An 85,208-nucleotide genomic window follows, 5' to 3' on the forward strand; every position below is an offset into this window, starting at 1 on the left:
AGGAGCATCAGTCCGGCCATATCGTCGTGGACGGGATCGAGCTGACCAATGACATCAAGAACATCGACAAGGTGCGGTCGGAAGTCGGCATGGTGTTCCAGCACTTCAACCTGTTCCCGCATCTGACGGTGTTGGAGAACTGCACGCTGGCGCCGATCTGGGTGCGCAAGGTGCCCCGGAAGCAGGCCGAGGCCACGGCGATGAAATACCTGGAAAAGGTCAAGATCCCGGATCAGGCGCACAAATATCCGGGGCAGTTGTCGGGCGGCCAGCAGCAGCGCGTGGCCATTGCCCGGTCCTTGTGCATGCAGCCCAAGATCATGCTGTTCGACGAGCCGACCAGTGCGCTCGATCCCGAGATGATCAAAGAGGTTCTGGACACGATGATCCAGCTGGCCGAGGAGGGGATGACCATGATCTGCGTCACGCATGAGATGGGCTTTGCTCAGGCCGTGGCCAACCGCGTGATCTTCATGGACCAGGGCCAGATCGTCGAACAGAACGAACCGCGCGAGTTCTTCAACAACCCCAGGTCGGAACGCACCAAGCTGTTCCTGAGCCAGATCCTGGGGCATTGAGGGTGGCAAGGCCGGGGGTTTCACACCCCCGGACCCCCGTGGGATATTTCCGCACAGAAGATGCGGCTGAAGTTCAGCCCCTGCCGTCCAGGCGCACGAAATCCATCACGCTGCCCTGGCCGGGTTCCACCTGCGCCCAACTGTCCACCTGGAAGTCCACGACCAGGGTCGCGCCGGTGGGATAGCGGCGGAAATCGGGGTCCATCGGCAGGCGCGCGGGCAGCAGGGCCGCGAATTCGGAGATGCCGGGGTTGTGGCCCAGCATCATCACCGTCGGATAGGTCGCGGTCTTCAGGATCGTCAGCATCTTTTCAGGACCGGCGTGATAAAGCCCCGGCTCGATCCGAATGACGGGGCGCACCTCCAGCGGCGCGCCCGCGACCATGGCCCAGGTTTCCTGCGTGCGCGCGGCCGAGGAACACAGCACCTCCTCGGGCTCATAGCCGCGCGAGGCCATCCAGTCGCCAAGCGCGCGGGCCGAACGGCGGCCCCGGTCGTTCAGCGGGCGGTCGTGATCGGCCAGTGCCGGATCATCCCAGGCCGACTTGGCGTGGCGCGTCAGGATCAGCCGTCGATGTCCAAGCGGTGTCATGTGCAGGCAGCCCCCTTGCAAGCCGGATTCGAGCGCAGCCTGCCATCCCGCCGCGCATTCGGCAAGGCGATGCGTGGCTTAAAGCGATGCGCCGCCCTGGCGCAACCCATGCGGGCGCGTACTGGGCGGCGTGGACCGGATCAGGCTGCCCGCGCCATGTTCGGTGAACAGTTCCAGCAGGCTGGCATGGGGCACCCGCCCGTCCAGGATCACCACGGCGCGGACCCCGTCTTCCAGGGCTTTCAAGGCGGTTTCCGTCTTGGGGATCATGCCGCCCGCGATGGTGCCGTCGGCGATCATCTCGCGCACCTGGTCGGGATGGATCTGGGTCAGGACCTCTCCGTTCCTGTCCTTGACGCCCGCCACGTCGGTCAGCAGCAGCAGCCGGTCGGCGCGCAGCGCGCCCGCGATGGCGCCGGCGGCTGTGTCGCCGTTGACGTTGAAGGTCTCGTTATCGGCCATGCCGGTGGCGACGGGGGCGATGACCGGGATCATGCCCGCCTTGTACAGGTCGCGGATGATCTGGACATTCATCTCGATGGGGCGGCCGACGAAGCCCAGTTCGGGGTCGTCCGCCTCGCAGACCATCAGGTCGTCGTCCTTGCCGCTGATGCCGACGGCGCGGCCGCCCGCGTCGTTGATGGCCTGGACGATGCGCTTGTTCACAAGGCCGGACAGGACCATTTCCACGACTTCCACCGTTTCCTTGGTGGTCACGCGCTTGCCGCGCACGAAGGTGCTCTCGATGCCCAGTTTGCCCAGCAATTCGTTGATCATCGGGCCGCCGCCGTGGCAGACGACCGGGTTCATGCCGACCTGCTTCATCAGCACGATGTCGCGGGCGAATTCCGCCATCGCGTCGTCGTCGCCCATGGCGTTGCCGCCGAACTTCACGACCACGACCGCGCCGGAATAGCGCTGCAGATAGGGCAGGGCCTCGGACAGGGTTCTGGCGGTGGCGGTCCAGTCGCGGTTCATGTCTTGCGTTCTCATCCTTGAAGGCCCTTTTTCGACGGGCGGACCCTAGGACGCATCGCCCGATCAGTCCAGACGCGTTCAGTCCAGGCTGGCGATGATCGCGCGCAGGGTCATGATGCCCTGGCCCTTGTCGGATGAGGTGACGACGATCTGCGGAAAGGCGGCGGGGTGTTTCTGCAATTCGGCCTCGACCTGATCGATCACCGGCTTAATGGCGTTCGGCCCCAGCTTGTCGGCCTTGGTCAGCACCACCTGGAAAGGCACCGCGGACTTGTCCAGCAGGGTCATGATCTCATGGTCTACCGGCTTCACGCCGTGCCGCGAGTCGATCAGGCAGAAGGCGCGGCGCAGGTTCGGGCGACCCGCGAGGTAGTTCTTGAGCAGCGCCTGCCATTTCGCGACAACCGCGACCGGAGCCTTGGCGAAGCCGTATCCGGGCAGGTCCACCAGATAGCTCTGCTCGCCCAAGGTGAAATAGTTGATTTCCTGCGTCCGGCCCGGCGTGTTCGATGCCCGCGCAAGCCCCTTGCGGCCCGTCAGCGCGTTGATGAGGCTCGACTTGCCCACGTTGCTGCGGCCCGCAAAGCAGACCTCGGGGCGGTCGGCGGGGGGCAACCCGTCCATGGCGACCACCCCTTTCAGGAAATCGACCGGACCCGCGAACAGCAGGCGCGCGGCCTCGGCGGCGTCCTCATCGGGTTCGGGGGCGACAGGGAAGGCGACCTTCATGCCGTGACCTCATTGCCCAGGGCGATCTCTCCGCCGGTCACGACCTCGGCGAAGATGCCGAAGTCGGTGTGACCGTAAAGGCTTTCCAGCGTCGCCAGCATGTCGATGTCTTTTTCCCCGGTGTCGGTGTTTGCGCTTGTGGCCTCGCAGCGGCCGATATGCTGGGTCACGCGCAACTCCACCCCGCCGATGCTGATGACATGACCGATCAGGTCGCGCTCTGCCCAGGGCTGCCAGCCGTCCACCCACAGGTTGCCGCGCCAGCGGTGGATGCCAAGCGCCTGGCCGGTCTTCGCCTCAAGATCGGCAAGGCTCGCCAGCGACAGGATCGAGATCCAGGGCCATTTCTGGTCGGTCCAGATCGCCGCGCCGCGCACCAGCCGCGTGGGGGCAGGGGCATTGGCAGGCCACAGCGGGCGCAGCCATTCGACCAGCCGGTCGCCGTCGGTCGCGGGGTCGATGACCAGATCGGCTTGCGTGGGCTGGCGCAAGGTCAGCCAGCCATCCGACCACCCGCCGCTGATCGCCTGCACCTGCGGCGAGGATACGCCGCGCACGAAGCAGGACTTGGGCAGCCAGCGGTCGGGTTCCCCGCCAGTCTGGCTGGTTTGGGCGTTCCGCTCTCCGGCTTCGGTCAGCACGGCCCATTCCCGGTCGCCCGGCAGGCGGCGGGTGGCGGTTAGGGTCACGCTCTCCAGCCCTTCCCCGCTGATCGACTTGATCGGGTGGCGGCGGATATGGGCCAGGCGCGCCGTCACTTGCTGTCCTTGCGGGCGCGCGCCGGAATCGAGGCCTTGATGTTGCCGAACAGGTCGGGCCGGTGGCCGTGCATCGACATGATCGTGTATTGCTGCACGCAGGTGATCAGGTTGTTGGTGATCCAGTAAAGCACCAGGCCCGAGGCGAAGCCGCCCAGCATGAACATGAAGATCCAGGGCATCCAGGCGAAGATCATCTTCTGCGCCGGATCCGCCGGGGCCGGGTTCAGCCGCTGCTGGATCCACATGCTGATACCCAGGACGATCGCCAGCGCGGGCAGCGACAGCGAATGCAGCAGCGTGCCTTGCGCGGGCGGCGCGAAGGGCAGCAGCCCGAACACGTTCAGGAGCGACGACGGGTCCGGCGCGGCAAGGTCGCGGATCCAGCCGATCCAGGGCGCGTGGCGCAGTTCGATGGTGACGAAGATCACCTTGTAGAGCGCGAAGAAGATCGGCACCTGCAGCAGCACGGGCAAACAGCCTGCGGCGGGGTTCACCTTCTCGCGCTTGTAAAGCTCCATCATCTCTTTCTGGAACTTCATGCGGTCGTCGCCGGTGCGTTCCTTCAGCGCCTCCATCTGCGGCTGCAATTCCTTCATCTTCGCCATCGAGATGTAGGATTTGCGTGCCAGCGGGAAGACCAGCAGCTTCAGGATGAAGGTCAGGGCGATGATGGACCAGCCCATGTTGCCGATCATGCCATGCAGCCAGTGCAGCACGCGGAAGATCGGCTTGGTCAGGAAATAGAACCAGCCCCAGTCGATGGAATCCACGAAGCCCTGGATGCCGGGGCTTTCCTGATAGCTGTTGATGACCTCCCACACCTTGGCGCCGGCGAACAGATAGCTGTCGGCGTTCAACTGCGTACCGGGCGCGACGGTCTGCATGGGATAGCGCGCTTCGGTCTGGTAGATGTCCCCGCCCTCGGCATATTTCACGACCGAGGTGAAGGCCTGTCCCGGCGCGGGGGCCAGGGTCGTCATCCAGTACTTGTCGGTGAAGCCGACCCAGCCGTTGCCCGTGACCTCGGTCACTTCGGCGCGGCCTTCGCGGTCAACGGGGTCCAGTTCGGTGATCTTGTTGTATTTCAGTTCCAGCAGCTTGCCGTCGGACATGCCGACCGCGCCTTCGTGCAGCACGAAGAAGTTCTGCGTGTCGGGATGGCCATGGCGCGCGATGATGCCGTAGGGCGCGGCGGTGAAGGCCGCGTCGCCGTTGTTCTGCAGGCTGTGGCCCACGGTGAACAGATAGTTGTCATCGACCTGGAAGGTGCGGCGGAAGATCTGACCCGCGCCGTTGTCCCAGATCAGCGTGACCGGCTTGCCGGGGGCCAGCACGTCGCCCGATTCTACCGACCAGATGGTCGAGGGGCCGGGCACCAGCGCCGCATCGACGCCGGGGCCGGGGGTCCAGCCATAGACCGCGTAATAGGGCTTGGCCGCGCCGGTCTGGATCGCATCGCTTGCGGTTGCGGAAGACGGCGACAACAGGCGCACGTTGGGCGAGGCGTCGTCCAGCGTCTCGTGGTATTTCACCAGCAGCAGGTCGTCGATCCGGCCGCCCGCCAGAGAGATCGAGCCGTTGAGCGAGGGCGTCTGGATCTGCACCCGGCCCGCCTGCGGCGCGGCAGGGGCCGCAGCGCCCAGGTCGGCGGGCAGGGTGCTGCTTTCCGGGTTTGCCAAGGGGATGTCCTGGGTCTGGGTTTCCACCGCAACCGGCTGTTCCGTCTGGGCGGGCGGCTCGGGCGCGAAGACCGTGTACCAAACCAGGATCACCAGGAACGACAGCACCGTCGCCAGGATCAGATTGCGGTTGTTGTCTTCCATGCCGTCACCAAGCCTTTGCGCGTCAGTCGCGCCGCTTCAACAGAAGGGGCGCCTAAAGGTCAAGCGGATTTGCCCCCAGGGCCAGCCTCCGCACGGGGAATTGCGATGCGTTACAGATCCCGCAACTGCGGGACATCGTCCGGCGCGGCCGCCCCCGCGCCGGGGAACAGGGCGGCGAAATCGAACAGCTTGGGATCCAGCAGATGCGAGGGGCGCACGTTCATCAGCGCGCGGAACATCACCTGGCGGCGGCCGGGCGTGCGCGCCTCCCATTCATCCAGCAGGCGCTTGACCTGCACGCGCTGCAGCCCTTCCTGGCTGCCGCAGAGGTCGCAGGGGATGATCGGATAGTTCATCGCGCGGGAAAAACGCTCGCAATCGGCCTCGGCCACATAGGCGAGGGGGCGCAGCACGGTCAGGTCGCCGTCCTCGTTCAAAAGCTTGGGCGGCATGGTCGCCAGCCTGCCACCGTGGAACAGGTTCATGAAGAAGGTTTCCAGGATGTCGTCGCGGTGATGGCCCAGCACGACCGCCGAACAGCCTTCCTCGCGCGCGATGCGGTACAGGTTGCCCCGACGCAGGCGCGAACACAGCGAACACATGGTGCCGCCGGGCGCGATCTTGTCGGTGACGATGGAGTAGGTGTCCTGGTATTCGATCCGGTGCGCCACGCCGCGTTCGGTCAGGAACTGCGGAAGCACGGTCGCCGGAAAGTTCGGCTGGCCCTGGTCCAGGTTGCAGGCCAGCAGATCCACCGGCAGCAACCCGCGCCATTTCAATTCATGCAGCACGGCCAGCAGGGTATAGCTGTCCTTGCCGCCCGACAGGCAGACCAGCCAGCGGTCGCCGGGACGGACCATGCCGTAATCCTCGATCGCCGCGCGGGTTTCGCGAACCAGCCGCTTGCGCAGCTTGCGGAACTCGGTGGATGACGGGGCGCCTGCAAACAGCGGGTGGATTTCGCCCAGGTCGTCAGTGTCGTCCAGCATGGGAATGCCTTTCGTGGTCGGGATCGGAGCCCGGCACCGGATCATAGCCCGACCCGCCCCAGGGATGGCAGCGCCCGATGCGGCGGACGGCCAGCCAGGTGCCGCGCAGGGCGCCGTGACGGGACAGCGCATCCAGGGCATAGGCCGAACAGGTGGGCTGGAACCGGCAGCCATGTCCGACCCAAGGCGAGGCCAGCAGCTGGTATCCTCGGACCGGCAGGGCCAGCAGATGGGCCAGCGGGCTCATGGATGGATCTTCCGCAGGGCGATGGTCAAGTCGCGGCAAAGGTCGGCAAAGTCGCGGCTGACAGTCGCTTCGGGGCGGCCGACAAGGACATAGTCCCAACCCGCGCGCGCGCCCTGCGGCAGATGCAGCCGCGCGATTTCCCGCAGCCGCCGCTTGGCGCGGTTGCGCATCACCGCGTTGCCGATCTTCTTTGAACAGGTGAAGCCCACGCGGAACGGCAGCGCGTCACCCCGGTCGCGGGCCTGCAGCAGAAAGCCGGGCGTCCCTTGCCGCAGCGCGCGCGAGGCCGCCAGGAAATCGGCGCGCTTGGCGATGACGGGCGGCATGGACATGCGAAATGCCGCCGTGCCATCATCCTGGGGCCGCGTGTCGGCATCGGGATGGGGCAGGGGCGGCATGTTCACAGCCTTGGGTTCGGCGGGCACGGCCCGCCGCAAGGGATCAGGCCGACAGGCGCTTGCGGCCCTTGGCGCGGCGGCGGTTCAGCACGGCCTGGCCGCCTTTGGTCGCCATGCGGGCGCGAAAGCCGTGACGGCGCGCACGAACGAGGTTCGAGGGTTGAAAGGTGCGCTTCATGGTCAGTCTCCGGGGTCTTGTCTTGCGGGTGGCGGGCGGCAGCGGCAGAATGGCAAATCCCACCCTGCGCGGGAACGCGCCGGTTGTTCGAAGCCCGCTGGATAGATCACGCGGCCTGTGCCGTCAACCGGAAAGGCGGGCGAAATCCGCAACTGGCGCTTTTCCCGCGCGGCCGGAACTGGTGTATGATCACATTCGTTTGATGTGCAAACCGGGGCCGCCGGTCCGAAACCGCGTATCCAACGCGACGACAACCAAGAATCCATGCGACTGAATACGATCTCTGGCCGATTCGCCGCATTGACGATCATCTTCGTCATGTTGGCCGAACTTTTCATCCTGCTTCCTGCCTTGGCAAGCTTCCGCCTCGATTACCTGGAATCGCGGCTGGAGCGGGCGCAGATCGCCAGCCTTGCGCTGCTGGCCACCGACGAATCGCTGGCAAGCGACCTGGAATCGGAGCTGCTGCAGAATGCCGGGGTCTTCAACGTCGTGCTGCGCCGGAACGACATCCGCCAGCTTGTCCTGTCGTCCAAGATCCCCGGCCCCGTCACCCAGACTTATGACCTGCGCGAGGAGGGCGTTCCCCAGACCATCCACGACGCCCTTGGCACGCTGCTGAACCGCCGCAACGAGGTGATCCGCGTGATCGGATCGCCCGTCAACCAGGCGGGCCAGCTGATCGAGATCACCATGGAAACCGCGCCCTTGCGCGCGGCAATGATCGACTATGGCCTGCGCCTGCTGCTGCTGTCGGCGGCGTTCTCGATCCTGACGGCGCTCTTGCTGAACCTGGCCGTGCAGCGGCTGGTGCTGGTGCCGATCCGCCGTGTCATCAGCCACATGGTGTCCTATGCCGAGGCGCCCGAGGATCCGCGCCACATCATTACCCCCGACGCCCGCCTAGCCGAACTGCGCGATGCCGAAACGGCGATGGCGTCGATGCAGAAGACCGTCACCTCGTCCCTGAAACAGCGAGAGCGGATGGCGCAACTGGGCGAGGCGGTGGCCAAGATTAGCCATGACCTGCGCAACATCCTGACCACCGCGCAGATCTTCGCGGACCGGCTGGAGGACAGCGGCGATCCCAAGGTCCGGCGCGCCGCGCCGAAGCTGGTCAACTCCATCAGCCGCGCGGTCAACCTGTGCGAAACGACCCTGGCCTTCGGCAAGGCCGAGGAGCCTGCGCCCACGCTGTCGCGCTTTCCCCTGGCGCAGCTTGCCGCCGAGGTGATCGAGGCCGAGACGCTGGCAAGCAGCGACGGCGCGAAGGTCGAGTTCCTGATGGACATTCCCCCGACCCTGACGATTCGCGCCGACCGCGATCAACTGCACCGCGTCCTGGCGAATCTGGCGCGCAACGCCCGCCAGGCCATCGAAGGCACCGGTCAGCCCGGCACGGTCGAGATCGGCGCCGGAGAGACGGACAGCGACTGGTGGATCCGCGTGGGCGATACCGGCCCCGGCCTGCCGGAAAAGGCGCGGGAATACCTGTTCAAGCCCTTCTCGGGCAGCGTGCGGAAGGGCGGGACGGGACTGGGACTGTCCATCGCGGCCGACCTGATCCGCGGCCATGGCGGGCGGCTGGATCTGGTGCGCAGCGACGCCGAAGGCAGCGAATTCATGATCCACATCCCGCGCGACATGGCGGTCCTGCCGGCCCGGCAGGCGGAGGGTTCGCGATAAAAAGAAAGGGCCGCGCATTTTTTTTGCGCCGCCCCCTCTTGCATCCCCCGGAACAGGCGGATAGATCACCGCCCTACGACGGACCCGTAGCTCAGCTGGATAGAGCACCAGACTACGAATCTGGGGGTCGGGCGTTCGAATCGCTCCGGGTCCGCCACTTCCTCTTCTGAAACCGCAGGCGACGCCGCCTTTAACCCTGCGGGGCAGAGGCTTGGCGGTTGCCTTTCCGTCTGCGGCGCAGGCCGGCCATCAGCATCGTTCCGCTGCCCAGCAGCAGGGCGGCAGGGGGAAGCGGGACAGGGGCCAGTTTTTCAAGCGTCAAGGCCGATATGCCAAAGCCGTCATATCCCGGCTCGACTTTGGTCGAGAAAAGGAACACGGCTTCGTTCACCGCCTTGCCGAAATCGACCGACAGCCAATACAGGCTGGCGTTGCTTTTCTGCGTGGCGATATTCCATATCGGATCCCAGCTTCCGCCATCGTCGAAGAACATGGTGAAAAAGCTGTCAAGCTGATCATGGGCATCCGTCAGCGCGAAGGTCATGGAGGTAAAGGCCTCCTCCGAGCTGACCGTCCATTTCAGATCGTTGATGTCCTGGCTGTCGATCCAGTACTTGCCAAGAGGATCAAAGCGTCCCATGGCATCAGGCGTGCTTGGATCGGTTTTCACGACGACCGAACAGCCGTCGTTGATAACAGCCGCGCCGCCTCCGCAATTGCCGACACGTTCGAAATCGTCAACGGTCAGGTCTACGGGCGTGCCCCCCGCAGGTGCGCCAGGCAAGGCGGTTACCGTTGCAGCCCAGGCTGATGGAGCTTGCAGAAGCGCAATCACCAAGGCACAGCAAGACGAAGAGCATATTCTTGTCGACATTGACCATTCCTCACTACACTCGCGCCCAACAACAAACGGCGCGTAATAGTAACGTAGTAATAAAGAGTGGGTTTTCCCGATAAAAATATCGAGTTGTCTATTTGTTAGGTCGAACAGCTTGGCGATTTGTCAACGGGGAAATTGTAATAATGGAGGCAATTCATTCGCTGGTTGTATTTGAATGAATGCGCATCAAGGACGCATATGATCACCGAATGGAGTTGAAATGATCATGCTATTGTCTTTGCGTGGAAATACGGCGCGGATACTGAGGCGTTCTTGATTTCTGCCGCGACCGCAGAAATGACGACGGCAGAAAACCCGGACTGCGCTCATGCGGTCCGGGTTGGCAAACGCGTCTCAAGGCCATGCTGCTTTCCTTGCGAGGACGCCAAGGAATGGCGGCAGCGCAAAGGGAACGGCGAATCGCCTGGTCCTGTGTCCTAGAACACGCCGGTCAGGTACAGGATGATGATGACGATGACCGGCACGCCCAGCCACCAGGCAACAAGACCCTTCATGGAAACCTCCGAATGCTATGTGGTTGTCAAGCCAACGTCATCTTGCCGCTTGGGTTCCGTAGGCGCGGGCGGGCTTCAGCCGCCGCGGGTCATCCGCTATAGCCGCAAGCCATGATCTATCGCGCCAGTGCTTTCATTGTCGAAGCGGCCTTGCGCCTGCGCGCCATGCCGCGCGGGCAAGAGGCTTTGCGGCACCGTCTGGCGCTGGATCCTGCGGCGCCTGCCGATATCTGGGTTCACGGCGCCTCGGTGGGTGAGCTGACCTCGGCGCGTCCGGTCATCCAGGCCTTGGCGCAGACGCATCGCGTGCTGGTGACGGCCAACAGCCTGACGGGGCGCGACATGGCGGCGGACTGGGGGCTGCCCGCGCGGCTGGCGCCCCTGGACACGCCGGGCGCCCTGGGACGGTTCCTGGATCAGGTCCGACCGCGCCTGCAGGTTACGGTGGAAGGCGAGTTCTGGCCGCTGCGGTCCCGGATGCTGGCCACTCGCGGTATCCCGCAGGCGGTGATCGGGGCGCGCATGTCGCCCCGCTCGGCATCGCGCTGGAGGCGGTTGCCGCGCCTGATCGGGCCGATCCTGGGACGGCTTGCGGCGCTGTCCGCGCAGGATCCCGACAGCGAGGCGCGGCTGCGCGGCCTTGGCCTGCCCGGTCACGCGGTCCTGCCCCGGCTGGATCTGAAGCTGCTGGCGCCTGCCGGGCTCCAGCTGTCGCAGCCTTCGGCGGAACGCGACCGGGTTCTGCTTGCCGCCTCGACCCATGAAGGCGAGGAAGCGGCGGTGCTGGATGCCTGGACGCAGGCGCGCCGCCGCAATCCGGGCCTGCGGCTGATCCTGGCCATCCGCCATCCGCAGCGCGGGGATGAGGTCGCGGGGCTGCTGGCCGGGCGCGGGATCAGCTTTGAACGGCGTTTCACCGGCGGCACCGGGGGCGATGTGCTGCTGGCCGATACGCTGGGCGAGATGGACCGCTGGTATGCGGCGGCGGGGATCTGCTTCGTGGGGGGATCGCTGACCGACCGGGGCGGCCATACCCCGTGGGAGCCTGCCGCCCATGCGAGCGCCATCCTGCATGGTCCCCATGTCGGCAATTTCACCGATGCCTATGCGGCGCTTGACGGGGCAGGGGCGGCGCGGGAGGTCGATGAGGCGACACTGGCGGATCAGGTGATGCGGTTGGTGGCCGATCCGTCCGCCGCGCGCCGGATGGGGCAGGCGGCGCGCCGGGTGCTGGAGGACCGCGCGGGCGATCCCGCCGCCCTGATCGCGCGCCTGCGGGAACTTGCAGGAACGCGGCTCTGACCCGATATAGGGCAGGAAAGGAAAGGGGTTGGACCGATGATCCGCTATGCTTTGCGCTGCGACCAGGGCCATGATTTCGACGGCTGGTTCCGTTCGTCCGAGGCGTTCGAGACGACGCGGGCGGCCGGTCATGTCGCCTGCACGCAATGCGGATCGGCCAAGGTGGAAAAGTCGCTGATGGCGCCCGCCGTGCCGGCGGCCAAGCAGGCCGAACCCGCGCAGAACCCGGTCGAGGCCGCCTTGCAGGCTCTGCGCCAGCAGGTCGAGGCGAACAGCGACTATGTCGGCCTGAAATTCGTGGACGAGGCGCGCGCCATGCACGAAGGCCGCGCCCCCAGCCGTGCGATCCATGGCGAGGCCAGGCCGGACGAGGCCCGCAAGCTGATTGAGGAAGGCGTGCCGGTCGCGCCCTTGCCCTTCATCCCGCGCCAGAAGACGAGCTGATCGCCGGAACAATCGCGGCCATCCCCTTTCCGCCCTTGCGGTTTCGCCCCCCGGCCCATAAAAGCCGCGCCGACAGAAACCCTTGGCTGGAGGCCCGCGATGCCGCTTCTGGTGATGAAATTCGGCGGCACGTCGGTTGCGGATCTGGACCGCATCAGGAATGCCGCCACGAAGGTGCAGCGCGAGGTCGAGCGCGGCTATGACGTGATCGTCATCGTCAGCGCCATGTCCGGCAAGACGAACGAACTGGTGGGCTGGGTGGAACAGACCTCGCCCCTGTTCGACGCGCGCGAATACGACGCGGTGGTCAGCTCGGGCGAGAACGTGACGGCTGGCCTCATGGCGCTGACCCTGCAGGAGATGGGCGTGCCCGCGCGCAGCTGGCAGGGCTGGCAGGTGCCGATCAACACGACCGCGGTTCATTCGGCCGCGCGCTTCGTGGACATTCCACGCGCCAATATCGACCAGAAATTCGCCGAAGGCTTCAAGGTCGCGGTGGTCGCGGGCTTCCAGGGGCTTGGTCCCGACGGGCGCATCACCACGCTGGGCCGTGGGGGCTCGGACACGACCGCTGTGGCCTTTGCCGCCGCCTTCGGGGCGGAACGCTGCGACATCTATACCGATGTGGACGGCGTCTATACCACCGACCCGCGCATCACGAACAAGGCCCGCAAGCTGGACAGGATCGCCTTCGAGGAGATGCTGGAACTGGCCTCGCTGGGCGCGAAGGTTCTGCAAACCCGGTCGGTCGAACTGGCCATGCGCTACAAGGTGCGGCTGCGCGTGCTGTCATCGTTCGGGGACACGGACGAGAATTCGGGCACCCTGGTCTGCGATGAGGGAGAAATCATGGAATCGAAAGTCGTCAGCGGCGTCGCCTATTCGCGCGACGAAGCCAAGATCACCCTGGTCACGGTCGAGGACCGGCCGGGCATCTCTGCCGCCATCTTCGCGCCCCTGGCGGATGCGGGCGTGAACGTGGACATGATCGTCCAGAACATTTCCGAAAAGGATTACGAGGATCATCCGGGTTCCGTCACCGACATGACCTTCTCGGTCCCCATCAACCAGGTCGAACGCGCCAAGCGCGCGATGGAGGAGGCCAAGGCCGCAGGCCACATCGCCTATGACGAACTGGTCGTCGATACCGAGGTCGCCAAGGTCAGCGTCGTGGGCATCGGGATGCGCAGCCATGCCGGCGTCGCCGCGCGCATGTTCAAGGCGCTTGCCGATGAAAACGTCAACATCAAGGTCATTTCCACCAGCGAGATCAAGATTTCGGTTCTGATCGAACGCAAATATATGGAACTGGCCGTGCAGGCGCTGCATGATGCCTTTGGCCTGGAAGCGGCCTGACACAGCCTGACAGCCCGTCCCAGGGGCGGCAGCGGGGCCTATCGCAAAGCAAGGCGGGCCGGCGATGCAAGACCGCAAGGACAGCGACTCTCGCAAGTTGCTGCAAAGGCTGAAGGAAATCCTGGCCGCCCCCGGCGGCGGCCAGCATCGTCTTGACCAGATCACCCACAACATCGCCGATTCGATGGGCACGGATGTGTGCTCGATCTATCTGTTCCGCGATCCCGACACACTGGAGCTTTGCGCGACCGAAGGGCTGCGCCCTGAATCCGTCCACCGCACGCGCCTGCGCCTGGGCGAAGGGCTGGTGGGCCGCGTGGCCCGCACCGGGCGGCATGTGAACACCGCCGACGCCCCCTCCGAGCCGGGCTTCCGCTTCATGCCGGAAACGGGCGAGGAGGTGTTTCCTTCGTTCCTGGGCGTGCCGATCCAGCGGGTCGGCGAAAGGCTGGGCGTGCTGGTCGTCCAATGCCGCGAGGCGCGGCTGTTTTCCGAGGACGAGATTTACGGCCTGGAAGTCGTGGCCATGGTCCTGGCCGAGATGACCGAACTGGGCGCCTTCCAGGGCAGCCAGTCCGACAGCCTGCCGCTGGCCCACCGCTTTCCCCTGATGATCCGCGGCGGCACGGCCCAGGAAGGCGCGGCCGAGGGGCGCGTCTGGCTGCACGAGGCCCGCGTGGTCGTCACCAACCCGGTAGGCGACGATCCCGACCGCGAACTGGCGCGCCTGCACGAAGGCGTGGACATGCTGCGCAGCACCGTCGATTCGATGGTGGCCGCCGCTGACATGGGGGGCGACGGCGAACATACCGCCGTTCTGGAAACCTATCGCATGTTCGCCCATTCGCGCAGCTGGCTGAAGCGGATGGAGGAGGATATCCAGCTTGGCCTTTCGGCCGAGGCTGCGGTCGAAAAGGAACAGTCCGCCGCCCGCGCCCGGCTGGAGATGGCCGCCGACCCCTATCTGCGGGACCGCCTGCACGATCTGGACGACCTGTCGAACCGGCTGCTGCGGATCCTGACGGGGCAGGGCGCCGATACCGGGGCGGAAATGCCCGACAATCCCATCCTGGTCGCCCGCAACATCGGCCCGGCGGAACTGCTGGAATACGGCCGCCGCCTGCGCGGGGTGGTGCTGGAGGACGGATCGGTCGGAAGCCACGCCGCCATCGTCGCGCGCGCCCTGGCGATCCCGCTGGTCATCCACGCCGCCCGCATCACGACCGAGGCGCTGAACGGCGACACGATCCTGGTCGATGGCGACCAGGGCATCGTCCATCTGCGCCCCGAGGAAAGCGTCTACAAGGCGTTCCTCGACAAGATCGCCATGCAGGCCGAGGCGCAGAACCGCTATGCCAGCCTGCGCGCGCTGCCCGCGACGGGCACCTGCGGCACGACGATCCAGATGTACATGAACGCGGGCCTGATGGCCGACCTGCCGTCGCTGGAAGGGTCGGGGGCGGAAGGCGTCGGCCTGTTCAGGACCGAATTGCAGTTCCTGATCCGCAGCCACGTGCCCCGCCGCGCCGAACTGGCGGAGCTTTACCGGCGGGTGATGGACAACGCCAAGGGCAAGCCGGTGATGTTCCGCACGCTGGACATCGGGTCGGACAAGGTGCTGCCCTACATGAAGCCGCAGGACGAGCCGAACCCCGCGATGGGCTGGCGCGCGATCCGCGTGGGCCTGGACAAGCGTGGCATCCTGCGGATGCAGGTGCAGGCGCTGATCCGGGCGTCCGCCGGGCGGCCCCTGCACGTGATGTTCCCCTTCATCGCCGACATCACGGAATACGAAGCCGCCTATCGCATCCTGATGCAGGAACTGTCGCGCGAACAGCGCCTGGGCCATCCGATGCCCAGCGACATCCGCGTGGGCGCCATGCTGGAAACCCCGTCGCTGGCCTTCGCACCGAAGAAGTTCTTCGAGATGTGCGACTTCATCTCGATCGGGGGCAACGACCTCAAGCAGTTCTTCTTTGCCGCCGACCGGGAAAACGAACGGGTGCGGCGGCGCTATGACACGCTGAACTCGTCCTTCCTGCTGCTGTTGCGCCAGATCATCCAGCGCTGCGAGGACGCGCGCGTCCCCCTGTCCTTCTGCGGCGAGGATGCGGGCCGCCCGGTCGAGGCATTGACCTTCGCCGCCCTGGGGATCCGGCGGCTGTCGATGCGCCCGGCCTCGATCGGGCCGGTCAAGCACCTGATCCGCCGCGTGTCGATCACCGACCTGCGCCAGGTCATCGACGAAGGGCTGGATCGCGGCCTTCCGAACCTGCGCCAGCCGGTGACGGAATGGCTGGCCAGCCAATAGGCGGAAAGCCGCAAGGGCGCGCAACGGGCCGTGCCGCATCCTGCCGGGCCGCACCCTTCCGGGCGAGCGCAGGCTTCGGCTTGCGCCTTGCTGCGGCACCGCATCCCCCTTATAGTGAAACAGTTTTTGGCAACCATCACCCGATATGAAACGCCGTCAATTTCTCAACGCAGCCACCGCCCTGGCCGCCGGAGGCTCGTTTGCCGCCGTGCCCGCGCAGGCGCAGACCGCAACGGATCAGGCTGCGCCGGAGGGTGGCGCGGGCGTTGCCCCCCCTGCGCCCGAACCCGCCGTTTTCGGCTTCGAGGAGGTGGCGGCGCTTGCGGCGGAACGTGCGACGCGCGTCTACGAACAGCCGGTGGCCGAACTGGTGGGCAGCTTCGCCAACCTGACCTATGACCAGTATCGGGCGATCCGGTTCCGCCGCGACCGCGACCCCTTCGCGGGCAATCCGCGTTTCGGCATGGACCTGCTGCCGCCGGGGTCGATCTTCTACGAGCCGGTGAACATCAGCGTGGTCCGCGACGGCGTGCCGCAGCGGCTGGAGTTCGATCCCTCCATGCTGGAGTTCGATCCCTCGCAATTCCCCGACGGCGTGGATTTGCAGAACAAGGGGACCATGGGCTGGTCCGGCTTTCGGATGCGGACGATCCTGAACCGGCCCGGCGTGATGGACGAATTCCTGGTCTTCCAGGGCGCCACCTATTTCCGCGCCGTGGCGCGCGGCACCATCTATGGCCTGTCGGCGCGCGGCCTTGCCATCAAGACCGGCAGCCCGGATGGCGAGGAGTTCCCGCTGTTCACCGACTTCTGGATCAAGGAGCCGTCCGAGGGATCGGAGGAGGTCCGCATCCATGCGCTTCTGGACAGCAAGTCGGTCACGGGCGCCTATCAGTTCGATGTCAATCCCGGCGCGGTGTCGATGGTGCGCGTGCGCGTCGCGCTGTTCCCGCGCGTCGATCTGCAGAATACCGGGCTTGCGCCGCTGACCTCGATGTTCTGGTTCAGCCCGGCCAGCCGGCGGCAGGTGGACGATTACCGCCCCGCCGTCCATGACAGCGACGGCGTGCAGATGCACACGGGCGCGGGGCAGGCGCTGTGGCGCACGCTGGGCGCGCACAAGACGCTGCAGATCTCGTCCTTCGTGGACAAGGATCCGCGCGGCTTCGGCCTGATCCAGCGCAGGCGCGATTTCACCGACTATCAAGACCCCGAGGCGCTGTATCACCTGCGCCCCTCGGCCTGGATCCAGCCCGAGGAGAACTGGGGCGAGGGCGAGGTGCGCCTGGTCGAGATCCCCGTGGAAAACGAGTTCAACGACAACATCGTCACCTGCTGGATCCCCAAGGAGCCCCTGACCAAGGGCAAGCGCCATGAATTCCGCTATCGCCTGATGTTTTCGCCGCTGCCTGCCAATGACCTGCCCCTGGCGCGCGTCGTGCAGGTGCGGTCGGGCCGGTCGATCAATTCGCAGACAACGCGCAGCGTCATTGTCGATTTCGACCTGTCGCTGTTCACGGATGCGCTGCCCGAATCCAGGGTCACGACCTCGGCCGGCACCATCGCCCATGCCTATCTGAAGCCGCTGCCGGACCAGGGCGTGCTGCGCCTGGCCTTCGAGTTCGAGCCGGGCAGTGCCACCCTGGCGGATCTGCAGGCGGTGCTGACCAGCCCGGATGGTGTCGTGCAAAGCGAAACCTGGCTGGCCCGTTGGACCGTATAAGCGCCATGGACCGGCCCTCCGCACCCGCGGCGACACTGCCTCCCACCCCGCCCGAAGCGCCGCTGCCCATGCCCGTGCAGGACTTCGGCGCGCGGGCCAGGCAGGCCTTTCCGCGCCAGCGCAACGGCTGGAACGTCTGGATGGCGCGGCTGGTCGCGTTCGGCGGAACGGCCGCCATCGCGGTGACAGGCTTTCTGCAGATGCTGCAGTCCTTCGGCGACAATCCCACGCCGATGCAATGGGCGTTGCTGGTCCTGTTCGTGCCGACCTTTGCCTGGGTCGGGTTTTCCTTTTGCGGCGTCCTGGCGGGGCTGTTCGCAAGCGCGCTGACGACGCCCGACGGGCCGAACGACGCCCGCGTGGCCGTGGTCATGCCGATCTATCACGAGGATGCGGCGAAAAGCATCGGCCTGCTGACCGCCCTTGCGCGCGAGCTGGAACGCGAGGGGATGGCCCACCGGGCCGAGATCTTCGTATTGTCGGACAGCCGCGACCCGGTCATCGCCGTGAACGAGACGCTGGTGATCGACGCCGCGCGCAAGCTCTCGCCCCTGCCGATCTGGTATCGCCGCCGCGTCACCAACGAGGACCGCAAGACCGGCAATATCAGCGACTTCATCCGCCGCTGGGGCGGGCGCTATGACCAGATGGTCGTGCTGGACGCCGACAGCATCATGACGGGCGCCACGATCCGGGCGCTGTCGGCGCGGATGAACGCCGATCCCCGGCTGGCGCTGATCCAGACCATGCCGATCCTGGTGGGGGGCGAGACGATCTTTGCCCGGCTGACGCAATTCGCGGGCCGCGTCTATGGCCCGATGATCGCGCGCGGGGTTTCCGCCTGGTCGGGCGATACCGGCAACTTCTGGGGCCACAACGCCATCATCCGCCTGCCGGCCTTTGCGCAGGCCTGCGGTCTGCCGCGCCTGGCCGGCAAGCCGCCTTTCGGGGGCACCATCCTGTCCCATGATTTCGTTGAGGCCGCGGCGCTCTGCCGGGCGGGCTGGAAGGTGCGGCTGGACCATGACCTGCGCGGCAGCTTCGAGGGCTGCCCGCCGACGCTTCTGGACATGGCCGTGCGAGAGCGCCGCTGGGCGCAGGGCAACCTGCAGCATTCGCGGCTGTTCGGGATGCGCGGCGCGCGCGCGATTTCGCTTGCGCATTTCACCATCGGCATCCTGGGCTTCCTGATGAGCCCCTTGTGGCTGGCCCTGATCCTGGTCGGTCTGGTCCTCTCGGCCACGGTGCTGCTCTCTACGCCCGAATATTTCCCGACCGCCTATCAGCTGTTCCCCGACTGGCCGGTCTTCGATGCCCGCCGGATGCTGTGGCTGTTCATCGCCGCCATGGCGCTGCTGCTGCTGCCCAAGCTGATCGCCACCATCCGCGCCTGGATGCGACCCTTGGCGCGCAATTCCGGCGGTCCGGTCCGCATCTTCGCCAGTTCCCTGTTCGAGATCCTGTTGTCCGCGCTGATCGCGCCGGTGCAGATGCTGATCCAGACGCGCCAGATCTATGAAATCCTGCGTGGCCGGGACAGCGGCTGGAACGCCCAGGTCCGCGCCGGGTCCATGCCCGACTGGAACGTGGTGATCGCCCGGCACTGGGGGCATGTTCTGCTGGGCATCGGCACGGTGGTCGTGCTGGCGCAGTTCTCGCCCGCGCAGCTGATCTGGCTGTCGCCGATCCTGGCCGGGCTGATCCTGTCGCCCGTCACCTCGCGCTATTCCGCAAGCCCGGTCTTCGGGCGCTGGGCCCGGATGCGCGGCCTTCTGGTCACGCCCGAGGAACGCGATCCCCCCGCGATCCTGTCCGATGCGACGGCGGTGGTCCGGTCGATGCCCCGGCCCCTGAAGGGCGCGGCGGGCCTGCTGCGGCTGGGCGGTGACGGCGCGATGATCGACCGCCATGTGGCGCTGCTGCCGCCCGATCCCGACCTTCCGCGGGACAAGCGCCTGCACCGCATCACCGCCGGCGCCAAGATCGCCCATGCCACGACCCGGCCCGAGGCGCTGGATATCCTGACCCGCGACGAGACCGACGCGCTGGTCTCCGACCCCGCCCTGCTGCGGCAATGGAGCGTTCTTCCTTCATGAAGCGGCTCATCGCTCTGGATATGCTGCGCGGCTACGCGCTGGTCTGCATCATGCTGGACCATATGCCGATCTCGGCGCTGCGCCGATTCACGCTGGCGAACTTCGCCATCTTCGACGCGGCCGAGCTGTTCGTGCTGCTGTCGGGCTTCCTGGTCGGCATGGTCTGGCTGTCGGTCGAATGCAAGGAGGGGCTGCGGGCTGCCCAATGGCGCTTCGCCCGCCGCGCCTTCGAGGTCTGGCGCGCCCTGGTCTTTGGCGGGATGCTGATGGCGCTTGTCTCTGCCGGGCTTCTGGCGCTGGACATGGACCACACCGCGATCTGGCACCAATACGCGGTCTGGGTGCTGGAAAACCCGCTGGGCTTCTTCGGCGTGCTGGCCAGCATGTGGCTGCAGCCGAACCTGCTGGACGTGCTGGCGGTCTATGTGATCCTGCTGGCCTCGGTCCCTATCCTGGTGCCGGTCATGCAGCGCCATCCGCTCAGCTTCGCGGCGGGGTCGTTCGCGGTCTGGTGCTTTGCCCCGGTGCTGAACGCATTCGTGCCGAACCACCGGCTGGGCGGTCTGCTGTTCAACCCCTTCGGCTGGCAGATGCTGTTCTTTTCCGGCATCGCCATGGGCCTTTACCGCCAGCAGATCATGCCGGTCCTGATGCAGCACCGGCGGCTCCTGACGATCCTGTCCGCGGGGATGTTCCTGTTCGGCACCGCCATCGTCGTCGCCGCCAAGTTCGGCGAACCCGCGCTGCCCGTCCGCGACGCCCTGCGCCTGATCTATGGCGGAGAGATCGGCAAATGGGATCTGGACGGCACGCGCTACATGGCGATCATGGGCGCAAGCTGGCTAGTCGCCGTGCCCTTGGCGCGGATCATGGACCGGATGGCCGCAAGCCGCCTGGGCGTGGCCCTGCAACAGATCGGCCGGGGCGGGCTGTTTTCCTTCCTGGTCTGCGTACTGCTGTCGGTCCTGGGCGATGCCTTCCAGATGAACCCGGCCGACCAGGGCATCGCGCGCCGCATGGCCGTCGATGTCTGGGCGATGCTGGCGCTGTGGTGGATTTCCGCGCTGTGGCTGGCCTATGGCGCGCCGTGGCAACTGTCGATCCGCCTGAGGCGGCAGGCCAGGGGCTGAAAGCCACCAAGGAAAGCATCGGGGGAAAGGTGGAGGCGGGTACCGGAATCGAACCGGTCTTCACGGATTTGCAATCCGCTGCGTAACCTCTCCGCCAACCCGCCGCCGTCGAGGTTCGCATGGCATAAAGGATCGGCGCGCGGCTTGCAAGACGGGAACGTGCGGCGTTGCCGAAGCCCCGGAATCGTGCGATTAAGCCTTCAAAGCAGCTTGCAGAGGTTCCCCGAGATGAGCGATTTCGCCGCGCGGCGCACCATGATGGTGGACACGCAGGTCCGCCCCAATGATGTCACCAAGTTCCCCGTGATCGAAGCCATGCTGGCGGTTCCGATGGAGGATTTCGTGCCCCCCGCGCGCAGGGCCGTGGCCTATTCGGGCGAGAACCTGGACCTGGGGGAAGGGCGCGTCCTGCTGGAGCCGCGCACCCTGGGCAAGATGATCGACATGCTGGACCTGCAGCCTGAAAACCTCGTCCTGGATCTGGGCTGCGGCTATGGCTATTCCTCGGCGGTGATCGCGCGGATGGTCCAGGCCGTCGTCGCGATCGAGGACAGCGAGGAGATGGCGGCCGAGGCCGAGCGCCGGCTGAGCGAGGCGGGCGTCTTCAACGTGGCCGTCCTGAACGCGCCCCTGCGCGAAGGCGCGCCCAAGCAGGGGCCCTATGACGCGATCCTGATCGGCGGCGGGGTCGAGGAGGTGCCGGCGGCGATCCTGGACCAGTTGAAGGAAGGCGGACGGATCGTCGCGCTGTTCCTGGAAGGGGCCCTGGGCGTCGTCAGGATCGGCCACAGCATCGGCGGCCGCGTCAACTGGCGCTATGGCTTCAACGCCTTGGCCCCGCTGCTGCCGGGGTTCCAGCGCGAACGGGGGTTTGCGCTATGATCCGGCTGCGTCGCCTCGCCGGGGTTGCGGCCATTGCCCTGACGGCCCTGGGCAGCCCGGCCATGGCCGAATCGCTGGCCGACACCATGGTCGCGGCTTATCGCCATTCGGCGCTGATCGACCAGAACCGCGCCGTGCTGCGGGCCGCCGACGAGGATGTGGCGATCGCACTTTCCGCCCTGCGCCCGATTGTCCAATGGACTGCAAGCCACACCGTTCGCCGCGATGAAGGGGTGTCGGACTACCTCACCTCGCGCTCGACCTCGCTGCAGATCGGCGCCGAGATGCTGCTTTACGACTGGGGCCGGTCGCAACTGGCCATCGACGCCGCCAAGGAACAGGTGCTGGCCACGCGTCAGGGCCTGGTCGCGGTCGAGCAGGATGTCCTGCTGGACGCCACGGTCGCCTTTTTCGACATCAAGCAGGCGACCGAGCGGGTGGCCCTGCAGCAGAACTCGGTCGAGGTTCTGACCCGCGAACGCCAGGCGGCACAGGACCGCTTCGACGTGGGCGAGATCACCGTGACCGACGTGGCCCTGGCCGATGCGCAACTGGCGCAGACGCAGGCCGGACTGGCCTCGGCCCAGGGCGATCTGGAGATCGCGCGCGAAGGCTATCTGGCCGCGACCGGGCGCCTTCCGGGCGCCCTGGATGCACCCCCGCCGCTGCCCCGGCTGCCCGCCTCGGTCGATGAGGCCCGCGCCATCGGTCAGCGCAACCATCCGCTGATCGCGCAGGCGCAGCGCCAGGCCGCGGCGGCGGAACTGGGCGTTGCCCAGGCCGCGGCGGAACGCAACCCGTCGCTGTCGGGCAATGTCGCGGCGGGCATCACGCGCAGCCCCCAGACCCAGTTGAACGGAGGGTATGATACGCGCAACAGCGCCTCGGTCGGGCTGACGCTGAACCAGACCATCTATTCCGGGGGCCGTCTGCCCGCCCAGCATCGCCGGGCCATGGCCCTGCGCGACCAGGCGCGGTCGAACCTCTTGAACGTGTCCCGCCAGATCAGCCAGCTTGTCGGCGAATCATGGGCCAATATCGACGTGGCCCGCGCGCAGATCCGCGCCATCGACGAACAGATCGGCGCGGCGCAGCAGGCCTACAATGGCGTCCGGGAGGAAGCGGCGCTTGGCGCGCGCACGACGCTGGACGTGCTGGATGCGGAACAGTCGCTGCTGGAGGCACGCGCGGACAAGATCACGGCGCAAGCCAACCTGCAATTAGCACATTATCAACTTCTCGCTGCTATGGGTCGTCTTACGGTAGAACACCTCAACCTGGGGATTCCGACATATGACCCTTCGCAGTACTACAACGCCGTGCGCGACGCGCCCTACACCAGCAAGCAGGGCGAAAGCCTCGACCGCGTGCTTCGCGCGATCGGACGGAACTGACCTCTCGATCTGCGCACCGATCTGCGGGGGCACCCATGGCTGACCCCCGCTTTTCGCAGAACGCGGCACGCCTGTCCGAAGACATCGGCGACGTACTGTCAGCCATCCGTCGGATGATCGCCGACGACGATGCGCTCAGCACCGCGCGCGACGGTGTCCGGGACGACCGGAATGGTCTGGTCCAGGACGATGCGGGCGAATTCCTGGCCCGCCGCTATGGCGGCAACGCGGCCTTGGCGCGGCAGCTGGTCGGATCGGCAGGGCGTCCGGCCCCGGTTGCGGCCGAGCCGGCCAAGGCGCCGGCCGCTGCGCAATCCCCCATCTGCGCCAAGCCCGAGGCTTTGCCGATGGCCAAGGTCTCCCCCCTGCGGCTCGGGGCCGAACGCCGGATCCAGGAGCCTGAAGCGCCGAAAGCCTCGGGCTGGCGGGCCTGGCTGCGCCCTGAGCCGCGCGAGGCCGCCCGGCAGGTCGCGCCTGCACCCGTGCCCGTGGCGGCCAGCGTCGTGCAAGCGGACCATGACATCGGCGATGATGCCGACGACTTCGCCGAAGCCTTCGACTGGAAGGCCCGGATGCGTCCCGAACTGGACGAACCAGCCCCGTTCGCGGCGCTCAGGCAGGAGCAGCGCCTGTCCGGCTGGACCCTGCCGCCCGAAGCCCCCGCCGCCATCGACACGGTCGCCCGACTGGCCGCCGCTGCCGAAGCCTTCGACGCCGAAATGCAGGCTCAGGCCGGGATAGAGGAAACCGAGCAGGACATCCGCGACCTGCTGCGCGAGATGGTGCAGGAGGAACTGAACGGAGAGCTTGGGCAGCGCTTCTCGGCCAACCTGCGCGCCGTGATCCGCCGCGAGGTCGCCGCCGCCATCGAGGCGCAACTGGATCGGTTCTGAAGCAGTCGGGCAGCGCCGGTCGTGGCGCTGCCCCGCAATCCGGTCAGGCGCGCGCCTTTTGCAGCACCGTGGCCCACCAGGTCAACTCCTCCAGCATGGCCTTGAGCGAGCCTTCCAGATTGCCCTCGATCTCGCTGATCGGGGCATCGGCGCCCAAGGGCGAGACCTTGAAGAAATCGCCCGCCGCGATGTGGACGGCATTGCGCAGCGGCACCATCTGAAGCTCGATCCCGATCAGGCGCAGGTGTTCCAGGGCGCGCGCGCCGCCCAGGCTGCCATAGGCCAGGGCCGCGAAGGGCTTGCGGTTCCATTCCTTGTAGGCCTGGTCCAGCGCGTTCTTCAGCGCCCCGGTGATCGAGCGGTTGTATTCCGCGACAACGAAGACAAAGCCGTCAAGGCCAGCCAGCTTCTGCTGCCAGGCCACCGCATTGGGATCGCTTGACGGCATCCAGAGGTTCGAGGCGGGCTCGTTGAAGAAGGGCAGGTTCTGGTTGCGCAGGTCGATCAGTTCGAAGTCCAGGTCGGGATGATCCTTGACCTTGTCCATCAGCCAGGCCGCAGGCTTGTCGGCAAAGCGCGTGTCGCGGGTGGAACTGATGATGACGCCGATGCGGGGCTTGGTCATGTTCGTTCGTCCTTGTGTCAGGGGGCACGGCCAGTCTAACGCCCTCCGGCCCGCATGGTTCGGCAAATCTGCAGGCAGGGGCGCACAGGCGACCCCGTGTTTTCGCACAACGGCCCTTGCCTGACGGGCACGGGGGTGGTCTATCAATCTCCATGAAAAAGTCCGACAACCCCGCCGATCCGTTCAAGAAGGCCTTGTCCGAGGCGACGCGTGCCCTGGCCGACGACCGGGATCTGAACGTGACCTTCAGCGCCGATCCGTCGGGCGTCGCGGGCGACACGATGCGCCTGCCGCAGGTCAGCCGCCGCATGGGCCGGGACGAGATCGTGCAGGCGCGCGGCACCGCCGATGCCCTCGCAATGCGGATGCGCCACCACGATGCGGCGACCCATGCCCGTTTCGCCCCCGCAGGCCCCATGGCGCGAGAGCTTTACGAGGCCATGGAGACCGCCCGCTGCGAGGCGCTTGGCGCGCGCGACATGCCGGGCGCGCTGTCCAATATCGACGCCCGCATCGGCGCGGATGCCGACAAGAAGGGTTACGGCCAGATCAAGGCGCCTGCCGATGCGCCGCTGGCGGTTGCTGCGGGATACATCGTGCGCCAGGCCGCGACGGGCCGCGCGCTGCCCGCAGGGGCGCAGCATGTGGCCGATCTGTGGCGGCCCTTCGTGGAACAGCAGGCGGGCGGGTCGCTGTCGCATGTGAACGAGGTGCTGGCAGACCAGGCGGCATTCGCGCGCCTGTCGCGGCAGGTCATCAGCGACCTGGGCTACGCGGACCAGCTTGGCGACGATCCCGACCAGCCGGAAGACGACGACGCCGAGGAGAATGCCGAGCAGGACGAGGAAGCGGGCGACAACCAGTCCCGCGACCAGGACGACAGCGAGGATGCCGAGGCATCCCCCGAACGGTCCCAGGAACAGCAGCAGGACGAGCGGCAGGCCCAGGTCAGCATGGACGACCAGTCCGACGAGCAGTTGACCGACGAGGCCGAGATGCCCGAATCGGAAACGCCGCCCGACCTGCCGCCGCCGGTCAGCGAGGCAAGCGCGGAATACAAGGTCTTCAGCCAGCAATGGGACGAGGAGATCCGGGCCGAGGATCTGGCCGATCCGGCGGAGTTGGAACGCTTGCGCGCCTATCTGGACAAGCAGCTGGAACCCCTGCGCGGGGCGGTCAGCCGCTTGGCGAACAAGTTGCAGCGCCGCTTGCAGGCCCAGCAGAACCGCAGTTGGGAGTTCGACAAGGAGGAGGGCGTTCTGGACGCGGGCCGTTTGGCGCGCGTGGTGGCGAACCCGACGACTCCGCTGTCCTTCAAGGTCGAGAAGGACACCGAGTTCCGCGACACGGTGGTGACGCTGCTGATCGACAATTCGGGGTCGATGCGCGGCCGTCCGATCAGTATCGCTGCGATCTGCGCCGACGTGCTGGCCCGCACGCTGGAGCGGTGCAGCGTCAAGGTGGAAATCCTGGGCTTTACCACCCGCGCCTGGAAGGGCGGGCAGTCGCGAGAGGCCTGGTTGCAGGCGGGCCGTCCTGCCCAGCCTGGGCGTCTGAACGACCTGCGCCACATCATTTACAAGGGGGCGGACGCGCCTTGGCGGCGAGTGCGGCCGAACCTTGGGCTGATGATGAAGGAAGGGCTGCTCAAGGAAAACATCGACGGCGAGGCGCTGGAATGGGCGCACAAGCGGCTGGTCCGCCGGTCCGAGGCGCGCAAGATCCTGATGGTGATTTCGGACGGCGCGCCGGTCGATGATTCGACCCTGTCGGTCAATCCGGCGAATTACCTGGAAAAGCACCTGCGCGACGTGATCGCCATGGTGGAGAAGAAGCGCATGGTCGAACTGCTGGCGATCGGCATCGGCCATGACGTGACGCGGTACTACGAACGCGCGGTGACGATCACTGACGCCGACCAGTTGGCCGGTGCGATCACGGAACAACTGGCCGCGCTGTTCGATGCCGATCCGCGCAAGCGGGCGCGGGCTTTGAGCATGGCAAGCCGGCGCGCCTGATCCTGCGGACAGGGGGCCTTCCGCCCCCTGCGGCCGCCCTATGGGCGTCCTGCCCCCGAGGATACTTCAGCACAGAAGATGAGGCAAAGTCGCCCGCAGTTTTGCCATGCCGCCCGGATGCCAGCCAAGCGCGTGCAGCCGGGCGCAATCCTGGACACGCAGGGGTGCCGGATCGGCGCGGGCGGGCAGGGGGTGCGGGCAGCCGGTCAGGGCCTGGACCTCGGCCAGCAGGTCGTGGCGATCCAGGATCAGGTCGCTGCAATTCACCTGCGTGGGCGGGTCTGGCTGGGACAGCAGCAGCAGGATCGCGGCGGCGAGGTCGTCGCCATGAACCTCGGTCGCGATGCGGGGCGGGAGGGGGCGGCCTGCCAGGTAGTCGCTGAACAGGTCGCGCCATTTCTCGGGCAGGCCATAGACTCCGGTTGCGCGGATCGCGGTGCCCATGACGGGCAGGCTTGCCAGATAGACCTCGGCAGCGGCCTTGACTTGGCCATACAGGTTGGCAGGCCGGGCGGGCAGGTCGTCCGGCAGGGCGGTGCCGGGGAGATAGCCGTCATGGACCGCGCGAGAGGACAGGAAGATCACCCGCTCCACGCCATCCCGGACGGCTGTATCGAACAGGCGGCGGGTGCCGTCGCCGTTCAGCCGCAGGAAGCTGGCGGGGTCGTCGCCCTCGCCCCCGCGATAGCGACCGGGGGCATGAGCGAAGGCGCAGTGGATCAGCGCGTCATGGCCGGACAGGTCGAGGGCATCGCCCAGGTGGAAGCCGGTGCTGCGGTCCAGGTGCGTAACCTGATGGCCCGCGGCCTGCGCTGCCCTCAGCACGAAGCCGCCGACGATGCCCGATGCGCCGGTCAGCGCGATCCGCATCACGCGGCGGGCCGGACCTGGGCGGCGAGATCGGGGACCGGATGGCCTTCCGCGATGGCGCGCCACAGGTCGATCAGCGGGCGCAGCAGGTGGGCCTTGTCGTGGTCCTGCCAGGGCTTTTCATATTGGAAATGCAGGATGCGGATGTCCTCCCAACTCCACAGTTCGGGCATGTTGATCCAGACATATTGCAGCATGTTGTGATGGATCGACAGGCCGTGCCAGTCCGGGAAATAGTCCTGTAAAAAGGTCTGGTCGGTGCGCCGCCAGAAGACGCCCGGCCGGTCCAGATGCGCCATCATGGCATGATAGGTGCGGATGTCGGGCCGTGCGGTGAAGACGCCCGAATTCATGCGGTGAAATCCATCCAGCCCGTCATAGACATTGGGCGCGGCGCAGAATTCCGGCAGGTCGAACAGCTTTTCGACCGAACGCAGCACCACCGCGTCGGCGTCGATGAAGACGCAGCGGTCGTAGTCCAGTTGCCACAGCCGCAGCTTGACGAAATTGTCCAGCGGCGTGTGGAAATCGGGCTTGCCGCCGCGGGTGAAGGCCGCGCGGGCGTGCAAGGCGTCGCGGGCATGGGTGCGGTCGAAATGGTCGGACGTGGGCAGCAGGTCGGCCGCGATCAGCCGGGCTCCGTGCGCGCGCAGCCGCGCCAGATGCGCGGGGCCCAAGCCCCGGTGCATCACCACCAGATCGGCGCGCGTGCCGGTCAGCCTCAGGGACCGCAACAGGGCCTCGGCCCCCGGCAGGTAGTCGGGATTGGTCACCAGCGTGACATAGGCATGATCGGATCGGGCGTCCGTTTCGGCCTTCAGCCCCTCGGGCAGGGGGCGGTTGCCGCCGCGCGAGGCGGGGGGATAGAGCGGCGAGATCCGGGTGGTGTCCATCGGGTGTCCTGGGCAGTCCAAAGGTCAGGCGGTGGTTTTGCGCAAGGTTATGGCAGTTTCATGAACCGTTGATGACAGAACGCGGCGGGCTTTGCCAAGGTTCAACGACAAGGCTAACCTGCCCGCCGCAACCAAGGGAATGACCATGAGCCTGCCTGCCGACCTTTCCGACCGCCTGCGTGGCATCCTGGGAACACGCCTGTCCCAGGCCGCCGCCGACCGTGACCACCATGCGCAATCGGAAAGCTTCCACCGCTCGGCCCCGCCCGACGCGGTGGCCTGGCCCGAGAGTGCCGAGGAGGTCGCGGCGATCCTGTCGGCCTGCAACGAGGCGCGCGTTCCGGTGATCGCCTGGGGGACCGGCACTTCGCTGGAGGGGCACGCGCTGCCGGTGCAGGGCGGCCTGTCGCTCGATCTGTCGCGGATGGACAGGGTGGTCGAGATCCGGGCCGAGGACATGCAGGCCACCGTTCAGCCCGGCGTCACGCGAGAGGCGCTGAACACGGAACTGCGCGCGACGGGCCTGTTCTTCCCGGTCGATCCCGGCGCCAATGCCAGCCTTGGCGGGATGGCGGCGACACGGGCCAGCGGGACGACCGCCGTGCGCTACGGCACCATGCGCGACAATGTGCTGGCGCTTCAGGTGGTGCTGGCCGACGGGCGGATTATCCGCACCGGCACGCGGGCGGCGAAATCCAGTGCGGGCTATGACCTGACGGGGCTGTTCGTCGGATCCGAAGGGACGCTGGGCGTCATCACCGAACTGACCCTGCGCCTGCATGGCCAGCCCGAAGAAGTCGCCGCCGCCGTCTGCGCCTTCGACAGCCTGGATCATGCCGTGGAATGCGTCAGCGCCACGATCCAGTCGGGCATTCCCATGGCGCGGATCGAATTCGTCGATGCGGCGAGTGCGCGGGCCTTCAACCTGCATTCCGGCAGCGCCATGCCCGAACAGCCGCATCTGATGGTGGAATTCCACGGCAGCCCCAATGCCGTGCGCGAGGACGCCGCCCGCTTCGGCGAGATCGCGGGTGAGTTCGGCGCCCAGGGCTTCGACTGGGCCACCACCGCCGAGGATCGCGCCCGGCTGTGGCGGATGCGGCACGGGGCCTATCACGCCTGCCTGGCGCTGCGGCCCGGCACCTCGGGGCTGATCACCGATGTCTGCGTGCCGATGTCGCACCTGCCCGCCGCCGTCCACGCCGCCGCCGAGGACATCGCCGCCGAAGGGCTGATCGGTCCCATCCTTGGGCATGTGGGCGACGGCAACTTCCATGCGCTGCTGCTGGTCGATCCCGGCAGCGACGAGGAGATCGCGGCGGCCAAGCGCGTCGCCACCCGCATGGCCGAACGGGCGCTGGCAGTGGGCGGCACCATCACCGGCGAACATGGCATCGGCATCGGCAAGCGCGGGCTGATGGCGGCCCAGCATGGCAAAGGATGGCAGGTGATGGGCCAGATCAAGGCCGCGCTGGATCCCCATGGCATCCTGAACCCCGGAAAGCTGGTGCCCGACAGGAACTAGGCCAGCATCCGGCAGTTTCCTTGCCAAGCCATTGGAGAAAACGCCATGTCCCACAACGACAACAACGCCCAGCGGTCGGCCGGCAGGCACAAGCCCGCGCTGATCGCCCTTGCCATTGCGCTTCTGGCGGCCTTCCTTGCCTTTGTAGTCTTCCGGCCGGGAACGAACGAACAGAACAAAGGGATCGCGACCACCCCGCCGCCCGCCGAAACGCCCATCACCAATGCGGAAGGCACCGACGGTACCGCGCCCCCGGTGGTGTCGCCCGAGGGCACTCCGCAGATGGAGGATGAGGACGTTCGCGGCACCGAGGCGGCCCCGGCCACCGAGAACGCCGCCCCCGCGACCCAGGATGCCCCGCAGGACGCGAACTGACCTGACGCACTCGTGACCGTCACGAACCGGTGACTTTGTCTCACGGCTTTGCGATAAGCCTGCCAGAACAAGATCCGGTTCAGGACGCCACGGGGGCAGGATGAGAGTCTTTTCTAAGCTATTGCTTGGCTTGATGTTGGTGCTGGCGGTCGCGTGTTCGCGCACGCCCGAACGGGGCGGCTATCGCCCGGCGCCTGGTCCGGGCGCGAACCCGCAGCTTGGCGATTCGGCCCCACACGACTGGGGCGGGCGCCACCCTTACGGCCATGCCGTCCACGGCATCGACGTGTCGCGCTGGCAGGGCGACATCGACTGGAACCGCGTCCGCAACGCGGGCATCAGCTTCGCCTTCATCAAGGCGACCGAGGGGGGCGATCATTACGATCCCAGCTTCCACCGCTATTGGCGCGAGGCGGCGAATGCCCGGATCCCACGCGGGGCCTATCATTACTTCTATTTCTGCCGCACGGGGGCCGAACAGGCGCGCTGGTTCATCCAGCAGGTTCCGCGGGAAATCGGGTCGCTGCCGCCGGTCATCGACCTGGAATGGACCCGGTCGCAGACCTGCCCGTACCGTCCCTCGCCAGCCCAGGTCAAGCGCGAGGCCTCGATCTTCATGGACATCGTGGGACGCCATTACGGGCAGCGGCCGATCATCTATACGACGGTCGATTTCTACCGCGACAACCGGCTGGGCGACATGCGGGCGGAGTTCTGGCTGCGTTCGGTCGCCAACCATCCCAGCGTGCCTTACCCCGGACAGCGCTGGGCCTTCTGGCAATATACCGGGACCGGCATCGTTCCGGGCATTCGCGGCAACACCGACCTCAACGCCTTTGCAGGCACGCGCGCGGACTGGGTGCGATGGTTGCAGACGCGCCTGACGCGGTAAGACCCCGCTTCTGGCTGTGGGTCGAGTTCGCGGCGCTCTATATCGGGGCGCCGCTGGCCATTGCGCTGTTCATGCCGGGCCGCCACCTGTTCACGGCGCTGGCCCTGTTCTCGGTCGCCGGGATGCTGCTGTTGTGGCGCACCGGCGGCTTCGGCTGGCGGTCCCTGGTCCGGGGGTGGAGCAGGATGCCCTGGCTGGAGGTGCTGGCCCTGTCCGCCGCGACCCTGCTGGCGGGCACGGTGATCCTGTATTTCACCTATCCCGAACGGCTGTTCGCCATGCTGCGGTCGGGGATGCTGCCGCTGATCTGGGTGTTCTATCCGATCCTGTCGGCGCTGCCGCAGGAACTGATCTTCCGTCCGCTGTTCTTTCACCGCTATGCCGCGCTGCTGCCCCAGGGGCAGGGTGCCATCGCCATCAATGCCGCGATCTTTTCCTTCGCGCATCTGATGTACTGGTCGTCGGTCGTGGCGGTCCTGACCTTCGTGGGCGGCTGGATCTTCGCACGCGCCTATCTGCGCCACGGCTTTCCCGCCGCCTGGCTGTTGCACGCGGTGGCCGGGAACCTGCTGTTCACCACCGGCATGGGCGCCTATTTCTATACCGGCAACGTGGTGCGCCCGTTCTAAGCCGGTTGACTTCCCGCCCCCGCCGGGCTTGATGCACGGCGGATTATTCGGGGAACGACCATGCACGCCTATCGCAGCCACACCTGCGGCGACCTGACCGCCGCTTCAGCCGGCGAAACCGTCCGCCTGTCGGGCTGGGTCCACCGGGTCCGCGACCATGGCGGCGTGCTGTTCGTGGACCTGCGCGACCATTACGGCATGACCCAGGTTCTGGCCGACAGCGACAGCCCGGCCTTTGCCGCGATGGACAAGCTGCGCGCGGAAACCGTGATCCGCATCGACGGCCGCGTGAAGCTGCGCGACGCATCGCTGGTCAACCCCAAGCTGCCCACCGGAGAGATCGAGGTCTATGCCACCGACCTCGAGGTGCTTGGCCCTGCGGACGAACTGCCCCTGCCGGTCTTCGGCGACCAGGAATACCCCGAGGAAACGCGGCTCGCCTATCGCTTCCTCGACCTGCGCCGCGAGTCTCTGCACGACAACATCATGCTGCGGTCCAAGGTGATCCGGTCGATCCGCAACCGCATGTGGGACCAGGGCTTCACCGAATTCCAGACGCCCATCATCACCGCGTCGTCCCCCGAAGGCGCGCGCGACTTCCTGGTGCCCTCGCGCCTGCATCCGGGCAAGTTCTATGCCCTCCCGCAGGCCCCCCAGCAATTCAAGCAGCTCATCATGGTTGCGGGCTTCGACAAGTATTTCCAGATCGCCCCCTGTTTCCGCGATGAAGACCCGCGCGCCGACCGCAGCCCCACCGATTTCTACCAGTTGGACATGGAAATGTCCTTCGTGGACCAGGAGGACGTGTTCAACACCGTCCAGCCGGTGATCCAGGGGTTGTTCGAGGAGTTCGGCGGCGGCCGCCCGGTCGATCCGAACTGGCCGCGCATTCCCTATGCCGAATCGATGCTGAAATACGGCAGCGACAAGCCCGACCTGCGCAACCCGATCGAGATGCAGGTGGTCAGCGACCACTTCCGCGGTTCCGGCTTCGGCATCTTCGCGAAACTGCTGGAGCAGGAGGGGACCGAGGTCCGCGCCATCCCCGCACCGACCGGGGGCAGCCGCAAGTTCGCCGACCGCATGAACGCCTTTGCGCAGCGCGAAGGGTTGCCGGGCATGGGCTATATCTTCTGGCGCAAGGCCGAGGATGGATCCACCGAAGCCGCCGGACCCATCGCCAAGGCGCTGGGCCATGAACCCACCGAAGCGATCCGCCTGCAACTAGGCCTGGGCGAGGGCGATGCCGTCTTCTTCCTGGGCGGGCGCCCCGAGCAGTTCGAGGCCGTCGCGGGCCGTGCCCGCAACGAGATCGGGCGAGAGCTTGGCCTGACGCAGGAAAACCAGTTCAAGTTCGCCTGGATCGTCGATTTCCCGATGTACGAGAAGACCGACGAGGGCAAGATCGACTTCAGCCACAATCCGTTCTCGATGCCGCAGGGCGGGCTTGAGGCGCTGAACGGCGATCCCCTGCAGGTCAAGGGATACCAGTACGACCTCGCCTGCAACGGCTACGAACTGATCTCCGGCGCGATCCGCAACCACAAGCCCGAGATCATGTTCAAGGCTTTCGAACTGGCGGGCTATCCGGCCAGTGAGGTCGAAAAGCGTTTCGGCGGCATGGTCAAGGCCTTCCGCTATGGCGCGCCGCCGCACGGGGGTTGTGCTGCGGGCATCGACCGGATCGTGATGCTGCTGGCGGACGAGGTGAACATCCGCCAGGTCATCATGTTCCCGATGAACCAGCGGGCCGAGGATCTGATGATGGGCGCCCCCAGCGAACCCACCAACGAACAGTTGCGCGAATTGCGCCTGCGCGTCCTGCCGAAAGAGTGATCTGACATTCCGGCCCCCGTTGCCTAGCCTTGCGGCGGGACTTTCAACCGGGACCGTGAATGCTGGCATATCCTGAACTTGCCGCGATCAGGCTGGGCTATGGGCTGTCGCCCTTGTCCAGCCCGCCCGCTGACCCAGAGGCCCTGGTCGCCGCGATCAGGACCGCCGGGCCGGACGGGGACGCCTTTTCGGTGGCAAGGGACCATCTGCCCCATCGGTCACGCTTTTCCGACCTGAACCGCTCGACCGCGCCTGACAAGGATGCGCAGGTCCAGGCGCTGCGCGACATTGTGCGCGACATCGGCGCGCGCGCGCCCCGGATCAGGATGGCCCGCGCGGTGGGCGATGCGGGCGGCTTCGGCGAACGGCTGGTGCAGTTCTGGGCCGACCATTTCACCGTGACGGACGGCAGCGTCTTCGACGTGGTCACGGCGGCGGCCTTCGTGGACGAGGCGATCCGGCCGCATCTGATGGGCCGTTTCGCGGATCTGATGGTCGCGGCCGAGACCCATCCCCGGATGATCACCTATCTGGACCAGGTCACGTCGATCGGCCCGAACTCGCCCGCCGGAAAGACCGGGCGCGGCGTGAACGAGAACCTCGCGCGCGAGATGATCGAACTGCACAGCCTGGGCGCGGGGTCGGGCTATGGGCAGCGCGACGTGCGCCAGCTTGCACTGTTGCTGACGGGTCTGACCTTCCGCCCGAACCGCGATGGGGCCAGCTTCTACAACTGGAACTGGGCCGAGCCCGGTTCCTTCGAGGTGCTGGGCAAGACCTACCGGCGCGACCGACGCAAGGACGAGATCCGCGAGGTGATCGAGGATCTGGCCGCCCATGACGCGACCGCCCGCCACATCGCCCGCAAGCTGGCGGTGCATTTCGTCTCCGACGATCCTCCCGACAGCCTGGTGCAGCGGCTGGCGCAGGCCTTCCGCGACAGCCGTGGCGATCTGCCGACCCTGTATCTGGTGCTGGCCGAGGCGCCGGAACTGCGCGACTGCTTCCGCCAGAAGCTGCGCCAGCCCTTCGACTATGTCGTGGCGGCCCTGCGCGGCTGCGGCTTTGCCCAAGCGGACATCATGGCGCTGGAGGAGCGCGCCTTCCGCAACCTGCTGCTGGGCGGCATGTTCGTGATGGGCCAGAAATGGGGCAGCCCGCGCGGCCCCGACGGCTGGCCCGAGGATGCGTCCGCCTGGGCCACGGCACAGGGGCTGGCGGGGCGCATCGACTGGGCCATGCGGATGTTGCCGAAGCTGCGGCCGGACCTGCCCGACCCGCGCGCCTTCATGCAGGCCGCGCTTGGCGACAGCGCCTCGGACGCGCTTCGCTGGGCGGTGCCCAAGGCCGAATCCCCGGCCGAGGGACTGGCCGTGATCCTCGCCTCGCCCGATTTCAACCGGAGATGACGATGCTGTCCCGCCGCCTGTTCCTGAAATCCGGCGCGCTGATCGGCTGCTCGGCCGCCGCGCATCCGCTGCTGTCCTCGATCGCCTTCGCCACCGCGCCGGGCGAGAACCGGCTGGTCGTCATCATCCTGCGGGGCGCGATGGACGGGCTGGACGCGTTCCAGCCCTATGGCGATCCCGCGCTGCGGACCCTGCGCAAGACCCTGTCGGTCGGGCCCGAAGGCGGGGCGCATGACCTGGACGGGTTCTTCGCGCTCCATCCCTCGCTGTCGCCGCTGATGCCCTTGTGGCAGGCGGGCGAGTTGGCCTTTGCCCCCGCCGTGTCCACGCCTTACCGCGACAAGCGCAGCCATTTTGACGGCCAGGACGTGCTGGAGGCCGGGACCGGCACCGATGTCGAGGCGATGCAGCAGCGCGACGGCTGGCTGAACCGCCTGTTGCAGGCCATGCCGGGCGCGCAGTCGGAAACCGCCTATTCGGTGGGGCTGGATGACATGCGCATTCTGGACGGGGCGGCACCCGCCAAAAGCTGGGCGCCGCAGACGCGCTTTCGCCTCTCCGCGCAGGGCCAGCGCCTGCTGACCCATGTCTGGCATGACGATCCGCTGTTCCGCCCGGCGGGCGAGCAGGCGGTCGAGATCATCAACGAAGGCCTTGCCGCCGTCGAGACCGAGGCAGGCCCCACCCGCGACGCGCAGGCCCTGGCGCGATTCGCCGCCGACCGCCTGAACGGCGAGACGCGGATCGCCACCTTCTCGATCTCGGGCTGGGACAGCCATGCGCGCCAGCCCAGGGTGATCGACCGCGCCTTGCAGCGCCTGGGCGCCGCGATCCTGACCCTGCGCGGCGACCTGGGCGCGAACTGGTCGCGCACGACGGTGCTGGCGATGACCGAATTCGGCCGCACCGTGCGTGAGAACGGGACGGGCGGAACCGACCATGGCACCGGCGGCGCGCTGCTGATGGCGGGCGGCAACATCCGGGGCCGGCGGGCCTTCGGCGGCTGGCCGGGCCTGGGCGAAAGCGAGCTTTACGCCGGGCGCGACCTGATGCCCCTGCGCGACATCCGCGCCTATGCCGCCTGGTCCCTGCGCGACCTGTTCGGCATCGCGCCCGACGTGCTGGAACGCAGCGTGTTTCCCGGCCTCGACATGGGGGACAATCCGCGCATTCTGGCGTGATCGGAGAGGGGGCGCAGAATGCAGCGTGGCGGCAACAAGGCACCATTGGCGGATTTCGTGCCGCCACCGCATCCGGCGGCGCAGCCGATCCGCAGCGGCATCCTAGAGCCCTTGTCCGCAGACCGGCACGGTGCCGGCCTGTTTCAGGCGCAGGCGGGACATGACGGATTGTGGACCTGGATGCCCTATGGACCCTTCCTGTCCCAAAGCGACCATCATGCCTGGATGGCAAAGGCCGAGGCCTCGACGGACCCGTTTTTCCTGGCGATTCTTGATCCCCGGACCGGGCGGGCCGCCGGGCGCGCTTCCTTCCTGCGCATCGATACGGCCAATGGCGTGATCGAGATCGGGCATATCCTGCTGACGCCGCTGCTGCAGCGCGGGCGGACCGCAAGCGCGGCGCTGATGGCGATGATTGGCTGGGCCATGGATCAGGGCTATCGGCGGGTCGAATGGAAATGCAATGCGCTGAACGCCCCGTCCCGCCGCGCGGCCCTGCGGCTGGGCTTCACCTACGAAGGCACGTTCCGAAACCACATGATCGTCAAGGGCGAGAGCCGCGATTCGGCCTGGTTCTCGATCACCGATAGCGACTGGCTGGCCTTGGCGCCGGCCTATGCCACATGGCTGGACGCGGCGAATTTCGATGCGGCGGGCCAGCAGCGCGTCAGGCTATCCGACCTGACCGGCAGGGCCCTGCCGGGGCGCAGCGACGGCGCCTGAGCTAGAAGCTTGCGGCCTTGGCCAGCCGCTCCTGCACCAGGCCGCTGATCCGCGCCAGGTCGCTGGCCAGGGCATGGCCCGCATCCCGGTCGCGCTGCAAGGCGGTGGCTGCCGCCTCCAGCACCGGATCATGGGCCGACCGGGCGATGCCCGCCAGAAAATGAGCGATGTAATCGACCGCTGTGGTGTCCTGCGCGCTTGCCAGGATCTCGGCCACATGGGCCAGGTCGTCGCGCAGGCCCGAGGGGTCGGGCTGGATCACCTCATCCGGCAGGAGGCGCAGCCCGCGCCCCCGCGCCTCGACCGGGAGGGCCGCCAGGATCGTCTGCTGGAACAGGCCCAGGCTTTCGATGGGCTTGGCCAGGAAGCCGTCCGCCCCGGCAGCCAGCGCCACGTCGGCCAGATCGGGATCGCCCGAAATGCCCAGAAGCACCGGCACGCGCGGTTCGGTCGCGGCGATCTGGCGGATCAGCCCCGCGCCATCGCCATCGGGCAGGCCCAGGTCCACGATCACCACCGCCGGGCGATAGGTTTGCAGATGCCGCGCGGCGGATCGCAGGCAATCGGCCCGCCGGATCCGCGCGCCCGACCGCAGGCACAGAAGCCGCACGGCCTCGCTGGCAAAGCGGGAATCCTCCACCACCAGGACGGTCAGCCCGGCCAGCGGGCGGTTCGGCGCCGAAACCCGCCACAGGGGCAAGGCATCGGCCATGTCGGACGCGATGTCGTTCTGCATGTCAGTGTCCCCACCAATGTCGCCGTTCCAGTTAGCGCCCGATTCGCTAAGAAGCGGTTAACGCCGCAGGGTTTTCCTTTCGCCCCCCGGCCAAACGGCCTAGAAGCACGGAAAACGGAGGAAATGATGATCGGACGCCTCAACCATGTCGCCATCGCGGTTCCCGACCTGGCCGCGGCGCAGGCCCAATATGCCAACACGCTGGGCGCCAAAGTGGGCGCGCCGCAGGACGAACCCGACCACGGCGTCACGGTCGTCTTCATCGAACTGCCCAACACCAAGGTCGAACTGCTCTATCCCTTGGGCGAGGACAGCCCGATCCGTGGGTTCCTGGACAAGAACCCGTCCGGCGGGATCCATCACATGTGCTTCGAGGTGGACGACATCCTGGCCGCCCGCGACCGGCTGAAGGCCGAAGGCGCGCGCGTCCTGGGCAATGGCGAGCCGAAGATCGGCGCCCATGGCAAGCCGGTGCTGTTCCTGCATCCCAAGGATTTCAATGGCTGCCTGATCGAACTGGAGCAAGTCTGATGAACCTGACCGGAGGCGTCGTCCTGTTCGCCGTGCTGTGGTTCCTGACGCTGTTCGTCGTCATCCTGATCGGCCAGCAAAGCCAGCAGGACGCGGGCGAGATCGTGCCGGGCACCCCGGCAGGCGCCCCCGCCGACCTGCGGCTGAAGGGCAAGCTGATCTGGACCACGATCATCGCCGCCGCGATCTGGGGCGTCATCGCCGCCGTGATCCTGGGCGGCTTCGTCACCCGCGCGGATATCGAGAACCTTGACCGGCTGATCCGCTGATCAGGTGGAACAGATGCGTGAAGGCCGCTGCCGCCAGCAGCGGCACCGCGATGTTCACGACCGGAACGACCAGGGCCACCGCGACCAGGACGCCCGCCAGCGTCACGCGTGCCCCGTTTGCGCGGCGCAGGGCGGTGGCCTGCGCTTCGTCCAGGTGACGGCGCGCGGCCATCTGGAAGAACTCTCGCCCCAGCAGCCAGCCGTTGGCCCCGAACAGCAGCAGCGGAGCCAGCGGCCCCAGGAAAGGCGTCAGGACCAGCGACAGCACCGCCACGACCAGGACTGCCGCGACAACGGCCAGCGATTCCAGCAGCCCGTCCAGGAAATCCAGCGAAGTGCCGCGGCGGGCGGGATAGTGCATCTCCTCGACCGCGTCGGCGACCTGTTCGGCGAACAGGCCCGCAAAGCCCGCCGCGACCGGGGCCATCAGGAAAAAGCCCATCAGCGGGAACAGCGCCAGAGACCCCCAGGACAGGGCCGATCCCACATCCAGCGTGCCGATCCAGGGCAGCGAGAAGTCGCCCGGAACGAAGGTGCGGATCGCCCAGAACAGCGCCGATTGCAGCAGGACGAACAGCAGGATCGTCAGCCCGATGCCCATCAGCGCCAGCCGCAGGATGCGCGGGCGCAGCAGGTCAAGCCAGCCCAGGGTCAGGGCGCGAAGGACGATCATTCCAGCCAGCTTGTCTTGGCCGCGACATCGGGGCGCGGGCGTTCGGGCGGCGTCTCGCCCCGGCTGCCGATGTGGACCAGGCCGACGATGCGTTCATGTTCCGACAGGCCCAGATGGGTGCGTCCGAAAGTCTCGTCCAGGACCGCCGGGCCGGTCAGCCAGGCCGCCCCCCAGCCTGATGCCAGCGCCGCATTCACCAGCCCCAGGCAGACCGCGCCCGCCGACAGGAACTGTTCCCACTGCGGCACCTTTTCGCTGGCGACCGGCGCCGAGACGACCGCCACGATCACCGGCGAATCGAAGGCCGAGGCCGCCTTGTCCGCGACCGCCTGGTCCTGGCCCGATGCCAGCACCTGGTTCCGCAGGTGCGGGGCCAGCCGGTCCAGGGCCGCGCGCTCCAGCACCACGAATCGCCAGGGCTCCAGCTTGCCATGATCGGGGGTGCGGGCGGCCAGGGTCAGCAGGCGCAGGATCTCGGCCCGGTCGGGGGCGGGTGCGCGCAGCATCTTCGGGGGATGGGACCGGCGGGTCGCCAGGAAGTCCAGCGCGGCATCGTTGCGATAGGTCATGGCAGTCTCCTTCCCGTCCGTTCTTTCCGAAAGCGGCAGGCGGCGCAACCTAGCCGCGCTCGATCCGGTAATTGCCTTCGGGCAGGTTCAGCGCCAGCCGCAACTCGGTCAACTGGTGCATGGAGAGCGTGATGCGCACCACCGCGTCATCGGGGCCGACCTGTTCCACCACCACGCGGTCGTCGAAGGACAGGATCACCACATCCTCGTTCAGGGGGCCGGTGTCGGGATCGGCCTCGTCGATCAGGGTGATGACGGTGGCGTCGAAATCATGCTCGATGGTGAACATCGCTGAACTCCTTGTGTCTGGCCGACATTCGCGTGATGTGGGCCCTTGGGCAAGCGGGCAGGGTTTGCGCGGCTTTTGCCAAGCGGATAAGATCGCCGCGAACGAAGGGTAAGACCGCATCACGGCGAAATGCGGCATCGTGCAAGGGGCAGGGTTGATGAGGCGAATCGCGGCGATCCTGGGTGCGGGGCTTCTGGGCGTGGCGGCCTGCGCGCCGCTGCCGATGGAGCAGGCGCCCCTGCCCACCGGACCCCTGCCGACGGGCCCCTATGCCGCGCCCGCGCCTGCGCCCGTGCTGACCAATGACGGCAGCCCGCAATCGACCGCCCGCATGTTCGTGGCCGTCATGCGCCGGATGGAACCCGCGGTCGAACGCGAATGCCTGCAACGGCGCACCCGGCCGATCAATTGCGATTTCCAGTTCGTGGTGGACGACCGTCCGGGGCAGGAACCAAATGCCTTCCAGACCATCGACGCCACGGGCCGCCCGATCATCGGCTTCACCCTGTCGCTGATCGCCCTGGCGCGCAACGGGGACGAAATCGCCTTTGTTGTGGGCCACGAGGCCAGCCACCATGTCCTGAACCATCTGGACCGCAAGGCCGGAGCCGCTGCCGCAGGCGCGGTGATCCTGGGCAGCATCGCCTCGGTCTATGGCAACAACCAGGACGCCATTGAGACTGCGCAGCGAATCGGCGCCTCGGTCGGGTCGCGCTATTATTCGCGCGACTGGGAGCTTCAGGCCGATTACCTGGGCGCGATCATGACGCTGAACGCGGGCTTCGACCCGATCAACGGATCCCGCTTCTTCGAGCGAATCCCGGATCCCGGCGACCATGTCCTGGGAACGCACCCGCCGCGCGCGGCACGCCTGGAACAGGTCCGCCGCGCCGTGGGTGATGTCCAGAGCGGCCGGATCCGCTGACAGGACGCAACGTCGGTCCCTGGGCGATGCATTTCTGCAACAGGGGAGACGTGCCGTTCTGGAGGACGAAGCCCTTGTTTTCTCTCTGCTTGAAATCGCTTTCCGAAATGCAGGCGAAAACAATTATTTGTAAAGAATAAAGTCCCTATCGCGGATTCGCCTTCGAAAGCTTTTTCCAGAAAGTAAAAAAAAGCTGTTCGATCGGCGGAATTTTGCTTCCCCGATAAATACCATGCACATATGTTGGCCCAAGTTACCGGAGTAGCGTGATGCCCTGCGGGCGTCCGGTTGGAGATGGGAATGATCGGCGTCGTCGTTTGGAGCAGTGCGGACCGTGAAAAGGCGGTCATTTGGTGCGAGGATCACGCTGCATTGGCCTATTTGCAGGGGCGAGAGAATGTGACCAATGCCGCGCATTGGCCCCAGCCCGGCGACCTGGTCGGATTGGAAAGCGAGATTGTCGGCGCCCTCCGCAATGCCCGTCGCGTGACACTGCTGTCCGAACAGGAATACGCGCATCTGCCGGACATGCTGCGCGCCGCCGCCACCCCGGCCGAGCCGCATCTGCGCGTCGTTGCCTGCAATCCCGCCCCCGAGGTCCGGGACCAGCTTGCGATCGAGCCCCCGTTGAAGGCGGCTGCCGCAAGCTGATTCCGTCAGGCCCCCCGCGACAGGGCCGCGACCCCCGTCCGCGCCAGATCGCCAAGGCCAAGGGGGCGCATCAGGTCGGCAAAGGCGTCCAGCTTGGAAGGCGTGCCGACCAGTTCGAAGACAAAGCTTTCCAGCGTCGAATCGACCACGTTGGCACGGAAGATTTCGGCAATGCGCAGCGCCTCGACCCGCTTTTCGCCTTGGCCGCGCACCTTGAACAGCCCCAGTTCCCGTTCCACCGCCGGGCCTTCGACCGTCAGGTCATGGACCTCGTGCACGGGCACGATTCGCCCAAGCTGCGCCTTGACCTGGGCGATCACGGCGGGCGTCCCGCGCGTGACCAGGGTGATGCGGGACCGATGGCCGGTGTGATCCACCTCGGCCACGGTCAAGCTGTCGATGTTGTAGCCGCGCCCGGAAAACAGGCCGATCACGCGGGCCAGAACGCCCGGTTCGTTTTCCACCAGGACGGCAAGGGTATGGCTTTCCTCGACCTGCGAGTTCGGATCGCGCAGGTCATAGGCCGAATGGCTGGACGCGCCCTTCTGGATGTTCAAAGCGTTCATTGTCTTGCCTTCCCTTAAACCAGCACCGCGCCTTCGGATTCGATCACGCCAAAGGTCGCGGCCTCGCCCAGCAGCATCTCGTTATGCGGCTTGCCCGAGGGGATCATCGGGAAGCAGTTCTCGTGCTTTTCGACCAGGACATCCAGGATGAAGGGACCGTCGTAATCCAGCATCTGCTGGATCGCCGCGTCCAGATCCTTCGGATCCTTGACCACCGCGCCCTTGCAGCCGAAGGCCTCGGCCAGCTTGACGAAATCGGGCAGGCTGTCCGACCAGCTTTGGCTGTAGCGTTCGCCATGCAGCAACTGCTGCCACTGGCGGACCATGCCCAGGCGTTCATTGTTCAGGATGAACTGCTTGACCGGCAGGCGGAACTGCACCGCCGTGCCCATTTCCTGCATGTTCATCAGCCAGCTTGCATCGCCCGCGACGTTGATGACCAAGGCGTCCGGATGGGCCATCTGCACGCCGATGCTGGCGGGCAGCCCGTAACCCATCGTCCCCAGCCCGCCCGAGGTCATCCAGCGATTCGGCCCGTCGAAATGCAGGTATTGAGCGGCCCACATCTGATGCTGGCCGACCTCGGTGGTGACATATCGGTCGCGGCCCTTGGTCAGCGCCTCCAGCCGTTCCAGCGCATATTGCGGTTTGATCAGCGTGTCGCTGTTGCGATAGGACAGGCAGTTCCTGGCCTTCCAGCCTTCGATCTGCTGCCACCATTTCGACAGCCCGGCGCTGTTGATCTTGCGCCCGCGCGATTTCCAGACCTTCAGCAGATCCTCCAGCACATGGCCGACATCGCCCACGATGGGGATGTCCACATGGATGACCTTGTTGATGCTGGACGGGTCGATGTCGATATGGGCCTTGATCGAGTTCGGGCTGAAATCCGCGACGCGGCCCGTGATGCGGTCGTCGAAGCGCGCGCCGATGTTGATCATCAGGTCGCAGCCGTGCATCGCCAGGTTGGCTTCGTAAAGCCCATGCATCCCCAGCATTCCCAGCCAGTTCCTGCCGGATGCCGGATAGGCGCCAAGCCCCATCAGGGTCGAGGTGACGGGAAAGCCCGTCGCCTCGGCCAGTTCGCGCAGAAGCTGGCTGGCGCCCGGGCCCGAATTGATGACCCCGCCGCCGGTGTAAAGGATCGGCCGCTCCGCCCCCTCCATCAACTCGACCAACCGGGTGATTGCGTTGATGTCGCCCTTGCGGATGGGCTGATAGCGGCCGGGATCGACCTGCTTCGGGCCGACATAGCTGCCGGTCGCGAATTGCACGTCCTTCGGGATGTCCACCAAGACCGGCCCCGGACGCCCCGAGGTCGCGACCTGGAAGGCCTTGTGGATCGTCTCGGCCAGCTTGTCGGTGTCCTTGACCAGCCAGTTGTGCTTGGTGCAGGGCCGGGTGATGCCGACGGTATCGGCCTCCTGGAAGCCGTCGGTGCCGATCATGAAGGTCGGAACCTGGCCCGACAGCACGACCAGCGGGATCGAATCCAGCAGGGCATCCGTCAGCCCGGTGACGGCATTCGTCGCTCCCGGCCCCGACGTGACCAGAACGACCCCCGGCTTGCCGGTCGAGCGGGCATAGCCCTCGGCCATGTGGACCGCGCCCTGTTCGTGGCGGACCAGGACATGGGTGATGTCGTTCTGCTGGAACAGTTCGTCATAGATGGGTAGCACCGCCCCGCCCGGATAGCCGAATACCGTGTCGACGCCCTGATCGCGCAGCGCTTCGACAACCATTCTTGCACCCGTCATCGTTCGGGACATCGCTTCCTCCATCAGATTGCTACGCAACCGGGCAGCCCGCCCGCGCGTCGGGGCAACCTATGGAGGAGGCGGGACAGGGTCAATGGGTTGCGGCGGAGAAAATGACGCCGATCATGCAGATTTTGTAATATTCTTTCGCAGGTCAGCGGTCGAACTGCGGCAACGCGATCCGGGCCACCTGCTCCACGATCGGATCGACCGACAGCGGATGGGCTTCGTTGGAATGGTCCTGCGGATCGCCGATATTCTGCCAGACGCCGCCCTTGTAGATCTCCAGCGCGGAAAAGCGCGCCTTGTAGTCCATCTTGCGGCTGCCGGGCACCCAATAGCCCAGGTAGATATAGGGCAGCTTGGCGGCCCGGGCGATCTCGATATGATCCAGGATCAGGTATGTCCCCAGGCTCGCCGGTTGCAGGATCGGGTGATAGAAGCTGTAGACCAGCGACAACCCGTCATCCAGCACGTCGGTCAGGCAGACGGCGGCCAGGAAATCGTCGCCGGGCGCCAGCCGTTCGGGCCGGTCCCCGCTGCAGCGGTATTCGATCACGCGGGTCTTGACCGGCGTTTCCTCGATCATCGCGGCAAATTCGAAGATGTCCATGTCGGCCATCCCGCCATCGGCGTGGCGGCTGTCCAGATAGCGGCGGAACAGCTCGAACTGCTCCTCGGTCGCCCAGGCGCTTGTCGCCAGCCGGCGCAGGCCCGCGTTGCGGCGCATCAGGCGGCGCTGCGTGCGCGAGGGCTGGAAATCCGCCACCCGGATCCGCGCCGACATGCAGGCCACGCAGCTTTCGCAGCTGGGCCGGTACAGCACGTTCTGCGACCGCCGGAAACCCTGGCGGGACAGCGCGTTGTTCAGTTCGGCCGCGTTGTCGCCATGCAGCGCCGTGAACAGCTTGCGCTCGGCCCGCCCGTGCAGATAGGGGCAGGGCTGCGGGGCCGTGACATAGAATTGCGGCGCATGGGGCAGCGTATGGCGCATCAGCGGCGGCCCTTGAGGCGGATTGTCGTTCCAGAACTGATCATGCGCCGAAAAGGATCCGTCTGCCCACCTGTTGATTTGCGCGAAAGCCTAACAATGATTATTTGGCGCGCCAAGCCGGGAAAGAATTAAAGCTTGAACTGCCGCAGCGATGCCGCACGTTGACGGAGCAGGGGCTTTGGCTGACGATGCCGCGCATGGATTTCGCCGCCCGCATCACCCGCCATCCGCTTGCCGCCGACCCCGACCGGGCGCGGCATGTCCTGTCGCTGTTCCCGACGCTGGATCCCGCCCTGTCCGCCCTGATCGGCGGGGCGGCGGGGTGCAGCCCTTATCTGGCGGGCCTGCTGCAAAAGGAGGCCGACTGGCTGCCCGGCGCGCTGGGGCATGACGATGTGGTGGCGCGCGAAACGGCGGGTTTCGACGACCTGGATGCCGACGCTCTGGCAACCGCCCTGCGCCGGGCCAAGCGGCGGGTCGCGCTGTATTCCGCCCTGGCCGATCTGGGCGGCGTCTGGCCGCTGGAACGGGTGACGGGCGCGCTGTCCGACCTGGCCGACCGCGCCGTCGATCTGGGCCTGCGGGTCCATGTGGCCCAGGAGCGCCGCCGGGGCAAGCTGCCCGACACGGATGCCGATGCGGGCGGGCTGTTCGCGCTGGCCATGGGCAAGGGCGGCGCGCGCGAGTTGAACTACAGTTCCGACATCGACCTGATCGTGCTGTTCGATGAGACCGCCTATGCCCATGGCGACCAGCAGGATGCGCGAGCCGCCCTGATCCGCGCCACCCGCAAGATGGCCGCGATGCTGTCCGAGGTGACGGCCCATGGCTATGTCTTCCGCACCGACCTGCGGCTGCGCCCCGACGCCTCGGTCACGCCCGTCTGCATCTCGACCGCGGCGGCGCTGGCCTATTACGAGGCCCAAGGGCGGACCTGGGAACGCGCGGCCTTCATCAAGGCGCGGGCGGCGGCGGGCGACATTGCGGCGGGCGAGCGTTTCCTGCACGAGTTGCGCCCCTTTGTCTGGCGCAAGCACCTGGACTTCGCGGCGATCCAGGACGCCCATGACATGCGCCTGCGCATCCGCGACCACAAGGGCCTGGCCGGCCGGCTGGAGATTCCCGGCCACAACATGAAACTGGGCCGGGGCGGCATCCGCGAGATCGAGTTCTTCACCCAGACCCGGCAACTGATCGCGGGCGGGCGCGACCCCGGCCTGCGCCAGCGCGACACCGTGGGCGGGCTGGCGGCCCTGGCCGACAAGGGCTGGATTCCGGCGGATGTGGCGCGGCAGTTGACCGATCATTACCGCGCGCATCGCGACATCGAACATCGCATCCAGATGGTCAACGACGCGCAGACCCACAGCATTCCCAGGGATCCGGTCGGGGTGGCGCTGATCGCCGCCATGATGGGCGAGGGCGACGCCGACGCCTGGTCCGCCCGCCTGCGCGCGCGGCTGGAGCATGTGCATGAACTGACCGAAACCTTCTTCGCGCCGGGCGAGACGGTCGAGCGTCCGCCGATCTCGCCCGAATCGCAGGCGATCATCGACCGCTGGCAAACCTATCCGGCCCTGCGATCCGCCCGCGCACAGCAGATCTTCAAGCGGGTGGAACCCGAACTGCTGTCGCGCATGGCCCGCACCGGCCACCCGGCCGAGGCGCTGAGCCGATTCGACGCCTTCCTCTCTGGCCTGCCCGCCGGCGTGCAGATCTTTTCGCTGTTCGAGGCCAATCCGCAGCTGATCGACCTGCTGGTCGATATCTGCGGCAGCGCGCCGGGGCTTGCCGCCTATCTGACGCGCCATTCGGCGGTGCTGGACGGGGTGCTGGGGGGCAGCTTCTTCTCGCCCTGGCCCGGTGCCCAGGGTTTGCGCGCCGATGCCGACCGGCTGCTGCAAGGGGCGCTGACGGGGCCGGGCGGCGGATACGAGGCCGCCCTGGATGCCGCCCGCCGCTGGGCACATGAATGGCATTTCCGTGTGGGCGTCCATCACCTGCGCGGGCTGATCGACGCGGATGAGGCGGCGGGCCAGTATGCCGACATCGCGGATGCCAGCATGGCCGCGCTGTTTCCCGTCACCGCCGCCGACTTCGCCCGCAAGCATGGCGCGCCGCCGGGGCGGGGGGCGGTGGTGCTGGGCATGGGCTCCCTTGGGGCGCGGACGCTGAACGCCGGATCCGACCTGGACCTGATCGTGATCTATGACGCGGCGGGGACTGACGCTTCGGTTGGGCCGCGCCCGCTGGCGGCGCGGCCTTACTATTCCCGGCTGACCCAGGCGATGATCACCGCCGCCTCCGCCCCCACGGCGGAAGGGCGACTTTACGAGGTGGACATGCGCCTGCGCCCCTCGGGGCGGCAGGGGCCGGTGGCGACCGCCATCGGCAGCTTCGAAAGCTATCAGATGGCCGAGGCCTGGACATGGGAGCATCTGGCCCTGACCCGCGCCCGCGTCGTGGCCCGGGCGGGCGAGGGGGCCGAGGCTCTGGCGAACGATGTCGAGGCGTTGCGGCTGGCCGTGCTGCGCGCGCGGGGCACCGATCCGCGCGTGATGCCGGATCTGGCCGACATGCGCGAACGGATCTTCGCGGCCAAGCCCATAGACGGCGCGTGGGAGGCGAAGGTCGGTCCCGGCCGGTTGCAGGACATCGACCTGCTGGCGCAATCGCTGGCGCTGCGGGCAGGCGATCCTGCGCGGGGAACGCTTGCGCAGTTGCGCGCCGGGCGTCGCGCGGGACTGATCGCCGCCGGGGATGCGGACCGGCTGGCCTCGATCTGGCGGTTCCTGTGGCGGCTTCACGCCTCGGGGCGGTTGCTGACGGCCAAGCCGCTGGACATGGAGGAGATCGGCCTGGGCGGGCAGGAGTTCCTGCTGCGCGAAAGCGGCGCGGCGTCGATCACCGACCTAGCCGACCGGCTGCGCGATTTTTGCGCCGAATCCACCGCACTGATCGACGCGGCGCTGCCGGTCGGGGCGGACACCGCCTAGGCAATCTTGCGGACGGCAGGGGCCGTGTCCGTCACAACCGGGTCGGCAACCAGAACCTCGCTGGCAGGCGCGGCGTCCGGCCCGCGCTCTCCGATCTGGCCCAGCAGCGGGACCGAGACCGTGCCATCGGGCACCGCCACGGCTGCGGCATCGGCGTCATAGATGCCGTGGGCGGTCTTGTCCCAATAGAAGGGTTTCACAACCACTTCGTAGATTGCCTTCCACCCCGCCAGGCAGCCCAGCGGAAAATACAGGTGCAGGCTGGGCACCCAATAGATCAGGTGGCGGTGCTTGTCGGCGCGCACGGCCCACATGCCGACGCCGATGCTGAGCAACTCGGACGCGATGAAGGTCCCGAATAGCGCTGGAATGGCATAGCCGCCCCAGACCCCGGCCAGCGGCTCGCGCAAGGGATGGGGCAGGCCGAGGCTCAGCAGCCAGAAGCTCCACAGGATCGGGGCCAGCAGGTATTGCGACAGGCTGCCCAGAAACTGGATCTGGAAGCCGATGAAGCGCCAAGAGCCAAGCTCACCCCACAGCGCGCGGGGGTTGCGCATGTGGACGCCCCAGGTCATCGCATAGCCTTTCAGCCAGCGGGACCGCTGCTTGACCCAAGGCAGGGCGCGGCAGTTCGCCTCTTCGTCGGTGGTGGTGTCGATGATCTCGGTCCGCCAGCCGCGCCGCGCCAGGCGCACGCCCAGGTCGGCATCCTCGGTCACGTTCCAGGCGTCCCAGGCGCCCACCTGTTCCAGCGCGCCGCGGCGGAAGAACAGCGTGGTGCCGCCCAGCGGCACGACCAGGCCAAGCCGCGCGACGCCGGGCAGGATCACCCGGAACCAGGCCGCGTATTCGATGGTGAAGCAGCGGGCCAGCCAGTTGGTGCGCGGGTTGTAGAAATCCAGCGCGCCTTGCAGGCAGGCCACGTCGGAGGGCGCGAAGTGGAAGCGGCGGGCGACGCTGTGCAGCTGGCCGGGATCGGGCCGGTCCTCGGCATCCCAGACCCCGATGATCGCGCCGCGGCAGAAGTTCAGCGCATAGTTCAGGGCGCGCGGCTTGGTCTGGATCGGGCCGTTCGGCACCTCGACCACCCGGATCCAGCCGGGCAGGCGGGCGCCCTGCAGGGCGTTGCGCGTCACCTGGTCGCTGGCCTCGATCACCAGCAGGATGTCGGTCAACTCGCGCGGATAGTCCAGCCGCGACAGGCGGCCCACCAGCTTGCCCGCAACATCGCTTTCGCGAAACAAGGGCACCATGACTGAGATCACCGGCAACGGGCCGGTCATTTCTGCCCGCTTGGCCTTGCCGGCGGCCAGATCCTCGGCCAAGGCGCGGTCCTCGGCGTGGACGCGACGGGTCGCCAGCAAGGCCAGCAGCTTCAGCCCGCTTTGCGCCAGCAGCGACACGGTGGCCCAAAGCGTCAGCGCCGACAGCACGGCCACGGGCGCCAGCCACAGGCCAAGCGCAAGGGCCGCCATCGCGCCAAGGGCGATGCGGCCGGTGCGCGCCTCGTTCCGGGACCGGCAGGATTCGGCGGCGGGGACGCGCATCTCGGCCTGGCGGATCATGGAGATGCGGCGGACGGCAAGAACGGCGGCCTGCACCTGATCCTCGCTGCACAGAAGCATCCGCACTTGGCCGAAGCTGGCGGGGAAGGAGGGGATCAGGGTGGTGAACGCCTCGGGTCGGGCGGTAGCGATCCAGGTGACGCCGCCGATGCGCCGCCAGGGCAGGACGGCGTTGGTCAGGCAGAACTCGACGCCCAGGGCGTCGATCAGGCGCGGATCGCCGGGTGTCTTGGCGGGATCAAGCGCGGTCGTTCGCCATTGGCGGGTGAGCGCGCGCAGCAGCGCCTCGGGCGTGACCCAGCCTTGCGACAGAAGGATCTGGCCCAGGCGGCTGTCCCGCCGCCCACGCATCACGCTGGCCTTCAGCAGGTGGCTGGGATCGACCGCGCCGTCTTCCAGAAGCAGCTGCCCCAAGGGCGCCTGGTTGCGCGGCGCCATGGTCGGGGCCGCATCGGGAGGAGCAAACGCGACTGATTCCGCACTGACCATGGGCGATTCCCTGTTGGATCGCCCATGGGTGGCACGAAAGCGGTTAAGAAGCGGTTAAGCGCCGCGGCGCGAGCGCATCGCGTCCGTGAACCGCTGGAACAGATACAGGCTGTCCTGCGGCCCCGGCGCGGCCTCGGGGTGGTACTGCACGGAAAAGACCGGCTTGTCCTGAACCCGGATGCCGCAATTGCTGCCGTCGAACAGGCTGACATGGGTTTCGATCACACCTGCGGGCAGGGTCTGGCTGTCCACCGCGAAGCCGTGGTTCATCGAGGTGATCTCGACCTTGCCGGTTTCGGTGTCGCGCACGGGATGGTTCGCGCCATGATGGCCGTGGCCCATCTTCACCGTCTTGGCGCCAAGGGCCAGCGCCAGCATCTGGTGGCCCAGGCAGATGCCGAAGATCGGCATGTCGCGGTCCAGAAGGGTCTGGATCATCGGCACGGCATATTCCCCCGTCGCCTCGGGGTCGCCGGGGCCGTTCGACAGGAACACGCCTTCGGGGTTATGTGCCAGAACTTCCTCGGCCGTGGCGGTGGCGGGCAGGACGGTCACGTCGGCGCCAAAGGCCACCAGCGAACGCAGGATGTTGCGTTTCGCGCCATAGTCCAGGGCCACGACCTTGAAGGGCTTTTGTTCAGGAGAGGTTCCAAAACCCTTGCCCCATTCCCAGGCGCCCTGGTCCCAGCGATAGCTTTGCCGGCAGGTGACATCCTTTGCCAGGTCGAGGCCCACGAGGCCGGTCCAGTTGCGGGCCTTGGCGACCATGGCGGCGATGTCGAAGTTGCCGTCCGGGTCATGGGCCAGCACCACATGCGGCGCGCCCTGCTGGCGGATCGCGCGGGTCAGGCGGCGGGTATCGACCCCGCCGATGCCGATGCGGCCGCGCCGGGCCATCCAACCGGCCAGATCACCGGCGGCGCGCCAGTTCGACGGCTCGGTCGGATCCCAGCGGACGACGATGCCGCTGGCGACCGGGTCGGCGGCCTCGTCATCCTCGGGCGTGATGCCGGTGTTGCCGATATGGGGAAAGGTGAAGGTGACGATCTGGCTGGCATAGGAGGGATCGGTCATGATCTCCTGATAGCCGGTCATCGCGGTATTGAAGACCAGTTCGGCCACGACCTCTCCGGCGGCGCCGAAGCCCTGGCCATGGAAGACGGTCCCGTCGGCAAGCGCAAGGCAGGCGGTCGGTTTTTTGGCCATCACGGCACCCCTTGTCTGAAATCTGCCGGTGAATAAGGGGCGGGGCGCGCAAGGTCAAGGACATCGCCATGCTTGATTTGCCCGGAACGTCGGCGTAAACGCCAAGGCTTTCGCGCCCAGGAGACGACAATGGACCTGCGAGCCACGCTGCAAGCCGCCACAAAGGACGCCATGAAGGCCAAGGACAGCGCACGCCTGTCCACGTTGCGCCTGATCGCCGCCGCTATCAAGGACCGCGAGATCGCGGCCCGCGTGGGCGACGGGGACGGCACGCTGGCCGAGGCCGATCTGATCGCGATCCTGTCCAGGATGGTCAAGCAGCGCCAGGAATCGGCCAAGGCCTATGAGGAAGGCGGGCGGCTGGAACTGGCGCAGAAGGAAGAGGCCGAGATCGCCGTCATCCAGGAATTCCTGCCCCGGCAGTTGAGCGAGGCCGAGGTCGCCGGTGCCATCGACGCCGTCATCGCGTCCCTTGGGGCGACCGGCATCCGCGACATGGGGCGGGTGATGGCCGAACTGCGCGACCGCCATGCGGGGCAGATGGATTTCGGCGCCGTCGGTCCCATGGTCAAGGCGCGGCTGCTGAACTGAACCGCCCGCCGGACGCTGGCGGGCAGGAGGTATCACGCCATGCTCGCCAGATCGAAAGTCCGGCAGAAAGCCGCAGGGGCCGCCCTGTCCGCCAAGCGTGGCGACACGAGGGTCACGGATCTCAGGGGCGCGTCCAGGGACATGTATGACCGCATGAGCGAGGGTCGGCTTGCCGACCTTGCGGAAACCAGGCGCAAGAACAAGCCCGAGCATGTGAAGAAGGACTGATCAGCGCAGGCTGGCCAGCCGCCGCTGGATGTCGTCATGAAGGCTGCGCCGCTCCTCGGGGGTCAGAAAGGCGCCAAGCTCGATTTCCCGCTGGCCGTCGGTCAGGGTCAGGTAGGATTCGACTGGTCCCTTGCGCAGCGTGGCGCGCAGCCAATAGCTGTTGGTCGTCCATTCGCGCAACTGGCCGTCCGGGTCGCGGCGCGCGACATGGGCGGTCTTGCGGTCAAGGGTCAGTTCCTCGGCCATGTCGCCTTGGGCGTAGCTGCGCTGGATCGCATACCAGACCCCGCCGATGACCAGCAGCACGAAGGGCAGAAGACCCCACAGGACCGATGTGCCCAGCATCGCCACGACCGGAAGGGCCATGAAGCCCGCCGTCAGGCCGATGAACCAGACAAAGCCCCGGCGCGGCAGGGACCGATAGGGCCAGGCCCGCAGCCGATACGAAACGGCCCCGGTGTGATCCGGGGCCGTGTCAATCCATTCATAGGGCATCAGTGCGCGTGGCTGTGGTCCCAATCCTCGCGCTTGGGGAGCTGTTCGAAGGTATGCTCCGGCGGGGGCGAGGGCAGGGTCCATTCCAGCGTGTCCGCATGGACGTTCCAGTAGTTGTTCTCGGTCACGCGCTTGCCTGCGAACAGGGTGTAGAACACGATGCCGATGAAGAACAGGAACGAGGCGAAGGACAGGTAGGCGCCGATCGACGAGATGTTGTTCCAGTACGAGAACTCGACCGGATAGTCGATGTAGCGGCGCGGCATGCCCTGGCGGCCCAGGAAGTGCTGCGGGAAGAAGGTCAGGTTCGCACCGATGAACATCATCCAGAAGTGCAGCTTGCCTGCCCATTCGGGATACTGCCGGCCCGACATCTTGCCGATCCAGTAATAGACGCCCGCGAAGATCGCGAAGACCGCGCCCAGCGACATCACGTAGTGGAAGTGGGCCACGACGTAGTAGGTGTCATGGTAAACCCGGTCCAGCGGCGCCTGCGACAGCACGACGCCGGTCACGCCGCCCACGGTGAACAGGAACAGGAAGCCGAAGGCCCAGAGCATCGGCGTCTTGAACTCGACCGAGCCGCCCCACATGGTGGCGATCCACGAGAAGACCTTGATGCCGGTGGGCACGGCGATGGTCATGGTGGCCAGCATGAAATAGCTCTGCTGGGTCAGCGACATGCCGACGGTGTACATGTGGTGCGCCCAGACCACGAAGCCCAGCACGCCGATGGCGGCCATCGCCAGCACCATCGGCAGATAGCCGAAGATCGGCTTCTTGGCGAAGGTCGAGATGACGTGGCTGATGATGCCGAAGCCCGGCAGGATAATGATGTAGACTTCCGGGTGGCCGAAGAACCACAGGATGTGCTGGTACAGCACCGGATCGCCGCCGCCGGCCGGGTTGAAGAAGTTGGTGCCGAAGTTGCGGTCCATCAGCAGCATGGTGATGGCGCCGGCCAGGACCGGCAGGGCCAGCAGGATCAGCCAGGCGGTGATGAAGACCGACCAGGCGAACAGCGGCACCTTGAACAGCGTCATGCCGGGGGCGCGCATGTTCAGGAAGGTGGTGATGATGTTGATCGAACCGAGGATCGAGGACGCGCCCGAGACGTGGACGGCGAAGATCGCCAGGTCCATGGAATAGCCGGCCTCGGTGGTGGAGAGCGGCGGATAGAGCACCCAGCCCACGCCCGAACCCATCTGGTCGGACCCGCCCGGCGCCAGCAGCGAGGCGATGCCAAGCGCCACGCCCGCCACATACATCCAGTAGGACAGGTTGTTCAGGCGCGGAAAGCTCATGTCCGGGGCGCCGATGTGCAGCGGCATGAAGTAGTTGCCGAAGCCGCCGAACAGCGCGGGAATCACCACGAAGAACATCATCAGGACGCCGTGATAGGTGATCATCACGTTCCACAGATGCCCGTTGGGCGTGCATTCGGCAGCGGCGTCGGCGATGAAGCGCGCGCCCTCCACGCACATGTACTGCACGCCCGGATGCTGCAGTTCCATCCGCATGTAGACCGTGAAGCAGACCGAGATCAGCCCCACGATCCCTGCGGTGAACAGGTAAAGAATACCGATGTCCTTGTGATTGGTGGACATGAACCAGCGGGTGAAAAACCCGCGTTGGTCGTGATGGTCGTCGTGGCCATGAACGGCTGCGTCTGCCATACCCGAACTCCTCAGATATAGTGATCCGGTCCGGCAGACCGGCATTTCTTCCTTCGGGTGGTTCTAGACCAGCCATGCCGACCCGGCAATGCCCTAAGGGCGCCGGGACGGCAGCTTTTGGTCGCAGGCGCCGCTACGGGGTCAACGATACACAAGCACCGGGATTTTGGAATGGGTCAGGATCTTGGTGGCTTGGCTGCCCATCAGGACGGCGGCCATGCCGCGCCGCCCGTGGGACGCCATGGCGATCAGGTCGCAGCCCTCGGCCAAGGCGGTGTCGATGATCGACTCGTAGGGGCTTTCATGCCATTTGTGATGCGTCTGGACCGGAACGCCCGCGGCGGCGGCCTTGTCCCGTGCGGTCTTCAGGATCCGTTCGGCATGGGCGGTCGCGTCGCCGTCATAGCTGGCGCGGGTGCTTTCCACCTGCATCGCATCGCTGCTGAGGATGCGGAACGGCTCGGTCACGGTCAGGACCGTCACTGCCGCGCCGATCTGGGCGGCAAAGGCCAGGCCCTTGTCCACCGCCTGCGTCGCCAGTTCCGACCCGTCGGTCGGGATCAGGATATGCTTGAACATCTCTCCTCCACGCTATGGGACATTTCGCCACCTGGCGCGGGAAAGCTGCCACGGATGAAGGGATGAAAGAATGATCCAAATCAAACGGGCCGGCCCCGAGGGACCGGCCCGCTGTGCGTGCCTGCGTCCTGTCCCGGCTTACTGGGCCGCGGGTGCGACGCTTGCCAGATAGGCCGCGATGTCGGCCTGGTTCTTGTTCAGCTTGAAGGTCATCTTCGTGCGCGCCGAGGAATCGCCCGTCTTTTCCTGCACGAACTTGTTGGGGTCGGTGATATAGGCCGCCAGATCCTCGACCGTCCAGACCTCGCCCGAATCCTTCAGCTTCAGCAGCGCCTCGGAATACTTGAAGCCTTCCTGGCTGCCGGCAGGACGTCCAACGACGCCGTAAAGGTTCGGCCCGGTGGCGCCGCCCTTCACGATGTCCTCGCCCTCGGGCGACTGGATCATGTGGCAGGCCTTGCACTTGCGGAATTCCTTTTCGCCATTGGCGGCATCGCCATCCTGTGCAAGGGCGGGCATGGCTAGGGCTGCACCGATCAGGGTGCCGATGATCGCAAATTTCATTCTTTCCTCGCTATTCCAAGAAGATTGGAAGTCCCACCTGCTTCCTACAATCCGCGCGGGGCGATGATCCAGCCCCCATTAGGTCGCACCATCAGGAACGTGATCCCCCGAAGATTGTTCCAAATTGCCGCCGCAGCGCCAGGTCCAGGTCAGGCATCCCGACAGGCAGGCCCAGATCGACCAGGCTGGTCGCGCCATGTCCGCTGATCCCGCAGGGGACGATGCCGCCGTAATGGGACAAGTCGGGCTCGACATTGATGGCGATGCCGTGAAAGCTGACCCAGCGGCGCAGCTTGACGCCGATGGCCGCGATCTTGTCGTCGCGGGGGCTGCCATCGGGCAGGGGCGCCTTGTCGGGGCGCGAAACCCACACGCCCACGCGCCCGTCGCGGATCACGCCCGTCACGCCGAATTCGGCCAGGGAGGCGATGACCCAGGCCTCCAGCTTGCCGACAAAAGCGCGCACGTCGCGCCCCCGGCGGTTCAGGTCCAGCATCACATAGACGATTCGCTGACCCGGCCCGTGATAGGTGTATTGCCCGCCGCGCCCGGTGGCATGGACGGGAAAGCGCGCGTCCAGAAGGTCGCCGTCCCTGGCGCTGGTGCCCGCGGTGTAAAGGGGCGGGTGTTCGACCAGCCAGATCGCCTCGTCCGCGCGGCCGTCGTGGATCGCGGCCACCCGCGCCTCCATGAAGGCCACGGCCGCGTCGTAATCGGTCAGCCCGTCTGCCGTGATCCATTCCACCATGGACGCGGATCTGGACCGCCCCGGCGGCGCCGTCAAGCCGGTGCGCGGGTTCTTCAGAATCCCTCTTTTCAATCCCCCGCGCCTCGGCTATCACCCGCCGCACTGCCCGGATGCGGTCGTGGCGGAATTGGTAGACGCGCAGCGTTGAGGTCGCTGTTCCTTAACCGGAGTGGAAGTTCGAGTCTTCTCGACCGCACCATCTTTCCCTAGACATTGTCATCGCGGTAAAACCGGGCATTGGTCCGTTGCGAATGAGGGTGTTATGAAGATTGCCGTTGTCGGCCTGGGCTATGTCGGGCTGTCGAACGCGGTGTTGCTGGCGCAACATTCGACAATCGTGGCGCTGGACATCGACAAGGGCAAGGTGGATGCTGTCAACGCCCGCCAAAGCCCGATCGAGGATGCGGACATCACCCGCTTCCTGGCCGAACGGGATCTGGATCTGACCGCCACCACCGATGCCGCGCTGGCGCTGGAAGGCGCCGATTTCGTGATCGTCGCCACGCCCACGAATTATGACCCGCGCACGAACGGCTTTGACACCGCTTCGGTCGAGGCGGTGATCGGCCTGGCCCGCCAGCACGCCCCAGGAGCGTCGATCGTCGTCAAGTCCACGGTGCCGGTGGGCTTCACCAGCCGGATGCGGGCCAGGACGGGCTATGACGGCATCATCTTCTCGCCCGAGTTCCTGCGCGAAGGGCTGGCGCTGCACGACAACCTTCACCCCAGCCGGATCGTCGTGGGCGACAGGGGCGATGCCGCGCATCGCTTCGCCGACCTGCTGGTCCAGGGCGCGCTGGCCAGGGACGTGCCGGTCCTGTTCACCGATTCGACCGAGGCCGAGGCGATCAAGCTCTTCGCCAACACCTTCCTGGCCATGCGCGTGGCCTATTTCAACGAGTTGGACAGCTATGCCCTGACCCACGGGCTGGATCCGCATGCGATCATCCGGGGCGTCGCGCTGGACCCGCGGGTGGGTGACTACTACAACAACCCGTCCTTCGGCTATGGCGGCTATTGCCTGCCCAAGGACACCAAGCAGCTGCTGGCGAACTATTCCCTTGTTCCGCAGAACCTGATCGCGGCCATCGTCGAATCGAACCGCACGCGCAAGGATTTCATCGCCGAGCAGATCATCGCCAGGAACCCGCGCAGGGTGGGCGTCTATCGGCTGGTGATGAAGGAAGGGTCCGACAATTTCCGCGACAGCGCGATCCAGGGGATCATGAAGCGGATCAAGGCCAGGGGCATTTCCTGCATCGTCTATGAACCCGCGCTGCAGACCGACCACTTCTTCCATTCGCCGGTGGAACGCGATCTTGAGGCGTTCAAGGCGAAGTCGGACCTCATCATCGCCAACCGCCGCCATGACGATCTGGCCGACGTGGCCGACAAGCTGTTCACGCGCGACCTGTTGCAGCGCGACATCTGACGCGCATGACGCCGGGTGCCCGCATATCCGCCGCGATCGAGGTTCTGGACCGGATCCTTGCGGGCCAGCCCGCCGAACAGGCGCTGCTGCGGTGGTCGCGGTCCAGCCGGTTCGCGGGATCGGGCGACCGGGCGGCGGTGCGCGACCTGGTCTTCGATGCGCTGCGTTGCCGCAACAGCCATGCCGCATTGGGCGGGGCGCTGACCGGGCGCGGGCTGATGATCGGCGGGCTTCTGGCGAGCGGGCAGGATCCGGCGGCGCTGTTCACGGGGCAGGGCCATGCGCCCGCGCCCCTGGCTGATGGCGAAGGCGGTGGGTCGGCCGATGGCGTCAGCGACATCCCGGACTGGACCCGTCCGCTGTGGGACCGCTCCCTGGGCGACTGTGCGGAGGCTGTCGCGGACGCGATGCGGCACCGGGCGCCCGTCTGGCTGCGGGTCAATACCGTCAAGGCCAGCCCTGCCGATGCCATCCGCGTTCTGGCCGGGGACGGGATCGCCGCCGAACCCGATACGCGCCTGGCGACTGCCCTGCGGGTGACGGAAAACGAACGCCGCTTGTCACAAAGCAACGCTTATCGGGACGGCCTGGTCGAACTGCAGGATCTTTCGCCGCAACTGGCCTGCGCGGCATTGCCGGTGGCCGCCGGGATGCGGGTGCTGGACTTCTGTGCGGGCGGGGGCGGCAAGACCCTTGCCATGGCGGGGCGGGCCGATGGCCTGACCCTGGTCGCCCACGACGCCGACCCCGCGCGGATGCGGGATCTGCCGCAGCGGGCCCAGCGGGCAGGGGTCAAGGTCCGGCTGGACACCGACCCGTCGGGCGGCTTCGATCTGGTCATCGCCGACGTGCCCTGCTCGGGGTCGGGCACCTGGCGGCGGACGCCCGATTCGAAATGGCGGCTGTCCCAGGCGATGCTGGACGATCTTGTCGCGCTGCAGGCCGCGATCCTGCGCAGGGCGGCGCGGCATGTGCGTCCGGGCGGGCACCTGGCCTATATGACCTGCTCGGTCCTCGATCCCGAAAACGACGCGCAGGTCGCGGCGTTCCTGGGGGAAAGCCCGGATTTCATGCCCATTTCACGCCATCTCTGGACCCCGCTGGATGCCAGCGACGGCTTTTTCCTGGCGCTGCTGGCCCGCCGATGAGGCGCCGTTCCGCCGTTAACGCAATCTTAAGCGCCTTGACGGTATCCAGCAGGGAAAGCGGTGGGAAAAGGGCGCGACGCATGGTTCTGGGGGATACGCAATCGGCATTGTCGCGCAATGCTGCGGTGGCCTTGCCCATCCTGATGCTTCCGGTGGCCATCGCGGCGGTCGCCGCCCTGATCGCCCCGCAAGGCCGTTACGGCATGACGGCCCTGGTGATCGGCACCATCGCGGTCGCCTGGTACATTCTGGGCGGGGTCGTCTCGCTGGGTTATATCCTGGACCGGCTGGCGGCACGCCGCGCCCTGGCGGCGATCCGGCACGAGGTCGCTGCCGCCCCCGATCCGGTCTGGATCTGCGATTCGGACGGGCTGGTGATGCTGCAGAACGATGCCTCGCGCAGCGGCTTCGGCGACATCGCCGGGCAGAACATCATGCGCCTGATGTCCGGGCTGCGGGCCGATGCCGCGCAGGACATGGAGGGGCTGGTGCGTCGCGCGGGCTATGTCGGATCGGCGGATCTGGCCTTGTCTTCGGGCGATGTGCTGACGCTCAGCCGGGCCGAGGATGCGCCCCTGCAGGTCTGGTCCTATCACCGCCATGGCAGTTCCGCGCCCATTCCGGTTGCCGCAATCGAGAACGCCCCCGACGATTTCGAGGCGATCCCGGTCGCGCTGCTGCGCATCGCGCCGAACGGCTATATCCGCCGGGCCAATGCGGCGGCTCGGCGTCTTCTGGGCGACAGCCTGCCCAATGGATCCGATCCCGTGCATGTCGGCAGCCTGCTGGACGGCCCCGGCCGCCCTGCCGGCGAATGGATCGCCGAAACCCATGCCGCCGGCCGCACCGATGGCCGATCCGAGGTGCTGCGCCTGCGTTCGCCCGACGACGTGGCCAGGGAACAGCATTTCCAGGTCGCCCTGGCCATCGATCCGGTCGAGCAGCCGGGCGTAATCGCCGTGCTGAACGACGCAAGCGCGCTGAAGACGCTGGAGGCCCAGTTCGTGCAAAGCCAGAAGATGCAGGCCATCGGCCAGCTTGCGGGCGGTGTGGCGCATGACTTCAACAACCTGCTGACGGCCATTCGCGGGCATTGCGACCTTCTGATGCTGCGCCATGACAAGGGCGATCCCGACTATGCGGACCTGGACCAGATCGGCCAGAACGCGAACCGCGCCGCAGCCCTGGTGGGCCAGCTTCTAGCCTTCTCGCGCCGGCAGCAGTTGAAGCTGGAAACGCTGGATCCCCGCGACGTGCTGGCGGATCTGACACACCTTCTGAACCGCCTCGTGGGCGAAAAGGTCAGGCTGACCATCGCCCACGCTTCCGCCCTGCGCGCCATCCGCGCCGACAAGCGACAGCTGGAACAGGTCATCATGAACCTTGTCGTGAACGCCCGCGACGCCATGCCCAGGGGCGGCACTATCGAGATCCGCACCGACCTGACCTCTATCGACGGGGATGGGGCGCGCGGCAAGGTGTCGCTGCCCAAGGGGGATTACCTGCGCATCCGCGTCACCGACGAGGGCTGCGGCATCGACCCGGCGCTGCGCGACAAGATCTTCGAGCCCTTCTTCACCACCAAGCGCGTGGGCGAGGGGACCGGCCTTGGCCTTTCCACCGCCTACGGCATCGTCAAGCAGACCGGCGGATACATCTTCTGCGACAGCGAACTGGGCCAGGGCACCTGCTTCTCGCTCTATTTTCCCGCCCAGGCCGGGATGCAGCCCACCCCCCGCCCGGCCCCGGCCGCTGCCCCCATCCCGCAACCTGAACGCCGCGCGACCGTCCTGCTGGTCGAGGACGAGGCCCCGGTCCGCGCCTTCGCGGCCCGCGCCCTGCGCCTGAAAGGCTATGAGGTCCACGAAGCGTCAAGCGCCGAGGAGGCGCTGTCCCTGCTGGAGGGCAGGCTGGCCGTGGACATCTTCGTGACCGATGTGGTCATGCCCGGCATGGACGGGCCAAGCTGGGTCCGCGCGGCCCTGCAGGACCGGCCCGGCACGAAGGTGATCTTCATGTCGGGCTATACCGAGGACATCTTCGGCGAGGGCCACGAGCCGGTCCCCAATGCCGCCTTCCTGGCCAAGCCCTTCACGCTGAACGAACTGGCGCAATGCGTCGCGCGGCAGTTGCAGGGCCCGCCCCGCCGCCTGGATGCGTGAACCTTTTGGCAAGGGTCCGCTGCCAAAAAAAGGGTTAAGGAAATGTGCTTCCCGCCCGCGATAGTGCTTGAAAAAAGCCCCCCGAGCGCGCATCTATCCACAGGAACAAGAAGTGAACATCAACCTCCCGTGGCCGGCAGATTGCTGTACCGGCCAGGCTGTGAAATAACGGTAAGGACCATATGGCACAGGCGAGCATCTTCGACATGAACGACAAGCGCAGCGCGGACAAGCAGAAGGCGCTCGACAGCGCCCTTGCCCAGATCGAACGCCAGTTCGGCAAGGGCTCGATCATGAAACTGGGCAAGGACAGCCCGGTGGCCGAGATCGAGGCGACCTCGACCGGATCGCTGGGGCTGGACATTGCCCTTGGCATCGGCGGTCTGCCCAAGGGCCGCATCATCGAGATCTTCGGGCCGGAAAGCTCAGGGAAAACCACGCTGACGCTGCATGTCGTGGCCGAGGAACAGAAGAAGGGCGGCGTCTGCGCCTTCGTGGACGCGGAACATGCCCTCGACCCGCAATACGCCAGGAAGCTGGGCGTGAACCTGGACGAGTTGCTGATCAGCCAGCCCGACACGGGCGAGCAGGCGCTTGAGATCGTGGACACGCTGGTCCGTTCCGGCGCGGTCAGCCTGGTCGTGGTCGACTCGGTCGCGGCGCTGACACCCAAGTCCGAGATCGAGGGCGACATGGGCGACATGCAGATGGGCAGCCAGGCCCGCCTGATGAGCCAGGCGATGCGCAAGCTGACGGCCAGCATCGGCCGTTCCAACTGCATGGTGATCTTCATCAACCAGATCCGCATGAAGATCGGCGTGATGTTCGGCAATCCCGAAACCACGACGGGCGGCAATGCGCTGAAGTTCTATGCCTCGGTGCGCCTCGACATCCGCCGCACGGGTTCGGTCAAGGATCGCGACGAGGTGATCGGCAACACCACCCGCGTGAAGGTCGTCAAGAACAAGGTGGCGCCGCCCTTCCGGCAGGTGGAATTCGACATCATGTATGGCGAGGGCATCAGCAAGGTGGGCGAGCTGATCGACCTGGGCGTCAAGGCGGGTGTGGTCGAGAAATCGGGTGCCTGGTATTCCTATGGCGACGAACGCATTGGCCAGGGCCGCGAGAACGCCAAGCAGTTCCTGCGCGACAATCCCGAAAAGGCCACGGCGATCGAGGACAAGATCCGCGCCAGCCACGGCCTGGAATTCGCCGTCGAGGGCGGCGAGGAGGACAGCCTGACCGAAGAATGATCGGCGGCCCAATGGACATCATGGCGCGCGGGCGGATCGTCCGCGCGTTTTTGTTGACGACGGCATTCCGCCAGCCCGCCCGCTGCGATTGCTGGACAGCGGGGGCCGCCGGTTATAGACCATTCGCCAGCCCGGCGTGTCCGATCGCGCCATCAGATTGCGAAGGCCCACCATGCCCACATTGAACGACATCCGCTCGACCTTCCTGAGCTTCTTCGAGCGCAACGGCCACCGCGTGGTGGACAGCTCGCCCCTGGTGCCGCGCAACGACCCGACGCTGATGTTCACCAACTCGGGCATGGTGCAGTTCAAGAACCTGTTCACCGGGGTCGAGACGCGCGACTACAAGCGCGCGACCACGGCGCAGAAATGCGTCCGCGCGGGCGGCAAGCACAACGACCTGGACAATGTGGGCTATACCGCACGCCACCACACCTTCTTCGAGATGCTGGGCAATTTCAGCTTTGGCGATTACTTCAAGGAAGGCGCGATCCCCTTTGCCTGGGAACTGCTGACCAAGGATTTCGGCATCCCCAAGGACAAGCTGCTGGTCACGGTCTATCACACCGATGACGAGGCCGCGAATATCTGGAAGAAGGTCGCGGGGCTTTCGGACGACCGGATCATCCGCATCCCGACCAGCGACAACTTCTGGCAGATGGGCCCGACCGGCCCCTGCGGCCCCTGCACCGAGATCTTCTATGACCACGGCGACCATATCTGGGGCGGCCCTCCGGGTTCGCCTGATGAGGATGGCGACCGCTTCATCGAGATCTGGAACCTCGTCTTCATGCAGAACGAGCAGTTCGAGGACGGCTCGATGCGGGCGCTGGACATGCAGTCCATCGATACCGGCATGGGGCTGGAGCGGATCGGCGCACTGCTGCAAGGCAAGCACGACAACTATGACACCGACCTGATGCGGTCGCTGATCGAGGCCAGTGCCCACGCGACCAGCAGCGATCCCGACGGGCCGGGCAAGGTCCATCACCGGGTGATCGCCGACCACCTGCGGTCCACCAGCTTCCTGATCGCGGACGGGGTGATGCCCTCGAACGAAGGGCGCGGCTATGTGCTGCGCCGGATCATGCGCCGGGCGATGCGGCACGCGCATATGCTGGGTGCGCAGGATCCGGTCATGTACAAGCTGGTCCCCGCCCTGGTCCGCCAGATGGGCGCGGCCTATCCCGAACTGCCCCGCGCCCAGGCTCTGATCGAGGAAACGCTGCGGAGCGAGGAAACGCGCTTCCGCCAGACGCTGGATCGCGGGCTGCGGTTGCTGGACGACGAACTGTCGAAGCTGCCCGAAGGCGCGAACCTGCCGGGAGAGGCGGCCTTCAAGCTTTACGACACCTATGGCTTCCCGCTGGACTTGACGCAGGACGCGCTGCGCGAGCAGGGCCGGGCGGTCGATACGGCGGGTTTCGATGCGGCCATGGCCGAGCAGAAGGCCAAGGCGCGCGCCGCCTGGGCGGGTTCGGGCGAATCCAAGGACGCCGCCATCTGGTATGAGCTGGCCGAGAAGCACGGCGCGACCGAGTTCCTGGGCTATGACACCGAGGAGGCCGAGGGCCAGATCCTCGCCCTTGTCGCCGAGGGGGCAGAGGTGGCCGAAGCGGGCGAAGGCCAGACCGTGCATCTGGTCGTCAACCAGTCGCCCTTCTACGCCGAATCCGGCGGCCAGGTGGGCGATACCGGGCTGATCAAGACGGAGACCGGCGCGGCCCGCGTCACCGATACGAAGAAGGTCGCGGGCGTCTTCCTGCATGTGGCCGAGGTGACGCTGGGCACCATCAGCCGGGGGCAGGGCGCGACGCTCTCGGTCGATCACGCGCGCCGCAGCGCCATCCGGGCCAACCATTCGGCCACCCACCTGCTGCACGAAGCGCTGCGCCGCGCATTGGGCGAGCATGTCGCGCAGCGCGGCAGCCTGAACGCGCCCGACCGGCTGCGATTCGATTTCAGCCACAACAGCGCGGTTTCCCCCGACGAACTGGCGCGGGTCGAGGCCGAAGTGAACGATTTCATCCGCCAGAACTCGCCCGTCGAGACACGCATCATGACCCCCGACGACGCGCGCGGGCTTGGCGCGCAGGCGCTGTTCGGCGAGAAATATGGCGACGAGGTCCGCGTTGTGTCGATGGGCCAACTGGCCGACAGCGGCAAGGGGGCGGATGGCCAGACCTATTCGCTGGAACTGTGCGGCGGCACGCATGTCGCGCGGACGGGGGACATCGGGGCATTCGCGCTGCTGGGCGACAGCGCCAGCAGCGCCGGGGTGCGGCGGATCGAGGCGTTGACGGGGCAGGCGGCCCTTGCGCATCTGCGCCATTCCGACAGCCAGTTGTCCGAGATCGCGGGCATCCTGAAGGCGCAGGCGGGCGATGTCGTCAACCGCGTCAAGGCGCTGGCGGATGAACGCAAGGCGCTGGCCAACGAGGTCGCGCAACTGAAACGCCAGCTTGCCATGGGCGGCGGTCAGGCGCAGGCGGCCAAGGACATCGGCGGCGTCAAGTTCATCGGCCGCCGGGTCGAGGGCGTCGGCGGCAAGGAACTGGGCGCGCTTGTCGATGAGATGAAGTCGCAGCTTGGCAGCGGCGCCGTTCTGGTGCTGGCGGAAGCCGAGGGCAAGGCGACCGTCGCGGCGGGCGTGACGCCCGATCTGGTGGGCCGGATCAGCGCGGTGACGCTGGTCCAGACCGCGACTGCCGCGCTTGGCGGCAAGGGCGGCGGCGGGCGGCCTGACCGCGCGCAGGGCGGCGCCCCCAGCTTGGCGGCTGCCGAGGACGCCATTGCCCAGGTTGAAAAACTGCTGGAGGAAACGGCATGACTGCCCTTTGGATTGCCCATGTGACCGTCACGGACCCCGAAGCCTACGGGAAATACGCGCAGGCCGCCGGTCCGGCGATCGCTGCGCATGGCGGGGTCTTCCTGGCGCGTGGCGGGCGTTACCAGCAGCTGGAGGGCAACGACCGCGCCCGCAACGTGGTCGCGCGCTTTCCCAGCTTTGACGCCGCCGTTGCCTGCTATAACAGCAGCGAATACCAGGCGGCGCTGGCGCACGCGAAGGGCGCATCCGAACGCGACCTTGTGATCGTCGAGGAAACGCCTCCGCCTGCGGAATAGGCTACCTTCTTCATCCTTTCGTGGTATTTCTGTTAGAAAGAAGACACGAAGGGGCAGGGTCATGTGCCGTTGGGCCGCCTATGTGGGCCAACCGATCTTTCTTGAGGATATCGTCAGCCGGCCGGATCATTCGCTGATCCGGCAAAGCCAGGGCGCGCGGCGCTGCGTGACGCCGGTCAATGCGGATGGCTTCGGCATCGCCTGGTATGGCGAAAGGTCTGAACCGGGGCTTTACCGCGACGTGATGCCCGCTTGGTCGGATCCGAACCTGCACAGCCTGGTCGCTCAGGTCCGGTCGGGGCTGTTCATGGCCCATGTCCGCGCCTCGACCGGGACGGCGACCAGCCGCAACAACTGCCATCCTTTCGTGTCGGGCCGCTGGTCCTTCATGCATAACGGTCAGTTCGGCGGCTATGACGCCTTCCGCCGGGATGCCGATGTGATGATCCCCGACGATCTTTATCCGCACCGCAAGGGCGCGACCGACAGCGAGGCGCTGTTCCTGATCGCCCTGGGCGAAGGTCTGGACCGCGACCCCAAGGGCGCGATGGAGCGGGCTGTCGCGCGGCTGACCGATCTGGCGATGCGGCGCGGCAGCGCGCCTTTCGTGCGGGCGGCCTGCGCCTTTTCGGACGGGCAACGGCTTTACGCGATCCGCCATGCCAGCGACGACCAGGCCCCCAGCCTGTTCCACCGTTGGTCGCAGTCGCGGGGCGGCCGGGCCGTCGTGTCCGAGCCGCTGGAAACGCAGGAAGAAGAGTGGACCGAGGTTCCGCCCGGCAGCTTCTGCATCTTCGACCGGGACAGCGTCACGGTTCAGCCCTTTGCGCCGCAGGTGCAGGCAAGGGCTGCCTGATCAGGCCTGGGAGGGCGCCGTGCGCGGGGCAGGCGGCGTCGCATCCCCACCGGTCACGGCTTCAGCCGCCGGCGTAACTGCGGGCCCATGACCATTGGGCTGCGGCGCGGCGGCCTGCGGCAGGTCGGGCACCGCTTCCGGCGCGCGCGCGGGCGAGGCTGCGGCGGGGTATTCCGGCTGCGGCTGCCGCGCCATCGTCCCGGCTGCCGGAGCGGCGACCGTGCGGCGGAAGACCAGCAGGTTGTGATAAACGGTGCTGCGCCCGGTCAGACCGCTGCGTTCTTCGCTGGGAAGCACGTCGGCGCGGACATATTCCCAGCCATCCCGCGCCATGCGGTTCAGTTCGCTTGTCAGCGCGACGGCATAGCGGTCGCCCGGCGTCTTGGCGTCCTTGGCCTTTTCGCCGCGGCTCGGCGCGGGAACGACGCTGTATTCGAACTGGCTCAAGGGATGCTCCTTTTCGAGGCAGGCGGGTTTTGCCTTGTAACTTGACTGCTTGGCGGATGTTCCAGCGGCACGGGGTCGCCCCGCTCACATCCCCAGCTTCCGGGCCACCAGGTCGTTGACCGCCGCCGGATTGGCCTTGCCGCCGGTGGCCTTCAGCACCTGGCCCACGAACCAGCCCGCCAGCTTGGGATTGGCGCGCGCCTTTTCGACCTGGGCGGGGTTGGCCGCGATGATCTCGTCCACGGCCTTTTCGATGGCGCCAAGGTCGGTGACCTGCTTCATGCCGCGCGATTCCACGATCTGCGCGGGATCGCCGCCCTCGGTCCACAGGATCTCGAACAGATCCTTGGCGATCTTGCCCGAGATGTCGCCGGTGGCGATCAGGTCGATCACGCCGCCAAGCTGGTCGGCTGACACGGGCGAGGTTTCGACCGTCAGGCCTTCCTTGTTCAGGCGCCCGAACAACTCGTTGATGACCCAGTTCGCGGCCTGCTTGCCGTCACGGCCTTTCGCCACGGCCTCGAAGTAATCGGCGTTCTCGACCTCGGCGGTCAGCACGCCCGCGTCATATTCCGACAGGCCCAGTTCCTTGACGAAGCGCGCCTTCTTTTCGTCCGGCAGTTCCGGCATCGCGCCCGCGATGTCGTCCACCCAGGCCTGCTCGATCTCCAGCGGCAGCAGGTCGGGGTCGGGGAAATAGCGGTAATCATGCGCTTCCTCCTTCGACCGCATGGACCGCGTCTCGCCCTTGTCGGGATCGTAAAGGCGGGTTTCCTGCACGACCGTGCCGCCATCCTCGATGATGGCGATCTGGCGGCGGGCTTCATACTCGATAGCGGCTTGGATGAAGCGCAGCGAGTTCATGTTCTTGATCTCGCAGCGCGTGCCCAGGTAGCTGAAGTCCTGGGTTTCCTGGTAGCGTTCATAGGCGCCGGATGCGCAGACCGACACGTTCACGTCGGCGCGCAGGTTGCCGTTCTGCATGTTGCCGTCGCAGGTGCCCAGGTAACGCATGATCTGGCGCAGCTTCGCGACATAGGCCGCCGCTTCCTCCGGCCCCCGGATGTCGGGGCGGCTGACGATCTCCATCAGCGCGACGCCCGTGCGGTTCAGGTCCACGAAGGACATGTTCGGGTCCATGTCGTGGATCGACTTGCCCGCGTCCTGTTCCAGGTGGATGCGCTCGATGCGCACGCGGCGGGCCACGCCGGGAGCCATGTCCACGATCACCTCGCCCTCGCCCACGACGGGGTGGTAAAGCTGGCTGATTTGGTAGCCCTGCGGCAGATCCGGGTAGAAATAGTTCTTGCGGTCGAAGGCCGAACGCAGGTTGATCGCGGCCTTCAGTCCCAGGCCCGTGCGCACCGCCTGGGCCACGCAGAATTCATTGATGACGGGCAGCATCCCCGGCATCGCCGCATCGACGAATGCCACATGGCTGTTCGGTTCTGCCCCGAAGCCGGTCGAGGCGCCGGAGAACAGCTTGGCATTGGACGCGACCTGGGCGTGGACCTCCAGCCCGATGACCAGTTCCCAGTCCTGTTTCGCGCCCGCAATGGTTTTCGGCTGCGGGGCGGTGAAGGAAAGATGGTCAAGCATCGGGAACCTCGGATGGGTCGGGCGAGTATATTGGATGCAGTCTTTTAGGTCAGCACGCGGGTGATGTCACGGGGGCGGCGGGTGCAAATCGCGCCGATCTTCGGGCCAGACGAATCACTTGGCTGGCAGAAAAGCAGGCGCAAGGTGTTAACGAGAGGGTGCGCAAGAGCTCTTTCGGCGGATTTCCGACCATCGGGCTTCCGCCGCTTGGCGTGATGTCGCCGACGGTTTTGCTGCCTTCTTGCGCGATTTTCGAGCCGGGATATGGGTTTGTCCGACGGAACAATCCCACGAGGATCGAATGCGCTTCGCGCTTGTGCCCCTTGCCGCTCTGGCTTTCCTGGCTGCGTGCCAGTCCACGACGACCCCGCAATCCGAAAGCAAGGCCGCAGCCGAGGCGCAGCAGATGCAGCTTGCCAGCCAGCCGCCGATGCGCTGGGGACAGGCCGCCGGGTCGGAGCAGTGGACCAAGGCCACGCTGTCCGCACTGGACCGGGAAGGGGTCACGATCCTGTCGCGCGTTCCGAACGACATCGACACCTTCTGCCCGAACTATGCGCAACTGAACCCGACCGGGCGCAAGGCCTTCTGGGCGGGGCTGCTGTCGGCGGTGGCCAAGCACGAAAGCACCTATAATCCGCAGGCCAGCGGCGGCGGCGGGCGCTGGCTGGGCCTGATGCAGATCGCGCCGGCCACCTGGCGCAACTATGGCTGCGACGGCAATATCAAGAACGGCGGCGACAACATGTCCTGCGCGGTCAAGATCATGTCGCGGCAGGTGGCGCGCGACAATGCGGTCGCCCATGACGGCAACGGCTGGCGCGGCATCGCGCGGGACTGGGCGCCGCTGCGCAATGCCTCGAAGCGCGCGGACATCGCGGCCTGGACCAGCAGCCAGAGCTATTGCAGGCCGAAGGCGTAAGGGGCCTTGCCCATCGGTCCTTCGGACCTCACCCTAGGGTATTTGGACAAAGAAGAAGGGCGGGTTTTCCCGCCCTTTGTGTTTTCAGCGCAGCGCGGCCAGGATGCGCGCCCAGGACCGCGCGCCCTTGGCGAAACTCTGCACGTCGTATTTCTCGTTCGGGGAATGGATGCGGTCGTCGTCGCGGGCAAAGCCGACCAGCATCGAATCCATGTCCAGGATCGTCTTGAAGTCGCCCGCGATGGGGATGGACCCGCCGCTGCCGATGAAGGCGGCTTCCTGCCCCCATTCGTCGCCAAGCGCAGTTCGCGCCGCCGCGAAGGCCGGATCCTGGGTGTCCATGACGCTGGCCGGGCTGCCGCCATGTTCGTGGAACTCGACCGTGCAGTCGGGGGGCAGGAAGCCGCGCACATGGTGGCGGAAGGCCGCGCGGATTTTCACCGGATCCTGTTGGCCGGTCAGGCGGAAGCTGACCTTGGCACGCGCCTCGGCCGGCAGCACGGTCTTGAATCCCTCCCCGGTATAGCCGCCGGTGATGCCGTTGATTTCCGCCGTGGGACGGTTCCAGGCCATTTCGACCGGCATCCGGCCCTTTTCGCCGATGGGATCGGACAGACCCACGCGGCCCAGCATCCCGCCCGCGTCGAAGCCCAGCGATTCCCAGTCGCGGCGCAGTTCGGGCGACAGGTCGGACACGCCGTCATAGAAGCCGGGCAGGGTGACGCGGCCATCCGCGTCCTTCAGCGCCGCAAGCGCCTGCGCCAGCACCATGACCGGATTCGCCGCCAGCCCGCCGAACAGGCCGGAATGCAGGTCGCGGTCGGCGCCGCGGATCACGACCTCCTCGCCCACCAGGCCGCGCAGTTGCGTGACGATGGCGGAGCGGGTGCCGCCGAACAGTTCGGTGTCGCAGATCATCGCCAGCGATGCGCGCAACTCATCGGCATTGTCGCGCAGGAACGGGCGCAAGGAGGGCGAGCCGGATTCCTCCTCGCCCTCGAACAGCAGGATCAGGTCGCTGGGCAATTCGCCATGAACCTCGCGCCAGGCGCGGAAGGCCTCGACAAAGGTCATCAGCTGGCCCTTGTCGTCGGATGCGCCGCGCGCGCGGATGACCTTGCCGCCGGGTGCATCCTCGATCTGCGGATCGAAGGGCGGGCGGTCCCAGAGCGACAGCGGATCGACCGGCTGTACATCATAGTGACCGTAGAACAGCAAGGGCCGCCCCCCGCCCGGCTGCGACCGTGCGACCACCATCGGATGGCCCGGCGTGTCGCGGATTTCGGCGTCAAAGCCGATCCCCGCCAGTTCGTTTCGCAGCCATTCGGCGGCGGCGCGCACGTTGCCCGCATGGGCCGGATCGGTCGAGATCGAGGGGATGCGCAGAAAGGCCACAAGCCTGTCCAGGGCCTTGTCCAGCCCTTGATCCAGCCGGGCCAGGACCTCATCTAATCTTGCGTCTTCCAGCATGTTTTCCCCTGTTTCCGAGTCACTTGATAGGTTTTGCGTATGGTCCTTTGGTCCTCATGCGACAATTTTGACCTGTCATTTGCGGCATTTGACATGTATCAACGCAGGACCGCGCGCGATCGACAATGATTGCCCCCAGCCAGCTATGCAAGGGAACGCCCGCAATGAATTATGATGCCGCCCTGGACCAGGCTATCGGTCGGCTGCATGAGGAAGGCCGCTATCGCACCTTCATCGACATCGAGCGGGTGAAGGGTCAGTTCCCCCAGGCTGTCTGGACGCGCCCGGACGGCGAAAAGCAGGACATCACGGTCTGGTGCGGCAACGACTACCTGGGCATGGGCCAGCACCCGGTCGTGCTGGAGGCGATGCATGAGGCGCTGGATGCCGTCGGCGCCGGGTCGGGCGGGACGCGCAACATTTCGGGCACCACCATCTATCACAAGCGGCTGGAGGCCGAGCTGGCCGACCTGCACGGCAAGGAAGCCGCGCTTGTCTTTTCCAGCGCCTATACCGCTAACGACGCCACGCTTTCCACGCTGCGCAAACTGTTCCCCGGCCTCATCATCTATTCGGACGAACTGAACCACGCGTCCATGATCGAGGGGATCAAGCGGTTCGACGGCGCCAAGCGCATCTTCCGCCACAACGACCTGGCCCATCTGCGCCAGTTGCTGGAAGGCGACGATCCCGCCGCGCCCAAGCTGATCGCCTTCGAATCCATCTATTCGATGGACGGCGATTTCGGCCCGATCAAGGCGATCTGCGACTTGGCCGACGAATTCAACGCCCTGACCTATCTGGACGAGGTCCACGCGGTCGGCATGTATGGCCCGCGCGGCGGCGGCGTGGCCGAACGCGACGGTCTGATGGACCGCATCGACATCTTCAACGGCACGCTGGGCAAGGCCTTCGGTGTCTTCGGCGGCTATATCGCCGGCACGGCCAAGATGTGCGACGCGATCCGGTCCTATGCGCCGGGCTTCATCTTCACCACGTCCTTGCCGCCTGCGGTGGCGGCGGGGGCTGCGGCCTCGATCCGCTTCCTGAAATCCGAGGAGGGCCAGCACCTGCGCGATGCGCAGCAGTTGCACGCGCGGATCCTGAAGATGCGGCTGAAATCGCTGGGAATGCCGATCATCGACCATGGCAGCCATATCGTGCCGGTCCATATCGGCCATCCGGTTCATTGCAAGATGCTGTCGGACATGCTGCTGCGCGACTATGGCATCTATGTGCAGCCGATCAACTTCCCCACCGTGCCGCGCGGCACGGAACGGCTGCGCTTCACCCCGTCGCCCGTCCACGCCCCGCGCCAGATCGACCATCTGGTCAAGGCCATGGACAGGTTGTGGTCACATTGTGCGCTCAACCGTCAGGAAATGAGTGCATAATTAAATCTGCGAGTGAACTGCTCTCGCCTGCGTGATAAGCTCGGGTTAAGGAAAAGCAAGGAACCGTTCGATTCGAAATGGTGTTCCTGCATCGGGCTATGAGGCAGACGAAAAAATGAGCAGGCTGCGGGCTGAGAACCCGGCAGAAGAGGATTCGCGGGTGGAGGGAATGGACCATTTCCTCGGCGACGACACACGCCTTGGCGACATCATGCGGGGCGAAAGGGCGACATTGGGCAAGTCGCTGCTGGACGTGCAGCGCGAATTGCGCATCCGTGCGTCCTATGTCGCCGCTATCGAGAATTGCGACATTACCGCCTTCGACGCGCCCAGTTTCGTGTCGGGCTATGTGCGGTCCTATGCGCGCTATCTGGGCATGGATGCGGATTGGACCTTCCGCCGCTTCTGCCTGGAATCCGGTTTCCAGCCGACCCATGGCATGGCCCCCACGGCAGCCGGTCCCAAGCCCGCCAGGCGCCCCTCGGACCCGGTCGAGGCCCTGGCCAATCCCAAGGCGCTGTTCATCCCGCAGCCCGAAAGCTTCTGGTCCGATATCGAGCCGCGGGCCATCGGCGCGGTTCTGGTGCTGATCGCGCTTGTCTGCGGGCTGGCCTATGGCGGCTGGTCCGTCCTGCAAGAGGTGCAGCGCGTCACCCTGACGCCGGGCGAGAATGTGCCGGGCGTGGTGACCGCCCTGGACCCGGCCGAGGGCGCCGGCATGGTCGAACCGCCTCTGGACATGTCAAGCACCACGGAACTGGCCGAAAGCCTGCCCCAGCCCGAGGGGCTGGACCGGCTTTACCGCCCGCAGATCCTCGAAGCTCCGGTCCTGACCACGCGCGATGGGCCCATCGCCGCCATCGATCCTGGCCTGACCCAAGCCCCGGCGGCAGGGGAAACGGCGGTTGCCCAAGGTCCGGCGGAAACCGCGACGGCCATTCAGCAGGCCCTGGCCGAGGCTGCGCAGGCCCCCTTTGGCCCGCCGATGCCCGAACAGACCACCGCCGCGATCACCGTGGCCCCCGATGCGCCCGCGCTGGAGCTGCTGGCGGCGCGTCCGGCCTGGGTCCGCGTGACCTCGGCCGATGGGACGGTGCTGCTGGAAAAGATCATGGATGCGGGCGAACGCTTCACGCTGCCAAGCCTGGAGGAACCGCCGGTGTTGCGCACGGGCAATTCGGGCGCGGTCTATTTCGCGGTCAACGGCCAGACCTATGGCCCCGCCGCACCCGGACCGCAGGTCGTGAAGAACATCAAGCTGTCGCCCGAGGATGTGACGGGCAAATACGCCCTGGCGGACCTGAACGCCGATCCCGAACTGGCGCAGATGGTCGCGGTGGCGCAGGCCACGCCGCTGGCGGACGGCCAGACGACCACGACCGAATAGCGGGCTTGCGAAGGCCGGGGGCGCTTCGCCCCCCGGACCCCCCGAGGATATTTGAGCAAAGGTGAAAAGGGGCGTTATTCCCCCCAGGTCCGTTCCAGCAACCCGATCCAGTTTTCGCTGGCGATCTTGCGGATCAGCCCTTCGCCATAGCCGTGATCCTGCATCGCGCCGATCAGGGCGGGCAACGCAGCGGCATCCGACAGGTCGCGCGGCATCAGGGCGCCGTCGAAATCGGACCCAAGCGCCACGCCATCCTCGCCCAGGATCGCCAGCAGGTGGTCCAGATGGCGCAGCATGGTGTCGAAGCCTTCCAGCGGCAGGCGGCGGCCGTCTTCGCGCAGGAAGCTGGAGGCGAAGTTCAGCCCCACCAGGCCGCCGCTGGCGGCGATCACCTGCAACTGCCGGTCGGTCAGGTTGCGGCTGCTTTCGCTGATCGCATGGACGCAGCTGTGGCTGGCGACCAGCGGCGCGTCGGAGAGGGCGGCGACATCGTTGAAGCCCGCCTCGTTCAGGTGCGACAGATCCAGCATGATCCGCAGGCTGTTGCATTCGCGGACCAGGGTCTTGCCCGCCTCGGACAGCCCTTCGCCCGTATCGGGGGATGACGGAAAGGCGAAGGGCACGCCATGGCCATAGGCCGTGGGCCGCGACCAGACCGGGCCCAGCGACCGCAGTCCCGCCGCATGCCACAGGTGCAGCGCATCCATGTCGGGGATCGCCTCGGCCCCTTCCATGTGCATGATCGCGGCGATGCGGCCAGCGGCAATCGCTTCGCGGAGGCTGCGGGCCGAGGTGACGATGTCCAGCGTGCCCGTCCGCTCCAGCGCCTTCAGCGCCGCGGCTTGCGCGAAGGCATGGGGCAGGGCCTCGGCAAAGGGGATCTCCTCGGGCAGGGGCATGGCGAAGGGCGGGTTTTCCATCAGCGCCACGGCGGCGGCATCGTTCGGGCCGTGCGGCGCGGGGATCCAGATGGCGAAGAACCCGCCCACCAGGCCGCCTGCACGGGCGCGCGGAAGATCCAGGTGGCCGGTGCCGTCGCCGTTCAGCCAGACTTCGGGGCCCTGGGCCACGACGCGTTGCAGGAAATCGTTATGGCCGTCGAATACCGGGATCATGGGGCGCCTTTCATGTCTTGCCCGCGCGACCATGCACATCTGGCGGCGGTCGGCAATGGCCGCGCTTTGCGCAACCCGCGATTCGGTCTTAGTCTGATCGCGGCAAGCAAGAAAGGACGCCCGCCATGCCCGACATCCGCCGCGATTTCGACGGCCAGACCGTCATCACCACCTTCGAGGTGACGCCCGGCAGCGCCCATGACGTGCTGGACCTGCTGACCGATGCCTGGGACCGGGTGATCCGCCGCCAGCCGGGCTTCCTGTCGGGCGCGATCCACCTGAACGACGCCCAGACCCGGATCGCCACCTATTCGCAATGGCGCGACCGCAAGGACTATCAGGCGATGCTGCGCAGCGACGAAATGCGCCGCCGTAACCGCGAAATCAATAGCATGTGCAAGAGCTTCGAGCCGGTGATGTACGAGGTGCAGGCGGTTTTCAACGACTGATGCTGCAGGTGCAGAAAGCCCGTGCAATCGCGCAGGCGCCCCGCTAACCTTCCCATGCGTCACGGCGGGGCAGGAGGGGCGATGGCGGGCAGGATCATCACGGTCGCGCAGCAGAAGGGCGGGTCGGGCAAGACGACATTGGCCGTCAACCTGGCCGTCAGCCTGCATGAACGCGGCCATTCCGTGGCCCTTGTCGATACCGACCCGCAGGGCAGCATGGGCCGCTGGTTCGTCGAACGGATGAGCGCGCAGGGAGAGGACGAGGCGATGGATTTCTCCACCTCCTCTGCCTGGGGGGCGAGCTACGAATCCGAGAAGCTGAAGAAGCGGTTCGATTTCGTCATCATCGACACGCCGCCCAAGATCGACAGCGACCTGCGCCCCGCCCTGCGGGTGGCCGACCTGGTGCTGGTGCCGGTCGCGACCAGCCATGTGGACCTGTGGGCGACCGAGGGCGTGCTGGATCTGGCGCGGCGTGAAAAGGCGCCGGTGCTGGTGGTGATGAACCGCGTGCGCCCGAATACCCGCCTGTCGGCCGAGGTGGCGCAGAAGGCGGCCGATCTGGGCGCCCATGTCGCGGACACGCAACTGGCGAACCGGGTGCTTTACGCCGAAACGCTAGGCCAAGGCGTCGGCGCCCTGGAACGCGCCCGTAACGGCCCCGCGCGCGACGAGATCGTCAGGCTGACCGACGAGGTTCTGTCCGCGATGGGCTAGACCGGCAGGATCGCCGGACCGTCGGGCGTATCCACCCGGCGCACGGTGATGCCGAAGGCGCGGCGCAGCAGATCGTCGCGCAGCACCGTATCCGCCGGGCCATCCGCCAGAACATGCCCGCCCGCCAGCAGCACCAGCCGCGTGCAGAAGCGCGCCGCCAGCCCCAGGTCGTGGATCGAGGCCAGCACGGTCCTGCCTTCCGCCGCCAGTTCCCGGAACAGTCGAAGGCAGGCCAGTTGCTGCGCCGGATCCAGCCCGGCAATGGGTTCGTCCGCGATCAGCAGGGGCGTGTCCTGCGCAAGCGCACGGGCGATCAGGGCGCGGTTCTGCTCGCCCCCCGACAGCCGCAGGGCGGTGCGCTTGCGGAAACCCTGTAACCCCATGCGGTCGATGGCGGCGTCGATGGCGATGCGGTCCAGGCCGCTGCGTCCGCCGCCGGGCCAGGGGATGCGGCCCAGGGCCACCAGATCCTCGACGCTGACGGGCCAGGCGATTTCGCGCGCCTGCGGCAGATAGGCGGCGTGGCGGGCGCGCCGGTCAGCGGGCATTGTGGCCAGCGACGAAGTGCCCGTGAAGGGGATCAGGCCAAGCGCGGCCTCCATCAGCGATGACTTGCCGGCGCCATTGGGGCCGATCAGGCCGACGAACTCTCCCGCGTTCAGCGTCAGGCTGACGCCGTGCAGCACCGGACGGCGGCGGCGGGTGACGGACAGCCCGGAAAGGTGCAGCACCATCAGACGCGCCCTCCGCTGCGGGTTTTCCAGATCAGGTGCAGGAACAGCGGCGCGCCGACGATGGCCGTCAGCACCCCCAGCTTCAGGTCGCGGTCGGGTACGATCAGCCGCACCGCGATGTCGGACGCCAGCAGCAGCGCCGCCCCGCCAAGGGCCGAGGCGGGCAGCAGGGCCGAGGGCCGCGCGCCGACCCAGGGGCGCAGGACATGCGGGACGACCAGGCCCACGAAGCCGATGGCGCCCGCAACCGCCGTCGCGGGGCCGACGACCAGGGCGGTGCCCGCGACCAGCCGCCAGCGCAGGCCGGCGGCAGGGACGCCAAGCGCCTGAGCCGCAGCCTCACCCAGGGTCAGCGCGTCCAGGGCGCGGCGGGTGGACAGGATCAGCGCCGCGCCAAGCGCCATGGGCGGCAGGGCCAGCCATACGTGCAGCATGGATCGGTCGGCCAGCGATCCCATCAGCCAGAACACGATCTCACTCGCGGCATAGGGGTTGGGCGACAGGTTCAGGACAAGGGCCGTGCCCGCGCCTGCAAGCGCGGAAATGGCGACCCCCGCCAGGATCAGCGTGACCGAACCGCCGCGCGGCCCGGCCAGGGCCACCAGCAGGCCCACCCCCGCCGCCGCGCCTGCAAGCGCCGCCAGTGGCAGGGCCAGCGCCGCGGCCAGCGACAGCCCCGTCTGGATCGCGATGACCGCGCCCAGGGCGGCCATGCCCGATATGCCGATCAGCCCCGGCTCCGCCAGCGGGTTGCGCAGGTATCCTTGCAGCGCGGCCCCGGTCAGCCCCAGCCCCGCGCCGATGGCCAGCCCCAGGATCGCGCGTGGCAGGCGGATTTCGCGCATCACGATGGGCATGGGGCCGTCGCCGCCAAGGATCAGGGCGCGAAGCGACTCCAGGACCGGCAACCCCGCCGGTCCGGTCAGCAGGGAGGCCAGGAACAGCGCGGCCACCAGCAGCGGCAGGGCGACGAACAGCCCCTTCATTCCAGCGACCGGATGGCGCGGGTGACGAAGGGCGTGCCGCAGAGCCAGTTGCGGTCGGTCACCTGCGCCCGGACCGCCGGGACGGCGGCAAGGGCGGGGTGGTCCAGGATCGCCTCTGCCCGCGACTGGCCGGGCCATCTGGCGCCGGTAATCAGGCGGTCGGGCCGGGCCATGACCAGAAGTTCCATCGGCAGGGCGGCCGTGCCCGCGATCCCGTAATCGGCGGCGATGTTGTCGTATCCCGCCGCATCCAGGATCGACCCCGCCAGCGTGCCGGACCCCGACGTGACCCCATTGGCGTCATACAGCGCCGCGCGCCCCTGAGGGGCGGTGCTGCGGGCAGCGGCCAGATCGGCGTCAAAGCGCGCCAGCAGGTCATGCGCCGCATCCGGTTGGCCCAGCAGGTCGCCCATGAGGGTGATATGGTCGCGGATGGCGGCGAAATCCTCGGCCGGGGGCAGGGTCTCGACCCGGATGCCAAGGCGGCGCAGCATCGCCACCGCAGGCCCCCCATAGGGGCCCGCGATCACCAGGTCCGGCTGCATCAGGTAGATTTCCTCGGCCCGTCCGGTGTTCGGCGTGAAGCGCGCGGCCTGGTCCGCCATCGGCGACAGGCGCGGATCCTGCGCCAGACCGCTGACCGAGACCAGCTGGCCCGGTGCGGCCAGCATCATCGCCAACTGGTCGCTGCACAGGTTCATCGACACCACCCGCTGCGGCGGCGCCCCCGTCGATCGGGCGGCAACGGGCAGGGCAGCGGCGATCAGGACCGCCGCCGCCAGGATCGCCCTAGAACGAGGCACGCAGCCCCGCATAGACCGCCCGGCCCGAGGTGCCATAGCCGCTGACCCACTGGTAGTCTTCGTCAAAGGCGTTCTCCAGCCGCAGATAGGCTTCGGCATTGTCGCGGACGGGATGGCTGACCAGCAGATCGACGGTGGTGAAGTCGTCCAGATCCCCGTCGCGTCCGGCGACGTGTTGCAGGTCGATGCCTGCGGTGGTGCCGGTGGGGAAGGTCGTCTCGGCCCCCAGGTTCAGGACGCGTTCCGGGACTTGTGCCCAGTTCGGCGTATTGGTCTGGTTGTCGATGAAGGTATAACCGACCGTCAGCGCATGGCCCGCGCCGAAGGCATAGCGGCCGTCGATCTCGATCCCTCGGCGGCGCACGGTGTCGTCGATCTGAACATAGCAGCCGTAACCGCTTCCACAGAAGGTTTCCGTGCTGTCAAACCCGATCAGGTTGTCCGTCTTCAGCCAGAACGCCGTGGCCCGCAGATAGCTGTCGCCCCATTGTTTTTCGACGCCCAGTTCGGCGCTTCGCCCTTCCTCTCGCTGAAGGTCATTGTTTCCGGCATCGCCGAACAGTTGAAACAGCGACGGCGCGCGGAAGCCGTTTCCGATGGCGGCCCGGAACAGCAGGTCGCCATTAGCGCGATAGACGGCGGCCATGCGCCCCGAGGTGAAGCCGCCAAAGCGCGAATGATCGTCGCGGCGCAGCGAAGTCGTGATGTCGATCCGGTCGCCCAGGGCTGCGGTGGTTTCCACGAAGACGCCGCTGATGCGGGCATCGCCGTTGCTCTCGGCTTCCTCCTTCTCCGTATCGGCGCCGAAAACGGCCCGGACGTCTTGGCCGATATCGGTTGCGCCCTGCCAGGACAGCTTGGTACGCGTGCCCTCATAGGGCGTCGGGATACCATTATAATAGCTGTCGCGCGCGATGCGATAGCGTGTCAGGGCGATGTCGTGATCCACGCCGCCGGTCGTGAACTGCGCAAAGCCGCGCAACCCGTAGGATTCGTTTTCCGAATAATCGTCGCCCGGCGTGCCCGTTGCATCGCTGGAATAGTCGATATCGGCGGTACTGTCTTCCCAGAAGCCGTTGAAGCCGACGGTCGCGCCGTTTTCCAGCCGATGCGCGCTGTAGAAGGACAGGCGCGTCGCCTCGTATCCGTCTTCCTCGAAGTTGCCGTCATCCTCGTCCAGGGCGGAAAAGCCGTCGGTGCGGACATGGCTGACCTGGAAGGCCAGGTCGGTGTCGTTGCGCCGCAGGGTCGCGCCATAGCTGGCGGTCAGCGTGTCGAAGCTGCCGGCCTCGATCCCGAAATGGTGGCGCAAGCCGTCCTCGGTCGGGCGCAGCGATTCCAGCGCCAGAACGCCCGCGATGGCGCGCGAGCCATACAGTGCGGATTGCGCGCCGCGCAGCAGTTCGACACGACCGATGCCTGCCGTGATCTGACCGCCGATATCGTAGGAAGGGGTCGGGGCGGTCGAATCGGAAACCTCGATCCCGTCGATCATCACCGGAACGTAACGGGCGGGTGCGCCACGGACTTCCAAGGATCCCGTGGTCCCCAGCGGTCCCCGCTGGATCAGCGTCACGCCCGGCAGGCGGGTCAGGCTGCGCGACAGGGGCTGGCTGGCGCGGCCTTGCAGGTCCTCCTCAGTCAGCACGGATACGGAACTGCCCGACCGGCTCAGCTCGGTCGCCTCGCGGTTGGCGGTCAGGGTGATGGTGTCCAGCACAAACGTGCTTTGCGCGGCGTCCTGCGCGGCGACGGGCAGGGCGGTCGTCAGGGCCAGGGCGGCGGTCAGGGTCAGAAAAGCTGGTCTTGGGGTCACGAAGGACATCCTTCCAGGAACCCGGTCAAGGCCGGGCGCGATGCGGTTCGTCTGACGGGACCGAGCCCGCCGGACAGCGACACCACCACGACGGAAGTTTCCGTTTCCGGCGCGCCCCTCGCGCGCCGTCAGGGTGATCGCGTTCGGCAGGTCTCCTGACTTGCGGGTCATGGCTTGGCCGGGCCTTCCCATCCCCGGTGCCGGGGACAGTGGCGCTCATCCGGCCCGGCTCTCCGCTGACAGTTGCGGGGGCAGTCGCGGAATCGCACCGCGTTCCCTTTTAACCGGGGATGAACCCGGAACCGAGGCAGGGCTGCCTTAGCCCATGGCGCGGCGGGCAGGCAAGAGGGTAAAGGCGCCTAGCCCAGCGAGGCCACCCATTCCGGCACCGTCCGGCTGGCGGGCCCGGTGATGCGGCGGTGGAAGTCGCGGGCATTGGCGCTGCTGTCCAGGTTCAGTTCGACGCATTCCACGCCATTGCGCCGGGCGTGTTGGGCAAAGCCTGCCGCCGGATAGACATTGCCCGATGTGCCGATGGCCGCGAACAGGTCGGCGCTTTCCAAGGCCTCCCAGATGCGATCCAGGTGATGGGGCATTTCCCCGAACCAGACGATGTCGGGCCGGGTCGCGGGACGCGCGCAGGCGGGGCAGGGGTCATCGGGCGACATGACCAGGGGCGCGGGCCAGCGGTGCCCGCAGGCTGCGCAAAGCGCGCCCGCCAGGGCGCCGTGCATGTGGATGACGCCCGCGCTGCCCGCGCGTTCGTGCAGGTCATCGACATTCTGCGTGACCAGCGTCAGGTCGTGGCGCCGCGCCAGATCCGCCAGGGCGCGATGCGCGGCATTGGGCCGTGCCTCTGCGGCAGCGGCGCGGCGCATGTTGTAGAAGCGGTGGACAAGCGCAGGGTCGGCGGCGAAGCCTTCGGGCGTCGCCACATCCTTGATCCGGTGGCTTTCCCACAACCCGTCGCTGGCCCGGAAGGTCGCAAGGCCGCTTTCGGCGGAAATGCCCGCGCCGGTCAGGACGGTGATGCGCACGGGCCTATCGGCAATAGGCCTCGGCGGTGGAGGCAAAGCGCTTGTAGCGCGCCCAGAAGGCGTTGTCGCGGTCGCTTTTCGACATGCGGACCTCTTGCGCCTGGTGCGGGTCGCGGAAGAAGGAGGCCGCGCGGCGCTGATCGGACCGCGACAGGGTCTGGTTCGCGACCTGCTGGATGCAGCCGCAGAGCGGCGCGTTGCCGCGCGCGCGGTCGGACCGGACGCAGGCGCTGTCGATGGGACCGGCCACGGCAAGGGGGGCGGTCATCATGATGGCCGCAGCCGCGATGACAAGGCGGTTGAGCATGAAACTGTCTCCTCGGTTTTCCTATGGTCGTGGCGGGGGCCGGTTGTCCCGGTCTGCGATGCCCGTCCGACTTCGATCCTAGCAGGAACGGGCCGCCCGCTCAATCTGCCCCTGTGCCGCAGGCTTCACCCGCCACGCCAGGGCCTTGCGGGATCAGGCGGGGGCGACCTCGTATCCCGCGCCACGAATCGCCTCGGCCGCGCGGGCCTGGTCCAGGCCCTCGACCGTGACGGTCTTCGCGGCCAGATCGACGGTCGCGCGCCCGCCCGCATCGGCGATGGCGGTTTCGATGGCGGCCTTGCAATGGCCGCAGCTCATGTCGGGAACGGTGAAGGTCATGGCTGTCCTCGCGGTGAGTGACTGGAGGGTTCAACTGGGGGGTTTGACAAGTCCCTTGCAGCATGATCCTGCAAGGCGGCAAGGGCAAGGCATGAGGGATGCGATGATCGAGGCCATCGGGCTGGATGCCGACGACACCCTGTGGGAAAACGAGACCTTCTTCCGCGTGACCGAGGCCGAGTTCGTGTCGCTTCTGGGCGATCACGCCGAAGGCGCCGACATCGCCAGCCGCCTGCTGGACGTTGAGCGCGCGAACCTTGCCCGCTATGGCTTCGGCATCAAGGGTTTCATGCTGTCCATGGTCCAGACCGCGATCGAGCTGACCGACGGGCGCATCGACGGCCGCGCCATCGGCCGCATCCTGGAGCTGGGGCAGGAGATGCTGGCCCATCCGGTCGATCTGCTGCCCGGCGTGCCGCAGGCCCTGGACGCGCTGGAAGGCCGCCGCCTGATCCTGATCACCAAGGGCGACCTGATCGACCAGGAGCGCAAGATCGCCGCGTCCGGCCTGGCCGAACGGTTCGAGGCCATCGAGATTCTGGCCGACAAGTCGCCCGAGACCTATGCGCGCGTACTGTTCCGCGCAGGCATCGCGCCCGAGCATTTCGTGATGGTCGGCAACTCGATGAAAAGCGACGTGCTGCCGGTCGTGACCCTGGGCGGGCACGGCGTCTTCATCCCCCATGCGCTGACCTGGGCCATCGAACATGCCGACGCGCCGGACCACCCTCGCGCGCACCGGCTGGAAACCATTGCGGGCCTGCCCGCCCTCGTCGCGCGTCTGGAGGCGGGCCATGCATAACCTTCGCGCCGCCATGCTGATGGTGCTGGCCATGGCGGCCTTCGCGGGCGAGGATGCGCTGCTGAAAGGACTTTCCGGCCATATTCCGACCGGGCAGTTGCTGGCCGTGATCGGTTTTGCCGGAATGACGGTCTTTGGCATCTGGATCGCGCTCGGCCCCGAAGGGCTGCGCCTGCGCAACCTGCTGCGCCCGCCTGTCGCGCTGCGCAACTTGTGCGAAGGCGTTTGCGCCATCACCTTCGTCACCGCGCTTGCGACCGGCGACCTGTCCATCGCCTCGGCCATCCTGCAGGCGCAGCCGCTGCTGATGACGCTGGGGGCCGCGCTGTTCCTGGGCGAAGAGGTCGGCTGGCGCCGCTGGCTGTCCATCGCCTTGGGCTTTGCGGGCGTGTTGCTGATCGTGAGGCCCGGCACCGCGGCCTTCGAGTTCAGTTCGGTCCTTGCCATCATCGCCGTGATCACCCTTGCGGTGCGCGACCTGGTGACGCGCCGCCTGCCGCCCGAGGTGGGGTCGGGCCTGCTGTCCGCCGGGGCCTTCGGGTCGATGGGCATCGCCGGTCTGTTGCTGATGGCCATCGGCGGGCAGGAACCCATCCTGCCCTCGGCGGGGCAGGGGGCGCTGATGGCGGCGACCCTGTGCTTCGGGCTGCTGGGCTATATCACCATGGTCATCGCCACCCGCATCGCCGAGATCTCGATCATCGCGCCCTTCCGCTATTCCCGGCTGCTGTTCGCGCTGCTGCTGGCGGTGGCCGTCTTCGGCGAACGCCCCGACGCCCTGACCCTGGCGGGGGCGGCGCTGATCGCGGGGGCGGGCATCTACTCCATGTGGCGCGAGGCGCGGCTGCGGCGGGCGCGCCTGACTGCTGCCTGAGCCCTGCAAAATCCCCTTCCCGCAGGGCCAAAGCCCTTGTATAGCCCGGCCATGACCGAGCTTTCCCAGATCCGCAATTTCTCCATCGTGGCCCATATCGACCACGGCAAATCCACCCTGGCCGACCGGCTGATCCAGCTGACGGGCACTGTCGCCGAACGCGACATGAAGGCCCAGATGCTGGACAGCATGGATATCGAGCGGGAACGCGGCATCACCATCAAGGCCAACACCGTCCGCATCAGCTATCCGGCCAAGGACGGGCAGACCTATGTGCTGAACCTGATCGACACGCCGGGCCATGTGGACTTCGCCTACGAGGTCAGCCGGTCCATGCGCGCGGTGGAAGGCAGCCTGCTGGTCGTGGACGCCACGCAGGGGGTCGAGGCGCAGACGCTGGCCAATGTCTATCAGGCCATCGACGCGGATCACGACATCGTCCCGGTCCTGAACAAGATCGACCTGCCCGCGGCCGAGCCCGACCGCGTCAAGGCGCAGATCGAGGATGTGATCGGCATCGACGCATCCGACGCCATCCCCATCAGCGCCAAGACCGGCCTCGGCATCCCCGACGTGCTGGAAGCCATCGTGACGCGCCTGCCCGCGCCCAAGGGCGACCGCAACGCGCCGCTCAAGGCGATGCTGGTGGATTCCTGGTACGACCCCTATCTGGGCGTCGTGGTGATGATCCGCGTCATGGATGGCGTGATCCGCAAGAACGACCGCGTGAAGATGATGCAGACCGGCGCGGTCTATGGCATCGACAAGCTGGCCGTCCTGACCCCGCAGATGGTGGACATCGCCGAACTGGGGCCGGGCGAGATCGGCGTCTTCACCGCCTCGATCAAGCAGGTCCGCGACACCCGCGTGGGCGACACCATCACGCATGAGAAGAAGGGGGCCGACGTGGCGCTGCCCGGCTTCAAGCCCGCCCAGCCGGTGGTCTTCTGCGGGCTGTTCCCCGTGGATGCCAACGACTTCGAGGCCCTGCGCGACGCCATCGAGAAGCTGGCGCTGAACGACGCGTCCTTCAGCTATGAGATGGAAACCTCGGCCGCCTTGGGCTTCGGCTTCCGCTGCGGCTTCCTGGGGCTGCTGCACCTGGAGGTGATCCGCGACCGGCTGGAACGCGAATACGACCTGGACCTGATCACCACCGCGCCTTCGGTGGTCTTCAAGCTGCACATGCGGGACGGGGAAGTGCGCGACCTGCACAACCCCGCCGACATGCCCGACCTGACCCATGTGGACCATATCGAGGAGCCGCGCATCAAGGCCACGATCATGGTCCCCGACGAATACCTGGGCGACGTGCTGAAGCTGTGTCAGGACCGCCGGGGCATCCAGTTGGACCTGACCTATGCGGGCAGCCGCGCCATGGTCGTCTATGACCTGCCCCTGGCAGAGGTGGTCTTCGACTTCTACGACCGCCTGAAATCCGTGACCAAGGGTTACGCCAGCTTCGACTATCAGATCAGCGAATACCGCGAGGATTTCCTGGTCAAGATGTCGATCCTGGTGAACGACGAGCCGGTCGATGCACTGGCCATCATGGTCCACCGCGACCGCGCCGAGGCTAGAGGCCGGGTGATGGTGGAAAAGCTGAAGGAATTGATCCCCCGGCACATGTTCAAGATCCCGATCCAGGCCGCCATCGGTGCGCGCGTGATCGCGCGCGAAACTCTGTCCGCGATGCGCAAGGACGTGACCGCCAAGTGCTATGGCGGCGACGCCACGCGCAAGAAGAAGCTGCTGGAGAAGCAGAAGGCCGGCAAGAAGAAGATGCGCCAGTTCGGCAAGGTGGAGATCCCGCAGACGGCGTTTATTCAGGCGTTGAAGATGGATGGGTGATGGGATTTCTTACTGATTTATTTTTCAGAGCGGATAATATTCTGCAAAAAAATTTGCCAAATTTTAATGAAGCAGTTCGCTGGAGTTCTCTTGCTGGATTGGGAAACTCACGGATCGCGTGAGTAACAGTTCTCGCGCCATTTTTGGGACACATAGTCTTTTATAACTATCTATTTGCTGATTTTTTCTTCGATCTTTCGTCGAATGGAAGTGAGTTAAGCTGG

82 protein-coding genes, 3 tRNA genes and 1 riboswitch are annotated in these 85,208 nt (G+C 66.8%); of the genes, 46 read left to right on the plus strand and 39 right to left on the minus strand.

What is annotated here, in order from left to right; genetic code table 11:
* Positions 1–578, plus strand: a 578-nt coding sequence (locus tag AAIL68_RS10465) for an amino acid ABC transporter ATP-binding protein (RefSeq protein WP_347139720.1), incomplete at its 5' end; no start/stop codon positions are given.
* A 73-nt stretch (positions 579–651) separates the two neighbouring features.
* On the opposite strand, the gene AAIL68_RS10470 is transcribed toward AAIL68_RS10465, so the two are convergent.
* The 9 genes from AAIL68_RS10470 to rpmH form a co-directional block, all read right to left on the minus strand.
* Positions 652–1,170, minus strand: a complete 519-nt coding sequence (locus AAIL68_RS10470) for a histidine phosphatase family protein (RefSeq protein WP_347139721.1) — start codon at positions 1,168–1,170, stop codon at positions 652–654.
* 78 nt (positions 1,171–1,248) lie between these two features.
* The gene (gene argB, locus AAIL68_RS10475; protein WP_347139796.1) at positions 1,249–2,148 is read right to left on the minus strand and encodes an acetylglutamate kinase; all 900 of its coding nucleotides are present in this window, start codon (positions 2,146–2,148) and stop codon (positions 1,249–1,251) included.
* A 78-nt stretch (positions 2,149–2,226) separates the two neighbouring features.
* Complete coding sequence (gene yihA / locus AAIL68_RS10480) at positions 2,227–2,877, minus strand: ribosome biogenesis GTP-binding protein YihA/YsxC (protein WP_347139722.1); 651 nt, start codon at positions 2,875–2,877, stop codon at positions 2,227–2,229.
* Positions 2,874–3,635 (minus strand): MOSC N-terminal beta barrel domain-containing protein, encoded by a 762-nt coding sequence (locus AAIL68_RS10485; RefSeq protein WP_347139723.1) that lies wholly within the window; start codon positions 3,633–3,635, stop codon positions 2,874–2,876. The genes yihA and AAIL68_RS10485 overlap by 4 nt, the downstream gene beginning before the upstream one ends.
* Positions 3,632–5,461 carry a membrane protein insertase YidC gene (gene yidC / locus AAIL68_RS10490; RefSeq protein WP_347139724.1) on the minus strand — a complete coding sequence of 610 codons (1,830 nt, stop codon included), beginning with the start codon at positions 5,459–5,461 and terminating at the stop codon, positions 3,632–3,634. Before yidC ends, AAIL68_RS10485 begins: the two co-directional genes overlap by 4 nt.
* 110 nt (positions 5,462–5,571) lie before the next feature.
* Positions 5,572–6,450, minus strand: a complete 879-nt coding sequence (ttcA, locus tag AAIL68_RS10495; protein ID WP_347139725.1) for a tRNA 2-thiocytidine(32) synthetase TtcA — start codon at positions 6,448–6,450, stop codon at positions 5,572–5,574.
* A complete protein-coding gene (gene yidD, locus AAIL68_RS10500; RefSeq protein ID WP_347139726.1) occupies positions 6,434–6,697 on the minus strand; it encodes a membrane protein insertion efficiency factor YidD in 264 nt (87 codons plus the stop codon). The genes ttcA and yidD overlap by 17 nt, the downstream gene beginning before the upstream one ends.
* Complete coding sequence (gene rnpA, locus AAIL68_RS10505; protein WP_347139797.1) at positions 6,694–7,029, minus strand: ribonuclease P protein component; 336 nt, start codon at positions 7,027–7,029, stop codon at positions 6,694–6,696. The genes yidD and rnpA overlap by 4 nt, the downstream gene beginning before the upstream one ends.
* A 109-nt stretch (positions 7,030–7,138) precedes the next feature.
* The gene (gene rpmH / locus AAIL68_RS10510) at positions 7,139–7,273 is read right to left on the minus strand and encodes a 50S ribosomal protein L34 (protein ID WP_207469400.1); all 135 of its coding nucleotides are present in this window, start codon (positions 7,271–7,273) and stop codon (positions 7,139–7,141) included.
* Positions 7,274–7,537: 264 nt separating this feature from the next.
* Here rpmH and AAIL68_RS10515 point away from each other — a divergent pair, with 264 nt between their 5' ends.
* Both AAIL68_RS10515 and AAIL68_RS10520 read left to right on the plus strand, forming a co-directional pair.
* A complete protein-coding gene (locus AAIL68_RS10515) occupies positions 7,538–8,959 on the plus strand; it encodes a HAMP domain-containing sensor histidine kinase (protein ID WP_347139727.1) in 1,422 nt (473 codons plus the stop codon).
* A gap of 80 nt (positions 8,960–9,039) precedes the next feature.
* Positions 9,040–9,116, plus strand: a tRNA-Arg gene (locus tag AAIL68_RS10520).
* Positions 9,117–9,149: 33 nt separating this feature from the next.
* Here the strand turns inward: AAIL68_RS10520 and AAIL68_RS10525 are convergent.
* Entirely contained in the window at positions 9,150–9,743 is a 594-nt protein-coding gene (locus AAIL68_RS10525; protein WP_347139728.1) for a VPLPA-CTERM sorting domain-containing protein, read from the minus strand.
* Positions 9,744–10,465: 722 nt separating this feature from the next.
* Between AAIL68_RS10525 and AAIL68_RS10530 the strand changes: the two genes are divergently transcribed.
* The 7 genes from AAIL68_RS10530 (at position 10,466) to opgC (ending at position 20,716) form a co-directional block, all read left to right on the plus strand.
* Positions 10,466–11,656 (plus strand): glycosyltransferase N-terminal domain-containing protein, encoded by a 1,191-nt coding sequence (locus tag AAIL68_RS10530; protein WP_347139729.1) that lies wholly within the window; start codon positions 10,466–10,468, stop codon positions 11,654–11,656.
* Positions 11,657–11,692: 36 nt separating this feature from the next.
* Positions 11,693–12,100 (plus strand): DUF1178 family protein, encoded by a 408-nt coding sequence (locus tag AAIL68_RS10535; protein WP_347139730.1) that lies wholly within the window; start codon positions 11,693–11,695, stop codon positions 12,098–12,100.
* Positions 12,101–12,199: 99 nt separating this feature from the next.
* Complete coding sequence (locus tag AAIL68_RS10540) at positions 12,200–13,456, plus strand: aspartate kinase (RefSeq protein WP_347139731.1); 1,257 nt, start codon at positions 12,200–12,202, stop codon at positions 13,454–13,456.
* Positions 13,457–13,520: 64 nt separating this feature from the next.
* Positions 13,521–15,767, plus strand: a complete 2,247-nt coding sequence (ptsP, locus tag AAIL68_RS10545; RefSeq protein WP_347139732.1) for a phosphoenolpyruvate--protein phosphotransferase — start codon at positions 13,521–13,523, stop codon at positions 15,765–15,767.
* Positions 15,768–15,912: 145 nt separating this feature from the next.
* The gene (locus AAIL68_RS10550; protein ID WP_347139733.1) at positions 15,913–17,490 is read left to right on the plus strand and encodes a glucan biosynthesis protein G; all 1,578 of its coding nucleotides are present in this window, start codon (positions 15,913–15,915) and stop codon (positions 17,488–17,490) included.
* A gap of 5 nt (positions 17,491–17,495) precedes the next feature.
* Positions 17,496–19,586 carry a glucans biosynthesis glucosyltransferase MdoH gene (mdoH, locus tag AAIL68_RS10555; RefSeq protein WP_347139734.1) on the plus strand — a complete coding sequence of 697 codons (2,091 nt, stop codon included), beginning with the start codon at positions 17,496–17,498 and terminating at the stop codon, positions 19,584–19,586.
* On the plus strand, positions 19,583–20,716 hold the full coding sequence (gene opgC, locus AAIL68_RS10560; RefSeq protein ID WP_347139735.1) for an OpgC domain-containing protein: 1,134 nt from the start codon (positions 19,583–19,585) through the stop codon (positions 20,714–20,716). The genes mdoH and opgC overlap by 4 nt, the downstream gene beginning before the upstream one ends.
* Positions 20,717–20,746: 30 nt before the next feature.
* Here the strand turns inward: opgC and AAIL68_RS10565 are convergent.
* Positions 20,747–20,820, minus strand: a tRNA-Cys gene (locus AAIL68_RS10565).
* A gap of 124 nt (positions 20,821–20,944) precedes the next feature.
* Here AAIL68_RS10565 and AAIL68_RS10570 point away from each other — a divergent pair.
* Genes AAIL68_RS10570 through AAIL68_RS10580 form a run of 3 tightly spaced genes read left to right on the plus strand, consistent with a single transcriptional unit; the run spans position 20,945 to position 23,885 of the window.
* On the plus strand, positions 20,945–21,598 hold the full coding sequence (locus AAIL68_RS10570; RefSeq protein ID WP_347139736.1) for a protein-L-isoaspartate O-methyltransferase: 654 nt from the start codon (positions 20,945–20,947) through the stop codon (positions 21,596–21,598).
* Positions 21,595–22,992: a TolC family outer membrane protein gene (locus AAIL68_RS10575; RefSeq protein WP_347139737.1), complete on the plus strand. Its 1,398-nt coding sequence runs from the start codon at positions 21,595–21,597 to the stop codon at positions 22,990–22,992. Before AAIL68_RS10570 ends, AAIL68_RS10575 begins: the two co-directional genes overlap by 4 nt.
* 35 nt (positions 22,993–23,027) lie before the next feature.
* Positions 23,028–23,885, plus strand: coding sequence for a hypothetical protein (locus AAIL68_RS10580; protein ID WP_347139738.1), 858 nt, complete (start codon positions 23,028–23,030; stop codon positions 23,883–23,885).
* 43 nt (positions 23,886–23,928) lie between these two features.
* On the opposite strand, the gene AAIL68_RS10585 is transcribed toward AAIL68_RS10580, so the two are convergent.
* The gene (locus tag AAIL68_RS10585) at positions 23,929–24,510 is read right to left on the minus strand and encodes an NAD(P)H-dependent oxidoreductase (RefSeq protein WP_347139739.1); all 582 of its coding nucleotides are present in this window, start codon (positions 24,508–24,510) and stop codon (positions 23,929–23,931) included.
* 152 nt (positions 24,511–24,662) lie between these two features.
* On the opposite strand from AAIL68_RS10585, the gene cobT reads away from it, so the two are divergent.
* Positions 24,663–26,528 (plus strand): cobaltochelatase subunit CobT, encoded by a 1,866-nt coding sequence (cobT, locus tag AAIL68_RS10590; protein ID WP_347139740.1) that lies wholly within the window; start codon positions 24,663–24,665, stop codon positions 26,526–26,528.
* Between the two features lie 66 nt (positions 26,529–26,594).
* Here the strand turns inward: cobT and AAIL68_RS10595 are convergent, their stop codons facing one another.
* Positions 26,595–27,398: an NAD(P)-dependent oxidoreductase gene (locus AAIL68_RS10595; RefSeq protein WP_347139741.1), complete on the minus strand. Its 804-nt coding sequence runs from the start codon at positions 27,396–27,398 to the stop codon at positions 26,595–26,597.
* Positions 27,398–28,291 carry a glycosyltransferase gene (locus tag AAIL68_RS10600; protein ID WP_347139742.1) on the minus strand — a complete coding sequence of 298 codons (894 nt, stop codon included), beginning with the start codon at positions 28,289–28,291 and terminating at the stop codon, positions 27,398–27,400. The genes AAIL68_RS10595 and AAIL68_RS10600 overlap by 1 nt, the downstream gene beginning before the upstream one ends.
* A 145-nt stretch (positions 28,292–28,436) precedes the next feature.
* Here AAIL68_RS10600 and AAIL68_RS10605 point away from each other — a divergent pair, with 145 nt between their 5' ends.
* The 8 genes from AAIL68_RS10605 (at position 28,437) to AAIL68_RS10640 (ending at position 36,861) form a co-directional block, all read left to right on the plus strand.
* Positions 28,437–29,816 carry an FAD-linked oxidase C-terminal domain-containing protein gene (locus AAIL68_RS10605; RefSeq protein ID WP_347139743.1) on the plus strand — a complete coding sequence of 460 codons (1,380 nt, stop codon included), beginning with the start codon at positions 28,437–28,439 and terminating at the stop codon, positions 29,814–29,816.
* A gap of 45 nt (positions 29,817–29,861) precedes the next feature.
* Positions 29,862–30,191 carry a hypothetical protein gene (locus AAIL68_RS10610; protein ID WP_347139744.1) on the plus strand — a complete coding sequence of 110 codons (330 nt, stop codon included), beginning with the start codon at positions 29,862–29,864 and terminating at the stop codon, positions 30,189–30,191.
* Between the two features lie 133 nt (positions 30,192–30,324).
* Positions 30,325–31,083, plus strand: coding sequence for a GH25 family lysozyme (locus AAIL68_RS10615; RefSeq protein ID WP_347139745.1), 759 nt, complete (start codon positions 30,325–30,327; stop codon positions 31,081–31,083).
* Complete coding sequence (locus tag AAIL68_RS10620; protein ID WP_347139746.1) at positions 31,056–31,712, plus strand: CPBP family intramembrane glutamic endopeptidase; 657 nt, start codon at positions 31,056–31,058, stop codon at positions 31,710–31,712. The genes AAIL68_RS10615 and AAIL68_RS10620 overlap by 28 nt, the downstream gene beginning before the upstream one ends.
* Before the next feature lie 60 nt (positions 31,713–31,772).
* The gene (gene aspS / locus AAIL68_RS10625; RefSeq protein ID WP_347139747.1) at positions 31,773–33,548 is read left to right on the plus strand and encodes an aspartate--tRNA ligase; all 1,776 of its coding nucleotides are present in this window, start codon (positions 31,773–31,775) and stop codon (positions 33,546–33,548) included.
* Positions 33,549–33,607: 59 nt separating this feature from the next.
* A complete protein-coding gene (locus AAIL68_RS10630; RefSeq protein ID WP_347139748.1) occupies positions 33,608–34,957 on the plus strand; it encodes a DUF1800 domain-containing protein in 1,350 nt (449 codons plus the stop codon).
* Complete coding sequence (locus AAIL68_RS10635; RefSeq protein ID WP_347139749.1) at positions 34,954–36,138, plus strand: DUF1501 domain-containing protein; 1,185 nt, start codon at positions 34,954–34,956, stop codon at positions 36,136–36,138. The genes AAIL68_RS10630 and AAIL68_RS10635 overlap by 4 nt, the downstream gene beginning before the upstream one ends.
* Before the next feature lie 18 nt (positions 36,139–36,156).
* Positions 36,157–36,861: a GNAT family protein gene (locus AAIL68_RS10640; RefSeq protein WP_347139750.1), complete on the plus strand. Its 705-nt coding sequence runs from the start codon at positions 36,157–36,159 to the stop codon at positions 36,859–36,861.
* 1 nt (position 36,862) lies between these two features.
* Here AAIL68_RS10640 and AAIL68_RS10645 read toward each other — a convergent pair whose 3' ends face one another.
* Positions 36,863–37,573, minus strand: coding sequence for a response regulator (locus AAIL68_RS10645; RefSeq protein WP_347139798.1), 711 nt, complete (start codon positions 37,571–37,573; stop codon positions 36,863–36,865).
* A gap of 150 nt (positions 37,574–37,723) precedes the next feature.
* On the opposite strand from AAIL68_RS10645, the gene mce reads away from it, so the two are divergent.
* Both mce and AAIL68_RS10655 read left to right on the plus strand, forming a co-directional pair.
* Positions 37,724–38,128, plus strand: a complete 405-nt coding sequence (gene mce, locus AAIL68_RS10650; protein WP_347139799.1) for a methylmalonyl-CoA epimerase — start codon at positions 37,724–37,726, stop codon at positions 38,126–38,128.
* Positions 38,128–38,397, plus strand: a complete 270-nt coding sequence (locus AAIL68_RS10655; RefSeq protein WP_347139751.1) for a DUF1467 family protein — start codon at positions 38,128–38,130, stop codon at positions 38,395–38,397. Before mce ends, AAIL68_RS10655 begins: the two co-directional genes overlap by 1 nt.
* Here the strand turns inward: AAIL68_RS10655 and AAIL68_RS10660 are convergent.
* From AAIL68_RS10660 to AAIL68_RS10670, 3 genes are read right to left on the minus strand one after another with little or no spacing between them, the layout of a single operon-like run.
* Positions 38,354–39,070 (minus strand): EI24 domain-containing protein, encoded by a 717-nt coding sequence (locus AAIL68_RS10660; protein ID WP_347139752.1) that lies wholly within the window; start codon positions 39,068–39,070, stop codon positions 38,354–38,356. The two genes, AAIL68_RS10655 and AAIL68_RS10660, sit on opposite strands and share 44 nt — an antisense overlap.
* Positions 39,067–39,639, minus strand: coding sequence for a nitroreductase (locus tag AAIL68_RS10665; protein WP_347139753.1), 573 nt, complete (start codon positions 39,637–39,639; stop codon positions 39,067–39,069). Before AAIL68_RS10665 ends, AAIL68_RS10660 begins: the two co-directional genes overlap by 4 nt.
* Before the next feature lie 49 nt (positions 39,640–39,688).
* Positions 39,689–39,928 carry a hypothetical protein gene (locus AAIL68_RS10670; RefSeq protein ID WP_347139754.1) on the minus strand — a complete coding sequence of 80 codons (240 nt, stop codon included), beginning with the start codon at positions 39,926–39,928 and terminating at the stop codon, positions 39,689–39,691.
* Between the two features lie 157 nt (positions 39,929–40,085).
* Here AAIL68_RS10670 and AAIL68_RS10675 point away from each other — a divergent pair, with 157 nt between their 5' ends.
* Positions 40,086–40,853, plus strand: coding sequence for a M48 family metallopeptidase (locus AAIL68_RS10675; RefSeq protein WP_347139755.1), 768 nt, complete (start codon positions 40,086–40,088; stop codon positions 40,851–40,853).
* Between the two features lie 300 nt (positions 40,854–41,153).
* Positions 41,154–41,504 (plus strand): hypothetical protein, encoded by a 351-nt coding sequence (locus AAIL68_RS10680; RefSeq protein WP_347139756.1) that lies wholly within the window; start codon positions 41,154–41,156, stop codon positions 41,502–41,504.
* Between the two features lie 5 nt (positions 41,505–41,509).
* Here the strand turns inward: AAIL68_RS10680 and ilvN are convergent, their stop codons facing one another.
* From ilvN to AAIL68_RS10695, 3 genes are all read right to left on the minus strand, one after another.
* Complete coding sequence (gene ilvN / locus AAIL68_RS10685) at positions 41,510–42,070, minus strand: acetolactate synthase small subunit (RefSeq protein WP_347139757.1); 561 nt, start codon at positions 42,068–42,070, stop codon at positions 41,510–41,512.
* 14 nt (positions 42,071–42,084) lie between these two features.
* A complete protein-coding gene (locus AAIL68_RS10690; protein WP_347139758.1) occupies positions 42,085–43,839 on the minus strand; it encodes an acetolactate synthase 3 large subunit in 1,755 nt (584 codons plus the stop codon).
* A gap of 142 nt (positions 43,840–43,981) precedes the next feature.
* Positions 43,982–44,821, minus strand: coding sequence for an arginyltransferase (locus tag AAIL68_RS10695; RefSeq protein WP_347139759.1), 840 nt, complete (start codon positions 44,819–44,821; stop codon positions 43,982–43,984).
* Between the two features lie 197 nt (positions 44,822–45,018).
* Between AAIL68_RS10695 and AAIL68_RS10700 the strand changes: the two genes are divergently transcribed.
* The gene (locus AAIL68_RS10700) at positions 45,019–47,817 is read left to right on the plus strand and encodes a putative nucleotidyltransferase substrate binding domain-containing protein (protein WP_347139760.1); all 2,799 of its coding nucleotides are present in this window, start codon (positions 45,019–45,021) and stop codon (positions 47,815–47,817) included.
* Here the strand turns inward: AAIL68_RS10700 and AAIL68_RS10705 are convergent.
* The gene (locus AAIL68_RS10705) at positions 47,814–49,871 is read right to left on the minus strand and encodes a glycosyltransferase (protein WP_347139761.1); all 2,058 of its coding nucleotides are present in this window, start codon (positions 49,869–49,871) and stop codon (positions 47,814–47,816) included. The two genes, AAIL68_RS10700 and AAIL68_RS10705, sit on opposite strands and share 4 nt — an antisense overlap.
* Before the next feature lie 54 nt (positions 49,872–49,925).
* Complete coding sequence (gene carA / locus AAIL68_RS10710; protein WP_347139762.1) at positions 49,926–51,077, minus strand: glutamine-hydrolyzing carbamoyl-phosphate synthase small subunit; 1,152 nt, start codon at positions 51,075–51,077, stop codon at positions 49,926–49,928.
* Positions 51,078–51,206: 129 nt separating this feature from the next.
* Between carA and AAIL68_RS10715 the strand changes: the two genes are divergently transcribed.
* On the plus strand, positions 51,207–51,668 hold the full coding sequence (locus tag AAIL68_RS10715; protein ID WP_347139763.1) for a GatB/YqeY domain-containing protein: 462 nt from the start codon (positions 51,207–51,209) through the stop codon (positions 51,666–51,668).
* Positions 51,669–51,707: 39 nt separating this feature from the next.
* Positions 51,708–51,896, plus strand: a complete 189-nt coding sequence (locus tag AAIL68_RS10720; RefSeq protein WP_347139764.1) for a DUF3008 family protein — start codon at positions 51,708–51,710, stop codon at positions 51,894–51,896.
* Here AAIL68_RS10720 and AAIL68_RS10725 read toward each other — a convergent pair whose 3' ends face one another.
* The 5 genes from AAIL68_RS10725 to lipB all read right to left on the minus strand — a co-directional run bounded on the left by AAIL68_RS10725 (position 51,897) and on the right by lipB (position 55,958).
* On the minus strand, positions 51,897–52,391 hold the full coding sequence (locus AAIL68_RS10725; protein ID WP_347139765.1) for a DUF2244 domain-containing protein: 495 nt from the start codon (positions 52,389–52,391) through the stop codon (positions 51,897–51,899).
* A complete protein-coding gene (gene ctaD / locus AAIL68_RS10730) occupies positions 52,391–54,067 on the minus strand; it encodes a cytochrome c oxidase subunit I (RefSeq protein ID WP_347139766.1) in 1,677 nt (558 codons plus the stop codon). The genes AAIL68_RS10725 and ctaD overlap by 1 nt, the downstream gene beginning before the upstream one ends.
* A 141-nt stretch (positions 54,068–54,208) precedes the next feature.
* Positions 54,209–54,646: a universal stress protein gene (locus AAIL68_RS10735; RefSeq protein ID WP_347139767.1), complete on the minus strand. Its 438-nt coding sequence runs from the start codon at positions 54,644–54,646 to the stop codon at positions 54,209–54,211.
* 138 nt (positions 54,647–54,784) lie between these two features.
* On the minus strand, positions 54,785–55,210 hold the full coding sequence (locus AAIL68_RS10740; protein ID WP_347139768.1) for a cytochrome C: 426 nt from the start codon (positions 55,208–55,210) through the stop codon (positions 54,785–54,787).
* A 91-nt stretch (positions 55,211–55,301) separates the two neighbouring features.
* Entirely contained in the window at positions 55,302–55,958 is a 657-nt protein-coding gene (lipB, locus tag AAIL68_RS10745) for a lipoyl(octanoyl) transferase LipB (RefSeq protein WP_347139769.1), read from the minus strand.
* Between lipB and AAIL68_RS10750 the strand changes: the two genes are divergently transcribed.
* From AAIL68_RS10750 to AAIL68_RS10790, 9 genes are all read left to right on the plus strand, one after another.
* Positions 55,957–56,106 carry a hypothetical protein gene (locus tag AAIL68_RS10750; RefSeq protein WP_347139770.1) on the plus strand — a complete coding sequence of 50 codons (150 nt, stop codon included), beginning with the start codon at positions 55,957–55,959 and terminating at the stop codon, positions 56,104–56,106. The two genes, lipB and AAIL68_RS10750, sit on opposite strands and share 2 nt — an antisense overlap.
* A tRNA-Leu gene (locus AAIL68_RS10755) sits at positions 56,071–56,157 on the plus strand. The genes AAIL68_RS10750 and AAIL68_RS10755 overlap by 36 nt, the downstream gene beginning before the upstream one ends.
* A gap of 63 nt (positions 56,158–56,220) precedes the next feature.
* Entirely contained in the window at positions 56,221–57,390 is a 1,170-nt protein-coding gene (locus AAIL68_RS10760; protein WP_347139771.1) for a nucleotide sugar dehydrogenase, read from the plus strand.
* 5 nt (positions 57,391–57,395) lie between these two features.
* Positions 57,396–58,538, plus strand: coding sequence for an RsmB/NOP family class I SAM-dependent RNA methyltransferase (locus AAIL68_RS10765; RefSeq protein WP_347139772.1), 1,143 nt, complete (start codon positions 57,396–57,398; stop codon positions 58,536–58,538).
* A gap of 80 nt (positions 58,539–58,618) precedes the next feature.
* Entirely contained in the window at positions 58,619–60,700 is a 2,082-nt protein-coding gene (locus AAIL68_RS10770; protein ID WP_347139773.1) for an ATP-binding protein, read from the plus strand.
* 182 nt (positions 60,701–60,882) lie between these two features.
* Positions 60,883–61,953 carry a recombinase RecA gene (gene recA / locus AAIL68_RS10775; protein WP_347139774.1) on the plus strand — a complete coding sequence of 357 codons (1,071 nt, stop codon included), beginning with the start codon at positions 60,883–60,885 and terminating at the stop codon, positions 61,951–61,953.
* Between the two features lie 172 nt (positions 61,954–62,125).
* Positions 62,126–64,783 (plus strand): alanine--tRNA ligase, encoded by a 2,658-nt coding sequence (alaS, locus tag AAIL68_RS10780; protein ID WP_347139775.1) that lies wholly within the window; start codon positions 62,126–62,128, stop codon positions 64,781–64,783.
* On the plus strand, positions 64,780–65,079 hold the full coding sequence (locus tag AAIL68_RS10785; protein WP_347139776.1) for a DUF1330 domain-containing protein: 300 nt from the start codon (positions 64,780–64,782) through the stop codon (positions 65,077–65,079). The genes alaS and AAIL68_RS10785 overlap by 4 nt, the downstream gene beginning before the upstream one ends.
* Positions 65,080–65,140: 61 nt before the next feature.
* The gene (locus AAIL68_RS10790) at positions 65,141–65,935 is read left to right on the plus strand and encodes a class II glutamine amidotransferase (protein WP_347139777.1); all 795 of its coding nucleotides are present in this window, start codon (positions 65,141–65,143) and stop codon (positions 65,933–65,935) included.
* Here the strand turns inward: AAIL68_RS10790 and AAIL68_RS10795 are convergent, their stop codons facing one another.
* Positions 65,936–66,382 (minus strand): DUF4177 domain-containing protein, encoded by a 447-nt coding sequence (locus AAIL68_RS10795; RefSeq protein WP_347139778.1) that lies wholly within the window; start codon positions 66,380–66,382, stop codon positions 65,936–65,938.
* Between the two features lie 84 nt (positions 66,383–66,466).
* A complete protein-coding gene (gene gatB, locus AAIL68_RS10800) occupies positions 66,467–67,981 on the minus strand; it encodes an Asp-tRNA(Asn)/Glu-tRNA(Gln) amidotransferase subunit GatB (RefSeq protein ID WP_347139779.1) in 1,515 nt (504 codons plus the stop codon).
* Between the two features lie 301 nt (positions 67,982–68,282).
* On the opposite strand from gatB, the gene AAIL68_RS10805 reads away from it, so the two are divergent.
* Entirely contained in the window at positions 68,283–68,903 is a 621-nt protein-coding gene (locus AAIL68_RS10805) for a lytic transglycosylase domain-containing protein (RefSeq protein ID WP_347139780.1), read from the plus strand.
* Positions 68,904–68,987: 84 nt separating this feature from the next.
* Here AAIL68_RS10805 and AAIL68_RS10810 read toward each other — a convergent pair whose 3' ends face one another.
* On the minus strand, positions 68,988–70,373 hold the full coding sequence (locus AAIL68_RS10810) for a M20/M25/M40 family metallo-hydrolase (RefSeq protein ID WP_347139781.1): 1,386 nt from the start codon (positions 70,371–70,373) through the stop codon (positions 68,988–68,990).
* Positions 70,374–70,537: 164 nt separating this feature from the next.
* Between AAIL68_RS10810 and hemA the strand changes: the two genes are divergently transcribed.
* On the plus strand, positions 70,538–71,767 hold the full coding sequence (gene hemA / locus AAIL68_RS10815; protein ID WP_347139782.1) for a 5-aminolevulinate synthase: 1,230 nt from the start codon (positions 70,538–70,540) through the stop codon (positions 71,765–71,767).
* A gap of 169 nt (positions 71,768–71,936) precedes the next feature.
* Positions 71,937–73,154 (plus strand): RodZ domain-containing protein, encoded by a 1,218-nt coding sequence (locus AAIL68_RS10820; protein WP_347139783.1) that lies wholly within the window; start codon positions 71,937–71,939, stop codon positions 73,152–73,154.
* 74 nt (positions 73,155–73,228) lie between these two features.
* Here AAIL68_RS10820 and AAIL68_RS10825 read toward each other — a convergent pair whose 3' ends face one another.
* The gene (locus tag AAIL68_RS10825) at positions 73,229–74,269 is read right to left on the minus strand and encodes a membrane dipeptidase (RefSeq protein WP_347139784.1); all 1,041 of its coding nucleotides are present in this window, start codon (positions 74,267–74,269) and stop codon (positions 73,229–73,231) included.
* A gap of 125 nt (positions 74,270–74,394) precedes the next feature.
* Here AAIL68_RS10825 and AAIL68_RS10830 point away from each other — a divergent pair, with 125 nt between their 5' ends.
* Entirely contained in the window at positions 74,395–74,718 is a 324-nt protein-coding gene (locus tag AAIL68_RS10830; protein WP_347139785.1) for an antibiotic biosynthesis monooxygenase family protein, read from the plus strand.
* 81 nt (positions 74,719–74,799) lie between these two features.
* Positions 74,800–75,435 carry a ParA family partition ATPase gene (parA, locus tag AAIL68_RS10835; protein ID WP_347139786.1) on the plus strand — a complete coding sequence of 212 codons (636 nt, stop codon included), beginning with the start codon at positions 74,800–74,802 and terminating at the stop codon, positions 75,433–75,435.
* On the opposite strand, the gene AAIL68_RS10840 is transcribed toward parA, so the two are convergent.
* From AAIL68_RS10840 to AAIL68_RS10870, 7 genes are all read right to left on the minus strand, one after another.
* Entirely contained in the window at positions 75,432–76,172 is a 741-nt protein-coding gene (locus tag AAIL68_RS10840) for an ABC transporter ATP-binding protein (protein WP_347139800.1), read from the minus strand. The two genes, parA and AAIL68_RS10840, sit on opposite strands and share 4 nt — an antisense overlap.
* On the minus strand, positions 76,169–77,155 hold the full coding sequence (locus tag AAIL68_RS10845; RefSeq protein ID WP_347139787.1) for an iron ABC transporter permease: 987 nt from the start codon (positions 77,153–77,155) through the stop codon (positions 76,169–76,171). The genes AAIL68_RS10840 and AAIL68_RS10845 overlap by 4 nt, the downstream gene beginning before the upstream one ends.
* Positions 77,152–77,958, minus strand: a complete 807-nt coding sequence (locus tag AAIL68_RS10850; protein ID WP_347139788.1) for an ABC transporter substrate-binding protein — start codon at positions 77,956–77,958, stop codon at positions 77,152–77,154. The genes AAIL68_RS10845 and AAIL68_RS10850 overlap by 4 nt, the downstream gene beginning before the upstream one ends.
* The gene (locus AAIL68_RS10855) at positions 77,945–79,774 is read right to left on the minus strand and encodes a TonB-dependent receptor (RefSeq protein WP_347139789.1); all 1,830 of its coding nucleotides are present in this window, start codon (positions 79,772–79,774) and stop codon (positions 77,945–77,947) included. Before AAIL68_RS10855 ends, AAIL68_RS10850 begins: the two co-directional genes overlap by 14 nt.
* Positions 79,775–79,901: 127 nt before the next feature.
* Positions 79,902–80,096, minus strand: a riboswitch (cobalamin riboswitch).
* Positions 80,097–80,133: 37 nt separating this feature from the next.
* Positions 80,134–80,811, minus strand: a complete 678-nt coding sequence (locus tag AAIL68_RS10860; RefSeq protein ID WP_347139790.1) for an NAD-dependent deacylase — start codon at positions 80,809–80,811, stop codon at positions 80,134–80,136.
* Between the two features lie 4 nt (positions 80,812–80,815).
* Complete coding sequence (locus AAIL68_RS10865) at positions 80,816–81,118, minus strand: hypothetical protein (RefSeq protein WP_347139791.1); 303 nt, start codon at positions 81,116–81,118, stop codon at positions 80,816–80,818.
* Between the two features lie 153 nt (positions 81,119–81,271).
* Positions 81,272–81,457, minus strand: coding sequence for a cation transporter (locus AAIL68_RS10870; protein WP_347139792.1), 186 nt, complete (start codon positions 81,455–81,457; stop codon positions 81,272–81,274).
* 91 nt (positions 81,458–81,548) lie between these two features.
* Here AAIL68_RS10870 and AAIL68_RS10875 point away from each other — a divergent pair, with 91 nt between their 5' ends.
* Genes AAIL68_RS10875 through lepA form a run of 3 tightly spaced genes read left to right on the plus strand, consistent with a single transcriptional unit; the run spans position 81,549 to position 84,984 of the window.
* Positions 81,549–82,259, plus strand: coding sequence for an HAD family hydrolase (locus tag AAIL68_RS10875; RefSeq protein ID WP_347139793.1), 711 nt, complete (start codon positions 81,549–81,551; stop codon positions 82,257–82,259).
* Complete coding sequence (locus tag AAIL68_RS10880; protein ID WP_347139794.1) at positions 82,252–83,133, plus strand: DMT family transporter; 882 nt, start codon at positions 82,252–82,254, stop codon at positions 83,131–83,133. The genes AAIL68_RS10875 and AAIL68_RS10880 overlap by 8 nt, the downstream gene beginning before the upstream one ends.
* Before the next feature lie 51 nt (positions 83,134–83,184).
* Complete coding sequence (lepA, locus tag AAIL68_RS10885) at positions 83,185–84,984, plus strand: translation elongation factor 4 (protein WP_347139795.1); 1,800 nt, start codon at positions 83,185–83,187, stop codon at positions 84,982–84,984.
* Positions 84,985–85,208 lie beyond the last annotated feature (224 nt).

The sequence above is a fragment of the Paracoccus sp. SSK6 genome (assembly GCF_039770665.1).
Taxonomy (GTDB): domain Bacteria; phylum Pseudomonadota; class Alphaproteobacteria; order Rhodobacterales; family Rhodobacteraceae; genus Paracoccus.

Coding starts and splice junctions, on each gene's coding strand:
- AAIL68_RS10470 (WP_347139721.1), bottom strand. CDS start 1,170: ATGACACCGCTTGGACATCGACGGCTGATCCTGACGCGCCACGCCAAG.
- alaS (WP_347139775.1), top strand. CDS start 62,126: ATGCCCACATTGAACGACATCCGCTCGACCTTCCTGAGCTTCTTCGAG.
- AAIL68_RS10515 (WP_347139727.1), top strand. CDS start 7,538: ATGCGACTGAATACGATCTCTGGCCGATTCGCCGCATTGACGATCATC.
- AAIL68_RS10635 (WP_347139749.1), top strand. CDS start 34,954: ATGACGATGCTGTCCCGCCGCCTGTTCCTGAAATCCGGCGCGCTGATC.
- rnpA (WP_347139797.1), bottom strand. CDS start 7,029: ATGTCCATGCCGCCCGTCATCGCCAAGCGCGCCGATTTCCTGGCGGCC.
- lepA (WP_347139795.1), top strand. CDS start 83,185: ATGACCGAGCTTTCCCAGATCCGCAATTTCTCCATCGTGGCCCATATC.
- AAIL68_RS10805 (WP_347139780.1), top strand. CDS start 68,283: ATGCGCTTCGCGCTTGTGCCCCTTGCCGCTCTGGCTTTCCTGGCTGCG.
- AAIL68_RS10765 (WP_347139772.1), top strand. CDS start 57,396: ATGACGCCGGGTGCCCGCATATCCGCCGCGATCGAGGTTCTGGACCGG.
- AAIL68_RS10595 (WP_347139741.1), bottom strand. CDS start 27,398: ATGCGGATCGCGCTGACCGGCGCATCGGGCATCGTCGGCGGCTTCGTG.
- AAIL68_RS10585 (WP_347139739.1), bottom strand. CDS start 24,510: ATGACCAAGCCCCGCATCGGCGTCATCATCAGTTCCACCCGCGACACG.
- rpmH (WP_207469400.1), bottom strand. CDS start 7,273: ATGAAGCGCACCTTTCAACCCTCGAACCTCGTTCGTGCGCGCCGTCAC.
- AAIL68_RS10875 (WP_347139793.1), top strand. CDS start 81,549: ATGAGGGATGCGATGATCGAGGCCATCGGGCTGGATGCCGACGACACC.
- AAIL68_RS10570 (WP_347139736.1), top strand. CDS start 20,945: ATGAGCGATTTCGCCGCGCGGCGCACCATGATGGTGGACACGCAGGTC.
- AAIL68_RS10580 (WP_347139738.1), top strand. CDS start 23,028: ATGGCTGACCCCCGCTTTTCGCAGAACGCGGCACGCCTGTCCGAAGAC.
- AAIL68_RS10790 (WP_347139777.1), top strand. CDS start 65,141: ATGTGCCGTTGGGCCGCCTATGTGGGCCAACCGATCTTTCTTGAGGAT.
- AAIL68_RS10675 (WP_347139755.1), top strand. CDS start 40,086: ATGAGGCGAATCGCGGCGATCCTGGGTGCGGGGCTTCTGGGCGTGGCG.
- carA (WP_347139762.1), bottom strand. CDS start 51,077: ATGGCCAAAAAACCGACCGCCTGCCTTGCGCTTGCCGACGGGACCGTC.
- AAIL68_RS10575 (WP_347139737.1), top strand. CDS start 21,595: ATGATCCGGCTGCGTCGCCTCGCCGGGGTTGCGGCCATTGCCCTGACG.
- yidD (WP_347139726.1), bottom strand. CDS start 6,697: ATGAGCCCGCTGGCCCATCTGCTGGCCCTGCCGGTCCGAGGATACCAG.
- ttcA (WP_347139725.1), bottom strand. CDS start 6,450: ATGCTGGACGACACTGACGACCTGGGCGAAATCCACCCGCTGTTTGCA.
- AAIL68_RS10810 (WP_347139781.1), bottom strand. CDS start 70,373: ATGCTGGAAGACGCAAGATTAGATGAGGTCCTGGCCCGGCTGGATCAA.
- AAIL68_RS10690 (WP_347139758.1), bottom strand. CDS start 43,839: ATGTCCCGAACGATGACGGGTGCAAGAATGGTTGTCGAAGCGCTGCGC.
- cobT (WP_347139740.1), top strand. CDS start 24,663: ATGAAAAAGTCCGACAACCCCGCCGATCCGTTCAAGAAGGCCTTGTCC.
- AAIL68_RS10865 (WP_347139791.1), bottom strand. CDS start 81,118: ATGCTCAACCGCCTTGTCATCGCGGCTGCGGCCATCATGATGACCGCC.
- AAIL68_RS10660 (WP_347139752.1), bottom strand. CDS start 39,070: ATGATCGTCCTTCGCGCCCTGACCCTGGGCTGGCTTGACCTGCTGCGC.
- AAIL68_RS10695 (WP_347139759.1), bottom strand. CDS start 44,821: ATGCGCCATACGCTGCCCCATGCGCCGCAATTCTATGTCACGGCCCCG.
- ilvN (WP_347139757.1), bottom strand. CDS start 42,070: ATGAACGCTTTGAACATCCAGAAGGGCGCGTCCAGCCATTCGGCCTAT.
- ctaD (WP_347139766.1), bottom strand. CDS start 54,067: ATGGCAGACGCAGCCGTTCATGGCCACGACGACCATCACGACCAACGC.
- opgC (WP_347139735.1), top strand. CDS start 19,583: ATGAAGCGGCTCATCGCTCTGGATATGCTGCGCGGCTACGCGCTGGTC.
- recA (WP_347139774.1), top strand. CDS start 60,883: ATGGCACAGGCGAGCATCTTCGACATGAACGACAAGCGCAGCGCGGAC.
- AAIL68_RS10640 (WP_347139750.1), top strand. CDS start 36,157: ATGCAGCGTGGCGGCAACAAGGCACCATTGGCGGATTTCGTGCCGCCA.
- parA (WP_347139786.1), top strand. CDS start 74,800: ATGGCGGGCAGGATCATCACGGTCGCGCAGCAGAAGGGCGGGTCGGGC.
- argB (WP_347139796.1), bottom strand. CDS start 2,148: ATGAACCGCGACTGGACCGCCACCGCCAGAACCCTGTCCGAGGCCCTG.
- AAIL68_RS10700 (WP_347139760.1), top strand. CDS start 45,019: ATGGATTTCGCCGCCCGCATCACCCGCCATCCGCTTGCCGCCGACCCC.
- AAIL68_RS10750 (WP_347139770.1), top strand. CDS start 55,957: ATGGACGCGGATCTGGACCGCCCCGGCGGCGCCGTCAAGCCGGTGCGC.
- AAIL68_RS10830 (WP_347139785.1), top strand. CDS start 74,395: ATGCCCGACATCCGCCGCGATTTCGACGGCCAGACCGTCATCACCACC.
- AAIL68_RS10740 (WP_347139768.1), bottom strand. CDS start 55,210: ATGAAATTTGCGATCATCGGCACCCTGATCGGTGCAGCCCTAGCCATG.
- AAIL68_RS10760 (WP_347139771.1), top strand. CDS start 56,221: ATGAAGATTGCCGTTGTCGGCCTGGGCTATGTCGGGCTGTCGAACGCG.
- AAIL68_RS10665 (WP_347139753.1), bottom strand. CDS start 39,639: ATGACCTATCGCAACGATGCCGCGCTGGACTTCCTGGCGACCCGCCGG.
- AAIL68_RS10725 (WP_347139765.1), bottom strand. CDS start 52,391: ATGCCCTATGAATGGATTGACACGGCCCCGGATCACACCGGGGCCGTT.
- AAIL68_RS10645 (WP_347139798.1), bottom strand. CDS start 37,573: ATGGCCGATGCCTTGCCCCTGTGGCGGGTTTCGGCGCCGAACCGCCCG.
- gatB (WP_347139779.1), bottom strand. CDS start 67,981: ATGCTTGACCATCTTTCCTTCACCGCCCCGCAGCCGAAAACCATTGCG.
- AAIL68_RS10610 (WP_347139744.1), top strand. CDS start 29,862: ATGTCCCACAACGACAACAACGCCCAGCGGTCGGCCGGCAGGCACAAG.
- AAIL68_RS10820 (WP_347139783.1), top strand. CDS start 71,937: ATGGACCATTTCCTCGGCGACGACACACGCCTTGGCGACATCATGCGG.
- AAIL68_RS10770 (WP_347139773.1), top strand. CDS start 58,619: ATGGTTCTGGGGGATACGCAATCGGCATTGTCGCGCAATGCTGCGGTG.
- AAIL68_RS10630 (WP_347139748.1), top strand. CDS start 33,608: ATGCTGGCATATCCTGAACTTGCCGCGATCAGGCTGGGCTATGGGCTG.
- AAIL68_RS10550 (WP_347139733.1), top strand. CDS start 15,913: ATGAAACGCCGTCAATTTCTCAACGCAGCCACCGCCCTGGCCGCCGGA.
- AAIL68_RS10680 (WP_347139756.1), top strand. CDS start 41,154: ATGATCGGCGTCGTCGTTTGGAGCAGTGCGGACCGTGAAAAGGCGGTC.
- AAIL68_RS10870 (WP_347139792.1), bottom strand. CDS start 81,457: ATGACCTTCACCGTTCCCGACATGAGCTGCGGCCATTGCAAGGCCGCC.
- yidC (WP_347139724.1), bottom strand. CDS start 5,461: ATGGAAGACAACAACCGCAATCTGATCCTGGCGACGGTGCTGTCGTTC.
- AAIL68_RS10620 (WP_347139746.1), top strand. CDS start 31,056: ATGGTTGCAGACGCGCCTGACGCGGTAAGACCCCGCTTCTGGCTGTGG.
- lipB (WP_347139769.1), bottom strand. CDS start 55,958: ATGGTGGAATGGATCACGGCAGACGGGCTGACCGATTACGACGCGGCC.
- mce (WP_347139799.1), top strand. CDS start 37,724: ATGATCGGACGCCTCAACCATGTCGCCATCGCGGTTCCCGACCTGGCC.
- AAIL68_RS10670 (WP_347139754.1), bottom strand. CDS start 39,928: ATGTTCACCATCGAGCATGATTTCGACGCCACCGTCATCACCCTGATC.
- AAIL68_RS10530 (WP_347139729.1), top strand. CDS start 10,466: ATGATCTATCGCGCCAGTGCTTTCATTGTCGAAGCGGCCTTGCGCCTG.
- AAIL68_RS10600 (WP_347139742.1), bottom strand. CDS start 28,291: ATGGACACCACCCGGATCTCGCCGCTCTATCCCCCCGCCTCGCGCGGC.
- AAIL68_RS10785 (WP_347139776.1), top strand. CDS start 64,780: ATGACTGCCCTTTGGATTGCCCATGTGACCGTCACGGACCCCGAAGCC.
- AAIL68_RS10615 (WP_347139745.1), top strand. CDS start 30,325: ATGTTGGTGCTGGCGGTCGCGTGTTCGCGCACGCCCGAACGGGGCGGC.
- AAIL68_RS10715 (WP_347139763.1), top strand. CDS start 51,207: ATGGACCTGCGAGCCACGCTGCAAGCCGCCACAAAGGACGCCATGAAG.
- AAIL68_RS10605 (WP_347139743.1), top strand. CDS start 28,437: ATGAGCCTGCCTGCCGACCTTTCCGACCGCCTGCGTGGCATCCTGGGA.
- AAIL68_RS10735 (WP_347139767.1), bottom strand. CDS start 54,646: ATGTTCAAGCATATCCTGATCCCGACCGACGGGTCGGAACTGGCGACG.
- AAIL68_RS10655 (WP_347139751.1), top strand. CDS start 38,128: ATGAACCTGACCGGAGGCGTCGTCCTGTTCGCCGTGCTGTGGTTCCTG.
- AAIL68_RS10845 (WP_347139787.1), bottom strand. CDS start 77,155: ATGAAGGGGCTGTTCGTCGCCCTGCCGCTGCTGGTGGCCGCGCTGTTC.
- hemA (WP_347139782.1), top strand. CDS start 70,538: ATGAATTATGATGCCGCCCTGGACCAGGCTATCGGTCGGCTGCATGAG.
- aspS (WP_347139747.1), top strand. CDS start 31,773: ATGCACGCCTATCGCAGCCACACCTGCGGCGACCTGACCGCCGCTTCA.
- AAIL68_RS10880 (WP_347139794.1), top strand. CDS start 82,252: ATGCATAACCTTCGCGCCGCCATGCTGATGGTGCTGGCCATGGCGGCC.
- AAIL68_RS10825 (WP_347139784.1), bottom strand. CDS start 74,269: ATGATCCCGGTATTCGACGGCCATAACGATTTCCTGCAACGCGTCGTG.
- AAIL68_RS10535 (WP_347139730.1), top strand. CDS start 11,693: ATGATCCGCTATGCTTTGCGCTGCGACCAGGGCCATGATTTCGACGGC.
- yihA (WP_347139722.1), bottom strand. CDS start 2,877: ATGAAGGTCGCCTTCCCTGTCGCCCCCGAACCCGATGAGGACGCCGCC.
- mdoH (WP_347139734.1), top strand. CDS start 17,496: ATGGACCGGCCCTCCGCACCCGCGGCGACACTGCCTCCCACCCCGCCC.
- AAIL68_RS10705 (WP_347139761.1), bottom strand. CDS start 49,871: ATGGTCAGTGCGGAATCAGTCGCGTTTGCTCCTCCCGATGCGGCCCCG.
- AAIL68_RS10540 (WP_347139731.1), top strand. CDS start 12,200: ATGCCGCTTCTGGTGATGAAATTCGGCGGCACGTCGGTTGCGGATCTG.
- ptsP (WP_347139732.1), top strand. CDS start 13,521: ATGCAAGACCGCAAGGACAGCGACTCTCGCAAGTTGCTGCAAAGGCTG.
- AAIL68_RS10720 (WP_347139764.1), top strand. CDS start 51,708: ATGCTCGCCAGATCGAAAGTCCGGCAGAAAGCCGCAGGGGCCGCCCTG.